Here is a 99063-nt window from a genome sequence, read left to right as displayed (position 1 = left end):
GGGCCCCGGCCCCGCCCCCCCCCCCGCGCCGGGGGGGGGGGGGGGGGGGGCCGGCGGGGGGGGGGGGGGGGGGCGGCCCCCCCCCCCCCCCCCCCCCCCTTCTGCTCCGGCCCGCCTCAGGAAGCCGGCTTCGGCTCCGCGTGCGGCGCGCAGGACGCCGTGTCGCGCGTCGGCACCTCGCCGTCCACGAGATACGCGTCCATGTGCCCGTTGACGCACGCGTTCGGACCGCCGCTGACACCGTGCGTGCCGGACTTGCGCTCCGTGACCAGGACCGAGCCGGGCAGCCTGCGGTTCAGTTCGAGCGCCCCCGTGTACGGGGTGGCCGCGTCCCGCTCCGCCGCCATGATCAGCGTCGGCGGCAGCACGCCCGGGGTGGCCCTCACGTCCAGCGGCTGCTGCCGGGGCGCCGGCCAGTAGGCGCACGGCAGGTTCATCCAGGCGTTGTCCCACGTCTCGAACGGGGCGACCTGCGCGATCTGGCTGTTGTCGCGGTCCCAGACCCGGAAGTCGGTGGGCCAGGGCGCGTCATTGCACTGGACGGCCGTGTACACCGCGTTGCCGTTCTCGTCCTCGGCCGCCGCCTCCGGATGGCTCGCGGCCTGGGCGATCAGCGGCTTCGCGTTCCCCCGCAGATACTCCGCGAGCGCGTGGGCGCGCTGCGGCCAGTAGTCGTCGTAGTACCCGGCCTTCAGATACGCGGCGTGCAGCTGCGCCGTGCCGACCTTGCCGCCGGCCGGCTTCGCGGCGAGCCGCGCCCGCACCTTCTCGTAGGAGCGCTGCACCGCGTCGGCGGTGCGGCCGAGTTGATACGTCTCGTCGTGCTTGGCGACCCACGCGCGGAAATCGGCCCAGCGGCTCTCGAAGGCGAGGGACTGGTCGAGGTTGTTGCGGTACCAGATCTGCTGGGGGTCGGGGTTGACCGCCGAGTCGAAGACCATCCTGCGGACGTGCGTGGGGAACAGCGTCGCGTAGACGGCGCCGTAATACGTGCCGTACGAGGCGCCCAGGAAGTTGAGCTTCTTCTCGCCGAGCGCCGCGCGCAGCACGTCCAGGTCGCGGGCGTTGTTGAGGGTGTTGTAGTGCCTCAGGTCCGCGCCCGCGTTCTCCAGACAGCCCTGCGCGTACGCCTTGGCGCGGGCGATCCGCTCCTTCTTGTACGTCTCGTCGGGGTGCACCGTGTGCAGCGTCGGCGCCTTCGCGAAGTCCTTGGGGTTCTGGCAGGTCAGCGGGGCTGAGCGGCCCACGCCGCGGGGCGCGTAGCCGATCAGGTCGTAGACGCGGGCGAGGTTCTTCCACTCGGGGAACGCGCCGACCATCGGGAAGTACATCCCGGAGGCGCCCGGGCCGCCCGGGTTGAAGACCAGCGCGCCCTGCCGCTCGCCCTTCTTCTTGGTGCGGGCCGGGACCTTGCTGACGGTCAGCTTGATGCTGCGGCCCTCGGGCCGGGCGTAGTCGACCGGAACGCGCACGGTCGCGCACCGGATGGCGGAGGGCAGGCCCTCCTCCTCGGGGCACTTGGTGAACTTCAGGCCGGCGGCCTCGGCGCGCTGCGCGGCGAGCGCGACCCCCTGGCTCTCGGGGACACCGCCCGTCGGGTGGTCCGCGCGGGCGGCGCCGGCCGGTGTGGCGGACAGGGCGGTCAAGGCCAGGGAGGCGGCCAGGCCGTGGAGGAGGGGCGCTCTCATCGCGCGGGGGGATCCCTTCGAGCGGAATGATCCGGAATGAAAGGGATACTTCGGCGGTGAGTTGGGGTTGTCCAGCACCGGGCGCGGCGTTGTCGCTGCAACAACCCCGTTGCGTGGAGGCGCGGCTGGGGTTGACCAGGGGCGCGCGGAGCGGGACGCGGCCGACCGGTTGCACGCGGCCCGGTTGTGGCCCGCCGGTCAGTCGAAGACGGCCCGCAGCGCCGGGTCCGTCAGCGCGCGGGGGCCACGGACCGCGACGGCGGTCAGGAAGCCGCGCTCGTCGTCCGGGCGGTCGGTCTCCAGGAGGCCGAGCAGTTCCTGCCCCTCGGTCGAGGCCCAGCGCGTGTACGGGTACACCTCGAAGCGCGCTATCGCCAGACAGCCGAGCGTCACGATCAGCGGCAGCAGGAACCAGGCGACCACCGGCGTCGTACTGCCTCCGTTGTCAGGCCACATCAGGAGCGAGACGGCGCCGAGTCCGACGATGGCGAGGGCCGCGCCCTGCACCTGGCGCACCGCGACGTCGATGCCGCCGCGGGCCCCGTCAGGTACGGCGAGCCCGGCGGCGGTGAGGCGGTCGGCGAGCTTGCGGACGGGTTCGCCGCCTGCGGTGCGCAGGCGTACGGGCGCTATCCGGGACTGGCCGTCGGGGCCTATCGCGCCGAGCACCGAACGCTCCAGGTCGTCCTTGCCGTCCGGGTCGACGACCGTGGCCCAGCCCGTGTGGGCGAGGAGGAGGCGGCGCTGGCGGGCCATCGCAATCATCGCCAGGGCCGCCACGCGGTCGGGGCCGCCGGACAGGAAGGCCGCCTCGTAGATGCTCAGCTCGGCGCCTGGGCGCTCGGCGCCGGGGCGCTCGGCGCCCGGGCGGCCGGCGCCGCGGCTCGCGGCGAGGCAGAGCCTTGTGCAGGTGATGCCTGCCAAGACCCAGGCCAGAAGGAGGAACAGGACCCAGAACATGGCGGAGTTTCTATGGGACTTGGCGTGCTCCGCGCCATGGGGTGTTCACTATGCGGACGCTCGGTGATGGAATCGTGACCCGGCGCGGTGCCGCTTTGCTGCTGTTGCTCCCAGTATCCGCCGGGGACGGGCGGGATGAAAGTCCCGCCCGCGTACCTGGCTCAGGACCCGCCTCCGCAGCCACCGCCCCCTCCACAGCTCGACCCGCTGCTGCAGCTGGAGCCGCTCGACCCGCTGCTGCAGGACGAGCCGCCGGACGAGCTGCTGCACGAGGAGCCGCCCCCGGAGGATCCGCCCGACGAGCAGGACGAACTCCCGCAGCCGGACCCGCCGCAGGCCGCCCCCTGGTCCGAGGAGTCCGACCCCGAACCGCCGCCGCACCACGTGACCGCCACGAAGGCCAGACCCGGGTCCGACGGGGTGGTCGTCTGCACCGTCCCGGGCTGTGACGTGGACCTGCGGCCCGTGGCGTTCGTCAGGCGGACGTACAGGTCACGGTCCTCGATACGCGAGCGCCCGTCCATCGCGACCCGATAGCGCACGTCCGGGTTCCCCGTGTTGGCCCGCCGGTAGGCGACGACGGCCGCCTCTCCCGCCGGCGTGAGCCGCGTGCGCGGGCGGTCGACCACAGGCAACAGCGCGAAGAATCCGAACACCGCGAGCGGTGCGGCGAACCAGGGCTCGATCAGGGCGAGTCCGCAGAGCACCAGACCGATCACGGAGAGCGGGAGCCCGCGGCGCGACAACGGCCGCGGGGCGCCGGGACGCAGCAGCAGGCCACGCTCGGCAAGACCGTCGCCGACCGCCTGGACGGCGGGGCTGCGCATCAGCGCGACCCGCATCCAGTACAGCGAACTGGTCGACGCGGCGCGGCACGCGTCGAAGAACGCCGCCTCCACCGCGTCCCGTGCCTCGTGCGAGCGCACGCGGACGATGCCCGGATCGCGCACCTGGATCCGGTTCTCCGTGGCGAGACCGGCGATCACCGTGTCCGCGACCCGTCCGGGGCCGCCGCGCAGGAAGGCCGCGTCATAGGTGGACCCGATCGAGCCGGGCGCGGGCGGCGCCGGTTCCTGGAGCGCGCTGAGGCGGCGGAAGAGATGTACGAGGCTGGGCAGACCGACCAGCGCGATCATGATGTACGAGAACGTCCGCATCGGATCATCCCCTCCCCAGCGCGAGTCGTACGCGGCGTGCGAAGCGGGCCACCGGCCGTTCGGCCATCGGCTTGGGACCCACCCGGTCCAGCCACCAGTCCGTCAGCTCCCGCCGGGCCTCCGGGTCCTCGGGCCGTCCCTCGGCGAGGACGTGCTCGGTGAAGTCGAGCGCGTCATGACGGTAGCCGCGGCTCATCGGACGGTTCTGGGCGTACGCGACGAACGCCGGCCGGTACGCGTCGCCGAGGATCACGGGTAGTTCGGGCGCGACCTTCGCGACCACGTCGGCGCGCTTGCCGGTCAGGGCCCGGCTCTGCACCGCGAGCCGCCTGCGGTCGAAGCCCTCGGGCGCAGGGGTGCCCGCGACCAGCGCCGACAGCAGCGAGGTCTGCGCGAGCGCCAGCCGGTCGCGGGCCGCCTCCGTGGACGCGCCGGTCGGTGCGGCGGGCCGTACGGGCGCGGCGGTGCGCGGAGCGGACGGGCGGTGCGCGCGCACCGTCTCGCGGATGGCGGCGAGTTCGCGCTCGAGCTCCGCGGGCTCGGGGAAGCGCTCGTCGCGCTCCAGGAGCACACCGGGCGGTGCGACGCGCGAGGCGAGGTCGGCCAGGATGTCGAGCACCGGCTGCGGCACCGGGTGCGCGTGGCTGTCGTGCCACACGCCGTCGCGTTCGAAGCCGCCCGCCACGTGCACATACGCGATGGCCTCGACGGGCAGTGCGCTCAGCGCCTCGGCCGGGTCCTCGCCGCGGTTGACGTGGTTGGTGTGCAGGTTGGCCACGTCGATGAGCAGCCGGACGCCCGTGCGCTCGACGAGCTCGGTGAGGAACTGGCCCTCGGTGAGCTCCTCGCCGGGCCAGGCCACCAGGGCCGCGATGTTCTCCACGGCGAGCGGCACCGGCAAAGCGTCCTGGGCGATCCGGATGTTCTCGCAGAGCACGTCGAGCGCGTCGTACGTCCGCGGCACGGGCAGCAGATGCCCCGCTTCCAGGTGCGGCGACGCGGTGCGCTTCCCCCCGGCCCGTACGAACGCGATGTGCTCGGTGACCAGCGGCGCGCCCAGCGCCTCGGCCCGCTCGGCGAGCGCGGTCAGCCGGGCGGGGTCGGGCCGCTCGGCGTCCCCCAGACCGAGCGACACACCGTGCGGGATCACCGTCACACCGCGCTCGCGCAGGCGCAGGACCGGCTCGGGGAGGTGGCCCGGGCAGATGTTCTCCGCCACGACCTCCACCCAGTCGATCCCCGGCATCCGCTCCACGGCCTCGGCGATCTCGGGCCGCCAGCCGATCCCCGTCCCCAGGACGGGAAGGGTCCCCCGGCCGGAAGAGGTCCCCGCCCCTGTCCGCTGGTGCTGCTGCGTCTTGTGCTGCGTCATCTCTCGCCCCCCTCGCTGTTGCGTGCAGGTGTCATGGCCCCGGTGGGCGGGGGTGAATCCACCTGGGGGGACGTTCAGAGCTTGATTTGAGGTTTCGGCCGGCGCGGAACGATCAGTCTTCCGGCTCAGGGCGGGAGGTGTTGATGTTCCCCTCACCGGGTGCGGAGGGGCGGGAGGTGAAGGACTTGTCGTCGGCGGTGGGGGAGGCGGGCGGGGCCGAGGGCACCGCGTTGGAGGCCGCCGGAGGTCCGGTAGGGCTCGCCGTGAGCTTGCCCGCCGCCTCGTCGGCGATGCCGTCGAAGTCGACGCGTCCGGTGCGCTCCAGCATCGTGATGTGGTCGAGCACCGTCTGGTTCGAGTCGGTCGCGAGCTGCCGGATGAGGGTGTTGCGGGTCGTGTGCCGCACCTCGGCGATCAGGGCGAACACCTTGCCGTGCGAGTTGCGCAGCAGGTTCGCGAACTTCTGCTCGTAGTCGAGCCCGCGGGCGGCCGCCAGCTCGTTCAGCCAGCCCTGCTGCTGGTCCGTGGGCTGGTTGGGCAGTTCGACATTGAGCCGGGCGGCGACGGAGCGGGTGCGCCGGTCGAGGTCGGTGTGGCCGACGATGAGGTGGTCGCCGGCGTCCCTGATCGCCTCGGTGGGCGCGCGCTCCATCGCCTGCTGCCCGGCGGGTATCTCCCAGAGCCCGGCCAGCCGGACCTTCACGAGGAAGTCGCGGTCGGTCGCGGTCAGCGGTCCCCACTGCGTGGAGACCGTGCCGGCGTCGACGTTCGCCTGGCCGGTGCCCGACCGGTCGGCGTACGACCAGACCGGGAAGGCGAGCGCCCCGAGCGTGGCCACGAGTGCCGCGATGATGAGGGCCGTTCCATTGACGCGTCGCAGCAAGAGTGCCTCCCGGGGTAGTGCGCGTACCCGCACGAACCTTCCGCCAACTGACTCGCCGTTCAACCTGCTTGGCGGTATTGAGAGATACGCAATCCCGGGATGTTGTGTTCAGAGTGACTGTGGCGGTTCCTGGTCGTCCGGAGACCAGTGGGGGTCGCGGCCGAGCAGTTTCAGTGCGCTCGTGACCGGATCGCCGTCACCCGCGTGCGGCCGCAGCGCCGGACCGAAGAAGGGCGCCCGGTTGCCGTCCGGTATCCGCCGGGCGATCCGCAGCACCGATTCCCATACGGGGAGCGGGAGTTGAGGTTCCGTCCCGAGTGTGACGGCCACGTCCCACGCGTGCACGGCGGCATCGAGCAGATGGAAGGACACGGCGACCCGGGCCGGGAAGGCGCCGCCCAGCTCGGGCAGCACGAACGCGGCCTCGGTCCCGCCGCCTTCGGCGAACGGTGCGATCAGGGCCGCCACCGACAGGCCGTACGCGTCCACCGGACCGGACCCCGCCTCGGGCACGCGCCAGTACGCGGCGAGACCGCCCTCGCCGCGCGCGGCGGCCGCGAACCCGCGGTTCTGCGCGGTCATATGGGCGACCAGATCGCCGAGCGTCCAGCCCGCGCAAGGGGTCGGCCGGCCCCAGTCCGAGGCGCCGGCACTGCGGACGAGCCGCAGCGTCTCCGTGACGGCGATGCGGTCGAACTCGACGTACGGCGTCATGCTTCCTCCAGGTGTACGGGCGGGTGGGGCCAGGGAGTTGTGCCGCGCAGGAGGCCGTGGGCGCGGGCCCACACCGCGTCCGGATCGAAGTCCTCGGCCGCCCAGAAGGTGGCGCGCAGTTCGCCGCGGCCGCGGTGGGCGCGGACGACATCGAGATGGTCGGGGCGGGTCACGAAGCTCTTGAGGGCGACCTCGTCGGCCCACACGGACACGGCGCCGGAGCGCCGGCCCGCGAGGTCGGCCCAGAGCCACATGCCGAGGGCGCCCGGGGTGCGGTGCCAGGTGCGGCGCAGCCGCAGCCCGGCCAGCGCGACGGCGCCCGCCTGGGCGTGCCCGCGCGCGGTGAATTCGGTGACGCTCACATGGACCGGGCAGAGCGAGAAGGGGACGGGCCCCGGGGTCCAGCGGGTGCGGAGGATGCGCGGGGGTCGGGTCGTCGTCATGCATCGAGCATAAAACTAAACGACCGGTCGTGCTATTAGTTTCCGGTGGAGCGCTTCTCGATGTTCGGGATGGGTGGTTGCGGCGGGGAAGCCCTCAGCCGTCGTCGCGTACGAACGAGGGGTCGGTGGCAGCGGCGCACAGCCGCGACAGGACGCCCTTGCGCGCCAAGTCGTACGCACGGATGTCCCGGTGCAGTACGGAGTGGGCGTTGGCCGCCTCCATCAGCGCGGCCAGCTCGAAGGCGACCTGCGCCGCGTCCGTGTCCGCCGCCAGCTCCCCGGCCTCGCGCGCCTCCTGCACGTACGTCTCGATCAGACCGAGCCAGGCGTCCTGCGTCCCGACGAGCGCGTCGTGCACCGAGCCCTCGCGTGCGTCGAACTCGGCGAACACGCCGGAGAAGAAGCAGCCCCCGGGGAAGACCCGCCCCTGCGAATAGGCCAGCCAGGACTCGCACAGGCGCCGCACCTTGTCCGCTCCCGCGGGCAAGTCCCGCACCGGGGCGATCACTTCATCCGTGAAGATCCGCGCCGCCGCGCGGATCGTCGAGAGCTGCAGCTCCTCCTTGGAGCCGAACAGGGCGAACACCCCGCTCTTGCTGAGCCCGAGCTCGGTGGCGATCCGCCCGACCGAGAGCGCTTCGAGGCCCTCGACGGAGGCGATGTCGACGGTGTGGCGGAGCACGAGGCGCCGGGTGCGGTTGCCGCGCTCGACGCGGCCGTCGCGTGTGCTCGGTGCCGCCTCGCCTTCGCCGGCCGCGGCGCGGGCCGTACTCATCGCCGCAACGCCGGATGGTCGGCGACGACCGTGCACGAACCGGGGGCGATCTCGGTGAACCCCGCGTCCCTGACCACGGGCAGGCCGCTCGTGGTCAGCGCGGCCCACTGGCCGCGGGCCGCCGTACGGACCGCGAGGGGGAAGCCCGCGTCGCGCCACTCCTCGCGCTCCGCACCGGACAGTTCCCACCAGGCGAGCTGGGCGCCGTGGCCCGCCTGGGCCATGGCCTTGCCCGCCGACATGTCGACATCGGGGCTCAGCCACAGGACCGTCCCCGCGGGATCGGGGTCCACGGGCGGCTCCGGGTCCTCCAACTCCGTACCGGACACCTGGAGTTTGGCGAGCTCCTTCGGCCAGCCGTCCAGCGGCACCGGCGGGAAGACGCGGACCTCCGCCGACTTGCCGGTGACAGTGAGACCGGGCAGCGCTGCGGCCTTGCGCCACTCGGCGCCGCGAGCGCGCCGGACCACCTTGCGGATCCGGGCGTCCTGCCAGTCCCGCATCGCCTCGGCCCACTCGCCGTCGCCGAGCGAACGCGGGTCGCTGAGCATCACGAGCACCGCGCGGGCCGCCGTCTCCAGGGCGTCGGTGCGCGCCGGGGGAGCGGTCTTCTCCAGGTGCACCACGAGCGGCAGGACGAACTGCGGCGCCTCGTCCCGACGCTCGTTCTCGTGCCGGAAGGGGCTGTCCTGGGCCGGGTCCTCGGAGGAGTCCACAGAGGTGTTCACGGAGGGGTTCTCGCTGCTCACCCGTCCCAGTCTGCCAGGAGTCCGCCCCTGCCCCTACGAAAGTGTGCGCGGTATAGCCCTTGGTCTCTTGGCGTTGTCAGTGCCGCGCGCGAGGATGCAAGGCATGAAGAGCGACCTGTTTGCCGCGCAGCACATGGCTCAGCCGGCCACCGTGCCCGGGATGAGCCTGCAGAACTCCAAGTCGATCAAGTACGTGGTGAATGGCGAGATGTACGCGCGCCAGGGCGCGATGGTCGCCTACCGCGGAAATCTGCAGTTCGAGCGCAAGGGGCAGGGGATAGGCGGCATGCTCAAGCGGGCCGTCACCGGCGAGGGGCTGCCGCTCATGGCGGTGCGCGGCCAGGGCGAGGCCTGGTTCGCACAGCAGGCGGCCAACTGCTTCATCGTCGACGTGGAGCCGGGGGACGCGCTCACGATCAACGGGCGCAATGTCCTGTGCTTCGATCCCACGCTCTCGTACGAGATCAAGACCGTGAAGGGCTCGGGGATCGCGGGCGGCGGGCTGTTCAACAGCGTGTTCACCGGGCAGGGCAAGCTCGGCGTGATCTGCGAGGGGGAGCCCATCGTCATACCCGTCTCGCCGCAGGCCCCGGTCTTCGTGGACACGGACGCGGTGGTGGGCTGGAACTCGTCGCTGCACACCTCCCTGCACCGCTCGCAGTCCATCGGCTCGATGGTGCGCGGCGGTTCGGGCGAGGCGGTGCAGCTGAAGCTGGAAGGGGAGGGGTACGTCATCGTCCGGCCCAGCGAGGCACCGGCCACCCAGCCCAAGGCACACTGAGGTCCATGCTGACGTTCCACCACGTAGGCCGCCGCTACGGGATCGGTGGACCGTGGGTGCTGCGCGGTGTCGGTCTGAGCCTGCCCGCGGGCACCCTGGTCCGCGTCACGGGCGCCAACGGCACAGGGAAATCAACCCTGTTGCGGCTCGCGGCGGGCATCGACGCGCCCACCGCGGGCCGGATCGAGGGCCGCCCGCGCACGGCGTTCGTACCGGAGCGCTTCCCGCCCGCGCTGCCCTTCACGGCCCACGGCTACCTCACGCACCTCGGCCGGATCCACGGTCTGTCCCGGCGGACCGCCCGCGCGCGGGCCGAGCACTGGCTGGAGCGCTTCGGGGCGGGGGCGTACGGCGGCAGCGCGCTTTCCGAGCTGTCCAAGGGCACCAGCCAGAAGGTGGCCGTGGCCCAGGCCCTGCTCGCCGAGCCCGAGTTGCTGGTGCTCGACGAGGCGTGGACCGGCCTCGACGCGGCGGCCCGCGACGAGCTGGACCAGGCCGTGACCGAGCGGGTCGCGGCCGGTTCCTGTGTGCTCTTCGTCGACCACGACCCGCGCCGGCTCGCGGACGAGGTCGCGGCCGCGTACGAGGTGGAGGGCACGGCCCTGGTCGCCGTCGAGGCGAGCGGCGGCGCGGGCCGCGCGCCCCGCGTCCGCGTCGAAGCCGAGGCCCCGCACGGCAGCCGCCTCCCGGACGGGCTGCCGGCCGGGGCCACCTACGAGACGGATCCCGCGGGCACGGTGTGCTTCACCGTCCCGGCCGACCGCTCCGACGCACTGCTGCGGGCGCTCTTGACCGCAGACGTCCCCTGGCACATCCGCCGCGTCCATGCATCACCGCACCGGATCCACGGGACACCACCCGGCGGGACACCACCCGACAGGACACCGCCCCGCCCGTCCCCCTCCGACTCCCCGGCCCCGGCGCGTGAACGATGACCGCACTGCTCGGCTACCACGCCGCCCTGCTCCTGCGCTCCCAACGCTGGCTCGCACCGGCCGTGTTGTACGGGGCGCTGCTCGCCGTCGGCGTCAGCATGGGCGATCCGGTGCTGGACTCCCTCGGCTACGCGGCGGCCGCACTGCTGCCCGTGACGGCCTGGCTGGTCCGCGTCTGCGCCACCCAGGAGCCGGCCGCGGCGCGCCACTGCGTCGTCGCCGCGACCGCACCCTGGCGCGCCCAACTGGCCTGTCTGCTCACGGCATCGGGCGCGGCGGCGCTCCTCGGCCTGGCGGGCACGATCGTGACGGTCGTCCTCGCCGACGCCCACAACACGGACGGAACCGTGGCCGTCCCCGTGCCGGGCGCCCTGGCCTCCGGCCTGCTCGCGGCCGCGGTCTGCACGCTGACCGGGGCGGCCGTGGGTGCCCTGTGCACCTGGCCGGTGCAGCGCAGCCGCGGTCTGTCGATGGCGCTGATGTGCCTGGCGACCCTGCTCGTCGCGGTCCTCGCGGGCTCCCCCGCCCAGGACGCCATCTCCTCCCTGATCACGGGCTCCCGCACGGGATCGGTCCCGCTCTCCCCGCTGCCTCTCGCGGCGGCCCTCCTCGCCGCGGCCGCCGCGGCGGGGGTTTCGTGCGGCCTCAGCGCACGGCGAGGCTGAGCCGGAGGACAGTTAGGGCCTGCCCGGTGGATCGTGCCTGGGACGGGCCCTAGCCCGAACAGGCCGCCCGCTCCGCCTCCCGCCACTCGCAGACGGGACAGAGCGTGCTGCCCTTCGTGGACTCCGGGTACTCCGTGGGCTCGCGACACAGGACGCACTCCGCGTAGGGAGGGCCGGACGGGCCGGTCGACTCGCCGGTCCGCGCTTCCGCACCGGGCGTATCCGCTTCGCAGTAACTCTCGTCGTCGGCCATCCCCTCACCGTAAGGGAAGCGGCGAAGCGGAAGCGGCGAAGCGGAAGCGGCGAGAAGCAAGCCGTGCAACGGAGGCCTGGCCATTTATCACAGCGCTGTTATATTAGCGCTGTGACATCTGCGGACAGTACTGCCCCGGACCCCTCCGCCTCCGCGGACCCCACCACGCAACCCGACCCCTGGCACACCCTGCACGAGCTGCTCGCGGCCATGGACGCCGAGATCGAGCGGGTCTACCGCGAGCGCGGCATCGAGGGCGTACGGCCCCGGTTCGCCTATCCGCTGATCCGGCTCGCCCACACCGGACCGCTGACGATCCGCGAGCTCGCGACATCCCTGGGCCGTTCGCACTCCGCGATCAGCCAGACCGTCACGGCCATGCGGAAGGAGGATCTCGTCACCTCCGAACCGGGGCCCGACGCCCGGACACGGCGCATCGACCTGACCGAACGGGGCCGAGCCCTGGTGCCGTTCCTGGAGGCGGAGTGGCGCGCCACCCACCGGACGGTCGCCGAGCTCGACGGCGAGGTCCCCTACGCGATGACCAGCGTCGTCGAGGAAGTACGGAAGGCCCTGGAGCGCCGGACGATGCGGCAGCGGATCCTCGACCACATCGAGGAGCCGTCGCGATGAGAGGGCGGCTCCGGTTCCTCGACACGCGCCCGCTGCGCGCCAGCCGGCCGTTCCGCGACCTGTGGATCGGTACCTCCGCCGCCCAACTCGGCGGACAGATGGCCACCGTGGCGGTGCTGGCCCAGGTGTGGGACCTGACCGGCAGCCCGGTCGGCACCGGGGCCATCGGGCTCGCCACGGGAGTGCCGATGGTGCTCTTCGGGCTGCTCGGCGGCACGGTGGCCGACCGACTCGACCGCCGTACGGTCGCGCGGGCCACCACCGTGGGTCAGCTCCTCGCCTCCGCGGCGCTGTGGGCCCAGGCCCTGGCCGGCAACCGCAATGTGGTCCTGCTGCTCGTCCTGGTGGCGGCCGGCGCGAGCTGCGGCGCGCTCGGCGCTCCCGCCCGGAAGACCATGCCCGTCCGCCTGCTGCCGGGCGACCAGGTCGCCCCGGGCCTCGCGCTGATGAACGTCTCGTTCCAGGCGTCGATGCTGGCCGGACCCGCCCTGGCCGGTCTCGTCATGGCCCGCTGGGACGTCTCCGCCGCGTACGCCGCCCAGGCCGTGGCCACGGCTGTCGCGGCCCTCTCCTTGACGCGGCTGCCCGCGATGCGCCCGGAACGAGCCACACCGGTCGCCGCCGCGGCGGAGGACGCCAGGCACCGCCCGGAGCGCGGTGCCTGGCGGATCCTGATCCGGCCGACGCTGTGGGGCTCGATGACCACCGACCTCTCGGCGACGCTGCTCGCCATGCCCATCGCGCTCTTCCCGCTGGTCAACGAGGTCCGCTTCGGCGGGAGTCCGCAGACCCTCGGACTGTTCCTCTCGGCCGTCGCGGTCGGCGGCATCACGGCCGGTCTGCTCTCCGGCACGGTCACCCGGTGGCGCCGCAGCGGCCTCGTGCAGCTGTCCGCCGCGGCCGTCTGGGGTCTCGCGCTGGCCTGCTTCGGCCTGGCGGGGCCCCTGTGGGCGGCGCTTCTCTGCCTGGCCGTCGCCGGTGCCGCGGACACCGTGTCCGTCATCACCCGCGGCGCCCTGGTGCAGCTGGAGACCCCGGACGCGTACCGGGGGAGGGTCTCCTCGGTGGAGCACGTCATCGGGGTCGCGGGCCCCGAACTCGGCAACTTCCGGGGCGGCCTGCTGGCCTCGGCCACCTCCGCCTCGTTCTCACTTGTCGTGGGCGGCCTGTCCGCGGCCGTCGCCATCGCCGCCGTGGCCGCGACGAACGCGCCCCTGCGCGCGTACCGCACACCGCCACGCGAGGAACCGCCCGGATCCGAACAGCGGACCCGGGCGGTATCGGTGAACGCGGGAGGTCAGAGCCCGGAGAGCTGCTGACCCACCCGGGAAGCGGCCGGGGTGGACCCGGCCCCGTCGATCACGAACTGCGAACCGGGCTCGACGAGCACGTCCCCGTCCCGCGACCCGCTGATGTCCACGTTCGTGAGCGTGGCGCTGCCCCGCGCCCCGCCCATCGCGAGGATGCCCGAGCCGTTGTTGGACTTCGAGATGGTCACGCTCTCGATCTTCACGCCCGGCATGTCACCGCCACCCGTCTTGAACTGGATGCCGTCGTACGTCGAGTCGTGGATGTCCGTGTCGCGGATCGTGACCCCGGGGATGCTCGGTCCCTGCGCGAAGAGCGTGATCGCGCCGAACTCCTGGTCCTCGTTCCAGAACGCCCCGCCCGTGCGGTACAGACCGTTGTTCGCGATCAGGGTCTGGCCCGTGAACGGGATCGGGTCGTGGTCCGTGGCGAGCATGATGCCCGGGTAGTTCATGGTGTCGTACACGAGGTTGTTCTCGATCTTGTTGCCGTAACCGCCGTACACCGCGATGCCGTTGGCGCGCCACGGCAGCTGGACGGTGTTGTTGCGGAACACGTTGTCGTGGCCGATGTCGACCGAGGTGTCCTTCACGTACTTGCTGGCCCAGACGGCGAGCGCGTCGTCGCCGGTGTTGCGGAACGACGAGTTGTAGACGGTCGAGTTCCGGGTGCCGTTGGTGAAGTTGATGCCGTCCGCGTAGGTGTTGCGGATGCGCATCCCGCTGAACTCGAGGCCGTCGCCCGGCCCCCACAGCTCGGGGATGTTGGAGTAGTCGCGGCCCACCCAGGCGCCGACGTTGGCGTGCTCGATCCAGACGTTGCTGATCTTGGTGTCCTTGCCGAGCCGGCCGTTGATCCCGACCCCGCCCTCGGCATTGCCGTCGCCGCCGCGGATCTGGCCCGAGCCGAAGATGGCGAGGTCCGAGATCTTGGTGTTGTCGTCGATGTCGAAGCCGAAGTTCCCCTCGTGCGGGTGGTTGATGCCGCCCGCCTCGTGCGGCGGGGTGAGCGTGTAGAGCTGCGAGTGCCACATGCCGGCGCCGCGGATCGTCACGTCACGGATGCCGACCTGGTTGAACTGGCCCCGGTTCTGCGGGTCGTCGGTGAGGATCTTCTGCTCCTGGCGCCACTGCCCGGCCGGGATCCACACGCAGGCGATGTCACCGTTCTGGTCGGCGGTCACCGCCTTCTGGAGCGCGGTGGTGTCGTCGATCCCGTCGTTCGGGATCGCCCCGTACTCCGTGATGGAGGTGCACGCGGCCGGCTTCTGCGCCGGCGGTGCGACCTGCTCGAGATCGATCAGGTCGACGATGTAGAACGCGGCATCGTCCCCGGCGTCGCGCTGCAGCCTGAACTTCGTACCCGCCGGATAGGTCTGCGCGAGCAACGCGTGCGACTCGTCGAACAGGCGGCGCGCGTCACCGCCCGGGGTGTTGGTGAGGCCCTCGGGCTGGTCCGTGTTCCCGTACAGCCAGCTGTACTTCGAGGACAGCGTCACCTTCTGCACGAACTGTCCGTCCGCGTACAGACTCAGCGTCTTCTGCTGACCTCCGCCGCCCGGCGCGTCCGGGATGGAGTTGCGGACGACGATCGAGTTGGCCGCGTTCGTCGAGGTGAACTCGACGTGCTGGCCGGTCGAGGTGAGGCGTACCGACTTGCGGCCCGAGGACTCGGTGGCGAAGTTGGTGTGCCCGAAGGTGCGCTCGGCGTCCGCTTCGAGCAGCGTCCCGTCGTACGTACCGTCCTCGGCCTCGTACTCGACATACGGGACCGCGGCGCCGCGGCCGACGACGATGGAGCGGGACAGGACGTTGTTGTCCTCGTTGGTCTCTTCCACCACACCGCTGGCGTCGGCGGTCGCGGTGAGTGTGGCGCCGCCGCTTGTGGCCGTCCAGCTGCCGTCGATGCCGACCGTGGCGGTCTCACCCGCGGCGACGGCGGGGGCGGTGCCGTCGAGCGTCTTGTCGCCGACCGTCAGACGCGTCACCGAACCGGCGCTCACCGCGCTGGTGCCGCGGTTGTGCACCTTCACCGCGAAGGTGACGTCCGAACCGACGGCCGGGCTCGACGGGTTGGAGGTGATCCCGGTGACCTGCAGGTCAGGCCCGGGGGACTGGCCGACGGTCAGCTTGTCCTCGGCCGTCAGGCTGTTGTTCTCGTTGTCCTGCTCGGCGACGGTGTCCGCCGGATCGACCACCGCCGACACCGTGTAACTGCCCTCGGCCCGCTTGCCGAGCGCCACATCGACCTCGGCCGAGGCGCCGGCCTCCAGCGCCGGCACCTGCGCACTGCCCGCGACGGTGCCGCCGAGGCTCACCTCGACCGCGGTGGCCGCGGCGTCGGCGGTGCCCGTGTTCCGTACGGTCGCCTTCGCGGTGATCGCGTCGTTCTCGCTGGGGGCGGCGGGGGACCAGGTCAGGCCGGACACCGTGAGGTCCGGGTTGGGCGCGGGTTCACCGTTGACCTGGAACTCGGCTATCTGGCCGCCGTACCCGGACGAGTTGCCGGAGATCTTCAGCTGGACGTCGGCGTAGCTGCCGGTGACCGGGATGCTCACGGAATTCTGGTTGGCCGCCGGGTCGAACACGTAGTCCGCCTGCGCCTTCAGCGTGGTGTAGCTCCCGCCGTCCTGCGTCCGGCCGAGCACCTCGATGTCCTGGGTGCGCTTCGACCAGGCCGCGTCAGGGTTCAGCTTGAGCACGACGGAGGACAGCTCGGCGTCCGCGCCCAGCTTGACGGTCAGGGTCGAGGGGTGGCCGCTCGCCTCCCAGTACGTGCTGGTGGAATCGTCGTTGGCGTTCGTGGCGAAGTAGTTCTGGGTCGAGGACGAGGCCTCGATGGGCTTGCCGACGGCCAGGTTCTCGACGGCAGCCTTCTTGGCGACGGCCCCCGGGGCAGGGGCGGCGGCGGTTGCCGTTCCGATGGGGACCAGGGCCGAGGCAAGCAGCCCGGCACCCAGCCGGACGGCGGTCAGCCGCCTGGTGTGTCGTCTCGCTCTCATTGCGTTCCTCTCAGTGCGGACAGGCCGGATCGGTGCGAACAGGCCGGATCAGTGCGAACAGGACGGAGCAACGGGGTCCAGGAGTCAGCCGAGATACGCCTCGACCTCGCTGAACTGGGCCGCGGGCCAGCCGCTGTTGGCGGTCACATGGACCCGCAGGTGGCGGACATCGGGCGCGGAGGCGGGCACGGCCACCGTGACGGTGTTGCCGCTCGCCGGATCGAAGCGGTGGCCGGCCGACGCGACCAGGGTGCTGAACTGCTCGCCGTCCGCACTTCCCTGCACGGACAGCGTCTGCGTCCGCGCCGCCCACGCCTGTGCCGGCGGCAGCTTCAGGACCACCCGGCGTACGGGCTGCGCCGAGCCGAGGTCGACCGTGAGGGACTGGGGGAAGGCGTGGTTCACCGACTCCCAGTACGAGGAGGCGTCACCGTCGACGGCCCGCCCCGGCGCGTACACGTCGGCGGATCCGGTCGCGGTGACCGGCCGGCCCTTCGCCAGGTTGCGGCCGGGATCGGGGTCCGGGTCGGGATCGGGGTCCGGGTTGCCGCCGCCGGGCGTGGGCCAGGTCGTGCAGTCCGCCCAGGTGCTGTCCCAGCCGGAGTTCCCGCCGCCGTCGGTCAGCGCGAAGGTGCCGGAGCCGGACGGGTAGGGGCAGTTGTAGATCCCCGCTGCGCCGACCCCGGTGGCCTTCACGTTGCTCATCCGTACGGCGCCCGGCGTCTCCGCCTGGACGACCACCGTGCCCACCTTGTCCACGGTCGATCCGTCGATGGTCACGTTCTTGACGGCCTTCCCGGTCCCGCCGCCGGAGACGAACTCGTACGCGCTGTACGGGCTGTCCTCGATCGTCGTGCCGGTGATGTTCACCGTGGCCTCGATGGCGCTGTCGTACGCGTCGACCCGCAACGCGCCCATCGGGTGGTTCCAGTTGGGGTTCATCGCGCCCGTACGCACGAGGGTGTTGCCGGAGACCGTGATCGTCCCCGACAGCGGGAAGAACGGGTCGAGGAACTTCTGGTTGGAGATGGCGATCCCGCTGCCGAGCGCGTTGGTGTCGAGGACGAGGTTGTCCTCGACGGTGATGTCACGGCCGCCGTAGATCGCGATGCCGTTCGCCAGGTTCGGCTGGGTGATCGTGTTGTTCGCGAAGGTGGAACCGTCGTTCGTGGCGTTCAGCGACCACATCGCGAGCGAGTCGTCGCCCTGGTTGCGCAGGAAGTTGTTCCGCACCTGGACGCCGCGTGCGTTGCCGTTGAGGTTGAGTCCGTCGGCCGTCATGTCGAGGAAGCGGTTGTCCTCGACGACGAGGTTGTCGTTGTTCCCGGTCAGCCACAGGCCGACCTTGACGTGCTGCAGCCACATACCGGAGACCGAGGATCCGGGGCCGAGCGAGCCGTTGACGAAGTTGTCGGGGTTGCCGTCGACCCGCTCGGTGACCTCGCCGATCACCGCGAAGTCCTTGAGGTGGACCTTGCCCGCGGAGTTCGACTGGTTGATGAACCGTGAGGACCGTACGACCGAGTGCCAGTGGCCCGCGCCCCGGACCGTCACGTTCTCCACGCCGCTCAGCTCGGAGCCGACCCTGAACTCGCCCGCCGGGATCCACACCGTGCCGCCGCTGCCCTTGGCCTGGCTGATCGCCTCGCGGAAGGCCTGCGCGGAGTCCTGTTGTCCGGTGGGGTCGGCGCCCTTGTCGACGACGGAGACGGCCCCGTCCGGCTTCGTCGCCGGCTGACCGGCCCGCTCGAAGTCGGCGACATCGACCGTGACCTGGGTGGAGACGGCCTCAAGGCGCACCTTGTCGCCCGCCTGCAGCTCACGGCCGAGCAGAATCCGGGCGTTGTCGTAGAAGTGATGCGTCTTTGCTCCCGGAATCCATGGCGTGTCGACGTAGCTGTACTTGGAAGTGACGGGGATCGAGCGCTCCAGCTTGCTGCCGTTCACGTATACGGCGAGGGAGCCGCTCTGCCCGTCGGGCACGCTGTACGCCACGTTCACGGCGTTCGCCGCCGATTCGAGCGTGAACTCCACGTGCTGACCTGCTGCGATACGGACGGCCTGCCGTCCCGATGCCTCACTGGCGAGCGTGCCCTGGGTGTGGTCGGGGCCGATCCTCGCGCCGGTGGACGCGGCGGACTCGGCTTCCAGGGGCGTGAAGGGGAGCGAGGCGCCTGCGGCGGCCTCTTCTGCGGCGGCGGCGGGGACGGCGACGCCGACCACGCTTCCCACCAGCGAAATCGCCACGACGAGCGTGGACATGACATGTCGATGCATCTGCGGGTGCACCTTCCTGAATGGGGGTTGGGGAGGGAGCGGGCCCGGGCGCCTACGGCCGCACACTCAAGCAGTGCCGGCGAATGATCACAAGATGTCGGCGAGATTTCGCAAATTCTCGACAGACGGCTGCAAGCAAAGATCACTGCCGTGATGCAGTCGTAATCTTGCAATGTTGGATCAGAATCTTGCGTAGCTCTGTTGGCCGTCCTAATGTGACGCACCGATCAGGGCAGTGCCCTGGGCATCACCCCAGAGGAGCCGTAATGAAGCCCCGTAACCTCGCGATCCTCCTGACCTCGACGAGTCTGGTTCTCACCGCCACGGCGTGCGGCGGCGATTCGGACTCGGGGGACAAGGGAGACGTCACGATCACCGTTGCGTGCCAGCCGGCCAAGACCGCGCCCAAGACACGCAAGGCGTGGGACGACGATGTCGCCGCATTCGAGAAGGCGCACCCCGGTGTCAAGGTCAAGAGCACGGACCAGCAGCCGTGCTTCGACCCGAAGACCTTCGCCGCGAAGCTGGCCGGCGGCCAGATGGAGACCGTGTTCGTGGTGCCGGTCACCAACTACGCGGATGTCATATCCAAGAAGCAGGCGAAGGACATCTCGGGCGTCACCGATCTCGTCAAGAACTACGGCGACATCAAGCAGGAAGCCCGCGACATGGTCACGGAGGGCGGCAAGGTCTACGGCGTCCCGAACGTGAACTACAGCGTCGGACTCGTCTACAACCGGGCCCTGTTCAAGGAGGCCGGCCTCGACCCCGAGGCCCCGCCGAAGACCTGGGACGAGGTCAGGGACGCGGCGAAGAAGATCGCGGACCTGGGTGACGGCTACGTCGGATACGGCGAGTACGGCGGCGGCAACACGGGCGGCTGGCACTTCGCGCAGTCCATCTTCAGCCGCGGCGGCGAGATGGTCACCGACGGCAAGGCCGCCTTCAACAGCCCCGAGGGCAAGGCCGTCCTGCAGACGCTGCACGACATGCGCTGGGAGGACAACAGCACCGGCTCCAAGGTCCTGATCGGCTGGGAGTCCCTGATGCAGGCGATGGGCGCGGGCAAGACGGGCATGATGCTCGGCGCGCCCGACGTCGTCACCGACGTGGTGCAGAAGTTCCAGGGCAAGGTCGAGGACTACGGCATCACCGGTATTCCCGAGGGCAAGGCGTCGCTCACCGGCGGCGAGGCCTACATGGTCAACCCCAAGGCGAGCGCCGCCGAGACCAAGGCGGCCATGCAGTGGATCGACTTCCAGTTCAACACCCCCGGCAAGGGCCGCCACGACTACGCGCGCGGCAAGGCCAACGGTGACCCGGTGGGCGTCCCCAACAACGACTACATGGGCGACTCGCCGACCGGCAAGGAGATCATCAAGCTCCGTACCGACAACGCGAGGCTCCCGGTCGGCAACTACCAGACGTACGTGGATGCCTCGACGAGCGTCGCGCCCAAGCTGGAGCCGCCGAAGGCGCAGGAGCTCTACGCCGTGCTCGATGTGGCCATGTCCGCGGTCCTGACCCGCGAGAACGCCGACATCGACAAGCTGCTCGCCGACGCCGAGACCAAGGCGAACGCGATTCTGGCGAAGAGCTGACCGTCACGGACCAGGGGTGCCGTCCCGGTGGGCGGCGCCCCGTACCGCGGCGCGGAACGGGAGATCACATGGACACCACCACCCTGCCGGCGAAGCGGCCCACACGGCCGCCGCGCAGGCCACCGTCCCGCAGGCGCAGGGCGGTCCGCACCAACATCACGGCGTACGGATTCCTGTGCGCGGCGCTCTTCTGCTTCGCGCTCTTCGCCTGGTGGCCGATGATCCGGCAGATCATCATGAGCTTCCAGGAGACCAATCTGGTCGACGAGCCCACGTGGGTCGGGCTCGACAACTTCCGTGCGGTCATCGAGGACCCGGCGTTCGGCCAGGCATGGAAGAACACGGTCGTCTTCACACTTCTCGCCCTCGTGTGCGGCTATGTGATCCCCTTCGCGGTGGCGATCGTCCTCAACGAACTGCGGCACGCCCGCGCCTACTTGCGCTTCGTCGTCTATCTCCCGGTGATGCTGCCGCCGATCGTCTCGGTGCTGCTCTTCAAGTGGTTCTACGATCCCGGGCCCGGCCTGTTCAACCAGGTGCTCGACTTCTTCGGACTGCCGACGCTCGCCTGGCTCGACTCCACGGACACCGCCCTGATCTCCCTGGTCATCGTCTCCACCTGGATGAACATGGGCGCCGGCGTCCTGATCTACCTCGCCGCGCTGCAGAACATCCCCGGTGAGCTCTATGAGGCGGCGGAACTCGACGGCGCGGGGATCTTCAAACGGATCTGGAACGTCACCGTCCCGCAGACCAGGCTGATCCTGCTGCTCATGCTGATGCTGCAACTCGTCGCCACGATGCAGGTGTTCATCGAGCCCTACATGCTCACCGAGGGCGGACCCGAGAACTCCACGGTCACCGTCGCCTATCTGATGTTCCAGTACGCCTTCCGCTTCGGCGGCAACTACGGCGCCGGCAGCGCGCTCGGCGTGATGCTCATGATCGTTCTCCTGGCGGTCGCCGCGGTCCAGCTCCGGCTGACCCGCGACGAGAAGAGGTAGTCCCGTGGCCCACACAGTCGACACACCCGCCCACCCCGACTCCCCGGAGGCGTCCCGCAAGGTGACTCCACCGCCCGCCCGCCGCAGGAGGAAGCGCCGCCGCGCCGCCTGGGCCGACGGCCACTCCCGCACGATCGTCTCGCCCCTGGAGCTCAAGTCCCGCTGGGGGACCCGCATTTACTGGGCCGTGTTCGCGGGCGTCGTGCTCCTGTTCACCCTGGTCTTCGTCTTCCCGCTGTACTGGATGGTCACCAGCGCCATGAAGTCGGGCGAGGAAATCGCCCAGATGCCGCCGACGCTCTGGCCGAAGGACCCGGACTTCTCCGTGTTCGCGGACGCCTGGGAGCTCTTCGACATCGGACTGCTCCTGAAGAACACGCTCTTCTACGCGATCGGCGGCTGGCTCTTCACCCTCGCCGTGGACGTCACCGCCGCGTACGCCCTGTCCAAGCTGCGCCCGATGTTCGGCAACGCGATCCTCGGCGCGATGCTCGCGACGCTGATGATCCCGCCGATCGTGGTCATGATCCCGGCGTACGTCAACGCGACGGACGTGGCGCTCTTCGGCTGGAACCTACTCAACTCGCCCTGGGCGATCTGGTTCCCGGTGGCCGCCAACGGCTTCAACATCTTCCTGCTCAAACGGTTCTTCGACTCGATCCCCGACGAGATCCTCGAAGCGGCCGAGATCGACGGGGTACCGCCCTGGCGGGTGCTCGTCTCGATCATCCTGCCGATCTCGCGGCCCATCCTCGGCGTGGTCTCCATCTTCACCGTGGTGATGGTGTTCAAGGACTTCCTCTGGCCGCTGCTCGTCCTGCCGGACAGCGAGAAGATGACGATCAGCGTGGGTCTGTCGCAGACCGCGGGAGCGGTCGGCCAGAACCAGATCATGGCCGGACTCGTCATCGCGAGCATCCCGATGATCATCGTGTTCTTCGTCTTCCAGCGCAGCATCATGGCGGGCCTCACCGCCGGCAGCCTCAAGGGCTGAGCCCGGCCGCCCCGCCGTACCGCACCCGACTTCGCTTCCCACTCCGGAAATGCGCTCCGCCGCCGGTCGTCCATCCAATGCCCCCGCCACGACCGGCGGCGGGGTCCCCACCTGCCCGAAAGGACCCCCCGTGGCAGCTGTCCAGACGTCCGAACGCACCGTCGCATGGTGGCGTGACGCCGTGATCTACCAGGTCTACCCCCGCAGTTTCGCGGACGGCGACGGCGACGGCACCGGGGACCTCGCGGGGGTCCGGGCGAACCTGCCCTACCTCGCCCGGCTCGGCGTGGACGCCGTCTGGTTCACCCCCTGGTACCTCTCGCCGCTCGTCGACGGCGGCTACGACGTGGCCGACTACCGCACCATCGACCCGGCCTTCGGCACCCTCGACGAGGCCGAGAAACTGATCTCGGAGGCCGCCGCATCCGGCATCCGCACGATCGTCGACATCGTCCCCAACCACATCTCCGACCAGCACGCCTGGTTCCAGGCGGCCCTCGCCGCGGGCCCCGGCAGCCCCGAACGCGAGCTGTTCCACTTCCGCCCCGGACGCGGCGAGCACGGCGAACTGCCCCCGAACAACTGGCCCTCCCAGTTCGCCGGCGACACCTGGACCCGCGTCCCCGACGGCGAGTGGTACCTGCATCTCTTCGCCCCCGAGCAGCCCGACCTCAACTGGTCCCACCCCACGGTCCGCCGCGAGCACGAGGACGTACTGCGCTTCTGGTTCGAGCGCGGCGTCGCCGGCGTCCGCATCGACTCCGCGGCCCTGCTCACCAAACACCCCGGCCTGCCCGACTTCACCGAGGGCGTGGACCCGCACCCGTACATCGACCAGGACGAGATCCACGACATCTACCGCTCCTGGCGCGCGATAGCCGACGAGTACGGCGGCATCTTCGTCGGCGAGGTCTGGCTGCCCGACTCCGAGCGCTTCGCCCGCTACCTGCGCCCCGACGAACTGCACACGGCCTTCAACTTCAACTTCCTCGCCTGCCCCTGGGACGCCGGCCGGCTGCGCCGCACCATCGACGACACCCTCGCCGAGCACGCCCCCGTCAAGGCCCCCGCCACCTGGGTGCTCTGCAACCACGACGTGACCCGCACGGTCACCCGCTACGGCCGCACCGACACCGCCTTCGACTTCGACACGAAGACCTTCGGCACCCCCACCGACCTGGACCTCGGCACCCGCCGCGCCCGCGCCGCGGCCCTCCTCACCCTCGCGCTCCCCGGCTCCGTCTACCTCTACCAGGGAGAGGAACTGGGCCTGCCCGAGGCCGACATCCCCCTCGACCGCATCCAGGACCCCATGCACTTCCGCTCCGGCGGCACCGACCCGGGCCGCGACGGCTGCCGCGTCCCACTGCCATGGGCGGCCGGCGCACCGCACAGCGGATTCGGCGGCGGTACGGAGCCGTGGCTGCCGCAACCCGCCGACTGGCCGCACTATGCCGTCGACCGCCAGGACGCCGACCCCCATTCGATGCTCGCCCTGTACCGCGAGGCACTGCGGCTGCGGCACACGACGCCCGGCTTCGGCGACGGCCCGATGACCTGGCTGCCCTCCGACGACGGCGTCCTCGCCTTCGCCCGTACGGACGGCCTGGTGTGCGTGGTGAACCTCTCCGGCCGGCCGGTCGAACTTCCCGCGCACGACGCGCAGTTGCTCGGGAGTGGACCGCTCGGCGCCGACGGTCTGCTGCCGGACGACACGGCGGTGTGGCTGCGCCGATGACCGCGGTGCGGCCGTGCGGCTGACCGCCGTGCGGCCGCGTCACCGACCGCGCCACGCGCCCCGGCCCGGAGGGGTCCCCAGCCGTAGCTCGGCGTCAGCGGGCTGCGCCCGTGGCGGCCCCCATCAACTCCGAGACCCGCACGAACCGGTATCCACGCTTGCGCAGCTCCGGCACGATCGTGTGCAGCGCCTTCTCCGTCGCGGGCGCGGCGCTGCGCGTGCAGTGCATGACGACGACCGATCCGGGCCGGACCCCACTGAGCACGTCCTGCGCCACGGCATCCGCATCCGTGGCGAACGCGTCCCCGCTCACCACGTCCCACTGCACCGCCGTCACCCCGCTGGACGCGAGCGACTTCAGCGCCGTCCTGTCGTAGCAGCCGCCGGGAAAACGGAAGTACGGCACGGCATCGCGCACCCCGGCCTTCTTGAACGCGGCGAAGGCCTTCTCGACATCGGCGCGCATGTCCTTCGGCGCGACGGTCGGCAGGCCGTAGCAGTCCTTCGTGAAGGCGTAATGGCTGTACGAGTGGTTGGCGACCTCGAAGAGCGGGTCGGCGTCGATCGCCTTGGCCTGCGCGGGGTACTCCTCGGCCCACCGCCCCGTCATGAACACGGTGGCAGGCACCTCGAACGTCCTGAGGGTGCGGATCAGCCCGGGATTGTCGAACCTCTCGCCGCGCGCGGCCCGCGGCCCCTGATCGGCCGTCATATCGGCATCGAAGGTCAGCGCGACGACCTTCTCCTGGCGCTTCCCGTTCTTGAACACGGGCGCAAGCCCCTGCGGCCCGGGCGCGAGCGTCGGCGGCCGCGAGGCCTTCGCCGAGGGCGTGGGGCCGGGCTTGACGGGCGGGGGCGCCGGGGAGCCGCAGCCTCCGAGGGCGGCGGCGAGCAGACAGCAGGCAAGGGCTGAGCGGACGCGGGTGCTGAGGACGGTCATGCGCGGACGCTAGCCCGATAAATCAGACAAACCGCTCATTTCCCTCGGTGTCCGCCCTCGACCTCCCCCGCTCAGGCCTGTCCGGTCTCGAACCGTGACACCTTGCCGTCGGCCACCGTGAACCGCCAGGCCGTACGCATCGCACCCCAGCGGTCGTTCGTATAGGTGGCGATCAGGGAGGTCCCGCCGTCCGCGACCGATTCGACGTCCATACGGCCATTGCTGCCGAAGGCCTCGCTCCCGATCCAGGCGCGCAGATCGCGCTCGGTCCCGTCGTCGCTCATGCTCGCGTCCTCGGTGAGCAGCGCGAAGAACGCGTCGCTGTCGCCGGCATTGAGCGCGTCGACGAGCTGCGCCACGGTCGGGTCCAGCCGGTTGTCCGCCATCATCACTCCAGGTGCTGGTGCTGGTGCTGGTGCTGGTGCAGGTCCGGGCGCGGCGCGGTCGGCGCGGTCAGCCCTGCCAGCCTGCCGAGAGCAGCCGCTCCCGGCTCTCCGCCACGTCGAAGTCCGCCTTCGGGTACTGCGGGTCCAGGGACTCCAGATGTTCGAGGAGGAGCTTGCTGATCGCCCAGTTCCGGTACCACTTGCGGTCCGCGGGGATCACGAACCAGGGGGCCGCCTCGGTGGAGCAGCGTTCGAGTGCGATCTCGTACGCCTCCTGGTACGCGGGCCAGAACGCGCGCTCCTCGATGTCGCCCGGGTTGAACTTCCAGTGCTTGTCCGGGCGGTCGAGGCGTTCGAGCAGACGGTCGCGCTGCTCGTCCTTGCCGAGGTGCAGGAAGCACTTGATGACGGTGACGCCGTCGTGCGTAAGGGACTTCTCGAAGCGGTTGATCTGGCCGTAGCGGCGGCCGAGCTGGCTGCGCGGGACCAGATCGCGGACGCGGGCGATCAGCACGTCCTCGTAATGCGACCGGTCGAAGATCCCGATCTCGCCGCGCTCGGGCAGCGCCTTCATGATCCGCCACAGGAACGGGTGGTTCTGCTCCTCGGCCGTGGGCGCCTTGAAAGCCTTGATACGGCAGCCGGACGGGTTGAACAGGCCGATCACATGCTTGACCGTGCCGCCCTTGCCACTGGTGTCCATGCCCTGCAGGACGAGCAGCATCCGCCGCCGGTCACCCGCGGTGCTCGCCGCGTACAGCCGCTCCTGGAGGTCGGCGAGACGTTCACCCATCCGGGCCATGTCGGCCAGCGCCGCGGCCTTGTCCACCGGGCCGCCGGGGGTGGCGCGCGTGTCGTACGAGGAGAGGTCGAGGCGCTCGCCCTCGGGGACGCGGAGGACGTCGGCGAGCGGGGGAGCAGCCTTCTTCGCACCCTTGGGCTTGTCCGACGCCTTCCCGGGAGCCTTCCCGGACGCCTTCCCCGCCTTCTTGCCGGGCTTCTCCGCCTTGGACGCCTTCGGTGCCTTGCTCCTGGTCTTCGCCACAGCCCATCCCTTGACTCGGCCCCCTCGCCCCGATCCTGCGACGGATCGGCGGTGCCCGCGACCGCGCGCGGGCACCGCCGGGAGAGCTCAGCCGTCCGTCACCTGTGCCAGGGCCCCGTCACCGCGAAGGTCGTGCCGGGGTTGTAGCAGTTGACGTACATCGTGTCGAAGTCCGGCGAGAAGGTGACGCCCGCGAACTCGCCCCACTCCGGCTCCTCGGGCGTCCCGATGTTCTGCCGGTTGCCGGCCATCGAGTACACCTCGCCGCGCCGGGTCAGCCCGTACACGTGCTGGGCGCCCTCGCCGTCCTCGCACACCATCAGACCGCCGCTCGGCGCCAGACAGATGTTGTCCGGCTCCTCGCCGGGCAGCTGGACGTCGGTGTCCGGACCGAAGACGATCACCAGCGTGAGCTTGCGCGCGGACGGCTCGTACTTCCAGATCTGGCCGTAGTGGTCACCGGCCGACCCCTCGCGGCTGCGGGCGTAACTGGAGACGAAGTAGACCGAGTTGCCGCCCCAGTAGCAGCCCTCCAGCTTCTGGGCGTGCGTGATGCCCTTCGGCCCGAAGTCCTGCAGCCGGATGGGCGTCTCGGCCGCCAGCGGGTCCGGTACGTCGACCCACTCGATGCCCTTGAAGCACGTGCCCGTCTCCTGGACGGCGGACAGGTCCGGCACGCCCGGTACGCGCATCGCCTGGAGCCGCCCGCCCGCGCGCAGCGAACCGCGCCCGCCCTCGGGCTTGTTGGGCAGGAAGCGGTAGAAGAGCCCGAAGGGCCGCTCGAAAGCGTCCTCCGTCTCGTAGACGACACCGCGCCTCGGGTCGATCGCGATCGCCTCGTGCTGGTAGCGGCCCATCGCGGTGAGCGGAACCGCTCCCGTACGGTGCGGGTCCACCGGGTCGACCTCGAAGATGAACCCGTGGTCCTTGGTGTAGCCGTTGGTGCCGGCCTTGTCCTCGTTCTCCTCGCAGGTGAGCCAGGTGCCCCAAGGGGTGGGCCCGCCCGCGCAGTTGACCGCGGTGCCGGCGATGGCGACCCGCTCGTCGAGCACATTGTTGCGCCGGTCCAGCGAGAGCGCCGTACACCCGCCCTTCGCGGCCGGGTCGTACGTCAGGCCCTCGACCACCGGGACGCCGATCTTGCCGTTGTGCCGGTTCTCGTGGTTGCGCACCAGGTGCGTACCGCCGCGGCGGCCCGCGAAGGCGGCCATGCCGTCGAAGTTGGTCGGCACCTTGCCCTCGCCGGAGGGCAGTTGACCGCCCTCACGCGAGAGCACCTTGTACCGGAAGCCCTTGGGCAGATCGAGCAGGCCGTTCGGATCGGGTACGAGCGGGCCGTAGCCGCCTCTGCCGTGCGCGGCGGCGCTCCCTGTGAAGAGATCGGAGAGCGAACCGGCGAAGGCGATTCCGACGCCCAAGGCCCCACCACGGGTGAGGACTTGGCGACGGGATGCGGACATGTGTGTCTCGGTCATTCGGACAACTCCCTGTTGGCGGACAGGAACGTGACCCGCATGTGTGTAGCACGCAGTTCCCCGCGCGGGAACCACGCGCGTAGCGTTCGGAGTGGCGTGTCCACGCTTTGCGTGGGCCGGACAGTCCCCTCCCGCCCGGGGGCCGGAGCCCTTTCCAGGCTATCGGCGCCCACTGACAACGCCCACGCCCGAACCCGCTCAGACGCTGTCGACCAGCCGCTTTCCGTCCCGCGCCAACGCGGTCAGCCGGGATATCGCGCGGAAGTACTTCTTGCGGTAGCCGCCCTTGAGCATGTCCTCACCGAAGATCCGGTCGAAGGGCAGCCCGGACGCGACCACCGGCACCTCGCGGTCGTAGAGCCGGTCCGCGAGGACCACGAGGCGCAGCGCCGTCGACTGGTCGGGCACGGCCTCGACGCCGTTCAGACAGACGGCCGTCAGGTTGTCCGTGAGCGCCCCGTACCGGCTCGGGTGCACCTTCGCGAGGTGGTCGAGGAGGTGCGGGAAGTCGTCGAGGCTGGAGCCCTGGGTGGCGTACGCGGTCTTCGCGACCTGCTCGTCGCTGAACGGCTGCGGCGCCTCGGGCAGTCCGCGGTGGCGGTAGTCCTCGCCGTCGATCCGCAGCGCCTTGAAGTGCGCGGACAGGCCCTGGATCTCGCGCAGGAAGTCGGCCGAGGCGAAGCGGCCCTCGCCCAGCTTGCCCGGCAGCGTGTTCGACGTCGCCGCGAGTGCCACGCCCGCGTCGACAAGTTTGCCGAGCAGCGTCGAGACGAGCACGGTGTCGCCCGGGTCGTCGAGTTCGAACTCGTCGATGCACAGCAGCCGGTGGCCGCTCAGCGTCGCCACGGTCTGCTGGAAGCCGAGCGCGCCCACCAGGTTCGTCAGCTCGACGAACGTGCCGAAGGCCTTGAGCTGCGGCTCGGCCGGGGTCGCGTGCCACAGCGAGGCGAGCAGATGGGTCTTGCCGACGCCGTAGCCGCCGTCGAGGTACACCCCGCGCGGTCCGGCCGGCGCCTGCGGCTTCTTCTGGAACCAGCGCCGTTTGCCCGCCCCGGTCGCGTGGGCCCCGCCGAGCGTGCCCGCGAAAGTGCTCAGGACCTCGACCGCCTGCGCCTGAGAGGGCTGCGACGCGTCCGGTACGTACGTCTCGAAGCGCGCCTTCCGGAACCGCGGCGGAGGCACCATCTCGGCCACGAGCCGCTCGGCCGGGACGTGCGGCTCACGCGCGCAGAGGGACTGGGGGGCCGGGTCGGCTATCGGCGCGCTGCCGGCGGCGGAGTCAGGGGAAGACGACACAGCTCTCCACCTTACGGCCTTGTCAGCGGGGGTCGGTCCGTGGAGGAGCCGTACGGGAGGCGCCCGGCCGGGCCCCGGCCGGTCCAGCGGCAGGCGGTGCCCAGGTGGGCCGTGGAAGACTGCGGACATGCGCAGCTTGTTCCCCGTGTTCCCTGTGACCGAAGAGACAGCCGGAGAAGCGGCCGGAGAGGCCGCCGGGGCGGTGGACCCGGGCGCGACGGGCGTCGCGGCCGCCGCGGACGGCGGCGGCGAGGGGCGCGAGTGGAGCCTCGACGAGCTCGCCGACCGGTACGCGTACCCGCCCGGCGACACCCCGTGGCTGCGCGCCAACATGGTCTCGACCCTGGACGGCGCCGCCCAGCACGACGGCCGCTCCCAGCCCATCTCCTGCCCCGCCGACATGCGGATCTTCGGCACCCTGCGCGGGCTCGCGGACGCCGTGCTCGTCGGTGCGGAAACGGTACGCCTGGAGGGTTACCGCCCGGCCCGCGCCCGCGAGGCCTTCGCCGCGCGGCGGGCTGCAGCGGGCCAGGGCCCGGCGCCCGCCATCGCCGTGGTGAGCGGCAGCCTCGACCTGGACTTCACGCTCCCCCTGTTCACCGAGCCCCTTGTGCCGACGCTGATCGTCACGGGCCCGGGCGCTCCCGCCTCGCGCGTGCGGGAGGCCGAGAAGGCCGGGGCCCGGATCGTCGTCGCGGGCGAGGGCCGCCGGGTCGATCCGGCCGCGGCGGTACGGGGCCTGGCGGAGCTCGGGCTCACCCGGCTGCTCACCGAGGGCGGGCCGCGGCTGCTCGGGCAGATCGTCGCGGCCGGCGTACTCGACGAGATGTGCGTGACGATTTCGCCCATGCTTGCGGCGGGTGACGCTCAGCGGATCGCCTCAGGTCCGTCCGTGCCGGTTCCGCAGCGGCTCAGGCTCGCATCGCTGCTGGAAGAGGACGGGTTCCTGTTCTGCCGCTACCGTCGAACCTGACAATCGGCGGAATCTGTCGTTCCGTTTCGTCTGCGCTGGGCACACTTAGACACGCAGACCCCGTGCGAACACGGGGAAGGATGGTTTCCGCAGGGGCCGCGAGGCCCTGAGGTCTTGAGGTTCCGCAGGGGCCCACGAGGGGCTCCGGAGGGAAAGGGCGCCGGACGTGTTCACGAGCGTATTGATGATCGAGAAGGCCTTGTCGGCCATCGACGTGGAGTTCGTCACGACGCTGCACGGAGACGACACCGTCTCCTTCGTCGTCCTCATGCAGCCCAGAGGCGACCAGGACCGGCTGCTGCGCGCGGTGGACGACGTGGCCCTGGGCGAGCTGGAGGAGGCGGTCCGCGAGGGCGACGAACCCGAGGGCAAGGAAGCCGTCGCCCCGGCCCAGCAGGCACTGGACCACTCACTGGCGGCGCTGCGCGAGGCCGGCTGCGAGGCGGTCGGGCATCTGGTCGAGGACCATCCCCTGGACGTGCTCTCCTCGATCGCCGAGGAGACCCGCGCGGACGAGGTGATCGTCCTGACGGCCCCGCACTACGTCGAGGAGTTCTTCCACCGCGACTGGGCCTCCCGGGCCCGCCACAAGGTGGGTGTCCCGGTCCTGAAGCTGTACGCGCACAGCGAGTAGCCACGAGCGGGCCGGTGCGAACCGGGGGCCCCGCCTGCGCATAGGCTGGGCCCCCGCCCACTCATTGCCGTGCAATGAGTCAGCCGTACTGATTCGCACACCTCGGGAGACCTCGTATGACCCCCGGCATCCCCCCAGCCCTGGACCGACCGCACTTCATCGGCATCGGCGGCGCCGGAATGTCGGGCATCGCGAAGATCCTCGCCCAGCGCGGCGCGCAGGTGGCCGGCAGCGACTCCAAGGCCTCCGCGACCACCGACGCCCTGCGCGCCCTCGGCGCCACGGTGCATCTGGGCCATGACGCCGCGCACCTCGCGCAGGACGCCAGCGCCATCGTGGTCTCCTCGGCGATCCGCGCCGACAACCCGGAGCTGACCGCCGCCGAGGAGCGCGGCATCCCGGTCGTCCACCGCTCGGACGCGCTCGCCGCCCTGATGGACCACCTCCGCCCGATCGCGGTGGCCGGCACCCACGGCAAGACGACCACGACCTCGATGCTCGCGGTCGCGCTCTCCAGCCTGGGCCTGAACCCCTCGTACGCGATCGGCGGCGACCTCGACGCCCCCGGCTCCAACGCCGACCACGGCAGCGGCGAGATCTTCGTCGCCGAGGCCGACGAATCGGACCGCAGCTTCCACAAGTACGCGCCCGAGGTCGCGATCGTCCTCAACGTGGAGCTCGACCACCACGCCAACTACGCCTCGATGGACGAGATCTACGACTCCTTCGAGACCTTCGCCGGGAAGATCGTCCCGGGCGGCACGCTCGTCATCGCCGCCGACCAGTCCGGCGCCGTCGAGCTCACCCGCCGGCTGCGCGACGTGTCCTCGCTCAACATCGTCACGTACGGCGAGTCCGAGGGCGCGGACGTCCGCATCCACAAGATCACCCCGCGCGGCCTGACCAGCGAGGTCACCGTCCTCATCGGCGGCAAGCTGCTCACCTTCACCGTCTCGGTCCCCGGCCGGCACTACGCGCACAACGCGGTGGCCGCGCTCGCCGCCGGCGTCGCGCTCGGCATCCCCGCGCACAACCTCGCGGGCGCGATCAAGTCGTACACCGGCGTCAAGCGCCGCCTCCAGCTCAAGGGCGAGGCGGCCGGCGTCCAGGTCATCGACTCGTACGCGCACCACCCGACCGAGATGACCGCCGACCTGGAGGCCATGCGCGCGGCCGCCGCCGACGCGCGCATCCTGGTCCTCTACCAACCGCACCTGTTCTCCCGTACGCAGGAGCTCGGCACGGAGATGGGCCAGGCCCTCGCCCTCGCCGACTCCTCCGTCGTCCTCGACATCTACCCGGCCCGCGAGGACCCGATCCCGGGCGTGACCAGCGACCTCATCATCGACGCCGCACGCGCCGCGGGCGCCGACGTGACCGCGGAGCACGACAAGGACAAGTCGGTCGCCGTGATCGCGGGAATGACCAAGCCGGGCGACCTGGTTCTCACCATGGGCGCGGGCGACGTCACGGACCTGGGCCCGCGCATCCTGGACCATCTGTCCGCCGCCGAGTAGATCCGCCGCGGAGAAGGTCCGCCGCCGAGTAGGTCCGCCGCCGAGTAGGGAGCCGAGGATCATGTCGTACGAGGTCGAAAAGCCGGACGAGCAGTGGCGCGAGGAACTCACCCCGGCCGAATACGCGGTGCTGCGCCAGGCGGGCACGGAGCCGGCCTTCGTCGGTGAGTACACGGACACGAAGACGGCCGGCGTCTACTCCTGCCGCGCGTGCGGCACGGACCTGTTCACGTCGACGGAGAAGTTCGAGTCGCACTGCGGCTGGCCGAGCTTCTTCGACCCGAAGTCCACGGACGCCGTGGAACTGATCGAGGACCGCTCCCACGGCATGGTCCGCACGGAGGTCCGCTGCGCGAAGTGCGGCTCGCATCTGGGGCACGTCTTCGAGGGCGAGGGCTATCCGACGCCCACCGACCAGCGGTACTGCATCAACTCGATCTCGCTGCGGCTGACTCCGGCGGAGTGAGGACGGTTTCGGCCGGGGCCGGGGTCAGACCCGCCACACCTCGGCCGTGGCGACGAACGCCGACGACGACGGCCGGTCCGGGGTTCCTCCCCGTGTGATCTCGCCGGGCAGGACCCGGCCGTCGACGCGTGCCCGGGCCTGTCCGCAGGGGCCGATCACCAGGCTCAGGCTGTGGTCCTCGCCGGCCAGCGGGAACGTGTCGGTGGCGAAGGCGCGCCGGTCGAGCACCTCGGCCATGTGCACGTCGATGCCGCCGCCCCGGGCCTGCAGCCCGGAGTCGAGGTCGAGCCGGACCTGGACCGCGGACCGGTGGAACCGGGGGGTGGACCAGGCCAGGCCGTCGAGTTCGGGGAAGTGGCGCACGAACTGATCGGCCAGCCAGAGCGTGAGGTGCGGGTCCTGTCCGACGGCCCGCACCCCGTCCGGCCGCCAGAGCACGAGGGCGTTCCCCGCGCCATGCGTGGACCACTCGACCCGCCAGACGGAGAGGTACGCCGTACACGCTCCTGACGCGTCGAAGAGCTGAAGGCCGGGGTTGGCGCCGACCAGAATCGGCTTGCGCCGCCCGGGATCGGCGGCCGGGGCGTCGGCGACGGCCGACGCCGGAGTGGCGGCGGTCAGGAGACCCATCGCGCCGAGTGCGGTGCTCATCCGCACGAGGCCGCGTCGGCTGACGACGGCGGAAGACGTGGTGTGGTCGGCGTTCGCAGGGGTTCGATCGTCACTCAAGGCGTGTCCTCGGTCGTGGTGACTCGGTCGCGGATCACCCTCCGGCGGCGGAGGCGGTGACGGCCATGCATTCGAGAGCCTTCGAATCCATCGGCCCGTCCGGACGGCGATGCGACACTCGCGGAATGGCGATGACGGTGCGGCTGGACGCACGGGCGTGGAGCAGGTCGCGGTTCGTCCCGTCCGTGGCCATGGAGGTGGTGGGCGTGCTGCGGCACCGCGACCGGCACCCGGCCCCTCACGCACGGGAGTGGTACGCCCGTGCGCGGCGGACCCTCCCGCCGGGTCAACTGGCGCTCCTCGAAGCCCTGGTGCCCACCGATCACAGCTACGCCCCGGACTTCCTGACGCCCGTGCCACGCCAGGGCGAGTCGACGGGGGAGGTGGCTGCCCGGATCGCGGCGACCCCGGGCGAGGAGGTCGACTACCAGCTCGATATCGCGCTCCGCGGCCGACGCGTGTGGCCCCACGTCCTCGCACTGCATCCGAGCGAGGCGGCCTACGAGCGGTGGCGGCGCCCGATGCCTCCCGCACTCGCCGCGGTGGCACACGAGGGCGGCGCCGCCGTGGCGACCGCCGCCGCGACGGCGATGGCCGGCCTGTTCGACTCCGTACTGGCACCGGACTGGCCACGGGTCCGCGCCATCGTGAACGCCGACATCGGCCACCGCGCCGACCGGATGGCCGCGCACGGCGCCGCGGCGGTGCTCGACGATCTCGGTGAACGGATGCGGTGGACCGGCACCGAACTCGTCCTGGAACGCGCCTACTCCGGCATCATCGACTGGGCCGACGAAGGAGTGCTCTTCGTACCCGCCACGACGCATGTCGGCCCGGTGCTGTTCGCCGCCGAACGCCCCCACCCGCCGATGCTCATCTACCGGGCGCGCGGCATCGGCGCCCTCGGGGAGCGCCCGGCGCCGGCGGCGGAACCGGCCCTGGCGGGACTCGTGGGCGTGACAAGGGCAGCGCTCCTGACCACACTCGACACGCCCGCGACCACAGCCGAGTTGAGCCGCAGAACCGGCTGGAGCAGCGCAACCGTCTCGTACCACCTCGGCATCCTGCTGCGGTCGGGCCTGGTCGACCGATCCCGCCGAGGCCGCACCGTCCACTACGCGCGCACCACCCTGGGAACGGCCCTCATCGCCTCCTCGCCCCCCGACCAGCCGCCCCGGCCCGCGGAAGCCGCGGCACGCGGATAGCGCTCGCCCGTCACGGCGTTCTTGCGGGGGTGCTCATACGTGTGCCTCCTTGCCGGTCTGCACGGCAGTACGGAAGCGGGCCCGGTAAGCGGAAGGTGTCACGCCAAGGTGGCGCAGGAACACGCGGCGGAGCGTCTCGTCGCTGCCCAGGCCGCTGAGCTGGGCGGCGGAGGTGACGGACTCGCCGGTGTCCAGGAGGTGTTGGGCGGCCTCCAGGCGGATCGCCTCCACGTGCGCGGCCGGGGTCCGGCCGATCCGGTCGGTGAACAGGCGGGTGAGGTGGCGGGCGCTGAGGCCCGCGCGGCGCGCGAGTGCGGGCAGGGAGTGGTCCGCGGCCGGGTTCGCCGCGATGGAGGCCAGGAGTGCGGCGAGGGCGTCGTGGCGCGGGGGCGGGGTGCGGGAGGCGACCGAGAACTGGGACTGGCCGCCCGGCCGCTGGAGGAAGACCACCAGGTCGCGTGCCACCTCGCGGGCGAGCTCGGGTCCCTCGTCGGCCTCGACGAGCGCGAGCGCCAGGTCGAGGCCCGCGCTGACGCCCGCGGAGGTGTACGTGCGGCCGTCGCGGACGAAGAGGGCGTCGCCGTCCACGGTGATGTCCGGGTGGCGGCGGGCCAGCGCCGTCGCGTACCGCCAGTGCGTCGCCGCGCGCCGCCCGCGAAGGAGGCCCGCCTCGGCCAGGGCGAAGGCGCCCGTGCAGATCGACGCCGTGCGCCAACTGGCCGTGTGCAGGGTGCGGATGGGGTCCAGGAGCTCGGGCGGGACACGGTCGGGCAGGCCGGGGGAGCCGGGGACGAGCAAGGTGTGCAGGCGGCCTTCGACGCTTCCCACCGCGTCGGTGAGCAGCTGGGTTCCGGCGGACGTCGTGACCGGGCCGCCCTGCGGGGACAGCAGCCGCACCGCGTACCGGGCACCGAGCGTGGCCGCCGTGCTGAACACCTCCAGCGGCGCGGTGACATCGAGCAGCCGCACCCCCTCGTACGCGAGCACGGCGACGGTGCGCGGGCGGCGGCCCGGGGCGGGGGCGTGCGATTCCCCGCTCGTAGGGGCGGATGGATGCCGCTCCCGGTCGGCGGCGAGGGAAGTCTGCCGCTCCTGGGCAGGGGCCACGGAAGTCCGCCGCCCCCTGCGCGTAGCCATGGATGTGTCCCGCTCCCGGTTCATAGCGCCAGGCTACCGCCATGCCATGTCCCGATGTGTGGGATGCATGGCTGGATGGACATGGCGGACGCCCGGCCGCCGGCGGCAGTCTGACGGCAGCGGAAGTCGCGGGGCCGAGCCGGTTCCGCCGCCTCATCGAAGGAGCACGACGTGCCAACCCGTATCGCCGATATCGCGATCCCCGACAGCGCCCTCGCCCGCGAGGCGACCGAACTCGTCCGCGACACCGCGGGCCCCCTCCTCTACGACCACTCGAGCCGCGTCTTCCTCTTCGGCGCGCTCCGCGGCCTCCACCGCGGGTTGACGTACGACAGCGAACTCCTCTATGTGGCCGCCCTGTTCCACGACCTCGGGCTGACCGGGAAGTACGCCGGCTCCGGGCAGCGCTTCGAGATCGACGGCGCCGACGCGGCGCGTGCTTTCCTGCTGCGGCATGGTCTGGCGGAGGAGCGGGCGCGGATCGCCTGGACGGCGGTGGCGCTGCACACGACGCCCGAGATCCCGTACCGGATGGAGCCGGAGGTCGCGCTGGTGACCGCGGGCGTCGAGCACGATGTCCTCGGGCTCGGGTTCGACGAGGTCAGCGACGAGCAGCGGGCCGCCGTCGTGGCCGCGCACCCGCGCCCGGACTTCAAGCGCCGGATCCTCGCGGCCTTCACCGAGGGCATCGCGCACCGGCCCGCCACCGCGTTCGGCAACGTCAAGGCCGATGTGCTCGCCCGCTTCTCACCCGGTTTCGTACGGACGGACTTCGTCTCCGTGATCGAGAACTCCCGCTGGCCCGAGTGAACCCACATCCCCAGGAGCAAGGAAGGGACGCCCTCATGACCCGTACACCCGACACCGACAGCGCGCCCGCACCCGCCACCTCTCAACTCCGGCCGCCTGTCCCCCCGTTCACCCACGCCGACGCCCTCGTCAAGGTGCAGGCCGCCGAGGACGCCTGGAACACCCGTGACCCGGAGCGAGTGGCGCTCGCGTACACGGAGGACTCGGTGTGGCGCAATCGCGACACCTTCCTGACCGGCAGGGACGCGATCCGTGAGTTCCTCGCCGCCAAGTGGCACAGGGAGCTCGACTACGCGCTGCGCAAGGAGCTGTGGTCGTACGGCGACGACCGGATCGCGGTCCGCTTCCAGTACGAGTGGCGGGACGCGGACGGCGGCACCTGGCGCTCGTACGGCAACGAGCTGTGGGAGTTCGACGCGGCGGGTCTGATGCGCCGGCGCGAGGCCAGCATCAACGACGTGCCCATCGGGGCGCACGAGCGGCGCATTACGGGGGCGCGGACAGCCCGGGAGCGAGGAGCGGCGCTGCCGTTGGCGTGACGCGTGGTGTGCGGTGCGAACGGAAGCGCGTTCGCCGCATCGTCAGCACGAGTGCAAGGTGCGCGCACGGCGGAACCTGTGGCCGCGTACTCCGTTGGAAGAACCGTTGTGCGCCCCGGGCGCGGCCGGTCCCACTGGTGCAGAAACGTTCCGTACTGGGAGATTCGGTCGCCGCGTGGCGGTGAATCCAGGAGAGGACTGCGGCGGTGGCCGGCGGTATCAGGGGTGCGGTGCCCACCCCACGTGTGGGACGTGGCGGCGGGCTGATCGGCCGTGAGGAGGAACTCGCGCGGCTGCGCCGCATGGGGGACGACGGCGAACGGCTGATCAGCGTGGTCGGCGCCGCGGGCGTCGGCAAGAGCGCCCTCGCCAGGGCGGCACTGGAGACCGGCGGACGCGGCCGCACCGTGGTGGAGGTGCGCTGGCCGGGCCCGGGCCGCTCGGCGCACGCACCGCCGAAGAGCGACGGGCCCGCGGCCGCGGTGCTCGCGGCCCTCGGGCAGGCCAAGGCGGCGGACGCGAAGGCCGGGGGTGTCAGGGCAGCGGGTGCCAAGGCTGCGGACGTCAGGGCGGCACGGGCGGCACGGATCGACGACGTCGTACGGAGCCTGTCGGCGCGGCTGCGCCCTCGACGCGAGCTTGTGCTGTTCCTGGACGACATGGACCCGGTGCAGGAGGCCTGCACGACGGTCGCCCAGCAGCTGCTCAACCGGCTCCCCGGCCTCCGGATCCTCCTCACGTCCCGCCGCGCTCTCGGTCTCGGCCAGGAACGCACGCTCCGTCTCGGACCGCTCGACCACGGCACGGCGGCCCAGGAGGACGAACCGCCGGCCGTCCGCCTCTTCCTCGACCGCGCCCTCGCCCTGCGCCCCCACCACCCCGTCCCACAGGCCGACTACGGCCTCGTACGCGAGGTGTGCCGCCGCCTGGAGGGACACCCGCTCGCCATCGTGCAGGCCGCCCACCAGCTCACCACCCTCGAACTGCCGCAGCTGGCACAGCGGTTGAAGTCCGGCCAGTGCTGGCTCACCCACCCGCGCGCACCCCTGGCCCGGCAGACCTCGCTGCGCCACAGCCTCCTGGCCGTCTACCGTCAGTGCGGCCCCGGCGAGCGCATCGTGTGGAGCCGGGCCAGCACCTTCGCTGACGCGTTCACCGAGGCGTCGACCGCGTTCCTGTGCACGGGCGGCGGCATCCGCGCCCAGGACATCCCGCGCCACCTCGCGGGCCTGGCCGCCCAGGGCGTCCTCACCCCGCTCGGCGACCCCGGGGGCGTACGTCCGCTGCGCTACCGGATGACGCCCGCGGGACGCGAGTTCGGGCAGGAACGTCTCTCCCGCGCCGGGGAGACCGAGATCGCCGCCGAGCGCTGCCTCGCGCACGGCCGGCAGCTCGCGCACGTCGCCGAACACCTCTGGAACCACGGCAGCCAGCGCCAGGCCGTACGGCTCCTCGCGGAGGAGCACCGCAATCTCGGCGGGGTGCTCAGCCGCGCCGTCCGCCATCCGCAGCAGGCGCAGACCGCGCTCGGCATCGTGACGGACCTCTGGTTCTGGTGGGCCGCCTACGCGCACGCCGACGAGGGGCGCCGTCATCTCCTGAAGCTGCGCGCCGCCTGCACCCCGGACACCCCGCTGTCCGCGCGCGAGGGCTGGCTGGGCGCGCTGCTCCTTACGCACACCGCTCCGGACACGGCGGATCTGCTGCTCCAGGAGGCCTGGCCCGACGCCCTCCTGGCCGGGGACAGCGCCACCGCGGGCAGCGTCGCCTTTGTCCAGGGGCTGATCGCCTGGGACCAGGGGCGGACCGAGACCGCCGGTGAACTCCTCGCCGACGCCGCGTACACCATCCCGGGCCTGACCCCCGCGGGCCTCTCGCGCCCGGCGGCCCTTGCCGCGCTGGGTCTGCTGCGGGCGCACACCGCGCCGCGCGAGGCCCTGGGAGCGGCCCGCGTCGCCCTCGCCGAGGCGCGCGTGCACGGCGACGACCTGGCCTGCTTCCTCGCCCGCTTCGCGCTGGCCCACCTCGACCTCGGCCGGGGCCGCACCACACGGGCCTGGCGGCGCGCCCGGCGGATCCTGGCCGATCACGGCACGGACGGGCCGGTGCTCCAAGGGCTCGCGGCGGTACGGGAGTTCCTCGCCGCGATCGAGCGGGGCGAGCGGCCCGAGGCACCGGCTCCGCCCTTCCCGGCGGCGGGCCGGACGGTGGCCGGTCGGGCCGCAACGGCCACCGGCCGGCTCCCTGGGGAGCCGGCCGGCACGCCTTTGCTGGACCAGGTCAGGCCGTCCTGACCTCCGCGCGGGGCGTGGTTCAGGCCTTCTTGACCACGCTCGACTTGAGCTGCATGTTGCCGAAGCCGTCGATCTTGCAGTCGATGTCGTGGCCGTCGACGCCGTCCACCAGACGGATGTTGCGGACCTTCGTGCCCGCCTTGATGCCCGACGGGCTGCCCTTCACCTTGAGGGCCTTGACCACGGTGACCGAGTCGCCGTCGGCGAGCACATTGCCGACCGCGTCACGGATGACCTTCTCGCCGGTCTCGTCGGCGGAGCCGGCGGCGGGGGTCCACTCATGGGCACACTCCGGGCAGACGAGCAGCGCGCCCATCTCGTAGGTGTAGGCGCTGGAGCACTGGGGGCACGGAGGCAGGTTCTCGGGCATGGGATCAGCGTATTTCAGCCAGGGTCAATTGCGAAATTCTGCAATTGCATACATGCTGAGGGTGCTGCGCCCGTGCCCTGTCAGCGGGCGCAGTGCCGCGTCGAGGAGAGGTGCGAGGCGTCCGCCGTGTCCGTTCCGCTGTATCAGGCCAAGGCCGAGTTCTTCCGCATGCTGGGCCATCCGGTGCGCATCCGCGTCCTGGAGCTGCTGCAGGACGGGCCGAAGCCGGTACGGGAGCTGCTCGCGGCGATCGAGGTCGAGCCGTCGACGCTCTCGCAGCAGCTGGCGGTCCTGCGGCGGTCGGGGATCCTGACCTCCGTACGGGACGGATCGACCGTCGTGTACGAGCTGGCCGGCGGTGACGTCAACGATCTGATGCGCGCCGCGCGACGGATCCTGACCGTGATGCTGGCCGGGCGGCACGAGCTCCTCGAAGAGCTGCGGGAAGCCGAGGTCGCGGTCAAGTGACCTCACTGTTCAACCGGGTGTGGCACCCGGTGCGCTCCCTGCTGCCCGTCCGCGCCGACGTGCGGGCCATGACCCGCAATCCCCGGCGCGACCTGCTCGCCGGTCTGACCGTCGCCATCGTCGCGCTGCCGCTCGCCCTCGGCTTCGGAGTCTCCTCCGGGCTGGGCGCGGAGGCCGGGCTCGCGACCGCCGTCGTCGCCGGTGCGCTCGCGGCGCTCTTCGGCGGATCGAATCTGCAGGTGTCCGGGCCGACCGGTGCCATGACCGTGGTCCTCGTCCCGATCGTCGCCCAGTACGGACCCGGCGGCGTCCTCACCGTAGGACTGCTCGCGGGCGCGATGCTGATCGCGCTTGCGCTGCTGCGGGCCGGCAAGTACATGCAGTACGTGCCCGCGCCCGTCGTCGAGGGCTTCACGCTCGGCATCGCCTGCGTGATCGGGCTGCAGCAGATCCCGAACGCACTCGGAGTGCCCAAGCCCGAGGGCGAGCGGGTCCTTTCGGTGACGTGGCGGGCCGTCGAGGAGTTCGCGCAGGCGCCGAACTGGACCGCCGTGACGCTTGCCGTGTCCGTGGCAGCGATCATGCTGCTCGGCGCCCACTGGAAGCCCACCATCCCGTTCTCGATCGTCGCGGTGATCGCGGCGACCGTGGCCGCGCAGCTCTTCCACCTCGACGCGGCCGCCCCCATCGGCACGCTGCCCGCCGGTCTGCCCGCGCCCTCGCTCGGCTTCCTCGACCCGTCGGCCCTCGGCTCGCTGCTCGCCCCGGCCGTCGCCGTCGCGGCGCTCGCCGCCCTGGAGTCGCTGCTCTCGGCGACCGTGGCGGACGGGATGACCGTCGGCCAGAAGCACGACCCGGACCGCGAACTTTTCGGCCAGGGCATCGCGAACCTCGCCGCGCCCCTGTTCGGCGGCGTCCCGGCGACCGCGGCCATCGCGCGTACCGCCGTCAACGTGCGCACCGGCGCCCGCTCCCGGCTCGCCGCGCTCACCCACGCCGCCGTCCTCGCGGTGATCGTCTTCGCCGCCGCGCCGCTGGTGTCGAGGATCCCGCTCGCCGCGCTCGCCGGCGTGCTGCTCGCCACCGCGATCCGAATGGTCGAGGTCGGCGCGCTGCGCGCGATGGTGAAGGCCACGCGCTCCGACGCCGTGATCCTCGTCCTGACCGCCGCCGCGACCCTCGCGCTCGACCTCGTGTACGCGGTGATCATCGGCCTCGTCGTGGCCGGCGCCCTCGCCCTGCGGGCCGTCGCCAAGCAGGCGCGGATGGACCAGGTCGACTTCATCCCCGACCTGCCCGGCGGACACAGCGACGAGGAGCGGGCGCTGCTCGCCGAGCACATCGTCGCGTACCGCATCGACGGCCCCGTCTTCTTCGCGGGCGCCCACCGCTTCCTCCTCGAACTCTCCGAGGTCGCCGACGTCCGCGTGGTGATCCTGCGCCTGTCGCGGGTGTCGACGATGGACGCCACCGGCGCGCTGGTCCTCAAGGACGCGGTGCAGAAGCTCAACCGGCGCGGCATCGTCGTGCTCTCCTCCGGCATACGGGACGGACAGCTCCAGGTCCTGCGCTCCACCGGCACGCTGGAACTGCTGCGCACCGAGGGCCGCTCGTACGCCACCACCCCCGAGGCCATCGCCGGAGCCCGCGCCTACCTGCAGGGGCAGGGTGTCCTGCCCCCGGGCGCGGCCTCCGAAGGCCCCGTATCCGACGACGCGACCCACGAAGGTCCCGTACCCGCCGAGCCGACCGCACGCCCCAGCACCGAGGAAGCCCTGCGATGACCGCACCCACCGCCCCCTGCCGACTGGTCGAGGTCTCCGGCGCCGAGGCGCTGTGGCTCCTGGAAGGCTGCAGCCAGGGCCGTCTCGTCCACGTGCAGCGCGGCATCCCGGTCATCCGGCCCGCCGTGCACGTCCTCGCGTACGGCCGGCTGATCGTGCGCACCCCGGTACCGGCCGCCGTGCTCGCGGACGCCGCCTCGGTCACGTACCACGCGGAGGACATCCGCACCGCGGCCGGCACCGGCTGGATGCTGACCGTCACCGGCCCGCCGGACGTCCTCGACTACCGTGACGACGAGGCCGCGCACCACCGCCGCACCCTGACCGGCTGGACCCATGGGCCGCACGACACGCTGCTGCGGATCAGCCCGCAGACCGTGACAGGCTTCCGGATCGCGAGGGGCGACGCGTGAGCGACGACGGCAAGGGGACCGTGCACGCGGCGCTTCCGTACCGGCATGTGCTGACGCTGCCCGTCATGCCGGGCGCGGTACGGATGGCGCGCGAGACCGCCGAACAGGCGCTGGGCGAATGGGGCATCAGCGCGCAGGAACCGGCCGTCGGACCGGCACTCCTGATCCTCAGCGAACTGGTCACCAACAGCGTGCGCCACGCCGCCGTGACGACCGAGCAGGTCACGGTCACCTACGCGGCGGCCCGTGACACCTTCGCCTTCGGTGTGCACGACCGCCACCCGTACCAGCCGCCACTGCACAGCCCGGCGCTCGCCGCGAGCGGCGGCGGGCTCGCCACCGTGCTCGAACTCACCCATGAACTGGCCGGATCGGCGGTCGTCCGCGCGGACGCGGACGGCGGCGGCAAGAGCGTGTGGATCACGCTGCCCCTGCAACGGAGGACCGCCCGCCGGGGATAGCCACGTGCCAACCGCCTGCGGTGGGATGCGATGCTTGACGCGCGGCCGGAACCACCCGGCCGCGTATCGCAGGTGAGTGCGCGAGGAGGCCGGCGGGGTGAGTGCGCCGCTGTACCAGCTGAAGGCCGAGTTCTTCAAGACGCTGGGGCACCCGGTCCGCATCAGGGTGCTCGAACTGCTCAGCGAGCGGGAGCACGCGGTGTCGGAGATGCTGCCCGAGGTCGGCATCGAGCCCGCGCATCTGTCCCAGCAGCTCGCGGTCCTGCGCCGCGCCAACCTGGTGATCACCCGCAAGGAAGGCTCGGCGGTCTACTACTCGCTGGCCAATCCGCAGGTGGCCGAGCTCCTCAAGGTCGCCCGGTCCATCCTCTCCGGCGTTCTCGCCGGGCAGGCCGAACTGCTCGCGGACCTGCGGGCGGCGGATCCGCGGCCGGTGAAGCGGCGGGTCTGAGCGGTCGTTGCGACGCGGCCGGGCGGTTGTACGAGGCCGGGGCGGGCGCTACTTGTCGGCGTGCTGGCCGACGTAGAAGAGCAGCCAGATGAAGCCCGCGAAGAGGTGCGTGCCGAAGATGTAGAAGCCGACGCGGATGGCGACGCCGCGCTCCTTCCACGTCTCCTCGTCGATCGGTTCCTTGTCCTTGCGGGCCATGTCAGCTCCCCTCACCGGGCTCGACCTCGAGACATCCAAGGAATTGCTAATTTCTGCAACTCTACCGTGCAGCGGTGACAGGGGTCGGTGCCCGGGGTCGGTGCCCGGGACGGCCGGGGCCTCAGCCGAACCAATGGCGGTCGTAATACTTGGCGAGGGAGAACGGGGCGCGGGGGTCGGTGAGGATGCGGTGGAGGGCCTCGGCGGCCGAGGCGCCCATCGGGGTCCAGTCGTCGAAGGTCTCGCCGATGGCGAGGGCGGGCCAGCCCGCCGGGTCGGCGCCGTCCACGTGCCAGAGGAGCTGACCGTGCTCGCAGCCCGCCCAGGGGAGCAGGACCTTGCCGCCCGGCTGCCGCGCGCACGCGCTGCGGGCCTGGGCGAGGGAGTCGTGCCAGTCCATGTCGAGGCCCGCGTCGTGCCCGTCCGGCTCGTGCAGGGTGAGGAAGATGTCGAGGGTGGACCAGGGGCCGGTCCGGATCGGCTGGTGGAGGGAGATCCAGTCGTTGAACTGGCCTCCGCCGAAGACCTCGATGAGCTCCTTGTAGTCCGCGGGCAGCGGCGTGCCGAGGCGCGCTTCGGCCTCCGGCCAGTCCACCGGATTGGTGCGGTCCATGGTCCACCCGGTCAGCTCCACCACGCGCTCCACGTACGAGGCGTCGGGTGACGACGGGTCGTAGCGTTCCGTCGGGAGCACCCGTTCGGCCACCGCGACGAACACGCGGCCGCCTTCCGTACCCGCGCCGATCCAGCGGTCGCTGAGCGACCACGCCCGCAGCGCCTCCGCGTCCATGCCGTCCAGGAGCCGGAGCAGCGGCGCACCGGTACGTTCGTCCGCGGCCTGGTCCGCGTCGTCGTCGAGGTACAGGGTGAGCGGCCGGCCGTAGTGCTCGCACAGAGCCTGCACGAGATCGGTCAGTTCGAGGTCCGGATCCCCGAACAGCGGCGGCGCGGGCGCGGTGGACCGGGCCACGTACCGGAGCAGATCGTCGAGTGAGTGGTGCACGTCTGGTTCAGCGCACCAGGCGCCGCAAACGTCACCCCCGTGAACACGCGGCCCCCCGGACACGACTGTGGCCCTGCTCCGGGGAGATCCCCGGAGCAGGGCCACAGTGTTCAGCCTTGCGGCCTCAGCGAGTCGGCCTCAGCAGGCCGGCACGGCTCAGACGTCGAACCGGTCGAGGTCCATGACCTTCGCCCACGCGGCGGCGAAGTCCGTCACGAACTTCTCCTTCGCGTCGTCGCTCGCGTACACCTCGGCGAGGGCGCGGAGCTCCGAGTTCGAGCCGAAGACCAGGTCGGCACGGGTGCCGGTCCACTTCACGGCGCCGGAGGCGTCGCGGCCCTCGAACTCGTCCTGCGCGGAGGACGTGGACTTCCAGGTGATGTCCATGCCGAGCAGGTTGGCGAAGAAGTCGTTGCTCAGCGTGCCGACGTTGTCGGTCAGGACGCCGTGCTTCGAACCGCCGGTGTTCGCACCGAGGACCCGCAGACCGCCGACGAGGACGGTCATCTCGGGGGCGCTCAGGGTGAGCAGGTTGGCCTTGTCGGTCAGCAGGAACTCGGCCGGCAGACGGTTGCCCTTGCCGACGTAGTTGCGGAAGCCGTCCGCCTTCGGCTCGAGGGCGGAGAAGGACTCGACGTCCGTCTGCTCCTGCGCGGCGTCCACACGGCCCGGCGTGAAGGACACCTCGACCTCGACGCCGCCCGCCTTGGCGGCCTGCTCGACGGCGGCGGTGCCGCCGAGGACGATCAGGTCGGCCAGGGAGACCTGCTTGCCGCCCTTGCCGTTGAAGTCGGCCTGGACACCCTCGAGGACACGGAGCACCTGCGACAGGTTCTCCGGGTCGTTGACCTCCCAGCCGCGCTGCGGCTCGAGGCGGATACGGGCGCCGTTGGCGCCGCCGCGCTTGTCGCTGCCGCGGAAGGAGGAGGCGGCGGCCCAGGAGGCGGAGACCAGCTGCGGGACCGTCAGGTCCGAGCCCAGGATCTGCTCCTTGAGCGCGGCGATGTCGGCGGCGTCGATGACCTCGCCCTCACGCGCCGGCAGCGGGTCCTGCCACAGCAGCGTCTCGGCGGGGACCTCCGCGCCGAGGTAGCGCTGGATCGGGCCCATGTCGCGGTGCGTCAGCTTGTACCAGGCGCGGGCGAAGGCGTCCGCGAAGGCGTCCTGGTCGTCCTTGAAGCGGCGCGAGATCTGCTCGTAGACCGGGTCGAAGCGCAGCGACAGGTCGGTGGTGAGCATCCGCGGCTCACGCTTCTTGGAGGCGTCGTCCGCCTCCGGCACCATGCCGGCGCCGCCGTTCTGCACGGGTCGCCACTGGTTGGCGCCGGCCGGGGACTTGAAGAGCTCCCACTCGTAGCCGAACAGGATGTGGAAGAACTCGTTGTCCCAGCGGGTCGGGTGGTACGTCCACGTCACCTCGATGCCGGAGGTGATGGCGTCGGCGCCCTTGCCGCTGGCGTGCGAGGACTTCCAGCCGAGGCCCATCTGCTCCATCGGCGCGCCCTCGGGCTCGACGCCGACCAGCTCGGCGTCACCGGCGCCGTGGGTCTTGCCGAAGGTGTGGCCACCGGCGATGAGGGCGACGGTCTCCTCGTCGTTCATCGCCATACGGCGGAAGGTCTCCCGGATGTCGCGGGCCGCGGCGACCGGGTCCGGGTTGCCGTTGGGGCCCTCCGGGTTGACGTAGATGAGGCCCATCTGGACGGCGCCGAGCGGGTCCTCGAGGTCGCGGTCGCCGGTGTAGCGCTGGTCGTCGAGCCACACCTGCTCCGGGCCCCAGTACACGTCCTCGTCGGGCTCCCACACGTCCTCGCGGCCGCCGGCGAAGCCGAAGGTCTTGAAGCCCATCTCCTCGAGCGCGACGTTGCCGGTGAGGATCATGAGGTCGGCCCAGGAGATCGCCTGGCCGTACTTCTTCTTGACGGGCCACAGCAGACGGCGGGCCTTGTCCAGGTTGCCGTTGTCCGGCCACGAGTTGAGCGGCGCGAAGCGCTGCTGGCCGGCGCCGGCGCCACCGCGGCCGTCGCTGATGCGGTACGTGCCGGCGGAGTGCCAGGCCATACGGATCATGAGCGGGCCGTAGTTGCCGAAGTCCGCGGGCCACCAGTCCTGCGAGGTGGTCAGCACCTCGGCGATGTCACGCTTCACGGCCGCGAGGTCGAGGTTGTTGAAGGCCTCGGCGTAGTCGAAGTCCTCGCCCAGCGGGTTCGCCACGGCGGGGTTCTTCGCGAGGATCTTCAGGTTCAGCCGCTCCGGCCACCACTGCTGGTTGCCGCCGCCCTGTGTGGGGTGCGCGGCGCGCTCGCCGTGCGCTACGGGGCAGCCGCCAGTGCTGGCGTCAGTGTTCTCGGACATGGAAATCCCTCCGGACGGGGCGGATCGCGGTGCTCGGGGTGCTTCTCGTACTGCTCATCAGCGCATTCATGCACTTGGCTATCGTCGAGGCCGATCCTACAATGGACAGAGTCCAAGTCAAGAAACACGCTAACCCCTGTGCCCGCAATTGTCCTGCCGATCCTGCCGACCCGGAAATGGGTGATCCGAAGATGAGCGACCTCCTGGAGCGGCTGCGTGGCCGCGGCTGGCGGATGACCTCGCAGCGCCGTGTCGTCGCTGAGGTGCTCGACGGCGAGCACGTGCATCTGACGGCGGACGAGGTCCATGTGCGCGCGGCCGCGAAGCTGCCCGAGATCTCGCGCGCGACCGTCTACAACACGCTCGGCGAACTGGTCTCGCTCGGCGAGGTCATCGAGGTCTCGACGGACGGCCGCGCCAAGCGGTACGACCCCAACGCCCACCAGCCGCACCAGCACCTGGTCTGCTCCGGCTGCGGCGCGATCCGGGACGTGCGCCCCCAGGGGAACCCGCTCACCGATCTGCCCGCCGAGGAGCGCTTCGGCTTCACGGTCGAGGCCGTGGAGGTCACGTACCGCGGGGTGTGTCCGAACTGCTCGGCCTGACGGACCGCAGAGAGGTCAGAGCACCTTGTTGCGTACGAGGGAGGAGAGGATCAGCGCCCCGGGCAGCAGCGGCAGCCAGCCGTTGATGACGCGGTAGCCGATCACGGCGGCCGTGGCGAGGGTCAGCGGCGTGCCGAAGACGATCAGCGTGAACACCAGCGCCGCGTCCACCGGACCGATCCCGCCGGGCGCGGGCACCGCGCCGACCATCGCGCTCGCCGCGAGGTGCGCGAAGATCAGATGCGTCCACGGCAGCGCGATGCCGAGCGAGGCGCCCACCGCGGCGAGGGTCGCCGCCTGGAACAGGGGCAGCGCGGCCGCCCCGCCCCACAGGGCGAGCACCCGGCTCGGCCTGCTGTGCAGCAGCCGCGCGTCGGTCAGGGCCGTACCCGCGAAGCTGAGGAGCGGGCGGCGCAGCGGCGTGACGAACTTGATCAGGGCCGCCGCGACGACGAGCGCCGCGACGACGCCGCCCGTGATCAGCAGCAGCGTCTCACCGGACGGAAGGAGCTGCCCCGTGGGCAGCGTGTCCGGGAACGCCAGCAGGAACACGAGGATGAGCGCGCCGCGCGCGACCGGTTTCACCAGGGAGTACAGCGCGAGGGACGCGGTGGCGCGGGCCAGCGGGATGCCGCGGCGCTGCAGGAAGCGCAGCGTCACCGCGTGCGCGCCGAGACCCGCCGGCAGGACGTGGTTCGCGGCGCCCGCCGCGACCTGCGAGGCGAGCAGCTGTCCCGGCGGCAGCCGCTCGGGCAGCGCGCCCTGCCGGATGAAAGCGGCGCTCACACTGCACAGCGCGGTGAACGCCACCGCGACGCACAGCCACACCGGATCGGCGGACGCGAGCCGCGCCGCGCCGTCCCGCATCGCCTCCCAGTCGAGCGCGGCCCAGGCGCCGATGGCCAGCACGGGCAGCACGCTGAGGATCAGCCTGATCTGACGCCCCCCGAGCGGGAGGCGCTGCAGCAAACCCGGAGCGGAACCGGGCGCGGACAGCTCGGAGAGCCGGAGCGGGGACACGGCGCACGTCATCCTTCCGCGTCGTGCCCGCGCAGAAAGAAGGACGTTCTGGAGCGGGCCGGTCGGGACACACAGGGTGGGGAGTCGGGAAGAGGATTCCCGTTTTGAGCGGTTCCCATCCTTGATGACGCATCCGTGTCCGGTGGGGGAATGGCCACTTCCGTACAGGAGACCACTGTCTGCCGGATCCGGGTAGGGCTGACCGATGTGAGGTGGATCGCCCGGGTGATCCCGCCCGCCGTCCGGGGGACTCAGGCCATCGGGGCCAGGCGCGGGGCCGCCGGGACCTTGTTCTTCGCGTGGACCGTGGAGCCCTTGCGCCACTTCTTCCACGACACGTTCCAGTCTCCGTAGCCGTTGTCGAACGGCGTCATGTCCTCGCCCTCGCTGTTGATCACCTGGACGATGTCGCCCGGGCGGACGAGGTCGAAGAACCACTCCGCGTCGGACGTGCTCATCCCGGTGCAGCCGTGCGAGACGTTCTCGACGCCGTGCGACCCCGCCGACCACGGCGCCGCGTGCACGTACTCGCCGCTCCAGGTCACACGGGTCGCGAAGTTCACCTTGAGATCGAAGTAGTCGCTGCTGCCACGCGCGATGCCGATGCCCTCGCCGCGCATCCGGACCTGCCGCTCCTTGGCGAGCACGGTCTTGATGCCGTTGCGGGTGCGGTAGCCGGGCTTGCCGGTGGTGACCGGGATCGTACGGATCTCCTCGCCGTTGCGCAGCACCGTCATGGTGTGGTCCGAGGCGTCCGTGATCGCCTCGATGCGGTCGCCGGTGCGGATCGTCAGCGGCTCGGAGCCCGCCCCGTACACCCCGTCGCCGATGTTCACGCCCGCCAGCGCGCTGCGCACGGTGATCTCCGCGTGTGCGGGCCAGAACGCGCGCGGGCGGTAGTGCAGGGTCCGGTCGTCCACCCAGTGCCATGCGCCGTCGACCGCGGGCGCCGAACTCACCTGCAGCGCACGCTCGATACGGGCGCGGGCGGCGGCGCGCGAGGCCGGAACGGCTCGGCTCAGATACGCGGTGACCGGCTGCCCGACCCCGTACGTACCGGCCTCGGGCCCGAACTCCGCGGTGAGACGGCTGCCTTGGGGCGCGGCGGTACGGAAGCTGAGCGTCGAGACGGCGGGGGCGCCGGACAGGGTCTCGGTGCGGACGGTCGCGCGGTAGCGGAAGCCCGCGGGCACCGCCCAGGTGCTGCGCCACGTCCGGCCGTCGGCGCTGAGGTGCCCGCCGAGCCGCTCCCCGCCCGATCCGGTCACCGAGACATCGGTGATGTGGCCGTTCGCGCGCATCGTGAGCGCGAGCGGCCCGGCGAGCGCGACGGGCCGGTCGACGGCCTTGCGGCCCTCGGACATCGGCACGGTCCAGGTGGCGGCGGACGGATGGCTGATCAGGCAGGTCCGCGCCACGCCCGCCTTTTCGCCGCGGCACAACTCCCGGTCGCCCAAAGGCGCTTGGTCCTGGCGTGGTGCGGACGCGGTGAGCAGGGAGTCGGCCTGCGGAGGCGGTGCGTACGCCGGGTGCGCGGACGCCGTGTCCGTGCCGGGGGAGTAGGCGGCGGCCATCAGGAGGGCGGCGGTGGCGACGGAGGCCGTGCCCCAGGTCCGGATGCGTGCGGCGGCGGGCGCTGCGCTCACGTGATGAGTCCTCCCAGTCCGAGGGCGCACCAGCGGCACCCGGTATGAAAGATCATCATTAATGACCGGTGGCCGGGCACGGCCGAACGGGCGCGCGGCGCGGACAGGTTCAGCCCGAACGCAGTAAGAGCCTGTTTCCGCGGAAGGCTGTTGTGCCGCCGGTGTGCCGCCGTTGTGCCGCCGGGCCGCACAGGGCCCTCAGCGTCCGCCCGGAATCACCAGCCCCGATTCGTACGCCGCGACGACCGCCTGTGTGCGGTCACGCAGTCCCAACTTGGCCAGGACCCGGCTGACGTGGGTCTTCACCGTCTCCTCGCTGACGTGCAGCCGCGCGGCGATCTCCGGATTGGACAGGCCCTCGGCGATCAGCCGGAGCACCTGTGTCTCGCGTGGCGTGAGCGCCGCGAGGTCGGCGGCCGGGCGGCTCTGCGGGCGCAGCCGCGCGAACTCCGCGATCAGGCGCCGCGTCACGGTCGGCGCGAGCAGCGCCTCACCGGCTGCCACGACACGGACCGCGTCGAAGAGCTTCTCCGCGGTCACGTCCTTGAGCAGGAAGCCGCCCGCTCCGGCGCCCAGCGCGTCGTACACATGCTCGTCGAGGTCGAACGTGGTGAGCATCAGGACGCGGATGCCGGTGTCGGAAAGCCGCGCGGTCGCCTCGATGCCGTCCATCACGGGCATCCGGACGTCCATGAGCACCAGGTCGGGGGCGAGCTCGCGGCAGACACGGACCGCCTCGGCGCCGTCCTTCGCCGTGCCCACCACCTCGAAGTCGGCCTGGGTGGCGAGGAGTCCGGCGTACCCGGCGCGGACCAGCTCGTGGTCGTCGGCGATCACCAGGCGGAGCGGGGCGCTCATGGGGCGGTCTCCTCGGCGGGGGCGGTTTCCGTGGGGGCGGATTCGGTGGCGGGCGCTGTTGTGGCGGGCGCTGTGGTGGTGGACGGTGCGGTGTCGGACGGTGCGGTGGCGGCCTCCGAGGAGGGCAACGTCGGCAGGGTCGCCTCAATCTGGAACCCGCCGCCGAGCGCGGGCCCCGACGTCAGGTCGCCGCCGACCATCGCGGCGCGCTCCCGCATCCCCGTCAGACCGTGGCTGCCGCGCGCGGCCGAGGGCCCCGGGCCCGGGCCGTTGTCCCGTACGCGCAGCCGCAGCGCGTGCCGGCTGTAGTGCAGCGTCACGTCGACGGCGGCGCCGGGTGCGTGGCGGCGCGCGTTGGTGAGGGCCTCCTGCACGATGCGGTACGCGGTGAGCTCGACGCCCTGGTCGAGGGGGCGGATCCGGCCGCTGACGATCAGCCGGGTGGCTCCGCCGCCCGCGTCGCGCGCCTCGTCCACCAGATCGGCCAGCTGCTGCAGACCGGGCTGCGGACGGCGCTGCGGGGAAGCCGGGGGTCCGGCGTCCTCGCGCAGCACGCCGAGCAGCCGGCGCATCTCGGTCAGCGCGGTGCGGGCGGTGTCGCCGATGGCGAGCAGGCGCTCGGCGCCCGCCGGCGGCATTCCGTCCGTGGTGAGCCGTGCGGTCTCGGCCTGCACGGCGATCATCGAGATGTGGTGGGCCACCACATCATGCAATTCCCGTGCGATACGGGCCCGTTCGCCCCGGGCGGCATGCTCCTGGAGGGTCTCGGTGATCGCCCTCTCCGTGGCGCTGTGCGAGCGGGCCTCGGCCAGGGCGCGACGGGTGAGACCGATGGTGGCGGCGGCCAGGGCGCACAGGCAGACCAGGACCGTGACGAGGCGATCGCCGGGTCCGGCCACCGCGTATCCGAGGAAGGGCAGCGCCAGGAGCGAGGCCGGCAGGCGCGGGCCGTGGCGGCCCTGCGCGTACAGGCACACGAGCAGCGACGGCAGTCCCGCGACGACGAACAAGTGGTACGGGGCAAGGGCGATCAGCGCCGAGGCCGAGGCGACAGCGGCGGCCCGGAACGCGTGGGTGCGTACGGTGGCGAGCGGCAGGGTCATGCCGAGCGCGAGGAACAGGGCCGCGGGGAGGCGGCCGTCGGTGTAGTAGTCGCGCAGGGTGAGTTCGGCGAGGGCGGCGAGGGTCAGCGCGGCGGCCGCGTAGACGGGGGTGGCCGGAGATATGAGGCGGCCGGCCGGGGACGGGAGCCGGCCGCTTCGCAGGCGCGGCAGCCGTCCGGAGCCAGTCCGCACCGCCCCTCCCTTCCTCAGCCGCACGAACCCTCCGTTCCCGGCACAAGGCCACCGCGCCGGCTCGGGCCCGTCGTGCCGAAGCCGCGTTCACCAGGTCATTGTCACCGACCCGAGGGCCGTGCGAGTCCCTCACGCGAGGGATACCAAGACGGCTCCGGCGCGTGACGACCCAGGGCGGCGGGCTCCTTAACCTCCCTGGGTATGGAACCCATCCACGGCGCAGGCACGGTCCAGGTCAAGGGACTGCACAAACGGTTCGGGTCCGTCACCGCACTCGACGGCCTCTCGTTCACTCTCACTCCCGGTCAGGTCACCGGCTTCGTCGGCCCCAACGGCGCCGGCAAGTCGACGACGCTCCGGATCGCGCTCGGCCTCGACGCGGCCGACGGCGGCGAGGTGCTGATCGGCGGACGCCCCTACAGCGCCCTGTCCACCCCGCTGCACGAGGTCGGCGCGCTCCTCGACGCCGCCGCGCTGCACCCCAGCCGCAGCGGGCGCGACCACCTCCTGTGGCTGGCGCACTCGCACCGCATCCCCGTACGGCGGGTCGACGAGGTGCTCGAACAGGTGGGCCTCACGCCCGCCGCGCGCCGCAGGACGGGCGGCTACTCGCTCGGGATGCGCCAGCGGCTCGGCATCGCCGCCGCCCTGCTCGGCGACCCGCCCGTGCTCATGCTCGACGAACCCGTCAACGGACTCGACCCCGAGGGCATCCGCTGGATCCGCGGCTTTCTGCGCTCGCTGGCCCGTGAAGGCCGTACGGTCCTCGTCTCCAGCCACCTGATGAGTGAACTGGAGGACAGCGCCGACCACTTGGTGGTGATCGGCCGCGGCCGCGTCATCGCCGACACCAGCGTGCGCGAGCTGCTCGCGGCCGCGTCCGGCGACCGGGTGGCGCTGCGCACCGGCGCCCGTACGGAGGCGATGACGGTGCTCGCCGCGGCGGGCGCGACCGTGGCGGCGACCGGCCGGGACACGCTCACCGTGTCCGGTCCGAGCCCCGAGAAGGTGGTGCAGCTGCTCTCCGGAGCGGGGATCCCCTTCTCCGAGGTCTCCGGGCACCGGGCCACCCTCGAAGAGGCCTATATGGAACTGACCGGCGACTCCCTGGAGTTCGCGGCGCCGCCCGTGCCCGAGGAGGAGTCATGACCGACACCCGCACCCCGCCCGTCACCCCGTACCGTTCGACCGCCGTACCGCCGGGCCGCGACGGCTTCGCGCAGGTCCTGCGCGCGGAGTGGACCAAGCTGCGCACCGTACGCCGGTGGAATCTCACCCTGCTCGGCGCGATCCTCCTCACGGTGTTCATCTCGGTGTTCGCGGCGTCCAGTTCGCAGGTGTCGATCGGCGGAGGCGACGCCGACCGCGGACCCGAGCCCACCGGGCCCGGGGGCGTACGGATCCTCGACGGGTTCCGCTACGTCCACCAGGACCTGCCCGGCGACGGCGGCATCACCGTCCGGGTCTCGGACCTCCGCTCCGTGGAAGGGGGGACCTCCGAGTGGGCCAAGGCGGGCGTGCTGATCAAGAAGACGGCCGAGCCCGGATCCCCGTACGCGGCCATGATGCTCACCCCCGGGCATGGCGTGCGGATGCAGCACGACTTCGTGCACGACACGGCGGGCAGCAAGGCATCGGCCGACGACCCGCGATGGCTGCGGCTGACCCGCGACGGCACCACGCTCGCCGGGTACGAGTCGGCGGACGGCAAGGACTGGAACAAGGTCGCCGCGGTGGAGGTGCCGGGCCTGACGGGCGGCGTGCGGATCGGCATGTTCGTGACCTCGCCCATGGTGAGCGAGATGGACCGGAAGTTCGGCTCGGTGGATGTCGGCACGGAACCCTCACGCTCCACCGCCGTCTTCGACCACGTCACCGCCGAGGGCGCGAGCGGCAGCCGGCAGCACGACAACGTAGGTGACCAGCCCATGGCGCCCGGTGAGTCCGAGGAGTCCGGCGGCACCTTCACCCTCACAGGATCGGGGGACATCGCGCCCGCCTCGTACGACACCGACCTCGGCACGATGAGCCTCAGCGGTACGCAGCTGGGTCTGGTCCTCGCCGCCGCGCTCGGTGCGCTGTTCGTCACGGCCGAGTACCGGCGCGGCATGATCCGTACGACCTTCGCGGCCAGCCCGCGCCGCGGCCGGGTGCTGCTCGCCAAGGCACTGGTGATCGGCGGGGTGACGTTCCTCGCCGGTCTGATCGCTTCGGTGGCGTCCTTCCTGATCGCGCAGCCGATCCTGCGGGGGAACGGCCACAAGCCGCCCCAGTTCCAGGAACTCCACCTCACGGACGGCCCGGTGCTGAGGGCCGTGATCGGGTCCGCCGTGCTGTTCGCCCTGGTCGCGGTCCTCGCGCTCGGCCTCGGCGCCCTGCTGCGGCGTACGGCGGGTGCGGTCGCCACGGTCGTGGTGCTCTTCGTCGCCCCGCTCGTCCTGATCAGCTCGCTGCCGCTCGGCTTCGCCCGCTTCCTGCAACAGGCCACACCCCTGGCCGGGTTCGCGGTCCAGGAGACCGTGACGCGCTACGACCAGGTGGCGAGCCTGTGCCTGCCCGAGGAGGGCTGCTACCCGCAGGGGCCGTGGCTCGGACTCGGCACGCTGCTCCTCTACGTCCTCGTCGTGCTCGGGCTCGCGGTGTGGCGGGTACGGAGGCGCGATGTCTGAGGCCCTGCTGACGGCGGGAGCGCCGATGACCGCGGTGCGCCCCAGGGTGCGGATGACCGCCGCGGTGCACGCCGAGTGGACCAAACTCCGTACTCTGCGCAGCACGTGGTGGCTGCTGCTCGCCGTCGTCGTGTGCACGGCCGGCGTCGGCGCCCTGACCACCGGTGCGCTCTCGGCCGGCGACTGTCTGGCCGCGCGCACCTGCGACGAGGACACGGTGAAGCTCAGCCTCACCGGGGTCTGGGTCGGGCAATCCGTCATGGCGCTGTTCGGGGTGCTCGCGGTCACGGCCGAGTACGGCACGGGCACCATCGGCGCGACGCTCGCCGCCGTACCGTCGAGGCTGCGGGTCCTGGCGGCCAAGGCAGTGGTCGTGGGCGCGCTCGCTCTGCCGGCCGGCACCGCCTCGGTGGCCGTGTCGCTGTGGGCCGGCCGCCTGCTCGTCCTCGACGCCGGGTTCACCACCGCGGCCGGCTACCCGCCGATCAGCCTCGCCGACGGGCCCACGCTGCGGGCGGCCTGCGGCGCCGTCCTGTACTTCGTGCTCGTCTCACTCATCGGCCTCGGCCTCGGCGCCGCCCTGCGGGACACCGCGGGCACCCTCACCGCGGTCTTCCTGCTCCTGTACGGATTCCCGCTGGTGGCAAGTCTGTTGGCGGATCCCGACTGGATGGAGAACGCGCAGCGCGTGTCGCCCACGTCGGCGGGCCTGTCGATCCTCGCGACACGGAACCTCGACGCGCTGCCGATCGGGCCGTGGCCGGGACTCGGAGTGGCGGCGCTGTGGGCGGTCGGCGTGCTCGGCGTGGGGTGGGGGGTGTTGCGGATCAGGGACGCGTGATGTCCGTACCGACGACAGGACCTAGCATGACCGTCCGACTTCACGACGGAGGTACCGAGGTGCGAGAGCTGTTCCTGCCCGCCGCCGGAGCCCGGATCCGCTGGATCCTGCTGAACCCGGGCGCGCGGGACGCCGGTCCGGCCCGTGTGTTCGTGCACGGCCTCGGCTGCAGCGGCGCCTCCGACTTCGCGGAGGTCGCCACGCGCGCCCCGCTCGACGGCCGGATGAGCGTGCTGGTCGACCTGTTCGGCCACGGCTACAGCGACCGGCCCGCGGACTTCGGCTACCGGATGCGGGAGCAGGCCGACGCGGTGGCGGCGGTCCTCGAGCACGAGGGGCTGCGCGATACGGAGCTGATCGGGCACTCGATGGGCGGCGCGGTCGCCATCGAACTGGCCGCCGCGCGCCCCGACTTGATCGCGAAGCTCGTCGTCGCCGAGCCGAACCTGTTCCCCGGCGGTGGCTTCGCCAGCAGTCCCATCGCCGCGCAGGACGAGGAGGCCTTCGTCGCGGAGGGCTTCGCGCGGATGCTGGCCGGCCACAAGCACCCCGACAGCGCGGCCCGCGTGCGTCTCACCGACCCGCGCGGCCTGCACCGCAGCGCCACCGCCATGGTCGAGGGCACGGACCCCAGCTGGGGCGCGCTCCTCACGGACCTGGACCGGCCGCGCGCGTTCGTGGTGGGCGAGCGCACCCTGCCCGACCCGGAGACGGAGCTGATGGCGGCGGCGGGGGTGCCGGTGGTGGAAGTGCCCGCGGCCACGCACAACATGATGATCGACAACCCGCAGGGCTTCGCGGACGCGGTGGGGCGCGCACTGGGGGTGGCGGAGGCGGGGTGAGGACGCGGGTGACGGCCGTCAGCCGGTGCGCCTCGGCCCCTCACCCACTGGACCCCTCACCCACTGGACCCCCCGAGCCCCGAACTCCCGGTGAACCCGCCGAGCCGCGCCTCCAGGTCCGCCGCCTGGTCCGCGAGTTCCCTGGCGAGGGCCTGGGCGCCGGCCTCGCCCTCGCGGTCCTCCAGGCCGCTGTCGCGCAGCGCGGCGGCCTGGCCGCGGAGGTAGGTGATGACGGACCTGGTGTGTTCGTCGGCGTGACGCAGCAGTGAGTTCTCCGGGCCGAGGCGGTCGTCGAGCGCGTCCTGGGTCTCCTGGTGCAGCCGCTGGAGCTGCTGCGCCACCTCCTGCCGGGTCGTGTCCGGCAGCCCGCCCGCGCGCCCGATCCGGCGCAGGAGCAGATCGCAGCTGCGCACCACGTTGGCCGCCAGGTCGATCTCGCGCCGGGTGTGGCTCACCCCGCCCCACGACGACCCCGCGATCCGCAGCGCGGGCCGCCATGGTGTGACCGGCACGGCCTCCCTCGCCCGCAGCGCCTCGCGGAAGCACGGATGGATGTGGAACTCCTTCTCGTCCGGCTGTACGGGCGGCGCGAACCCGCCCGCGTACACGATCTCCGTGCCGCGCCGCACCCCGAGGAAGCCGACGGAGTACAGCACGCCGATCACTGCCTCCGGCGTGAACGACTCGGTGTACGCGGGGTACTGGCGCGCCATTTCCTCGCGCACGGCGAGCAGCCGGTGCCCGGTCGCCGTCCGCGTCACGACATACCCCGCGTTGCGGTACAGCTCGAGCAGGGCCTGCAGGAACGGATGAGCGACGAGGTACTCCTGGACGAGATCCTTGAGCTTCCACTCCGAGAACTGCTGCCCCGCCTCGATCACGTCGTCCTCGGTGATCCTCTCCCGGCCGTAGTACTCGGCCCGGTCCCGGCACGCGTTGAGGTACTGGATCGCGTCGCGCGGCCGGGGCAGCGTACGCGAGAAGAGATACGCGGCCGTCTCCTCGCCGCGCACCTGGCGCGGGAAGACCTGGTGCCACAACTGGTCCTCGCTCAGACCGGACTGGAGCGAGGCCTGCGCGCGGGAGAGGGCGAGGCGGCGCAGCAGCGTCTCGGGCCAGTCGATGCGCAGCTCGTAGCTGCGGAACTTGTCGCCCTCGCCGAACGTGAGCGAGTCATAGATGTCGGAGCGCAGGAACACCAGCGCGCGCACCGCCCCGGGGTACTTCACGGCCGCTTCTTTCGCGGCCAGGAGCAGCCCGATCACCATCGAGTTGGCGTCCGCCTGCGCCGACCAGACTTTCTCCAGCTGGTCCACGAGCAGCAGCAGCGGCGGGTGTGTGGCGGCGCAGCGCAGCTCGTCGAAGGCGCGCGCGACCGCCTCCTCCAGAATCTCCAACTGCCGTCCCGCGCGCGTCCCTTCGGACGGCTCGGCGAGCGTACGGTCCACACCGATCTGCACCCCGAACGCCCCGAGCTGCAGTCCCGTCGTCTGCATCCGCCGGCGGCCCTGCTCGGCGAGGTCCGCGAGCCGGCCGCTGGGCAGCTCACCGTTGTCGCGCAGGAACTTCCGCAACTGCTTCACGGAGTTCGGCTTCTCGCCGTGCGCGTCCCGCGCGTGCTCCACGAGGTGCCGGGCCGCGTGCAGCGCGAACACATAGCGCCAGATCACGGACTTGGCGGTGTCCCCGGTCAGACCCTGCAGCTCGAACTGCCGGATCTCGTCCCCCGCCGCGTCGTCCGGCGTGATCAGCACGGACGCCCAGCCGGCGGATCCACCGCCCGCCGCGCCCGCGCCCGCGCCTTGCTCGGCGAGGTGCATGCAGATCGCGCTCTTGCCGGACCCCTTGCGCCCGATGATCAGCATCTTCCGCCCGGAGACGGCTGCGTTGTACGCGGCCGTCTGCAGGAAGCCCGCCCGTAACAGGCCGTTCGCCATGTCCTGTTCGGCCTCGTCGTGCCCGAAGTACAGGCGTTCGACGATGGACGGTTCGGTCATCTGTCCCCCTGCCGTGACGGTTCGTCACTCTTTCGTGAATCGTTCCCCGGCGGCCCGCAGGGTAGAGCACTCCGCGGAGGCCAGCCATGGAACAGACAGTGTTGCGACCCAAGCCGATGCCCGGCCGCGCACCCGCGCCGGGACACCGTCCGCACGCCGTCCGGCGGCGCGCGAGGCGGCTCAAGACCGTACTCGGTACGAGCGTGATCGCGCTCGTTCTCGTACTCGCCGGGATCGGACTCGGCACGGTGGGGGCCACCGTGATCGGGATGAGCAAACTCGCCGATCTGCAGCGGCAGGCGGCGTCGCAGGGCGCTCCGCCCGCGGGGAAGAAGCCGCCCTCGCAGCCCCAGCCGCAGGGCGGGCAGGGCGAGTCGGTGGGCCCCGCGCCCGCGACCCTGGGGATCGAGGCCGTCAACCCGTCCGACGGCAAGGGCGCCCGCCTCGTGGGCGTCCACCAGCCGGGGCCGGGCTACACCGCGGGCCTGGTCCGCGGCGATCTCGTGACGGAGTTCGCGGGCAAGTCGGTGGACTCGGCTCACGATCTGGCCCGGGCCGTGGCGGCGGCGAGGCCGGGGAAGGCGGTGAGCGTCGTCGTACGCCACGAGAACGGCGAACGGCAGACGCTGTCGGTGACGCCGGGGGTGGTCACCTGACCGTGGGGCCGGTGGCGCGGAGGCCGGGCCGGGAGATCACGCGGCGGCTGCCCGCCGGACGCTGCGGAAGTGCGTGGTCAACCGGCCCTCGTCGTCCAGGACATGGAGCGCGAACCCGGGGTCGGCGTCGAGGTCGGCCACCGCGTCGCCCTCCCAGGGCAGCCGCAGCGTCCAGGTCACGCCGGGGCCGACGGCGAGCGGCCGGCCCGCGAAGACCGTGGCGGCCGGGGTGTGGGCGTGACCGGAGATCAACGCCCGGATCTGCGGCCGCCGTTCGAGAAGGTCCGCGAGCGGGCCGGGCTCGTTCAGCGGGTACGAGTCCGGCAGCGGGGCGTGCAGCGGGACCGGCGGGTGGTGGAAGGCGAGCAGGGCGGGGGTGCCCGGCGCCAGGCCGTCGAGGGTGCGCTCGATCCAGTCGTACGTCTCGGGCGCGAGCCGCCCGTCGTCCTGGCCCGGGATGCTCGTGTCGCACATCAGGACCGCCGTGCCGGAGATGACCTCGACGCTGTTGACGGGGGCGTCGGAGGCGGTGCCGCCGAGCAGCGACTTGCGGTACGGGCCGCGCACGTCGTGGTTGCCGGGGCAGGTCAGGACCGGGAACGGCATGCCGTCCAGGAGCCGCGCCGCCTCCTCGTACTCGGACTCGGTGCCGTGGTCCGCGATGTCCCCGGTGACCAGGAGCGCGTCCACCGGCAGCTCCCGCAGCCGCGCGCACACCCGGGCGGCGCGCTCGCCGGCGCGGTCCGTTCCGTCGAGGTGGAGATCGCTGATCTGGGCGAGGACGAGCACGATGCCTCCCGTGGGCGATTAATGGTTAGTGAGCATCTAACCGTTAGCTGAAGGGGGTGCGCAAGGGGTCGTTCGCTCGGCGCGGGTGGACCGAGGGCGGACCGCGGGCGGACCGCGGGCTGAAACGCCCTGGCGGCAGCGTCCCCGTACGACGCACCATGGGCGGATGCTGAGCACCCTCCTCGCCTTCCTCGGCGCCTGCGCCCTGATCGCCGCGTCCCCCGGCCCCAGCACCGTGCTGATCATCAAGAACTCGCTGCGCAGCAGGCGTTCCGGCTTCCTCACCGTGCTCGGCAACGAGACCGGGGTCTTCCTGTGGGGCGTCATCGCCGCCTGCGGCCTGACCGCGCTGCTCGCCGCCTCCCAGCTCGCGTACGACGTGATGCGGATCGCCGGCGCGGTCGTCCTCGTCGTCTTCGGGATCCAGACGCTGTGGGCCGCGCGGCGCCGCAAGGGCGCAGCGCAGGAGGCGGAGGGCTGGGAGGCGCCGGAGCGGTCCGGCTGGTCCTCGTACCGCGGTGGGCTGCTGCTCAACCTGGCCAACCCCAAGGCCGCGATCTTCGCGATGTCCTTCCTGCCGCAGTTCGTCCCGGCCGGGGCGCCCGAGCTGCCGGCGATGATCGCGCTCGCCGCGGTCTGGGCCGTGTTCGAGGTCGGCTACTACGGCGTGTACGTGTGGTGCGTGGGCCGGATGAAGGCCTTCCTGTCGCGGGCCCGGGTGCGCAGGCGCCTGGAGCAGGTGTCCGGGGGAGTGCTGCTCGCGCTCGGGGCGCGGCTGGCCCTGGAGGGCTGAGAGCGGGGCGGGAACCTCGGTCCCGGCGGTTTTCCGGGTCGCGTCCGCGGCGGCGCCCGGGGGAGGATGGCCGGGTCGAAGCCGCACCGAACGAGGAGCACGCGATGTCCACCGCCCCCGCGCCGTTCACCGCCGACGACTATCTGGCCCGGATGGAGCGCGCGGCAGCCGCCGCGGCCGACGCGGGGCTCGACGGAGTCCTCATCGCGCCCGGGCCCGACATGGTGTGGCTCACCGGGTACCAGCCGCCCGCCGAGACCGAGCGGCTCACGATGCTGGTGCTCGCCGCCGGGCAGGACCCCGTCCTCGTCGTCCCGACGCTGGAGGCGCCCGACGCCGAGAAGGCCGCCGGCGCACCCGCCCTGACCCTGCGCGACTGGACCGACGGCAAGGACCCGTACGCCGTCACCGCACCCCTGCTCGACATGGACGGCCGCTTCGGCGTCAGCGACAACACCTGGGCGCTGCACCTCCTGGGCATCCAGGGACAGCTTCCCGGCACCACCTACACCCCGCTCACCGCGTCCCTGCCGATGCTGCGCGGGGTGAAGGACGCCCATGAGCTGGAGCGGCTCGCGGCCGCGGGGGCTGCCGCCGACGCCACGTACGAGGAGATCAAGAAGGTGCGGTTCGCGGGCCGCCGGGAGAACGAGGTCGCCGGTGATCTCGCCGGTCTGCTGCGGCAGTACGGGCACGAACAGGTCGACTTCACCGTCGTCGGCTCCGGCCCCAACGGCGCCAACCCGCACCACGAGGCCGGTGAACGCACCATCGAGCACGGCGACATGATCGTCCTCGACTTCGGCGGCCTCATGCACGGCTACGGCTCCGACACCTCCCGTACCGTCCACGTCGGCGAACCGACCGCCGAGGAGCAGAAGGTGCACGACATCGTGCGGCAGGCACAGGAGGCGGGCTGTGCGGCGGTGCGGCCCGGCATCGCCTGCCAGGAGGTGGACCGGGCCGCGCGTGCGGTGATCGACGACGCCGGGTACGGCGAGTACTTCATCCACCGCACCGGGCACGGTATCGGCGTCACCACGCACGAGCCGCCGTACATGATCGAAGGCGAGGAGCAGCCGCTCGTGCCCGGGATGTGCTTCTCCGTCGAGCCCGGGATCTATCTGCCGGGCCGGTTCGGCGTCCGCATCGAGGACATCGTGACCGTCACGGAGGACGGCGGGCGGCGCCTCAACACCACCGCCCGCGAACTGGCCGTCGTCGAGTAGCGGTCACATCGGCGCGAGCAGGACACAGGACTCCGGGGCCAGCGTCAGAACCCCGTCAGGACCCGGAGCCGTGGTCCGCTCCCACGCCGCGAGCACCCGCGCGGCCCCGCCCTGCAGCGGGATCCGCGCGGTCTCCTTGCCGAAGTTGACGGCGATCCGCAGATCGCCGCGGCGCAGCACCAGCCATCGCTCCCGCTCGTCGAACGCGACCCGCAGCGCCGCGAGATCGGGGTCCGAGAGGTCGGGCAGGCTGCGGCGCAGCGCCACCAGCTCCTGGTACCAGGCCAGGACGCGGGCGTGCGGCGCCGTGCCGGCCTCGGACCAGTCGAGGCAGGAGCGCTCGCGGGTCGCCGGGTCCTGCGGGTCGGGTATCCGCGCCGCTTCCCAGCCGTGTCCGGCGAACTCCCTTCTGCGGCCCGTGCGCACGGCCTCGGCGAGCTCCGGATCCGTATGGTCGGTGAAGTACTGCCACGGCGTGGACGCCGCCCACTCCTCGCCCATGAACAGCATCGGAATGCACGGACCGGTCAGCGTCACCGCCGCCGCGCACGCGAGGAGGCCGGGGGAGAGGGTGGCCGCGAGCCGGTCGCCCTGTGCCCGGTTGCCGATCTGATCGTGCGTCTGGCTCGCGCCGACCAGGCGGAACGCGGGGGTGCGGACCCGGTCCACCGGGCGGCCGTGGACGCGGCCGCGGAAGGACGAGTACGTGCCGTCGTGGAAGAAGCCGTGCGTCAGTGTCTTGGCGAGCGCGGCGAGCGGCGCCTCGGCGAAGTCCGCGTAGTAGCCCTGGGATTCGCCGGTCAGGGTGGTGTGCAGGGCGTGGTGGAAGTCATCGTTCCACTGCGCGTGCAGACCGAGGCCGCCGCGGTCGCGCGGGGTGATCGTGCGCGGGTCGCAGCGGTCCGACTCGGCGATCAGGAACAGCGGCCGGTCCAGCTCGCCGGCCAGTTCGTCGACGGCCCCGGAGAGCTCTTCGAGGAAGTGCAGCGCGCGGCCGTCGCGCAGCGCGTGCACGGCGTCGAGCCGCAGCCCGTCGAGGCGGTAGTCGCGCAGCCACGCGAGCGCGCTCTCCAGGAAGTACGCCCGCACCTCGTCCGAACCCGGGGCGTCCAGGTTGACCGCCGCACCCCACGGGGTGTCGTGCGTGGCGGTGAAGTACGGGCCGAAGGACGGCAGATGGTTGCCGGAGGGGCCGAGGTGGTTGTGCACCACGTCGAGGACGACACCGAGGCCCAGCTCATGGGCCGCGTCGACAAAGCGCTTCAGCGCCTCGGGGCCGCCGTACGGCTCGTGCACCGCCCACGGGGCCACGCCGTCGTAGCCCCAGCCGTGCGTGCCGGGGAACGGGCAGAGCGGCATCAGCTCGACATGGCTGACGCCCAGCCGCTTGAGATGCCCCAGGCGCGCGGCGGCCGCGTCGAGGGTGCCCTCGCGGGTATACGTGCCGACGTGCATCTCATAGAGCACGGCGTCACGCAGTCCGGCGCCGCGCCACGCGTGCTGCCAGGTGTACGCGGCCGGATCGACGACCGCGCTCGGCCCGTTCGGACCGTCGGGCTGCCGGCGCGAGCGCGGGTCCGGCAGCAGCGGGCCGCCGTCGAGCGAGAACCCGTACCGGTCGCCGTCGCCCGCCTCGGCCTCCGCCACCCACCAGCCCGCCCGGACCGGATCACGCGACACCTCGCGCTCGGCGCCGTTGAGCCGCAGGGTCACTTGCCGGGCATCAGGTGCCCACACCTCGAACAGCACGGACGATTCCCCCTCGTCGTCGTATGTCGCGAGGTCCATCGTGCTGCACAAGTGATCGCCGCGGAGCAGCTTTTCACGGGTCGGGCGGCGAACACCGCCCGCACGCGGTCCGCCCGGACACGTCCCGCCCCGGGGCGGTCCGTCAGGGCCGGGGACGCCGTGCGGTCGCGCCCCGGCCCTGACGACGCCCCCAGGGGTCCGCGAAGGGCGGAACCGGTCCCGGATCTGCGGTTTTCTGGACAGCCGCGCGTGACTCGTCGACAATCGCGTACGTGACGTCCTCCTTCGAGTTCCCGACGTATCCCGCCCGGGTGTCGGACGCCGAGCGTGACAAGGTGCTCGATGCGCTGCGCGACGGCGTGGCCCAGGGGATGCTCTCGCACGACACTTTCGTGCGGCGGATGGAGCTCGCGCTCGCCGCACGCCGCTCCCACGAACTCGCGCGGCTCACCGCCGATCTGCCCGGCCGTGACAACGGCGGCGGGCGGATGATCGAGGCGCTCACGGGCGCGGTCGGTGCGGTCTCCGCGTTCGGGATGCGGATGCGCCGCGCGTGGGATGCCGAACGGCTGCCGAAGCTGCTGCTGCCGCTGCCGGGCCCCTTTCCGCTCCGGATCGGCCGCGGCGTCGACAACGGACTGCGCCTGAGCCACGAGACCGTCTCGCGCAGCCACGCCGAACTGGTGCTGCAGGGCGGCATCTGGGTGCTGCGCGACCTCGGCTCGACCAACGGGACCTCGGTCAACGGCCGCCGTGTCGTGGGCGCGACGGTCGTGCGCGAGGGCGACCACATCGCGTTCGGGTCGATGCGGTTCCGGCTCGCCACGCAGTGAGCTGCCGGTTCGCCACGCAGTGACCCACCGGTTGGCCACGCGGTGACGTTCACCCCTCAGGGCCAACCGGCGCACAGCAAACCCTTCTTGGGCGTCCCGTTCGGGTGAGTTCGGCTGCTCACCGGCGACGGCGGCACCGCTGCGGGCCGCGGTACGGGCTTCACTCCGTACCGCCAACTCCACCCCCAGCGAGGAACGGTGAGCTCCCCATGACCACTTCGGCACGGACGACCGCAGTCAAGGCCCTGTGCGCCACGGCGGCCGCGGGCGCGCTCCTCATCGGCGCCGCGGGCGCCGCCGCCGCGGACCATGCACCGGACCGGGCCCCCGCGCTGCCCGGCAACTGGATGTTCGTGGGCGTCATGCAGGGCGACGCCGAGCTCGGCGACCTGGACGGCCGCCTCCTGAACTGCCCGCCGGGCCCGGGCACCACCCACCCGGACGCGGATGCCGCCTGCCGCACGCTCGACCGGGTGGATGGCGAGATCGCGGACATCAGGCCGCGCGAGATCGCCTGCCCGATGATCTACAAGCCGGTCACGGCGGTCGCGTACGGCATGTGGGACGGCACGCGCCGGACCTACTCGAAGACCTTCGCCAACGACTGTGCGATGAACGCCTCCACGGGCGGGGTCTTCGACTTCGCCGGGTAGTGCGCGCTCGGCACCAGGCTCCGCCTACGCCGCGTCCGCGTCCACCCGCGCGTGACGCGCCGCCGTCAGGACCGTCCGGGCCTGGTGCTCGACCTGGTGCTCCAGGGGAACCCAGCGCGCACGGAACGCCGTCGCGAACTCCTCGCACCAGCGCACCACCAGGCGGTCCAGCTCCTGCGCGGCCGGATCGCCCGCCGCCTTGAGGGTCCTCAGGAGCATCGCCCCGGCCCGCAGCGGCAGCCGCCGCCCGAAGGCGTCGATGCTGGAGACATACGTCCGCGTCGCGCCCGCGGGCGGCGGCTGCAGCCAGTCGTCCGCCAGACCCGGCACCAGGTCGAGCGCCCAGCGGCTCGCGCGCAGCAGCGGTGCGAGGGGGTGCGGAGGCTCCGCGTCGGTATCCGCCGCCGCGTCCCGTGGATCCAGGAACGCGGCGGAGTAGGAGCGCCCCAACCGGGCCCGCGCCAGGACCTGTTCGACCTGCTCGGCCTGGGTGCGCAGCCGCCGCGACACCTGGCGCAGCGCGCCGCCGGGGTCGGGGTGCGGGCGGGAGTCGTCGACCAGGTCGCTGGCCCACATGGGGACTTCGACGATCGCGGTCATCCCGCCGTAGCGGTGCGCGCGGTACCAGGTGGAGCGGGTGACGTCCTCGGGCAGGCTCGGGAACGGGACCTCGGTGCCGGGCCGCGGCATCACATGCACACCGGGCCCGGTCACGGGCCAGCCCGCCGCGTCCGAGGTTCCCGTCTCGACCGGGATGTGCAGCTGGGCCGCGGACTTCGCGAAGGGTTCGGCGAGCCCCGGTATCTCCCGGGTCAACTGCACCCACGTACCGCCCAGATCGGTGCCGTGCAGCGACACCTGGAGATACGGCTGCAGCTCGTCGATCAGGCGCAGCAGCGCCGTCGCCTCGGGCGGCAGGCGGTCCGGGGGGAGTACGGAGGGCGCCCACTCGGGCTGTTCGGGACCGGCGGGCCGGAAGAAGTGGCGGTGGTAGTCGAGCAGCGAGGCCGGCCTGAGCGAGCGGTGCAGGCTCGCGCCGTCCGGGTCCGCGCAGAGCAGGAAGTGCCACGACGTGCCCGTGCGCAGCCGGTGGTCGGCCGCTACCCGGCGTGCCAGATGCAGCGCCGTGGGGCCGCCGACCGGTTCGTTGGCGTGCGCTCCCGCCACCACCAGCACGGCACGCGTGGCGTGCCCGATGGAGAGCAGCTGCAGGGGCCGGCCGGAGCGCGAGCTGCCGACGCGGCGCAGCCGGCACAGCCAGGGCTGCTCGGCCGCCAACACCCGGGCGGACAGGACGAGTTCCTTCACTCTGGGGTAGTGCTGCTCCGTCAGGTGACTCACCCCCGTGTAAGCCTGTCCGGCCGCGGACAGGCGCAGGTCCGCCCGGCTCGCGCACCCGCAGTACCCCATGCGCCGACCCCGCTGTCAAGGTGGCCGAATCGCTCTCCGGCACCGCGTGCCTACTCTTGGTGCAGACCGCGTCCGGCGAGGGTGAGGAAGGTCTCGGCGACCGCCTCCGAGAGCGTGGGGTGGGCGTGGACGCGCCGGGCCACGTCGGAGGGTTCGGCGTCCCGGCCGACGACCGGCCGGCTCGCGACGGTCGTCTCCGGGACGTGCGGCCCGACGAGGTGCACGCCGAGCACTCGGCCGGCCGCCCTGGCGCCGGAACCGGCCCTGGAACCATCCGTGGTGACGTGCCCCGGAACCGCCCGAGGCAACGCGCAGGGAGGCGGCCTCGGCGACCACCTTCACCAGGGCGCCCGTCCGGGGCGAGCCCCGGGAGAGTACGCGGTCGTGAGCCCGTCGCGAGCACGCTGCCGCACCGTGCCCGGTCGTCGCGCCCTCCGGCGCGCACGTCGCGCGGCCCCGCCGGCTCGGCCGTCGCACGCACCACCCGCACGCCGCCGAGCGCGGCCGGGCCCGCGAGCAGGCGGGTTCCGCGCCACGCAACGCCGTCGGGACCGGGCACGCTACGGAGCGGGCACCAGCAACGCGACCCCCCACTCGCCGACCGCCTCCGCCACCCGCACCGCCCCTTCCAGCACCCGCTCCCCGTCGCCGAGCACATCCACGTACCGCCCGGGCGGCAGCCGCAGCTCCGTGTCGCGCCAGCCGCCCGCCTCCGCGAGGCGCAGGGAGAGCCGGGTCGCGACGGTGATCACGAAGGAGGCGATCCCGGAGCGCGCGAAGGCCACGCAGTGCGCGGCCGCCGGGCCCTCGGCCGTCAGGGGAAGGTAGCCGCCGAACTCCCCGTAGCAGTCCACGTGTTCGCGGCGCATCCGCAGCGCCGTCTTAGTCACGAAGAGCTTCTTCTCGTCCAGGCCCCATCGCTCCCGCCCCTCTGCCAGGCGGTGGAAGCGCTGCTCGCGGAACTCGGCCTCGCGCCGGTTGTCCGGGTCGACGAGCGCGCGGAAGGGGTGCTCCGTGCCCTGGTAGAGGTCGGGGACGCCCGGCATCGTGAGGTGCAGCAGTGTTGCCGCGAGCACGTTCGTCGCGACGGGGGTGCGCAGTCCGCCCGCGAACTCCGCGACGAGGTAGAGCGGCGGCCCGCACGGCCCCGCGTCCACGAACTCCTCGACCGCCGCCTCGTACCCCGGATCGCGCTCGGTCCACGACGTGAAGAGCCCCGCCTCGCGTGCGTGCTTCAGCAGCACCGCCTTCATCCGGTCCGGGTGGATGAACCCGGTGCCCACCGCGGTCTGCCAAGCGGCCCACGCGAGCTGGGGGTCGGGCGCGGGCGCGTCCTGCGTCATGGCCGTCACGCGGGCCAGCAACGCGGCCCAGCGGTCCGGGCATTCGGACAAGGCGGCGATGGCGAGCCGTACGTCGGCGCTGCGCTTCGTGTCGTGCGTGGACAGGACCGTGCCGCTCGTCGGCCAGTCCCGCTGAAGCCGCGCACAGAACGTGTGGAACGCGTCGGGGCCGAGCGCGGGCCGTCCCGGATCCCCGCCGACCTCCGAGGCCGACAGGAGCGGCGTGTGGCGGTAGCAGGCCGTGTCCTCCACGGCCTTGGCCCGCAGCGCCGACGCCGTCTGCGCGAACCTGGCCCGCAGCTCGGTGTGCGCGGCGTCGGCGGCGTGCCCGAGCAGCAACTCCCGTACGAAATCGACAGCGTCGGCCTCCTGCGGCACCGTGAACGCCGTCCGGGCCGCGGCCGCCGCGTCGTCCGTGAGCACCCGGCGCACCGCCTCGCCCGTCCCGTACGGCCGGTACACCGGCAGCCGGACGAGCAGTTCGCGCAGCGCGGTGCGCAGCGCCCAGGGCGCGTGGTCGCGGTGGGCGGGCGCGGTCGCACAGCGCTGCACGGCGCGGACGAGGCGGTCCACCTCGGCGGCCAGTTCATGCGTCACGACTTTGTACGCGGCCCGGCGCACCGTCGCCGTCCAGCTGCCGCCCCGGTCGGGCGCCGCGTCGGTGAACCTGCGGTACTGGCCGAGCAGTTCACCGGCCCCTGCCGGATCGACGAACAGAGCGTCGAGGTGCCGCAGCGCGTCGTAGCCCGTCGTACCCGCGACGGGCCAGCCCGCCTCCAGGTGCTCGCCGTCCGCGAGGATCTTCTCCACGACGGTCCAGCGCCCGCCGGTCGCCCGGTCGAGCCGCCGCAGATACGCGGTGGGGTCGGCGAGCCCGTCGGGGTGGTCGACGCGCAGCCCGTCCGCGACGCCCTCGTCGAGCAGCCGCAGCAGCGTGGCGTGCGTGGCGTCGAAGACCTCCTGGTCCTCGACGCGCAGCCCGATCAGCTCCGAAATGGTGAAGAACCGCCGGTAGTTGAGCTCCGTGCGGGCCAGCCGCCACCACGCGAGCCGGTACCACTGCGCGTCGAGCAGCTCGGCGAGCGGCTGCTCCTCGGTGCCCTTGCGCAGCGGGAACTCCAGCTCCCCGTAGCGCAGCACCTCGCCGTCGACCCGCAGTTCCGTGAGTTCCTCGCCGAGCCGGTGGGCCAGCACCGGCAGCAGCAGCTGCCCGCCGCCCGCCTGCCAGTCGAGGTCGAACCAGCGCGCGTACCGCGACTGCGGGCCCTGCGCGAGCACGTCCCGCAGCGCTCGGTTGTGCTGCGGGGACGCGGCCATGTGGTTCGGGACGATGTCGAGGACGAGCCCGAGCCGGTGGGCCCGCGCCGCGGCGGACAGCGACCGCAGCCCGTCCTCGCCGCCCAGCTCCTCGCGCACCCGCGAGTGATCGGTGACGTCGTAGCCGTGGAGGGACCCGGGCACGGCCTCCAGGACGGGCGACAGATGCAGATGCGAGACACCGAGCCGCGCGAGATACGGCACGGCGGCCTCGGCGGCGGCGAACGGGAAGGCCGGAGTCAGCTGCAGACGGTAGGTGGCCAAAGGGGCGGCGAACGAGTTCCCGGCGGAAGCGGCGAAGGGCACGGTCGTCATGCGAACGTACGTACCCCGATGCGCGCCTTTTGTGCCTTCCCCTCATGCACCCGCCGCGCGCCGCGTGGCTAGCGTCGGACGATGACTCAGGGGAGCGGTCCCTCGACGAGGGCACAAGAAGCGGGGGCACAGGAGAAGACAACCGGTGCTTACCGCCAGGTGATCGGACTGACCGGGGCGCTGCTCCCCGTCGTCTCGTTCCTCGGGCGGCTCCCCACCGCGACCATCCAGATGGGCAGCGTGCTGCTCGTCGCCGAGACCAGCGGCTCGCTCGGCACCGGCGGCGCCGTCGGCTGTGCGCTGGCGCTCGGGCAGGTGGCCATGGGCCCGTATCTCGGGCGGCTCGCCGACCGGCGCGGCCAGCGCCGTGTGGTGCTCGGCTTCGCGCTGCTCAACGCCCTGCTGATCACGGCTTTCACGCTGGCCGCGCTGTACGGACTCCCGACCCCGGCCCTGATCGCGCTCGCGGCCCTCGCGGGCGCGAGCCAGCCGGGGATCGGCCCGCTCGCCCGCGCCCGGATCGTGGCCCTCGCGCGGGCCCGCGGCGCGGACGGCCGGCTCGTCAACGCGGCCTTCTCCCTGGAGGGCACGATGGACGAGCTGTCCTTCGTGCTCGGCCCGGCCCTCGTCGGCCTCGCGGCGGTCGCGGGCCACCCGGCGTACGCCTTCGCCGTCGCGGTCGTCCTCGTGGCGGTCTGCGGCACGGCGTTCGCCCTGCACCCCTCCGCCCGCGAAGTACCGCTGCACGCAAGGGAAACAGGCACGGCGACACGCCCCGCCCGCATGCCGTCCTCGGTGCATCTCGTACGCGCCGGGCTCGTCCTCCTCGGGATCCTGCTCGGCGCCTGCGGAGCCGGGATCACCGCGCTCACCCGGGAGTTGGGACACGACGGCCAGGCGGGGCTCGTCTACGCGGCGATGGGCGTGATGAGCGCCGTCGTCGGCCTGTCCATGGCCGCACTCCCCGAACGCTTCGGACTGGCCCTGCGCTGGCGCATCGCCACGGCCGCCGCCGCGCTCCTCTCGCTGCCGCTGATCTGGACCGGCAGCATGCCGCTCCTGTACGCCGTCGTCACCGTCTTCGGCGCGATCTACGCACCCAACCTGATCACCGGCTTCGGCCTCACCGAACGCGCGGTGCCCAAGGAGCGGCTCTCCGAGGGCATGACCTTCGCGGTGAGCGCCTTCGTCGGCGGCCAGGCGGTGACCCTCGCGGTCGCGGGGCGCCTAGCCGAGGAGTACGGGGCCCACGTCGCGTTCGCGCTGGGCAGCGCGGCGGCCGCCGGCGCCTTCCTGGTCTCCCTCGCCGTACGGGAGCCACGCGCCGACCCCGCACCGGAACCCGACCTCAAGCAGGCCGCTGCAGCACCGTGAGACTGCGGTCCGTGAGCCGCAGCCGGTCACCGGCCCGCACCTTCGGACCGTCCTCGCCGGGCAGCCCGTCCGGACGCGCCGTGTCGAGGACGACCTGCCACTGCGGGCCGTGGTTCAGGGGCACCACGAAGTCGAGCGGCTCCGGCGAGGCGTTGAACAGGAGCAGGAACGACTCGTCCTGGATGCGCTCGCCGCGCGGGCCCGGCTCGGAGATCGCGTTGCCGTTCAGGAACACCGACAGGGCGCGGGCGTGCGAACGGTCCCAGTCGCGCTGCCGCATCAGCTCACCGCCCGGCGTGAACCACGCGATGTCGGTCAGCTCGCTCTGCGCGCCCGTCGGTTCCTCGACCGGACGCCCGTGGAAGAAGCGGCGTCTGCGGAACACCGGATGATCGCGCCGCAGCCGCGCCACGGCCCGCGTGAACGCCAGCTGGACGTTCTCCTCGGCGTCCTCACCCGGCCAGTGCACCCAGGCCAGCTCGCCGTCCTGGCAGTACGCGTTGTTGTTGCCGCGCTGCGTCCGGCCGAACTCGTCGCCGTGGCCGAGCATCGGGACGCCCTGCGAGAGCAGCAGCGTGGCGATGAAGTTGCGCAGCTGACGGCCGCGCAGCGCCAGGATGTCCGGGTCGTCGGTCGGGCCCTCGGTCCCGCAGTTCCACGAGCGGTTGTGGCTCTCGCCGTCGCGGTTGTCCTCGCCGTTGGCCTCGTTGTGCTTCTCGTCGTACGCCACCAGATCGTGCAGCGTGAACCCGTCATGGCAGGTCACGAAGTTGATGGAGGCGAGCGGCCGCCGGCCGTCGTCCTGGTACAGGTCCGAGGAGCCGGTCAGGCGCGAGGCGAACTCGGCGAGCGTCTGCGGCTCGCCCCGCCACAGGTCCCGCACGGTGTCGCGGTACTTGCCGTTCCACTCGGTCCACAGCGGCGGGAAGTTACCCACCTGGTAACCACCCTCGCCCACATCCCACGGCTCGGCGATCAGCTTCACCTGGCTGACCACCGGATCCTGCTGCACGAGGTCGAAGAACGACGACAGCCGGTCCACCTCGTGGAACTGCCGCGCCAGCGTCGCCGCGAGATCGAAGCGGAAGCCGTCCACGTGCATCTCGGTCACCCAGTACCGCAGCGAGTCCATGATGAGCTGCAGCACGTGCGGCGAGCGCATCAGCAGCGAATTGCCGGTCCCTGTCGTGTCCGTGTAGGAGCGCCGGTCCTCGCCGAGCCGGTAGTACGAGGCGTTGTCCAGGCCGCGGAACGAGAGCGTCGGCCCCAGATGGTTCCCCTCGGCCGTGTGGTTGTAGACGACGTCGAGGATCACCTCGATCCCCGCCTCGTGCAGCGCCCGCACCGCCGATTTGAACTCCAGGACCTGCTGCCCGCGTTCACCCCAGGACGCGTACGCGTTGTGCGGGGCGAAAAAGCCGATCGTGTTGTAGCCCCAGTAGTTGCTCAGCCCCAGATCGACAAGACGGTGATCGTTCACGAACTGGTGCACCGGCATCAACTCCAGTGCGGTGACCCCCAGTTCGGTGAGGTGCTCGATCACGGCGGGGTGCGCGAGCCCCGCGTACGTACCCCGTAGCTCCTGAGGCAGCGCCGGATGCAGCATCGTCAGACCCTTCACATGGGCCTCGTAGATCACCGTCCGGTGGTACTCGGTGCGCGGCGGCCGGTCGTCACCCCAGTCGAAGTACGGGTTGACGACCACCGACGTCATCATGTGCGGAGCGGAATCCAGGTCGTTGCGCCGCTCGGGTGCGTCGAAGTGGTACCCGTACACCGCCTCGCCCCACCGCACCTGCCCGCAGACCGCCTTCGCGTACGGATCGAGCAGCAGCTTCGCGGAGTTGCACCGCCGGCCGTGCTCCGGGTCGTACGCGCCATGGGCACGGAAGCCGTACCGCTGGCCCGGCATGATCCCGGGCAGATACGCATGCCGCACGAAGGCGTCGGCCTCCCGCAGCTCCACCGCCGTCTCGGACCCGTCGTCCTGCAGCAGACACAGCTCGATACGGTCCGCGGCCTCCGAGAACACCGCGAAGTTGGTCCCGGCGCCGTCATAGGTGGCGCCGAGCGGATACGCCTGTCCAGGCCAGACCTGCATGGCTCGACTCTTCCACTTCGGGGCCTCGGGCCTGAGGCGACTTCGGGAAGAGTTCCCCCTATCCGAGGCAACCACCCTTCGATTCCCCCCGTCCTACAGGCCGACCACACATACTCGGAACGTCTGCACCCGCAAAGGGGACAGGGTCGGACGGCTCGGACATAGGGGGAACAGTGCGCACACTCATGCACCGCCACCTGGGCAAGGTGGTGGCAGGTGCGGCCGTCGCGGTCACGGGGACCGCCGTGATGGTCGGCATCACGCTGCCGGGGACCGCCGAGGCGGGCGCGGGCAGCGGCACAACGGCCGGACAGCGCAAGGAAGTTCCGGCGCTGCCGCCGGCCCGCATGGAGGACGCGCCCGAGGAGGGCGACAAGGGCGTCGGCCGCGATCCGCTCACGGACGACGAGCTGAAGCGCGCCGACGAGATCGCCTCCGGAGCGGCTCAGCTCACCGCGGGCCGCGATGTCGAGGGGGACCGTGGCGTGCAGCATCTCGCCACGAATCTCGGCGAGTTGAGCCCTGCCGAGCTGGAAGGCGGCACCGTGCCGCGGCGCGCCGAGCTCACGTACTACGACTACAAGACGGACTCGTTCATCACGAAGACCGTCGATCTGGCCGCGGGCGAGGTCGTCGCCACCGACACGCAGCAGGGCGTCCAGGCCCCCGCGAGCCGCGAGGAGAACCGCGAGGCCACCGAGCTGCTCCTGGCGAGCCCGCTCGCCGACGACCTCAGGAAGGACTACGAGGACGCCACCGGGAAGCCGCTCACCAAGGCCGACCAGCTCCGGGTGCACAGCATGATCTTCCGCTCCGCCGCCGACGCGCCCGCCCCGGGCAAGCTCGCGGACTGCGGCAAGCACCGCTGCGTACGGCTCTTCCCGAAGGTGGTCAACGGTCCCTGGATCGACGCCCGTGACCTGGTCGTCGACCTGAGCGCCCGCTCCGTGGGCCGCCTCTCCTGACCTCGCGGCCGGTCCCTTCCGGCCCCGTGGCCGGACACTCCTGCCCTTCCCTGACTTCTTCCTGCACGAGGGAGCACTTCAGCATGCACGTCACCAGAGCACGCCGCGCGCGCCGGCAGGCCGCCGCGCTTCTCGGGGCCGCCGCCGTCACCGGCGCCGCGGCCCTCGCGGCCGGTCCCGCCAACGCCGCGGCACCGAAGACCCCCGCCGCGCCCGCGGCACCCGCCGACTGCAGCGCCGCGTACAAGATCGAGCAGACCCTGTCCGGCGGCACCACCTGGCGGATGTGCTGGCACTACGAGACCGCCGCCGGTCTGGTCCTCGACAAGATCTCGTACCAGCCCAAGGGCGAGGCCGCCCCGATCCCGGTCCTCACGACCGCGAAGCTCGCCCAGATCCACGTCCCCTACGACGACGGCTCGGTGGAGTACGACGACCTCACCGGCGCCGGCTTCGGCCAGGGTCTGATGCCGATGAACGCGGCCGAATGCCCCGGCGGCACCATCAAGACCGTGAAGGTCCCCGAGGCCTGGGACCCGGAGCTCGCCAACGTCAAGGGCCTGTGCGTCACGACCAAGGCCCGCGGCCACGCGTACCGCATGAGTGAGTTCCAGGAGAACGGCGGCGTCAAGATCCGCCAGGCGCAGGGCAAGGACCTGCTCGTCTACGCCGTGAACCAGGTCGGCTGGTACGAGTACATCACCGAGTGGCGCTTCCAGGACGACGGCACCATCCAGGCCAACGTCGGCGCCACCGGCTCCCTCTCGCCCGGCGACTACGACGCGGGCGACGGCCGCGGCTGGCCCATCGGCAAGGGCGCCAAGGACTACGCGACAAGCCACAGCCACAACGTGTTCTGGCGGCTCAACTTCGGGCTCGACGGCTCCCCGAAGGCGAAGGTCGAGCAGTACGACTCGAAGATCAGCCCGCCCGCGCGCGGCGGCACCACGCCGACCAACAAGACCACCCGCACCAAGGTCACCAAGGAACTGGCCGCCAACGCCAAGACGATGCGCTGGTGGCGTGTGGTCAGCACGGCCGGCAAGAACAAGGACGGCCACGCCCGTTCGTACGAGATCGTGCCGGGCGCGCAGGCCAAGTACTCCGGGCGGCCGTTCACCAAGAACGACCTGTTCTTCACCAACTACAAGAAGTGCGAGCAGTTCGCCAGCAACAACATCCCGAACTGCGGGGCGGGCGGCGGCAAGAGCGTCGACAAGTGGGTCAATGGACAGACCCTCACCCACCCGATCGTATGGGTCAACATGGGCTTCCATCACGTGGCCCGCGACGAGGACCAGCAGCCGATGCCGGTGCACTGGCAGGGCTTCTCGCTGGCCCCGCGGGATGTGACCGCTATGAATCCGCTCACTCCCGCGGACCTGGCCGACCAGAACGGGCAACCGGAATAGGGGAGTTGGGAAAGCAGCCTGTCCATCCTGCTGCACCGCCCGCCGCTCCCGGAGTACCCTTCCTTGATCGTTGAACGGGGTCCGGGTCAAGATCGTCCCCGATGTCCCGTAACGTCAACGCGACGGTGACCGAGGGGGAGCGGAAGGCGGTGCACGGGTGAGCTCGGGAGGTCTTGAGCTGCCCCCAGGCGACTCGGGTCGCGACGAGGGCGGCTCGGCTGACACCCCGCCCTCAGCGGTGTCCCTGGCGCGCCCGGTGGACACGACGTCGCAGATCGGACCCGAGCTCAACTGGGGCGCCGACGCCTGGCGCGAAGTGCGCACCCGCGCGCAGCGCGCCGGGCGGGCCTACATCTGGCTGAACCTCGTGGAGCAGCGGCTGCGCGCCGTCGTCGCGGCCGTGCTCCGCCCCATCTACGAGCCCGTCCACGGCGAGGACTGGGTGGTGGCCGCCGCCGGGCCCGCCGGGCAGGAGTGGGTGCAGCGGGCGGTGGCGGTACGCGAAGTGAGCCGCCGCAAGGGCTATTTGCTGGACCCGGCCGACGACAATGTGCTGAGTTTCCTTACGCTGCCGCAGCTGCGCGAGCTGATGGTGCAGCACTGGCCCTGCTTCGAGCCGTACTTCGACGACCGGCGCGACGTGGAACTGGCGCTGGACGAGCTGGAGGTCACCCGCAATGTGGTCTCCCGCAACCGTGCACTGTCCTCCTCGGTCCTCGCCCAGGCGGAGCGGGCCTCGTCGCGGCTCCTGGAGATACTGGGCGGCGACGCGGAGGTCCCCTCGGCCCGCCGCCTCCCCGTCGACGCCGTGGAGGACATCGTCGGCGACCGGTACGCGGACGTCGTCGGCGTCCACCCGGACCGGGTCCGCCTCCTGCGCCAGTTCCCCGCCGAGGACCTCTTCGGCGGCGCGCGCCGCCTCGACGCGATCGGGATAGGCCTGAACCTCCTGGTCCAGAACTTCTCCGGCCGCCGTCTGATGCGCCTCGCCGAGGCCGGTGGCAGGGTGCGGCTCCTCTTCCTCAACCCGGCGAGCAGCGCGGTGAAGCGGCGCGAGCGGGAACTGGGCCTCAAGCGGGGCGAGTTGAGTCGCTCCGTCGAGATGAACATTTTGCACATGCGACGGGTGCGCTCCCGGCTGCGCGACCCCGGCGCCTTCGAGATCCACGTCTTCGACGAGACGCCCCGCTTCACCGCCTACCTGGTGGACGCGGACGGCCACGACGGTGTCGCGGTGGTCCAGTCGTACCTGCGCCGCATGCGCGGCATGGAGGCTCCGGTCCTCGTGCTCCGCAGCGGCTCGCGCGTGGTCAAGGCGGACGAGACGGCCGCCGGGGAGCACGGGCTCTTCGAGACGTACCGCGAGGAATTCGAGTCGGTGTGGGCGGACTCCCGGCCGGTGTCGTAGCCGGGCCCCGCGGGCCCGGCCCGCACCCGGCCCCCGGGCCCGTTGTCAGTGGCGCGTGACAAGGTGTGGAACACACGGGGGAACCGAACGAAGGAGGCGCCACGCATGGGCTGGCACCAGGAGCTGCTGATCGGCTTCGACCTCGAGACCACGGGCACGGATCCGCGCGAGGCGCGCATCGTGACCGGTGCGCTGATCGAGGTCAGGGCGGGGGAGCCGGCAGGCCGCAAGGAATGGCTCGCCGATCCGGGCGTGCCGATCCCCGCGGAGGCGGTCGCGGTGCACGGCATCAGCAATGAGCGCGCCGCGGGCGAGGGCCGCCCGGCCGACCGCGTCGCGGACGAGCTGGCCCGCGCGCTCGCGGGGTACTGGGACGCGGGGGTCCCGGTCGTGGCGTACAACGCGACCTTCGATCTGACCCTGCTCTCCGCCGAGTTGCGGCGCCACGGCCTGCCCTCGCTGCGCGACCGTCTGGGCGGCCGCGAGCCGGCCCCGGTGATCGACCCGTACATCATCGACCGCACCGCGGATCGCTACCGCAAAGGCAAGCGCAATCTTGAGGCGGTCTGCCGTGAGTACGGAGTGGTCCTCGACGACGCGCACAATGCCACGGCCGACGCCCTGGCCGCGGCCCGCCTGGCCTGCGCCATAGCCGACCGCTACCCGAAGATCGCCACCCTGGGCCCGGCCCGTCTGCACGAGCAGCAGATCACCTGGTACGCGGAGTGGGCGGCGGACTTCCAGGAGTTCCTGCGGGCGAAGGGGGAAACGTCGGCCGTGGTCGAGACGAGCTGGCCGCTGCGCCGCCTCACCGACCGGGTGAGCTGACGGCCCGGGCCGGCCCCGTCACCGACCGGGTGAGCCGACAGCCCGGGCCGGCCCCGTCAGAACGGATACCACCGCACCGAGGCATCCCCGTCCCGCAACGACCCCACCCTCCGCTCGAACTCCGCGAGCGCCTTCGGATTCGAGGGCGCGTGCTGGGCCACCCACGCACAGCTCGCGGTCTCGCGCGCCCCGCGGAGCACCGCACACCCCTCCCACTCCCGCACATCCCACCCGTACACCTCGACGAAGGAGTCGTACGCGGCGGGATCGAGCCCGTACCGGTCGCGGGAGAGCGCCATCACCACGAGATCGTGCTCGCGGAAGTCGGACGAGAAGGTCTCCAGGTCCACGAGCACCGGACCCTGCGCCGTCACGAGCACATTGCGCGGCAGGGCGTCCCCGTGGATCGGCCCCTTCGGCAGGTGCGGCACCAGCGTCCGTACCGCCTCCGCGAAACCGGCCCGGCGCTCGCGCAGAAACGCCGCGTCGGCCGGATCGATGGCCTCCCCGGCCAGCCGCAGCCACCGGTTCACGCCGCCGAGGAGCTCGCGCCGCGGCAGCTCGAACGACTCCGCGGGAGGTGCGGGCAGCTCATGCACGAGCCGCACGAGCGAGGCGAGATCCGCGGCCGTCGCGGGCCGCACGGCAGCGCCGAGCCGCCGCCAGACCGTGACCGGATGCCCGGCCACCACACGGGGCTTGGACTCGACGGCCCGCACCGCCGGGACGCCCGCCTCGGCGAGCCACTCGGCGATCAGCACCTCGCGTCCCGCCCGCTCGATCAGTCCGGGCGCCGAACGCCCCACCTTGACGACGAGATCACCGAGCGCGAACACCGCGTTCTCGCCGAGCGCGAGCAGCTCCGCCTCCCCGGCGAACCCCGCACCGTCGAGCACCTCGCGTGCCCTTGCTTCGTCCATCTGCCGCCTCCGTGCCACTCCGCAGTCGCTGCTGTGCCGGCCGCCGCACCGTCCGTTCCGTTTCGAGGAGGCACCCGCGGCCAGGAATCAGTCTTGCATTCGCACAGCACGCAACCCCTGCGAGGTCGCTTGACGTATCAGGTTCACGTCAGCACGATGACCAGGGCCGCAGACGACTAAGTCCGAACCCCTGTCGTTCCGCCCGGAGGGCGGGCCGGGAAGGGGCTGGTGCGTGCGATCGCAAGGCGGAGGAGGGAGTCGACGCGGAGCGTCGGCGACCGACGACAACGCAGCGAGCGTGCGTGCCAGCCCCTTCCCGGCAGGCAGGGGTTCGGACTTAGTCGTCTAGGGGCGGCCGTATCTGCAGGTACCCGCCCGAAGGAGCCGATTCCGTGACATTGGCGACCGCGACGAAGTCGAAGCGGTCAGCGAAGAGCGCGTCGCCGCGCAAACCGGTGGACCACGGGGCCTGGTTCCTCGTCCTGCCGGCGCTGATTCCGATTCTGGTACTGAGCGTGGGGCCGCTCCTGTACGGCATCGCGCTCTCCTTCACCGACGCGCAGTCGGGCCGCACCGAGCCCACCCAGTGGATCGGGCTCCTCAACTTCCAGGACCTGCTGCACGACACCCTGTTCTGGGACTCGTTCCGCATCGGTCTGCTGTGGGCGGTCGGCGTCACCGTCCCGCAGTTCTTCCTCGCCCTCGGCCTCGCCCTGCTCCTCAACCAGAACCTGCGCTTCCGCTGGCTGGCCCGCGCGCTCGCGATCATCCCGTGGGCCATGCCCGAGGTCGTCGTCGGCATCATGTGGCGGCTCGTCTACCACCCCGACGCGGGCGTCCTCAACGAGACGCTCTCCACCTTCGGGCTCGGCGAGGGCACGGACTGGCTGACCGGAACGGCCACTGCCCTGATGGCGGTGATCGTCGTCGGCATCTGGGCGGGCATGCCGCAGACCACGGTGGCGCTGCTCGCCGGACTGCAGAACACCCCGAAGGAACTCCACGAGGCCGCCGCGATGGACGGTGCGGGAGCGTGGCGCCGCTTCCGCACGGTCACCTGGCCCGCGATCAAGCCCATCGCGCTCGCGATCACCGCGCTCAACTTCATCTGGAACTTCAACTCGTTCGCCCTGGTGTACGTGCTCACCCAGGGCGGTCCCGGCGGCCGTACCCGTCTCCCGATGCTCTTCGCGTACGAAGAGGCGTTCCGCTACGGCCAGTTCGGCTACGCGGCCGCGATGGGGTGTGTGATGGTCGCCGTGATCTCGGTGATCCTCGCCTTCTACTTGGTGGGCCGGCTGAAGGGAGGCGACGAGTAGTCATGCGTACGTCGAAATCCGCGCGCGCCGCACAGTACGTGGCCCTGCTCGCGTATCTGGTCTTCCTCGCGTTCCCGTTCCTGTGGCTGATCTCCACGGCCTTCAAGCCCGCCAAGGAACTGGGCAGTCTGGATCCCACCTGGATCCCCGAAAACCCCACGCTGCAGAACTTCCGGCAGGCCTTCGACGAGCAGCCCCTGCTCCAGGCCGGCCTCAACTCGCTGCTCGTGGCGCTCAGCGCGGCCCTGATCTCCGTGGTGATCGCGATGCCGATGGCGTACGTGATGGCGCGGCACCGCAACCGCCTCGCGAAGGCGGCGACCGGCTGGGTCGTGGTGAGCCAGGCGTTCCCGTTCGTGCTCATCATCATCCCGCTGTTCCTGATCCTGAAGAATCTGCACCTCATCAACGCGCTGCCCGGTCTGGTGATGGTGTACGTGGTGTGGTCGCTGCCCTTCGCGCTGTGGATGCTCGTCGGCTACGTACGGGCCGTGCCGACCGAGCTGGAGGAGGCGGCGGCCGTGGACGGGGCGGGCAAGCTGCGGATCTTCGTCTCCGTCGTGGCCCCGCTGCTCGCGCCGGGTGTGGTGGCCACGGCGATGTTCGCGTTCATCACGGCGTGGAACGAGTTCTTCTTCGCGCTCGTTCTGCTCAAGACCCCGGAGAAGCAGACCTTGCCGGTCATCCTCAACCGCTTCATCGGCACGGAGGGCGTGGCCGATCTCGGTCCGCTGGCCGCCGCCGCGTTCCTCGCCACCATTCCGTCCCTGGTGATCTTCGCGATCATCCAGAAGCGGATCACGGGCGGGATGATGGCCGGGGCGGTGAAGAGCTGATGCGCCGGATCAAGTGCCTTGCCGCGGCCGCCGCGTCCCTCACGCTGCTGCTCACCGGCTGCTCGGGGGACTCCTCGGACAGTGGCGGGAAGATCACGCTCCAGTTCCAGTCCCTGGCCTGGCAGGCCGAGTCGGTCGAGGTCAACAAGGAGCTGGTGAAGGAGTGGAACGCCGCGCATCCCGACGTCCAGGTCAAGTACATCCAGGGCAGTTGGGACTCGGTCCACGACCAGCTGCTCACCTCCTTCGAGGGCGGTGAGGCGCCGGACATCATCCATGACGCCTCCGACGACCTCGCGGACTTCGCGTACGGCGGCTATCTCGCGGACCTGAGCGAACTGGTCCCGGAACGTCTGAAGGCCGACATCCCGCGGAACAGCTGGGACACGACGACCTTCGGCGACGGGATCTACGGCGTCCCGTTCCTCCAGGAACCGCGCGTGATCATGGCGAACGCGAAGTGGCTCGAGGAATCGGGCGTCCGGATCCCGACGCCCGAGAAGCCCTGGACCTGGGATGAATTCCGGCGGATCACCAAGGAGTTGAGCGGCGACGGCAAGTACGGCGTCGCCTGGCCGCTCAAGGACCCGGTCTCCGCCACGCTCAACCTCTCGCTCTCCGCGGGCGGCCGGCTGTTCCACCGCGAGGCCGACGGCAAGGTCGACATCCGCTTCGAGGAGGGCGACGGCGTCGTGCCCGGCACGATCCACGACCAGGTCAACACCGACGGCAGCGCGTCGAGCACGACCCTCGGCATGGGCGGCTCCGACACCCTGCCGGGCTTCTTCGGCGGCAAGTACGCGATGGTGCCGCTCGGCTTCTCGTACCGTCAGCAGATCGTCCAGCAGGCGCCGGACGGCTTCGAGTGGCAGGTGCTGCCCGCGCCGGCCGGGGCGGAGGGGCTCACGCAGGGCGTCTCGCCGCAGACGCTCTCGGTGTCCGAGGACACGGAGCACAAGAAGGAGGCGATGGAATTCATCGACTTCATGCTGCAGCCGGACAACATGGTGCGCCTCGCGAAGGGCGACTGGATGCTCCCCACCGGCACCGAGGCGCTCAAGGCCCCGGCCCTGCACGCGAAGAAGGACGGCTGGTCCACGGGTACGGCCCTCGCCTCGCACCTGACCTCGGCCCCGGCCCAGTCGGTCCGCGGCTACCCGGAGTGGAAGGACAAGGTGGCGACCCCCGCGCTGCAGGAGTACTACAGCGGGGCGATCGACGCGGCGGAGCTGGAGAAGCGGCTCGTGAAGGACGGGAATCTGGTGTTGGCTCGGTATCAGCGGTAGGGGCGGAACGAGGGGTGTTCCTGCCCGGGGAGCCGGGGAGCCGGAGACTCATGGGGGAGTGGATATGGCGGTCCGGCGTCAGAAGGTGAGTACGCGGTCGCTGGTCATCCTCGTCGTGTGCACCGTGATCGCGATCGTGGTGATCAGCATGGTGCGCGACGACAAGCCGCTGCGGGAAGGGTGCCGGTACGTGGGCAAGGTCGTGCGCTGCGAGGAACCGTCCCCGACGCCGACGGAGGACGACCATCCCTACGGCGATGACGACATTTACGGGGACGATCCCCTCGGGGATGACGACCCCTTCGGGTGAGGACGGCCGCTTCGGGTGGTGACGGCCGCTTCGGGTGGTGACGGCCGCATCGGCTGAGCGGCGGCCCGACGAGACGAACCGTCTTGCGCGAGACGCACCGTCTCGCCTACGGTGATCACATGACACCGCACAAGCCTGCGCACATCGCCATGTTCTCCATCGCCGCCGCCGGGCATGTGAACCCCAGCCTGGAGGTCGTGCGCGAGCTCGTCGCCCGCGGGCACCGGGTCACGTACGCGATTCCCGAGTCCTTCGCCGAGAAGGTCGCCGCGGTCGGCGCCGAGCCCAAGATCTGGACCTCGACCCTGCCGACCGACGACGACCCGGACGCCTGGGGCACCGAGCTGATCGACAACATCGAGCCGTTCCTCAGCGACGCGCTCCAGGCGCTGCCCCAGCTCACCGCGCTGTACGAGGGCGATGAACCGGACCTCGTCCTCTACGACATCACCGCGTACCCGGCACGGGTCCTCGCCCACCGCTGGGGCGTCCCGATCGTGCAGTTCTCGCCGAACCTCGTGGCCTGGGAGGGGTACGAGGAGGAGGTCGGGAAGCCGATGTTCGAGCCGCTGAAGCAGACCGAGCGCGGCAAGGCGTTCTACGACACCTTCGGCGGCTGGATCGCCGAGAACGGGATGGACCTCCCGGTCGAGGACTTCATGGGCCGCCCCGACCGCTGCATCGTCGTGATCCCCAAGGCGCTGCAGCCCAACGCCGACCGCGTCGACGAGCAGCGCTACACCTTCGTCGGCGCCTGCCAGGGCGAGCGCGCCGACCAGGGCGAGTGGCAGCGCCCCGAGGGCGCCGGGAAGGTGCTGCTCGTCTCGCTCGGCTCCACGTTCACCAAGCAGCCCGGCTTCTACCGCGAGTGCGTCAAGGCCTTCGGTGATCTGCCGGGCTGGCATGTCGTGCTGCAGATCGGCAAGCACGTCGACCCGGCCGAACTCGGCGCGGTCCCGGGCAACATCGAAGTGCACGACTGGGTGCCGCAGCTCTCGATCCTGCGCCAGGCCGACGTGTTCATCACCCACGCCGGCGCGGGCGGCAGCCAGGAGGGCCTGGCCACCGCGACCCCGATGATCGCGGTGCCGCAGGCGGTGGACCAGTTCGGCAACGCCGCCATGCTCGAAGCTCTCGGCGTCGCCCGGCAGCTCCCCACCGAGGAGGCCACCGCCGAGGCGCTCAGGGAGGCCGTCCTGGCCATCGCCGCCGACGAGGAGGTGGCCCGCAAGCTCGCCGACCTCCAGGTGCAGACGGCGGCCGAGGGCGGCACCAAGCGCGCGGCGGACCTGGTCGAGGCCGAACTGCGCACCGGCTGACCGCAGGAGAGGGGACGGACGGCCGCCGCCGGCGAACGCGGTTGTCAGTCCCCTCACTTAAGGTCTGGGCATGACGAAGACTTACGCGGCCCTGCTGCGCGGCATCAACGTCGGCGGCCACGCCAAGATCCCCATGGCCGAGCTGCGCACCCTGCTCACCGGTCTCGGATACGAAGCGGTCGCCACGCATCTGCAGAGCGGCAACGCGTTCTTCGGCGCGCCGAAGGGCGGCGACGAGCAGAGCCTCGCCGCGGAGATCTCCGCCGCCATCGAACGGCACTTCGGCTTCGCTGTCACCTGCCTGGTCCGCGACCACGCGTATCTGAAGGCCGTCGCCGAGGCGTGCCCCTACCCGGCCGCGGAGCTGGAGGCCAAGCAGGTCCACGTCACGTATCTGTCCGGGCAGCCGGACCCCGCGCGCTACGAGGAGATCGACCGGGACAGCCGGCTGCCCGAGGAGTTCGCCCTGGGCGACCGCTGTGTCTACCTCTACGCGCCCGATGGTCTCGGCCGCTCCAAGCTCGGCGAAATCCTGTCGCGCCCGCGGATGACCAAGGGCATGATCGCCACTACGCGCAACTGGAACACCGTCACCAAGCTTGTGGAGCTGACCCATGACTGAGCCGCACCGCGCCGGGCACAACGCCGCCGTCACCGCCGCCATCGAGGGCGAACTGCGGCTGCTCGACCCGCAGGTGCGACGGGACCCGGCTCAGTTCGAGCGGCTGCTGCACGCGGAGTTCACCGAGACCGGTGCCTCCGGGCGGCAGTGGGACCGGCAGGCGATGGTCGAGGCCCTCTCCGAGAACGGGCTCGACGACGGCATACCGATCGTGGCCTCGAACATGCGCGGGGTTCAGCTCGCCGACGACCTGGTGCAGCTCACCTTCGACACCGACAACAACGGGCGCCACGCCCACCGCAGTTCACTGTGGCGCCGCACCGAGCTGGGCTGGCAGATCTGGTTCCACCAGGGGACGTTGTTCACGCCGGAGGGCTGAGCTCACGCCGGAGGGCCCGAGTTCACGCCGGAGGGGCGAGGGCATCCAGCCGCGCCACTTCCCCGTCGCTCAGGCGCACCGCGCCGGCGTCGAGGTTCTCCTCCAGATGCGCGAGCGTGCCCGTGCCCGGGGTCGGGCAGAGCGCGGGGGAGTGGTGCAGGAGCCAGGCCAGTGCGATCTGCCCGGGTGTCGCCTCGTGCGCCCGCGCGATCGCGGCGCACACCGGGTCGGAGGTCAACTCGCCGTTGCCCAGCGGGAACCAGGGCAGGAACGCGATCCCGCGCGCCTCGCAGCGCTTCAGGAGCTCCGCCGAGGCGCGGTCGAGCAGGTTGAAGCGGTTCTGGACCGCGGCGACCGGGACGAGGTCGAGGTCGAGCGCGCGGTCCAGGTCCTGCGCGGTGATCGTGTCCAGGCCCACGTGCCGGATCTTCCCCTCGGCGCGCAGCTCGGCGAGCGCGCCCAGCTGGTCCGCGAACGGCACGTCCGGATCGATCCGGTGCAGCTGGTAGAGGTCGATGCGGTCCACCCGCAGCCGCCGCAGGCTTGCCTCGCACATCGCGCGCAGGCTCGCGGGCCGCCCGTCGATGTGCCAGGCGTCCGGAGAAGTCCGCACCACACCGCCCTTGGTGGCGATCACCACGCCGTCCGGATACGGGTGGAGCGCCTGGGCCACCAATTCCTCGGCGACCGAAGGGCCGTAGTTGTCGGCCGTGTCGATCAGCGTGACACCCCGCTCGACCGCCCGCCGCAGCACCGCCACCGCGTCGGCGGCGGATCCGCGCGGGCCCCAGTAGCCGGGGCCGGTGAGCTGGGCGGTGCCGTAGCCGAGGCGGCGGACCGGGAGATCGCCGCCGAGCAGGAAGGTGTCGTTCATGCCCGGACGTTATCCGAGCTCACCCGGTGCGTGAGCAGCTGGGTGGTGCTGCCGTCGTCCTCGCGGATGGTGCGCGCGTGGACGAAGCCGATCTTCTCCAGGACCTTGAGCGAGCGCGCGTTCTCCGCGTTCACCGTCGCGTGCACCTCGGCCAGACCGAGGGCGTCATGGCCGTACGCGGTGAGCGCGGCGGCCAGTTCGGTGCCGAAGCCCTGGCCCCAGCTGTCCGAGGTGAGCCCGTAGACGATCTCGTGGCCCTTCAGCCAGGACTCGGGCGACGGCTTGATCTCCGCGTGCCCGATATAGCGGCCCTCGTGGCGCACCGCCCAGACCTGGAAGCGGTCCTCGGCATAGACCATGCTGAAGATCCGGCCGAACAGCGCGCGGTCCTCGGCGGCCGGCGGGCGCTCGGGACCCTCCCAGAACCACTGCCCGGACGCCGTGTTCTGGAAGAGGCCCACGAAGTCCGCCTCGTCCGCCGGGATATACGGGGACAGAACCAGGCGTTCGGTACGCAGCTCAGGAGTCACCTGGCCGACGCTAGGCAAACCGCCGCGTCTCGGCAACCACGTTCCGCAGACCGAAGGCCCGCACACGGCACTTTTCTCACGCCGTGAGCGCCGGCACCGCCGCCACCGCGTTCCGGCAGGCGTCGTACCGGTCCACCAGGAGCCGCGCCACCTCGGGCGCCGCGCCCAGGACCTCGGCGACGACGTCGGCGCCCGCCTCCTCGGCGCCGCGCGCGATCCGGTCAGGAAGGAAGCCCGGCGCGAGGACATAGCGGGCGACCGCGATCCGGCGCACCCCCGCGGCCCTCAGTTCCCGTACGGCGTCCTGTGTACGGGGCATGGATGCGGAGGCGAACGCGGGCCGCACGGCACACCAACCGGTGCGCCGCCACTCCCGCGCGATTTCAGCGATCACCGCGTTCGCCTCCGGGTCGGAGGAGCCCGCCGAGGCCAGGACGACCCCGGTCGAGCTTCGTTCACCGGGGCGCACCCCGGCTTCGTACAGCCGCCGCTCCAGCGCGTCGACGAGCAGCGGCGAGGGGCCGAGCACCTCGGCCTGCCGCACCCGCAGGCGCGGCAGCCGTACGGCCGCCTCCCGCAGGACGCCGGGTATGTCGGCCTTCGCGTGGAAGGCACGGGTCAGCAGGAGCGGCAGGGCCACGACCTCACGTACCCCCTCGGCGTCCAGACGCTCGAGGACCCGCGGTACGGACGGTGCGTTGAAGTCCAGGAACGCGGTCTCCACCCGCAGCTCCGGGCGGAGCGCCCGGACCTGCCGCACCATGGCGTGCACGGTGCGCGCGTGCCGCGGGTCACGGCTGCCGTGCGCGATGACGAGCAGTACGGGACCACCGGCGGACCGGGCGGCAGCGGCCGGTCCGCGCGCGGCGGAGAGACGGGAGGTCGTGGTGAGCATGGCCGGTCAGCTCCTGACGAGCAGACCGCGGCTGCGCAGCACACGGCGTTCGATCGGGGCGAAGAGCAGCAGCTCGATCCCGATGCCGACCACGAGGATCAGCAGGATCGCGCTGAGCACCCAGGACATGTCCTGCAGTTCACGGCCCTGCTCCAGGAGCTGGCCCAGTCCGACGCCCAGGTCGGCCGCGTTCACGATCAGCTCGGCCGCCATCAGGGAGCGCCAGGAGAACGCCCAGCCCTGCTTGAGGCCCGCGATGTAGCCGGGCAGGGCGGCGGGCAGCAGCACATGGCGTACGCCGCGCAGCCCCGTCGCGCCGATCACCCGGCCCGCGCGCAGATACAGCGGCGGCACCTGGTCGACCCCGGACACCAGGCCGTTGGCGATAGAGGGGACCGCTCCGAGCAGCACGACCGCGTAGATCGTGGCGTCGCTCAGACCGAACCAGATGATCGCGGCCGGCACCCACGCCACCGACGGCAGCGACTGCAGGCCCGACAGGATCGGCCCGATCGCCGCCCGGACGACCTTGACGCGGGCCACGATCAGACCCAGCGGCGTACCGACCGCGACGGAGATCAGGAAGCCGAGCGCACCGCGCGACAGCGAGGTCCACACATAGTCGAGGAGCGTGCCTTCGAGCCACTTCTCCTGCAGGGTGCGGCCCACGTCGGCGGGGCTCGGGAGCAGATAGTGCTCCTTCACCTTGAAGTGGTACGCGAGCTGCCACAGCGCCAGGACCAGCGCGATGGCGACGATCGGCGGCAGCGCCTTGGCGAGGAGCATCCGGCCGAACGCGGTGCGCTGCGCGGTCTGGGTCTCCAGGGCGTCAAGTCCCGCCTCCAGACCGGCGAGGTCGGCGCTCTCCTTCGTCTGCTGCGTATCGTCGGCGCTGGTGGTCTTGGTCTCAGTGCTGGCCATGTCGGCGGATCTCCCCCCGCAGTTGTTCGGTGATCTCGACGGAGAGGTCGGCGACCGCGCTGTCCTCGATACGGCGCGGCTGCGGGATCCCGACCTCCCACTCACGGGCGATCCGCCCGGGACGCGAGGACAGCAGGACGACCCGCTCGGCGAGCCGCACCGCCTCGCGCACGTTGTGCGTGACGAACAGGACCGAGAGCCGGGTCTCGCGCCAGATCCGGGTCAGTTCGTCGTGCAGGACGTCACGGGTGATGGCGTCGAGCGCGGCGAACGGCTCGTCCATCAGAAGCAGCTGGCTGTCCTGCGCGATGGCACGGGCCAGCGCGACGCGCTGGCGCATCCCGCCGGACAGCTCGTGCACGCGCTTGCCGTACGCGCCGTTGAGCCGGACGATCCCGAGCAGCCGCTCGGCCTCGTCGCGCCGCTCGGCCTTGGGCAGTCCGCGCATCTTCAGGGCGAGTTCGATGTTCTTGCCCGCGGTCAGCCACGGGAACAGGGCGTGCTCCTGGAACATCAGGGCCGGACGCCCGCCCGGCACTTCGATCGCGCCGGCGGACGGCTTGTCGAGCCCGGCGACCAGGTTGAGCAGCGTCGACTTGCCGCAGCCCGAGGCCCCGAGGAGGGTGACGAACTCGCCCGGCGCGACATCGATGCTGATGTCGTCGAGCACGAGCTGCTGTGCGCCCGGCCGGCCGAAGGACTTCGAGACATGGGAGATCCGTGCCGCGTACGGCTCGGTCCGTGCGGTCGACTGGTCCACCGCGGCCTCGGTGAGCGTGGCTGCCATGACCGTCACCTCCTGGGGATCTGCGTTCGGATGGGGGGCTTGTGCGGTGCGGGCCGGGCGCGTGCCCGGCCCGCACGGTGCGCGCTACTTGGCGCCGAGACCGGCGTCGTCGACCGAGGGCTTGCCCGCGGCGCTGAGCACCTTGTTCAGCGGACGCAGGTCGTAGATGCCGTCGAGGAGCGGGTCCTTGAGGAGTCCGGCCTTGACCGCGTGCTGCGCCTCGTCGCGCAGCGTGGCGGCCAGCGGGTCGTCGAGGAAGTCGGTGTTCTCGAAGGCCGGGTCGAGGATGTCGGCGGGCAGCGGCTTGCCGGTCGCCTCGTCGAGCACCTCGTTGATGGCCTTCTTGGCCTCGTCGGGGTTCTTCGCGATCCACGCGTTCGTGTTCACCGAGCCGCGCAGGACGGCCTCGACGACCTTCGGGTGCTGCTCCAGGAACTCCTGGCGGACGATGATGTTCGTGATCACGAACTTGCCGTCCTTCCAGAGCTCGCGCTCGTCGAGGAGGACCTTGCCGCCGTCGGCCACCAGCTTCGACGCGGTGGGCTCGGGCACCCACGCCGCGTCGATGTCCCCGTTCTTGAACGCGATCGGGGTGATCTTGTTGTCCGTACGGGCGATGTTGACGTCACCCTTGCCGCTGGTCGCGTCGACCTTGTGGCCCTTCTCGGCCAGGTAGTTGAGGAGCGCGACGTCCTGGGTGTTGCCCAGCTGCGGGGTCGCGATCGTCTTGCCCTCGAGATCGTCCAGGGACTTGATCTTCTTGGGGTTCACGACGAGCGAGACACCGCCGGACGCGGAGCCGGAGATGATGCGCAGGCTCTTGCCCTGGGACTTGGTGTAGCCGTTGATCGACGGCGAGGGTCCGATCCAGCCGATGTCGATGGCGCCGGAGTTGAGCGCCTCGATCTCGGCGGGGCCCGCGTTGAAGACCTGGGACTTGATCTGGGTGCCGGCCAGTTCCTTCTGGATCAGGCCGTTCTTGCCGAGGCCGACGAGGGCGGTGCCGTGGGTGACGTTCGCGAAGTAGCCGATCCTGACTTCGTCGAGTCCGTCGATCGCCTTGCCCTGGGCCACGGGCGAGGTCGTGTCGCCCTCGTCCTCGGCCTTCGAGCCGTAACCGCAGGCGCTGATCGCCAGGAGCGGCAGGGTGAGCGCGACGAAGGCGTAGCGCTGTCGCCGGGTGGAGCGGATGGCAGGCACGGGAGGTGATCCTCTCGGAGGCCCGGTTCTTACGTCCCCCTCAAGTGCGGGTACGCGGCCGGGAGTTCGGCAGGTCTTCGATGTCGTACGGAATGCGGGTGACCGCACGGGGCGGTGGTCAGCACACACATCGCGCGACACCCCCGGTTCCCGCTCCCAGGGCGCCGCTGCCGACCCGGCCGCCCTCCTTCGCGAACGTCGCGTACACGTCGATGGCCATCAGAAGTCCCAGCCCTCGTCGTCGGAGGCACCGGCTTCGGCGGCGTGCGGCTCGTCGGAGCCCGCGAAGGCCTCGCCGGACATGCCCGCGGCGAGCGTCGTGCCGTCCGCCGGGTCGATCAGGAGGAACGAGCCGGTGCGCCGCGAGTCGGCGTACGCGTCGAGCGCGAGCGGCTCGGCGGTGCGCACCTTGACGCGGCCGATGTCGTTGGCGACAAGCTGCCCCGGCTCCGGGTGCTGCGAGAGGTCGTCGAGGGTGAGCCGCGAGGGGATCTCCTTGACGATCGCCTTGACCGTACGGGTGGTGTGCTTGAGCAGGACCCGCTGTCCGACCGAGAGCGGCTGGTCGGCCACGTGGCAGACCGTCGCCTCGATGTCCTGGCTGGTCGCGGGAGCGTCATGCGCGGGCACGATCAGATCGCCGCGCGAGATGTCGATGTCGTCCTCCAGGAGGAGCGTCACCGACTGCGGGGTCCAGGCCACGTCGACCTTCTCGCCGAGCAGGTCGATCCCGGCGATCGTCGAGGTCCGCCCGGAGGGAAGGACCTTGACCTCCTCGCCGACCCGGAAGGTACCGGCGGCGATCTGCCCCGCGTAACCCCGGTAGTCGGGGTGCTCGGCGGTCTGCGGCCGGATCACGACCTGCACCGGGAAACGGGCGTGGCAGGTGGCGAGGTCATGGCTGACCGGGACGGTTTCCAGGTGTTCCAGGAAGGTGGGTCCGCCGTACCAGTCCATGTGCGCGGAGGGCTCCACGACGTTGTCACCGGCGAGCGCGGAGATCGGGATCGCGGTGATCTCCGGGACGCCCAGCTCCTGGGCGTAGGTGGTGAACTCCTCGGCGATGGCGGCGAAGACGGTCTCCTCGTAGGAGACGAGGTCCATCTTGTTGACCGCGAGGACCACGTGCGGGACGCGCAGGAGCGCGGCGATCGCGGCGTGCCGGCGGGTCTGTTCGACGACGCCGTTGCGGGCGTCGACGAGGATCACCGTCAGCTCGGCCGTGGAGGCGCCGGTGACCATGTTGCGGGTGTACTGCACATGCCCGGGGGTGTCGGCGAGGATGAAGCGGCGCCGGGCGGTGGCGAAGTAGCGGTAGGCGACATCGATGGTGATGCCCTGCTCGCGCTCCGCGCGCAGCCCGTCGGTGAGCAGCGCGAGGTCGGGAGCGTCCTGGCCGCGGCTCGCGGAGACCCGCTCGACGGCTTCGAGCTGGTCGGTGAGCACCGACTTGGAGTCGTGCAGCAGCCGGCCCACGAGGGTGGACTTGCCGTCGTCGACGCTGCCGGCGGTGGCGAAGCGCAGGAGGGTGGTGGCGGACAGGTCCGCCAGCTGGTCCGTGGTGCTGGTCATGATTAGAAGTACCCTTCGCGCTTGCGGTCTTCCATCGCGGCCTCGGACAGCTTGTCGTCGGCGCGGGTCGCCCCTCGTTCGGTGAGCCTCGATGCGGCGATCTCGGTGATGACCTGGTCGAGCGTCACCGCGTCCGAGTCGACGGCGCCGGTGCAGGACATGTCGCCGACCGTGCGATAACGCACGAGACGCTTCACGACCGGCTCGCTCTCGCGAGGGCCGCCCCACTCGCCCGCCGTCAGCCACATGCCCGAGCGCGAGAACACCTCGCGCTCGTGCGCGAAGTAGATCTGCGGCAGCTCGATGTCCTCGCGGGCGATGTACTGCCACACGTCCAGCTCGGTCCAGTTGGACAGCGGGAACACGCGCACGTGCTCACCCGGCGCGTGCCGCCCGTTGTACAGGTTCCACAGCTCGGGGCGCTGGCGGCGCGGGTCCCACTGCGAGAACTCGTCGCGCAGCGAGAACACCCGCTCCTTGGCCCGGGCCTTCTCCTCGTCGCGGCGGCCGCCGCCGAAGACCGCGTCGAACTTCTCGGCGGCGATCTTCTCGGTGAGCGGCACGGTCTGCAGCGGGTTGCGGGTCCCGTCCGGACGCTCGCGCAGCTTGCCCGCGTCGATGTACTCCTGCACGGAGGCCACGTGCAGCCGCAGCCCGTGCTCGGCGACCACACGGTCGCGGTACTCGATGACCTCGGGGAAGTTGTGCCCCGTATCGACATGCAGCAGCGAGAACGGCACCGGCGCCGGCGCGAACGCCTTCAGCGCCAGATGCAGCATCACGATCGAGTCCTTGCCGCCGGAGAACAGGATCACCGGCCGCTCGAACTCACCCGCCACCTCACGGAAGATGTGCACGGCCTCGGACTCCAGAGCGTCCAAGTGGCTGAGCGCGTACGGGGAATCGGTCTCCCCGGCCACGGATGCGACGGTCGTCATGCCAGACCCCTCTCACTGAGCAGCGCGTGAAGCGCCGCGGCCGACTCCTGCACGGTCTGGTCCTGCGACTCGATCCGCAGATCCGGTGACTCCGGGGCCTCGTACGGGTCGTCGACCCCCGTGAGCCCGGAGATCTCGCCCGCCGCCTGCTTGGCGTACAGGCCCTTCACATCGCGTACGGAGCACACGTCGAGCGGCGTGGCCACGTGCACCTCCAGGTACGGCGTGCCCTCGCCCTGGTGCCGCTTGCGGACGGCCTCACGGCTGTCGGCGTACGGGGCGATGACCGGCACGAGCACCTTCACGCCGTTCGACGCGAGCAGTTCGCTCACGAACCCGATGCGCTGCACGTTGATGTGCCGGTCCTCGCGGCTGAAGCCGAGGCCCGCCGAGAGGAACTCGCGGATCTCGTCCCCGTCGAGTACCTCGACCCTGTGGCCCTCGCCGCGCAGCCGGCCCGCGAGCTCGTTCGCGATGGTGGTCTTGCCCGCGCTCGGCAGCCCGGTGAGCCAGATGGTGGCACCGGTCACGTCGTTCACTCCTGAAGTGGTCATCCGTGCAACCCGCATTCCGTCTTGTTGCGCCCGGCCCAGCGGCCCGAGCGCGCGTCCTCGCCCTCGGCGACCCGGAAGGTGCAGGGCGCGCAGCCGATCGACGGGTAGCCGTCGTCGAGCAGCGGGTTGGTCAGTACGCCGTGTTCGGCGACGTACGCGTCCACGTCGTCCTGCGTCCAGCGGGCGATCGGCGCGATCTTGACCTTCTGCCGCTTCTCGTCCCAGCCGACGACCGGGGTGTTCGCCCGGGTCGGGGACTCGTCGCGGCGCAGGCCCGTGGCCCACGCGTCGTACGAACCGAGGCCCTGCTCAAGGGGCTTGACCTTGCGCAGCGCGCAGCACAGGTCCGGGTCGCGGTCGTGCAGCTTCGGCCCGTACTCGGCGTCCTGCTCGGCCACCGACTGCACCGGCGTGAGCGTGATGAGGTTGACGTCCATCACCGCGCCCACCGCGTCGGCGGTACCGAGGGTCTCCGGGAAGTGGTAGCCGGTGTCGAGGAAGACCACGTCCACGCCGGGCATCGCCCGCGAGGCGAGGTGCGCCACGACCGCGTCCTCCATCGACGAGGTCACGCAGAAGCGCGGGCCGAAGGTCTCGGCCGCCCACGCGAGGATCTCCAGGGGCGACGCGTCCTCCAGGTCGCGTCCCGCCTGCTCGGCGAGTTCCCTGAGCTCGTCCTTCGTGCGTTCTGTCTGAGTCGTGGTCATATCCCGTCCCCTCCTGCGGAGTTGACACCCTGATCCGGGGTCCGCTGAACGCCCCGGGCGAGCAGCCCGAGGAACTTCAGCGAGAAGGCGCGGTTGCAGGCCGCGCATTCCCACGCGCCGTGGCCGCTCTCGTGCGGACGCAGATCCTCGTCCCCGCAATACGGGCAGTAGAACGGCGCCGCGCGCTCGCTCACGACAGGGCCTCTTCCGAGGCACGGGCGGTCCAGGTCGCGAACCGCTCGCCTTCCTCGCGCTCCGCCTCGAAGCGCTTGATGACCCGCTCGATGTAGTCGGGCAGTTCGGCCGAGGTGACCTTCAGACCGCGGACCTTGCGGCCGAACCCGGCCTCCAGACCGAGCGCGCCACCGAGGTGCACCTGGTAGCCCTCGACCTGGTCGCCCTTGTCGTCGAGGACCAGCTGGCCCTTGAGACCGATGTCCGCGACCTGGATACGGGCGCAGGCATTGGGGCAGCCGTTGATGTTGATGGTGATCGGCTCGTCGAACTCGGGGATGCGGCGCTCGAGTTCGTCGATGAGCGAGGCACCGCGCGCCTTCGTCTCGACGATCGCCAGCTTGCAGAACTCGATCCCGGTGCAGGCCATCGTGCCGCGCCGGAACGGCGAGGGGTTGACCCGCAGGTCGAGCGCCTCGAGGGCCTCCACGAGCGAGTCGACCTGGTCCTCGGCGACATCGAGGACCAGCATCTTCTGCTCGGCAGTGGTACGCAGCCGGCCCGAGCCGTGGGCCGCCGCCACCTCGGAGATCTTGGTGAGCGTGGCGCCGTCCACGCGGCCGACACGCGGGGCGAAGCCCACGTAGAAGTTGCCGTCCTGCTGGCGGTGCACACCGACGTGGTCGCGCCACTTGCCCACCGGCTGCGCGGGCGCGGGTCCGTCGACCAGCTTGCGCTCGAGGTACTCGTCCTCCAGGACCTGGCGGAACTTCTCCGTGCCCCAGTCGGCGAGCAGGAACTTCAGACGGGCGCGGGTGCGCAGCCGCCGGTAGCCGTAGTCGCGGAAGATCGAGATGACGCCCTCGAAGACCTCGGGCACCTCGTCCAGCGGCACCCAGGCACCGAGACGCTGCCCGATCTTGGGGTTGGTGGACAGACCGCCGCCGACCCAGAGGTCGAACCCGGGCCCGTGCTCGGGGTGTTCGACGCCGACGAAGGCGATGTCGTTGATCTCGTGCGCCACGTCGAGCAGTGGCGAACCGGAGATCGCGGACTTGAACTTCCGCGGCAGGTTGGAGAATTCGGGATTGCCCACGATGCGGCGGTGGATCTCGTCGAGGGCGGGCGTGCCGTCGATGATCTCGTCCTCGGCGATACCCGCGACGGGCGAGCCGAGGATCACACGCGGGGTGTCACCGCAGGCCTCGGTGGTGGACAGGCCCACCTCTTCGAGGCGGCGCCAGATCTCCGGCACGTCCTCGATGCGGATCCAGTGGTACTGGATGTTCTGCCGGTCCGTGATGTCGGCGGTGCCGCGCGCGAACTCCTGCGAGATCTCGCCGATCACCCGCAGCTGCTCGGTGGTCAGCCGGCCGCCGTCGATGCGGACGCGCAGCATGAAGTACTTGTCGTCCAGCTCCTCCGGCTCCAGGACCGCCGTCTTTCCGCCGTCGATCCCGGGCTTGCGCTGGGTGTACAGACCCCACCAGCGCATGCGTCCGCGCAGGTCATTGGGGTCGATCGAGTCGAAACCGGTCTTGGAGTAGATCGTCTCAATACGTGTCCGCACATTGAGACCGTCGTCGTCCTTCTTGAACTGCTCGTTGCCGTTGAGCGGAGTGAAGTGACCGACGGCCCACTGACCCTCACCGCGGTGGCGTCCCGGCCGGCGGCGTGGGGCTGGTGCGGGCTTTTCGGGGTTGGCGGCCATGAGTGTGTCCTTCACTGCTGACATCGGGTACCGGCGCGGAGCGCCGTCGATCAGGGGTGGTGGTCGGGCGACGGGTGGGCGGCTCTGACCTGCGCAGATGCTTGATTTTGGGCGTACGGAAGTACACGCGCGTCATTGCGCCAGGTCATCAAGAAGAGAGGTGGAGCTAGGGGAATCGCGGTGTCGTGCTGAGATCGTCAGCGCGCCGGACAGATGGCGCTGGACACACGGCCGAGGTCGACGTGACGCCGACTCACCAAGGCAATTCCAGCTCGAGACATGACGGAAGCGTGGCATGGGACTTTGGACCCAGTCCAGCGTAGTCCGTAATGTGGACATGGATGTCCCGCATCGCGAGACAGTGTGGCCCCGGTCACGCTGGACGCATCTGTCCAGGTCACCGGGGCCGAGGGGGACGTGTCACCACTCCTGCGCGGGCCGCTCGGCCTCCTGGGCCACCTTCGTGTCGAAGAGCCGGAAGCCCCGCCGCTCGTAGTTGCCCATCGCGTGCTCGCCGTCGAGCGAGCAGGTGTGCAGCCAGACCCGCTTCGTCGGGGTGCGCCCCGGCCAGCGGTCGGCCAGGTCCCAGGCCCGCGCCGTCCCGTACGAGAGCAGATGGCCGCCGATGCGGCGGCCGCGGAAGGCCGGGATGAGCCCGAAGTAGAGGATCTCGACGACGCCCTCGTCCTGGGCGTCGAGCTCCACGTAACCGGCCGGCGTCCCCTTCTCGTACGCGACCCATGTCTCGACGCCCGGGCGCTCCATGTGCCGCTGCCATTCGGCGCGGCTCAGCGCGAGGCGGTCCGTCCACTGGATGTCGCCGCCGACGGCCGAATAGAGGAAGCGGCTGAAGTCGGCGGACGGGACCTCGGCGCGCTCGATCCGCACGCCGGCGGCGGGCTCCGGCTCGCGCGCGGGCCGCAGGTCGGCGGGCGAGGTCTGCTCCAGGGACCAGGTGGTCACAGTGATGCTCATACCGCACAGCGAATCACACCGCGCGGCGGCGACTCACGCCTCGGTCCGGAGGCCCAGGCCTCGGTCCGGCGGCTCACGCCTCGGTCACGCGCCTCACACCTCAGCCCGCCTCCCCGCGCCGCGCCCGCACCACCGCCGGTGCCAGTGACTGCGGCAGCAGGTCCGCCGGGTCCCGCGGCAGGACCAGCCTGACCTCCGTGTCCTCGCGGAAGCGGTACGGGCGGCCCTCCAGGAGGCCGGACAGATAGCGGCGGATCCGGGACAGCTCGGCGCGCACGGTCACCGCGCGCCCGGGATCGCCGAAGAGCTCCCCGGCCAGCGCGGGCGCCGTGTGCCCGGACGGGGCGGTGGCCAGGAGATAGAGCAGTTCGGCGTGCCGGGGCGTCAGCTCATGGGTCCAGCTGCCCGCGTCGCCGTTCACCGTGACCGTCCACCGCCGCGGGCTGCTCACGTCGAGCACCACGACCGCGGAGGCGCCGACCGCGCTGCCCCCGTCGTCGTCCGGCCGCAGCAGCCAGCCGCCCGGCAGCGGCTCGACCCGGCACGCGCCGATCGCGGGCAGCCAGACCTGCCCGGGCCCGAAGCCCTTCGGCAGCGCGACCCGGTCGGCGGGCGCCATGCCCGTGACCGCCGCGGTCCAGCCGTGCAGGTCGACGACGAGCGCGCGGCCGGTGATCCCGGCGAGCAGCGGCACCGCGATCGTCCGCAGCCGGTCGAGCACGCCCAGGTGCCGGGTGCGCAGCTCGGCCTCCGCGAGCCGGGTCACGGAGTGCACCAGGGCGAGCGTCGCCGGGTGCATCGTCTCCAGGGGGCCGCTGACATCGACCACGCCGATGAGACGGCCGTCCCGAGGGTCGGTCAGGGGCGAACCGGCGCAGGTCCAGCTGTGATGGGTCCGTACGAAATGCTCCGCCGAGAAGACCTGTACGGGGCGGCGGGTGACCAGCGGTGTCCCCACCCCGTTCGTGCCGACCGTGGCCTCGGTCCAGTCCGCGCCGAGTTCGAAGCCGTGCCCGTCCGCCATCCGCAGCACCGCGGGCGAGCCCTCGCGCCACATGACGCGGCCCTCGGTGTCCGCGACGACCATGATGTGCTGCGCCGCGTCGGCTATGGACACCAGTCCGCCGCGCAGCTCGTCGAGGACCGCCGTGAGCCCGGAGCCGCGGCGCCGCTCCTCCAGCTCCTCCGGGGAGAGCAGCCCCGTGCGCACATCGCGGTCCGGATCGACGCCGCCGCGCAGCATCCGGCCCCAGGACTCCTCGATCACCGGGCGCGGTTCGACCGCGTGCCGCTGCCCCGACAGCGCAGCGTCCCGTACCCCCTTGAGCACGCGGGCCGCCCGGACGGAATCCATCGCCGCCAGCCTGACCAGGTCGATCGTCGCATTCGTCACCGGAGCCTCCCACAACGCCAGTGCGCATCGTGCTTCACCGGCCGCCCGTCCGTTCCCCCCGGAAGGGGGGATTCGTTCGCTCCCGCGGACGGCGCCCGCGCAGGGCGCCTACGGCCACATGACGATGCAACCCCTTGCAACGCTCGCGAACAAGCGCACGGTTGACCGAAAATGAACGGGCCGCCGCTTCTGCGGCGTTCATGCCCTCCTGACGTACGGGGCCATGAGGCGGGGATGGTGCCGTGTCGGCGCAGCATCATCCCCGCAACCAGAGCGATCGGAGTGACCGGAGCAACCGGAGCGACCGGAGCGACCGGAGCAACCGGAGCGTCAGCCCACGGGCCGCGCCCGTTCGACCACGGCCGCCAGGTCGAGCGAGTGGGGCAGTGTCCCGAACGACACCCCCCAGTCCCGCCCGAGCCGCGAGGCGCAGTACGCCGCCTCCATCTCCGGCGGCGCGAACCGTACGAACAGCGACCCCATGAGCACCACGGCCATCCGCTCCACGAGCCGGCGGGCGCGGGCCTCGACGCCGGCGCCGATGTCGGAGAACTCGACGAGCAGCGAACGGATCGCCGCGTCGAGCCGCAGGTCGACCCCGCGGGTCTGTCCCACTTCCTCCAAGTACGCGGTGAACGAGGACGGTTCGCGCTGCAGGACGCGCACCACATCGAGCGCCTGTACGTTCCCGGCGCCCTCCCAGATCGAGTTGAGCGGCGACTCGCGCAGCAGCCGCGGCATCCCCGACTCCTCCACATACCCGTTGCCGCCCAGGCACTCCAGAGCCTCCGCGACCAGCGGAGTGCAGCGCTTGGTCACCCAGTACTTCGCGATCGGCACCGCGAGCCGCAGGAACGCCAGCTCCTGCTCACCGCCGTCGTCGTACGCCGCCGCGAGCCGCAGCGCGAGCATCGTCGCCGCCTCCGACTCGACGGCCAGATCCGCCAGCACGTTCTGCATCAGCGGCTGCTCGACGAGCAGCGCGCCGAACGCCCGGCGGTACGAGGCGTGGT

At 71.6% G+C, this 99063-nt stretch carries 94 protein-coding genes and 1 pseudogene (1 of these 95 running past the window's edge); 44 read left to right on the top strand and 51 right to left on the bottom strand.

The genetic code is table 11. The features are described from left to right. Positions 1 to 116: 116 nt before the first annotated feature. From ACIBI4_RS33390 to ACIBI4_RS33350, 9 genes are all read right to left on the bottom strand, one after another. The gene (locus ACIBI4_RS33390; protein WP_399207958.1) at positions 117 to 1688 is read right to left on the bottom strand and encodes an alpha/beta hydrolase; all 1572 of its coding nucleotides are present in this window, start codon (positions 1686 to 1688) and stop codon (positions 117 to 119) included. A gap of 198 nt (positions 1689 to 1886) precedes the next feature. Beyond that, entirely contained in the window at positions 1887 to 2648 is a 762-nt protein-coding gene (locus ACIBI4_RS33385) for a TIGR04222 domain-containing membrane protein (RefSeq protein WP_399207957.1), read from the bottom strand. A gap of 161 nt (positions 2649 to 2809) precedes the next feature. Continuing rightward, on the bottom strand, positions 2810 to 3805 hold the full coding sequence (locus tag ACIBI4_RS33380; protein ID WP_399207956.1) for a TIGR04222 domain-containing membrane protein: 996 nt from the start codon (positions 3803 to 3805) through the stop codon (positions 2810 to 2812). 4 nt (positions 3806 to 3809) lie between these two features. Next, positions 3810 to 5051: a DUF692 domain-containing protein gene (locus tag ACIBI4_RS33375; protein WP_399207969.1), complete on the bottom strand. Its 1242-nt coding sequence runs from the start codon at positions 5049 to 5051 to the stop codon at positions 3810 to 3812. Between the two features lie 238 nt (positions 5052 to 5289). Then, entirely contained in the window at positions 5290 to 6057 is a 768-nt protein-coding gene (locus ACIBI4_RS33370; RefSeq protein WP_399207968.1) for a DUF4142 domain-containing protein, read from the bottom strand. Between the two features lie 111 nt (positions 6058 to 6168). Next, the gene (locus ACIBI4_RS33365; protein ID WP_399207955.1) at positions 6169 to 6774 is read right to left on the bottom strand and encodes a TIGR03086 family metal-binding protein; all 606 of its coding nucleotides are present in this window, start codon (positions 6772 to 6774) and stop codon (positions 6169 to 6171) included. Then, positions 6771 to 7217: a hypothetical protein gene (locus ACIBI4_RS33360; RefSeq protein ID WP_399207954.1), complete on the bottom strand. Its 447-nt coding sequence runs from the start codon at positions 7215 to 7217 to the stop codon at positions 6771 to 6773. Before ACIBI4_RS33360 ends, ACIBI4_RS33365 begins: the two co-directional genes overlap by 4 nt. Before the next feature lie 94 nt (positions 7218 to 7311). After that, positions 7312 to 7992: a TetR/AcrR family transcriptional regulator gene (locus ACIBI4_RS33355; protein WP_399207953.1), complete on the bottom strand. Its 681-nt coding sequence runs from the start codon at positions 7990 to 7992 to the stop codon at positions 7312 to 7314. Next, complete coding sequence (locus ACIBI4_RS33350) at positions 7989 to 8741, bottom strand: peptidyl-tRNA hydrolase (RefSeq protein WP_399207952.1); 753 nt, start codon at positions 8739 to 8741, stop codon at positions 7989 to 7991. The genes ACIBI4_RS33355 and ACIBI4_RS33350 overlap by 4 nt, the downstream gene beginning before the upstream one ends. Before the next feature lie 103 nt (positions 8742 to 8844). Between ACIBI4_RS33350 and ACIBI4_RS33345 the strand changes: the two genes are divergently transcribed. From ACIBI4_RS33345 to ACIBI4_RS33335, 3 genes are read left to right on the top strand one after another with little or no spacing between them, the layout of a single operon-like run. Beyond that, entirely contained in the window at positions 8845 to 9522 is a 678-nt protein-coding gene (locus ACIBI4_RS33345; protein ID WP_399207951.1) for an AIM24 family protein, read from the top strand. Positions 9523 to 9527: 5 nt separating this feature from the next. Next, positions 9528 to 10457, top strand: a complete 930-nt coding sequence (locus ACIBI4_RS33340; RefSeq protein ID WP_399207950.1) for an ATP-binding cassette domain-containing protein — start codon at positions 9528 to 9530, stop codon at positions 10455 to 10457. Then, the gene (locus ACIBI4_RS33335; protein ID WP_399207949.1) at positions 10454 to 11122 is read left to right on the top strand and encodes an ABC transporter; all 669 of its coding nucleotides are present in this window, start codon (positions 10454 to 10456) and stop codon (positions 11120 to 11122) included. Before ACIBI4_RS33340 ends, ACIBI4_RS33335 begins: the two co-directional genes overlap by 4 nt. A gap of 49 nt (positions 11123 to 11171) precedes the next feature. On the opposite strand, the gene ACIBI4_RS33330 is transcribed toward ACIBI4_RS33335, so the two are convergent. Further along, entirely contained in the window at positions 11172 to 11375 is a 204-nt protein-coding gene (locus tag ACIBI4_RS33330; protein WP_399207948.1) for a hypothetical protein, read from the bottom strand. Between the two features lie 111 nt (positions 11376 to 11486). Between ACIBI4_RS33330 and ACIBI4_RS33325 the strand changes: the two genes are divergently transcribed. Beyond that, positions 11487 to 12008: a MarR family winged helix-turn-helix transcriptional regulator gene (locus tag ACIBI4_RS33325; RefSeq protein ID WP_399207947.1), complete on the top strand. Its 522-nt coding sequence runs from the start codon at positions 11487 to 11489 to the stop codon at positions 12006 to 12008. Next, positions 12005 to 13327: an MFS transporter gene (locus ACIBI4_RS33320; protein ID WP_399207946.1), complete on the top strand. Its 1323-nt coding sequence runs from the start codon at positions 12005 to 12007 to the stop codon at positions 13325 to 13327. The genes ACIBI4_RS33325 and ACIBI4_RS33320 overlap by 4 nt, the downstream gene beginning before the upstream one ends. On the opposite strand, the gene ACIBI4_RS33315 is transcribed toward ACIBI4_RS33320, so the two are convergent. Together ACIBI4_RS33315 and ACIBI4_RS33310 are read right to left on the bottom strand one after the other, a co-directional pair. Beyond that, positions 13306 to 16317, bottom strand: a complete 3012-nt coding sequence (locus ACIBI4_RS33315) for a CARDB domain-containing protein (RefSeq protein WP_399207945.1) — start codon at positions 16315 to 16317, stop codon at positions 13306 to 13308. The two genes, ACIBI4_RS33320 and ACIBI4_RS33315, sit on opposite strands and share 22 nt — an antisense overlap. Positions 16318 to 16401: 84 nt before the next feature. Further along, positions 16402 to 18579 (bottom strand): discoidin domain-containing protein, encoded by a 2178-nt coding sequence (locus ACIBI4_RS33310; RefSeq protein ID WP_399207967.1) that lies wholly within the window; start codon positions 18577 to 18579, stop codon positions 16402 to 16404. Positions 18580 to 18860: 281 nt separating this feature from the next. Between ACIBI4_RS33310 and ACIBI4_RS33305 the strand changes: the two genes are divergently transcribed. From ACIBI4_RS33305 to ACIBI4_RS33290, 4 genes are all read left to right on the top strand, one after another. Beyond that, on the top strand, positions 18861 to 20195 hold the full coding sequence (locus ACIBI4_RS33305; protein ID WP_399207944.1) for an ABC transporter substrate-binding protein: 1335 nt from the start codon (positions 18861 to 18863) through the stop codon (positions 20193 to 20195). A gap of 68 nt (positions 20196 to 20263) precedes the next feature. After that, the gene (locus ACIBI4_RS33300; protein ID WP_399207943.1) at positions 20264 to 21199 is read left to right on the top strand and encodes a carbohydrate ABC transporter permease; all 936 of its coding nucleotides are present in this window, start codon (positions 20264 to 20266) and stop codon (positions 21197 to 21199) included. A gap of 133 nt (positions 21200 to 21332) precedes the next feature. Beyond that, positions 21333 to 22193, top strand: a complete 861-nt coding sequence (locus ACIBI4_RS33295) for a carbohydrate ABC transporter permease (RefSeq protein ID WP_399207966.1) — start codon at positions 21333 to 21335, stop codon at positions 22191 to 22193. Positions 22194 to 22323: 130 nt separating this feature from the next. After that, a complete protein-coding gene (locus ACIBI4_RS33290; protein ID WP_399207942.1) occupies positions 22324 to 23931 on the top strand; it encodes a glycoside hydrolase family 13 protein in 1608 nt (535 codons plus the stop codon). A gap of 94 nt (positions 23932 to 24025) precedes the next feature. On the opposite strand, the gene ACIBI4_RS33285 is transcribed toward ACIBI4_RS33290, so the two are convergent. The 5 genes from ACIBI4_RS33285 to zapE all read right to left on the bottom strand — a co-directional run bounded on the left by ACIBI4_RS33285 (position 24026) and on the right by zapE (position 29073). Next, positions 24026 to 24871, bottom strand: coding sequence for a polysaccharide deacetylase family protein (locus ACIBI4_RS33285; protein WP_399207941.1), 846 nt, complete (start codon positions 24869 to 24871; stop codon positions 24026 to 24028). A gap of 71 nt (positions 24872 to 24942) precedes the next feature. Further along, positions 24943 to 25257 carry a nuclear transport factor 2 family protein gene (locus ACIBI4_RS33280; RefSeq protein ID WP_399207940.1) on the bottom strand — a complete coding sequence of 105 codons (315 nt, stop codon included), beginning with the start codon at positions 25255 to 25257 and terminating at the stop codon, positions 24943 to 24945. A gap of 67 nt (positions 25258 to 25324) precedes the next feature. After that, on the bottom strand, positions 25325 to 26302 hold the full coding sequence (locus ACIBI4_RS33275) for a PPK2 family polyphosphate kinase (RefSeq protein ID WP_399207939.1): 978 nt from the start codon (positions 26300 to 26302) through the stop codon (positions 25325 to 25327). 98 nt (positions 26303 to 26400) lie between these two features. Then, positions 26401 to 27777 (bottom strand): alkaline phosphatase PhoX, encoded by a 1377-nt coding sequence (locus ACIBI4_RS33270; protein ID WP_399207938.1) that lies wholly within the window; start codon positions 27775 to 27777, stop codon positions 26401 to 26403. Positions 27778 to 27975: 198 nt separating this feature from the next. Next, positions 27976 to 29073, bottom strand: a complete 1098-nt coding sequence (zapE, locus tag ACIBI4_RS33265) for a cell division protein ZapE (RefSeq protein WP_399207937.1) — start codon at positions 29071 to 29073, stop codon at positions 27976 to 27978. 127 nt (positions 29074 to 29200) lie between these two features. On the opposite strand from zapE, the gene ACIBI4_RS33260 reads away from it, so the two are divergent. The 4 genes from ACIBI4_RS33260 (at position 29201) to msrB (ending at position 32663) form a co-directional block, all read left to right on the top strand. Further along, a complete protein-coding gene (locus ACIBI4_RS33260; protein WP_399207936.1) occupies positions 29201 to 30046 on the top strand; it encodes a pyrimidine reductase family protein in 846 nt (281 codons plus the stop codon). Positions 30047 to 30230: 184 nt separating this feature from the next. After that, positions 30231 to 30680 (top strand): indole-3-glycerol phosphate synthase, encoded by a 450-nt coding sequence (locus tag ACIBI4_RS33255; RefSeq protein WP_399207965.1) that lies wholly within the window; start codon positions 30231 to 30233, stop codon positions 30678 to 30680. A 116-nt stretch (positions 30681 to 30796) separates the two neighbouring features. After that, positions 30797 to 32197, top strand: a complete 1401-nt coding sequence (gene murC / locus ACIBI4_RS33250; protein ID WP_399207935.1) for a UDP-N-acetylmuramate--L-alanine ligase — start codon at positions 30797 to 30799, stop codon at positions 32195 to 32197. A 61-nt stretch (positions 32198 to 32258) separates the two neighbouring features. Continuing rightward, complete coding sequence (msrB, locus tag ACIBI4_RS33245; protein ID WP_399207934.1) at positions 32259 to 32663, top strand: peptide-methionine (R)-S-oxide reductase MsrB; 405 nt, start codon at positions 32259 to 32261, stop codon at positions 32661 to 32663. A gap of 24 nt (positions 32664 to 32687) precedes the next feature. On the opposite strand, the gene ACIBI4_RS33240 is transcribed toward msrB, so the two are convergent. Beyond that, the gene (locus ACIBI4_RS33240; protein WP_399207932.1) at positions 32688 to 33392 is read right to left on the bottom strand and encodes a hypothetical protein; all 705 of its coding nucleotides are present in this window, start codon (positions 33390 to 33392) and stop codon (positions 32688 to 32690) included. 125 nt (positions 33393 to 33517) lie between these two features. On the opposite strand from ACIBI4_RS33240, the gene ACIBI4_RS33235 reads away from it, so the two are divergent. Beyond that, complete coding sequence (locus ACIBI4_RS33235; RefSeq protein ID WP_399207931.1) at positions 33518 to 34597, top strand: ArsR/SmtB family transcription factor; 1080 nt, start codon at positions 33518 to 33520, stop codon at positions 34595 to 34597. Positions 34598 to 34630: 33 nt separating this feature from the next. Here ACIBI4_RS33235 and ACIBI4_RS33230 read toward each other — a convergent pair whose 3' ends face one another. Next, positions 34631 to 35734, bottom strand: coding sequence for a GlxA family transcriptional regulator (locus tag ACIBI4_RS33230; RefSeq protein WP_399207930.1), 1104 nt, complete (start codon positions 35732 to 35734; stop codon positions 34631 to 34633). A gap of 171 nt (positions 35735 to 35905) precedes the next feature. Here ACIBI4_RS33230 and ACIBI4_RS33225 point away from each other — a divergent pair, with 171 nt between their 5' ends. The 3 genes from ACIBI4_RS33225 (at position 35906) to ACIBI4_RS33215 (ending at position 39377) form a co-directional block, all read left to right on the top strand. Next, positions 35906 to 36544: an HD domain-containing protein gene (locus tag ACIBI4_RS33225; protein ID WP_399207929.1), complete on the top strand. Its 639-nt coding sequence runs from the start codon at positions 35906 to 35908 to the stop codon at positions 36542 to 36544. 35 nt (positions 36545 to 36579) lie between these two features. After that, entirely contained in the window at positions 36580 to 37083 is a 504-nt protein-coding gene (locus ACIBI4_RS33220; protein WP_399207928.1) for a nuclear transport factor 2 family protein, read from the top strand. Positions 37084 to 37313: 230 nt separating this feature from the next. After that, complete coding sequence (locus ACIBI4_RS33215) at positions 37314 to 39377, top strand: ATP-binding protein (protein WP_399207927.1); 2064 nt, start codon at positions 37314 to 37316, stop codon at positions 39375 to 39377. A 19-nt stretch (positions 39378 to 39396) separates the two neighbouring features. Here ACIBI4_RS33215 and ACIBI4_RS33210 read toward each other — a convergent pair whose 3' ends face one another. Further along, complete coding sequence (locus tag ACIBI4_RS33210) at positions 39397 to 39747, bottom strand: zinc ribbon domain-containing protein YjdM (RefSeq protein WP_399207926.1); 351 nt, start codon at positions 39745 to 39747, stop codon at positions 39397 to 39399. Positions 39748 to 39873: 126 nt separating this feature from the next. Here ACIBI4_RS33210 and ACIBI4_RS33205 point away from each other — a divergent pair, with 126 nt between their 5' ends. The 5 genes from ACIBI4_RS33205 (at position 39874) to ACIBI4_RS33185 (ending at position 43324) form a co-directional block, all read left to right on the top strand. Further along, complete coding sequence (locus ACIBI4_RS33205; RefSeq protein ID WP_399207925.1) at positions 39874 to 40215, top strand: ArsR/SmtB family transcription factor; 342 nt, start codon at positions 39874 to 39876, stop codon at positions 40213 to 40215. Next, positions 40212 to 41999 (top strand): SulP family inorganic anion transporter, encoded by a 1788-nt coding sequence (locus ACIBI4_RS33200; protein ID WP_399207924.1) that lies wholly within the window; start codon positions 40212 to 40214, stop codon positions 41997 to 41999. Before ACIBI4_RS33205 ends, ACIBI4_RS33200 begins: the two co-directional genes overlap by 4 nt. Then, positions 41996 to 42412 carry a pyridoxamine 5'-phosphate oxidase family protein gene (locus tag ACIBI4_RS33195; protein WP_399207923.1) on the top strand — a complete coding sequence of 139 codons (417 nt, stop codon included), beginning with the start codon at positions 41996 to 41998 and terminating at the stop codon, positions 42410 to 42412. Before ACIBI4_RS33200 ends, ACIBI4_RS33195 begins: the two co-directional genes overlap by 4 nt. Before the next feature lie 65 nt (positions 42413 to 42477). Next, a complete protein-coding gene (locus tag ACIBI4_RS33190; protein WP_399207964.1) occupies positions 42478 to 42873 on the top strand; it encodes an ATP-binding protein in 396 nt (131 codons plus the stop codon). A 97-nt stretch (positions 42874 to 42970) separates the two neighbouring features. Then, positions 42971 to 43324, top strand: a complete 354-nt coding sequence (locus ACIBI4_RS33185; protein ID WP_399207922.1) for an ArsR/SmtB family transcription factor — start codon at positions 42971 to 42973, stop codon at positions 43322 to 43324. 48 nt (positions 43325 to 43372) lie between these two features. On the opposite strand, the gene ACIBI4_RS33180 is transcribed toward ACIBI4_RS33185, so the two are convergent. From ACIBI4_RS33180 to katG, 3 genes are all read right to left on the bottom strand, one after another. Then, positions 43373 to 43522: a DUF6126 family protein gene (locus tag ACIBI4_RS33180; RefSeq protein WP_399207921.1), complete on the bottom strand. Its 150-nt coding sequence runs from the start codon at positions 43520 to 43522 to the stop codon at positions 43373 to 43375. Positions 43523 to 43643: 121 nt separating this feature from the next. Further along, positions 43644 to 44525, bottom strand: a complete 882-nt coding sequence (locus tag ACIBI4_RS33175) for an SMI1/KNR4 family protein (protein WP_399207920.1) — start codon at positions 44523 to 44525, stop codon at positions 43644 to 43646. 156 nt (positions 44526 to 44681) lie between these two features. Continuing rightward, a complete protein-coding gene (gene katG, locus ACIBI4_RS33170) occupies positions 44682 to 46880 on the bottom strand; it encodes a catalase/peroxidase HPI (protein ID WP_399207919.1) in 2199 nt (732 codons plus the stop codon). A 191-nt stretch (positions 46881 to 47071) separates the two neighbouring features. Between katG and ACIBI4_RS33165 the strand changes: the two genes are divergently transcribed. Beyond that, positions 47072 to 47485, top strand: coding sequence for a Fur family transcriptional regulator (locus ACIBI4_RS33165; RefSeq protein ID WP_399207918.1), 414 nt, complete (start codon positions 47072 to 47074; stop codon positions 47483 to 47485). Positions 47486 to 47500: 15 nt separating this feature from the next. Here ACIBI4_RS33165 and ACIBI4_RS33160 read toward each other — a convergent pair whose 3' ends face one another. From ACIBI4_RS33160 to ACIBI4_RS33145, 4 genes are all read right to left on the bottom strand, one after another. After that, positions 47501 to 48505, bottom strand: a complete 1005-nt coding sequence (locus ACIBI4_RS33160) for a YbhN family protein (RefSeq protein ID WP_399207917.1) — start codon at positions 48503 to 48505, stop codon at positions 47501 to 47503. A gap of 251 nt (positions 48506 to 48756) precedes the next feature. After that, on the bottom strand, positions 48757 to 50151 hold the full coding sequence (locus ACIBI4_RS33155) for an Ig-like domain-containing protein (protein ID WP_399207916.1): 1395 nt from the start codon (positions 50149 to 50151) through the stop codon (positions 48757 to 48759). Between the two features lie 198 nt (positions 50152 to 50349). Beyond that, positions 50350 to 51009 (bottom strand): response regulator, encoded by a 660-nt coding sequence (locus tag ACIBI4_RS33150; RefSeq protein WP_399207915.1) that lies wholly within the window; start codon positions 51007 to 51009, stop codon positions 50350 to 50352. Beyond that, positions 51006 to 52304, bottom strand: a complete 1299-nt coding sequence (locus ACIBI4_RS33145) for a sensor histidine kinase (RefSeq protein WP_399207914.1) — start codon at positions 52302 to 52304, stop codon at positions 51006 to 51008. Before ACIBI4_RS33145 ends, ACIBI4_RS33150 begins: the two co-directional genes overlap by 4 nt. A gap of 201 nt (positions 52305 to 52505) precedes the next feature. Between ACIBI4_RS33145 and ACIBI4_RS33140 the strand changes: the two genes are divergently transcribed. Genes ACIBI4_RS33140 through ACIBI4_RS33125 form a run of 4 tightly spaced genes read left to right on the top strand, consistent with a single transcriptional unit; the run spans position 52506 to position 56656 of the window. Further along, positions 52506 to 53453 carry an ABC transporter ATP-binding protein gene (locus tag ACIBI4_RS33140; RefSeq protein WP_399207913.1) on the top strand — a complete coding sequence of 316 codons (948 nt, stop codon included), beginning with the start codon at positions 52506 to 52508 and terminating at the stop codon, positions 53451 to 53453. Next, positions 53450 to 54973: an ABC transporter permease subunit gene (locus ACIBI4_RS33135; RefSeq protein ID WP_399207912.1), complete on the top strand. Its 1524-nt coding sequence runs from the start codon at positions 53450 to 53452 to the stop codon at positions 54971 to 54973. Before ACIBI4_RS33140 ends, ACIBI4_RS33135 begins: the two co-directional genes overlap by 4 nt. After that, on the top strand, positions 54966 to 55814 hold the full coding sequence (locus ACIBI4_RS33130; protein ID WP_399207911.1) for an ABC transporter permease: 849 nt from the start codon (positions 54966 to 54968) through the stop codon (positions 55812 to 55814). The genes ACIBI4_RS33135 and ACIBI4_RS33130 overlap by 8 nt, the downstream gene beginning before the upstream one ends. 26 nt (positions 55815 to 55840) lie before the next feature. Continuing rightward, positions 55841 to 56656, top strand: a complete 816-nt coding sequence (locus ACIBI4_RS33125; RefSeq protein ID WP_399207910.1) for an alpha/beta fold hydrolase — start codon at positions 55841 to 55843, stop codon at positions 56654 to 56656. Between the two features lie 56 nt (positions 56657 to 56712). On the opposite strand, the gene ACIBI4_RS33120 is transcribed toward ACIBI4_RS33125, so the two are convergent. Further along, on the bottom strand, positions 56713 to 58653 hold the full coding sequence (locus ACIBI4_RS33120) for a P-loop ATPase, Sll1717 family (protein WP_399207909.1): 1941 nt from the start codon (positions 58651 to 58653) through the stop codon (positions 56713 to 56715). 86 nt (positions 58654 to 58739) lie between these two features. Here ACIBI4_RS33120 and ACIBI4_RS33115 point away from each other — a divergent pair, with 86 nt between their 5' ends. Next, complete coding sequence (locus ACIBI4_RS33115; RefSeq protein WP_399207908.1) at positions 58740 to 59309, top strand: PDZ domain-containing protein; 570 nt, start codon at positions 58740 to 58742, stop codon at positions 59307 to 59309. 36 nt (positions 59310 to 59345) lie between these two features. On the opposite strand, the gene ACIBI4_RS33110 is transcribed toward ACIBI4_RS33115, so the two are convergent. Beyond that, positions 59346 to 60098 carry a phosphodiesterase gene (locus tag ACIBI4_RS33110; protein WP_399207907.1) on the bottom strand — a complete coding sequence of 251 codons (753 nt, stop codon included), beginning with the start codon at positions 60096 to 60098 and terminating at the stop codon, positions 59346 to 59348. 166 nt (positions 60099 to 60264) lie between these two features. Between ACIBI4_RS33110 and ACIBI4_RS33105 the strand changes: the two genes are divergently transcribed. After that, on the top strand, positions 60265 to 60891 hold the full coding sequence (locus ACIBI4_RS33105; RefSeq protein WP_399207906.1) for a LysE family translocator: 627 nt from the start codon (positions 60265 to 60267) through the stop codon (positions 60889 to 60891). A 104-nt stretch (positions 60892 to 60995) separates the two neighbouring features. Further along, a complete protein-coding gene (locus ACIBI4_RS33100) occupies positions 60996 to 62120 on the top strand; it encodes an aminopeptidase P family protein (RefSeq protein ID WP_399207905.1) in 1125 nt (374 codons plus the stop codon). Between the two features lie 3 nt (positions 62121 to 62123). On the opposite strand, the gene treZ is transcribed toward ACIBI4_RS33100, so the two are convergent. Further along, positions 62124 to 63908, bottom strand: a complete 1785-nt coding sequence (gene treZ, locus ACIBI4_RS33095; protein WP_399207904.1) for a malto-oligosyltrehalose trehalohydrolase — start codon at positions 63906 to 63908, stop codon at positions 62124 to 62126. A 233-nt stretch (positions 63909 to 64141) separates the two neighbouring features. On the opposite strand from treZ, the gene ACIBI4_RS33090 reads away from it, so the two are divergent. Together ACIBI4_RS33090 and ACIBI4_RS33085 are read left to right on the top strand one after the other, a co-directional pair. After that, positions 64142 to 64702, top strand: a complete 561-nt coding sequence (locus tag ACIBI4_RS33090) for an FHA domain-containing protein (RefSeq protein ID WP_399207903.1) — start codon at positions 64142 to 64144, stop codon at positions 64700 to 64702. Between the two features lie 209 nt (positions 64703 to 64911). Next, positions 64912 to 65355: an SSI family serine proteinase inhibitor gene (locus tag ACIBI4_RS33085; RefSeq protein WP_399207901.1), complete on the top strand. Its 444-nt coding sequence runs from the start codon at positions 64912 to 64914 to the stop codon at positions 65353 to 65355. 24 nt (positions 65356 to 65379) lie between these two features. Here ACIBI4_RS33085 and ACIBI4_RS33080 read toward each other — a convergent pair whose 3' ends face one another. The 3 genes and pseudogenes from ACIBI4_RS33080 to treY all read right to left on the bottom strand — a co-directional run bounded on the left by ACIBI4_RS33080 (position 65380) and on the right by treY (position 69740). Beyond that, positions 65380 to 66696 (bottom strand): M14 family zinc carboxypeptidase, encoded by a 1317-nt coding sequence (locus ACIBI4_RS33080; protein WP_399207900.1) that lies wholly within the window; start codon positions 66694 to 66696, stop codon positions 65380 to 65382. Between the two features lie 119 nt (positions 66697 to 66815). Next, positions 66816 to 67010 (bottom strand): annotated as a pseudogene (locus ACIBI4_RS33075) (dihydrolipoyl dehydrogenase); the annotation flags it as partial. A gap of 315 nt (positions 67011 to 67325) precedes the next feature. Next, the gene (gene treY / locus ACIBI4_RS33070) at positions 67326 to 69740 is read right to left on the bottom strand and encodes a malto-oligosyltrehalose synthase (protein WP_399207899.1); all 2415 of its coding nucleotides are present in this window, start codon (positions 69738 to 69740) and stop codon (positions 67326 to 67328) included. 159 nt (positions 69741 to 69899) lie between these two features. Here treY and ACIBI4_RS33065 point away from each other — a divergent pair, with 159 nt between their 5' ends. Further along, complete coding sequence (locus ACIBI4_RS33065) at positions 69900 to 71114, top strand: MFS transporter (protein ID WP_399207898.1); 1215 nt, start codon at positions 69900 to 69902, stop codon at positions 71112 to 71114. Here ACIBI4_RS33065 and glgX read toward each other — a convergent pair. Further along, a complete protein-coding gene (glgX, locus tag ACIBI4_RS33060) occupies positions 71089 to 73215 on the bottom strand; it encodes a glycogen debranching protein GlgX (RefSeq protein WP_399207897.1) in 2127 nt (708 codons plus the stop codon). The genes ACIBI4_RS33065 and glgX overlap by 26 nt on opposite strands. Positions 73216 to 73388: 173 nt before the next feature. On the opposite strand from glgX, the gene ACIBI4_RS33055 reads away from it, so the two are divergent. The 4 genes from ACIBI4_RS33055 to ACIBI4_RS33040 all read left to right on the top strand — a co-directional run bounded on the left by ACIBI4_RS33055 (position 73389) and on the right by ACIBI4_RS33040 (position 77828). Then, on the top strand, positions 73389 to 74180 hold the full coding sequence (locus tag ACIBI4_RS33055; RefSeq protein ID WP_399207896.1) for a Tat pathway signal sequence domain protein: 792 nt from the start codon (positions 73389 to 73391) through the stop codon (positions 74178 to 74180). A gap of 83 nt (positions 74181 to 74263) precedes the next feature. Next, entirely contained in the window at positions 74264 to 75592 is a 1329-nt protein-coding gene (locus tag ACIBI4_RS33050; RefSeq protein WP_399207895.1) for a copper amine oxidase, read from the top strand. A 157-nt stretch (positions 75593 to 75749) separates the two neighbouring features. After that, on the top strand, positions 75750 to 77000 hold the full coding sequence (locus ACIBI4_RS33045; protein WP_399207894.1) for an SAV2148 family HEPN domain-containing protein: 1251 nt from the start codon (positions 75750 to 75752) through the stop codon (positions 76998 to 77000). Positions 77001 to 77105: 105 nt separating this feature from the next. Then, a complete protein-coding gene (locus ACIBI4_RS33040) occupies positions 77106 to 77828 on the top strand; it encodes a 3'-5' exonuclease (protein WP_399207893.1) in 723 nt (240 codons plus the stop codon). A gap of 56 nt (positions 77829 to 77884) precedes the next feature. Here the strand turns inward: ACIBI4_RS33040 and ACIBI4_RS33035 are convergent, their stop codons facing one another. Continuing rightward, the gene (locus tag ACIBI4_RS33035) at positions 77885 to 78748 is read right to left on the bottom strand and encodes a phosphotransferase enzyme family protein (protein ID WP_399207892.1); all 864 of its coding nucleotides are present in this window, start codon (positions 78746 to 78748) and stop codon (positions 77885 to 77887) included. Between the two features lie 392 nt (positions 78749 to 79140). Here ACIBI4_RS33035 and ACIBI4_RS33030 point away from each other — a divergent pair, with 392 nt between their 5' ends. The 7 genes from ACIBI4_RS33030 to ACIBI4_RS33000 all read left to right on the top strand — a co-directional run bounded on the left by ACIBI4_RS33030 (position 79141) and on the right by ACIBI4_RS33000 (position 84819). Further along, positions 79141 to 80067 carry a carbohydrate ABC transporter permease gene (locus ACIBI4_RS33030; protein ID WP_399207891.1) on the top strand — a complete coding sequence of 309 codons (927 nt, stop codon included), beginning with the start codon at positions 79141 to 79143 and terminating at the stop codon, positions 80065 to 80067. A gap of 2 nt (positions 80068 to 80069) precedes the next feature. Then, entirely contained in the window at positions 80070 to 80903 is an 834-nt protein-coding gene (locus ACIBI4_RS33025; RefSeq protein ID WP_399207890.1) for a carbohydrate ABC transporter permease, read from the top strand. Next, entirely contained in the window at positions 80903 to 82189 is a 1287-nt protein-coding gene (locus tag ACIBI4_RS33020) for an ABC transporter substrate-binding protein (protein ID WP_399207889.1), read from the top strand. The genes ACIBI4_RS33025 and ACIBI4_RS33020 overlap by 1 nt, the downstream gene beginning before the upstream one ends. Before the next feature lie 64 nt (positions 82190 to 82253). Continuing rightward, positions 82254 to 82499 (top strand): hypothetical protein, encoded by a 246-nt coding sequence (locus ACIBI4_RS33015; RefSeq protein WP_399207888.1) that lies wholly within the window; start codon positions 82254 to 82256, stop codon positions 82497 to 82499. Positions 82500 to 82618: 119 nt separating this feature from the next. Then, complete coding sequence (mgt, locus tag ACIBI4_RS33010) at positions 82619 to 83818, top strand: macrolide-inactivating glycosyltransferase (RefSeq protein WP_399207887.1); 1200 nt, start codon at positions 82619 to 82621, stop codon at positions 83816 to 83818. A 70-nt stretch (positions 83819 to 83888) separates the two neighbouring features. Further along, positions 83889 to 84440 carry a DUF1697 domain-containing protein gene (locus tag ACIBI4_RS33005; protein ID WP_399207886.1) on the top strand — a complete coding sequence of 184 codons (552 nt, stop codon included), beginning with the start codon at positions 83889 to 83891 and terminating at the stop codon, positions 84438 to 84440. Then, complete coding sequence (locus ACIBI4_RS33000) at positions 84433 to 84819, top strand: DUF4440 domain-containing protein (protein ID WP_399207885.1); 387 nt, start codon at positions 84433 to 84435, stop codon at positions 84817 to 84819. Before ACIBI4_RS33005 ends, ACIBI4_RS33000 begins: the two co-directional genes overlap by 8 nt. Before the next feature lie 22 nt (positions 84820 to 84841). Here the strand turns inward: ACIBI4_RS33000 and ACIBI4_RS32995 are convergent, their stop codons facing one another. From ACIBI4_RS32995 to ACIBI4_RS32920, 16 genes are all read right to left on the bottom strand, one after another. Further along, a complete protein-coding gene (locus ACIBI4_RS32995) occupies positions 84842 to 85693 on the bottom strand; it encodes an aldo/keto reductase (protein ID WP_399207884.1) in 852 nt (283 codons plus the stop codon). Further along, the gene (locus ACIBI4_RS32990) at positions 85690 to 86223 is read right to left on the bottom strand and encodes a GNAT family N-acetyltransferase (RefSeq protein WP_399207883.1); all 534 of its coding nucleotides are present in this window, start codon (positions 86221 to 86223) and stop codon (positions 85690 to 85692) included. The genes ACIBI4_RS32995 and ACIBI4_RS32990 overlap by 4 nt, the downstream gene beginning before the upstream one ends. A gap of 76 nt (positions 86224 to 86299) precedes the next feature. Further along, on the bottom strand, positions 86300 to 87118 hold the full coding sequence (locus tag ACIBI4_RS32985) for a sirohydrochlorin chelatase (RefSeq protein WP_399207882.1): 819 nt from the start codon (positions 87116 to 87118) through the stop codon (positions 86300 to 86302). Positions 87119 to 87124: 6 nt separating this feature from the next. Beyond that, positions 87125 to 88039, bottom strand: coding sequence for an ABC transporter permease (locus tag ACIBI4_RS32980; protein WP_399207881.1), 915 nt, complete (start codon positions 88037 to 88039; stop codon positions 87125 to 87127). Beyond that, a complete protein-coding gene (locus tag ACIBI4_RS32975) occupies positions 88026 to 88835 on the bottom strand; it encodes an ABC transporter ATP-binding protein (protein ID WP_399207880.1) in 810 nt (269 codons plus the stop codon). The genes ACIBI4_RS32980 and ACIBI4_RS32975 overlap by 14 nt, the downstream gene beginning before the upstream one ends. 75 nt (positions 88836 to 88910) lie before the next feature. Then, entirely contained in the window at positions 88911 to 90026 is a 1116-nt protein-coding gene (locus tag ACIBI4_RS32970) for an aliphatic sulfonate ABC transporter substrate-binding protein (protein WP_399207879.1), read from the bottom strand. Positions 90027 to 90245: 219 nt separating this feature from the next. Next, entirely contained in the window at positions 90246 to 91598 is a 1353-nt protein-coding gene (locus ACIBI4_RS32965; protein WP_399207878.1) for a sulfate adenylyltransferase subunit 1, read from the bottom strand. A 2-nt stretch (positions 91599 to 91600) separates the two neighbouring features. Beyond that, on the bottom strand, positions 91601 to 92536 hold the full coding sequence (gene cysD, locus ACIBI4_RS32960) for a sulfate adenylyltransferase subunit CysD (protein ID WP_399207877.1): 936 nt from the start codon (positions 92534 to 92536) through the stop codon (positions 91601 to 91603). Further along, on the bottom strand, positions 92533 to 93105 hold the full coding sequence (cysC, locus tag ACIBI4_RS32955; protein ID WP_399207876.1) for an adenylyl-sulfate kinase: 573 nt from the start codon (positions 93103 to 93105) through the stop codon (positions 92533 to 92535). The genes cysD and cysC overlap by 4 nt, the downstream gene beginning before the upstream one ends. After that, positions 93087 to 93797 carry a phosphoadenylyl-sulfate reductase gene (locus tag ACIBI4_RS32950; RefSeq protein ID WP_399207875.1) on the bottom strand — a complete coding sequence of 237 codons (711 nt, stop codon included), beginning with the start codon at positions 93795 to 93797 and terminating at the stop codon, positions 93087 to 93089. The genes cysC and ACIBI4_RS32950 overlap by 19 nt, the downstream gene beginning before the upstream one ends. Next, the gene (locus tag ACIBI4_RS32945; RefSeq protein ID WP_399207874.1) at positions 93794 to 93991 is read right to left on the bottom strand and encodes a hypothetical protein; all 198 of its coding nucleotides are present in this window, start codon (positions 93989 to 93991) and stop codon (positions 93794 to 93796) included. Before ACIBI4_RS32945 ends, ACIBI4_RS32950 begins: the two co-directional genes overlap by 4 nt. Beyond that, positions 93988 to 95682: a nitrite/sulfite reductase gene (locus ACIBI4_RS32940; protein ID WP_399207873.1), complete on the bottom strand. Its 1695-nt coding sequence runs from the start codon at positions 95680 to 95682 to the stop codon at positions 93988 to 93990. Before ACIBI4_RS32940 ends, ACIBI4_RS32945 begins: the two co-directional genes overlap by 4 nt. Before the next feature lie 197 nt (positions 95683 to 95879). Then, positions 95880 to 95963 carry a putative leader peptide gene (locus tag ACIBI4_RS32935; RefSeq protein ID WP_352248988.1) on the bottom strand — a complete coding sequence of 28 codons (84 nt, stop codon included), beginning with the start codon at positions 95961 to 95963 and terminating at the stop codon, positions 95880 to 95882. A gap of 139 nt (positions 95964 to 96102) precedes the next feature. Next, positions 96103 to 96657 carry a GNAT family N-acetyltransferase gene (locus ACIBI4_RS32930; protein WP_399207872.1) on the bottom strand — a complete coding sequence of 185 codons (555 nt, stop codon included), beginning with the start codon at positions 96655 to 96657 and terminating at the stop codon, positions 96103 to 96105. A gap of 100 nt (positions 96658 to 96757) precedes the next feature. Then, positions 96758 to 98011 (bottom strand): GAF domain-containing protein, encoded by a 1254-nt coding sequence (locus tag ACIBI4_RS32925; RefSeq protein WP_399207963.1) that lies wholly within the window; start codon positions 98009 to 98011, stop codon positions 96758 to 96760. 369 nt (positions 98012 to 98380) lie between these two features. Then, positions 98381 to 99063, bottom strand: the 3' end of a protein-coding gene (locus ACIBI4_RS32920) for an acyl-CoA dehydrogenase family protein (protein ID WP_399207871.1). Its footprint extends 955 nt past the window's final position; the window shows 683 of its 1638 coding nt (coding positions 956-1638); its start codon lies beyond the right edge, outside the window; its stop codon occupies positions 98381 to 98383.

Source organism: Streptomyces sp. NPDC050418, from assembly GCF_044458745.1.
Lineage (GTDB): Bacteria > Actinomycetota > Actinomycetes > Streptomycetales > Streptomycetaceae > Streptomyces.
Note: the sequence above shows the minus strand (reverse complement) of the source record. Positions and strands in the feature narration are given on the sequence as shown.

Bases quoted from the DNA above. Each gene is read 5' to 3' on its own strand.
- ACIBI4_RS33165 (WP_399207918.1), top strand. From the start codon at position 47,072: ATGAGCGACCTCCTGGAGCGGCTGCGTGGCCGCGGCTGGCGGATGACC.
- ACIBI4_RS32940 (WP_399207873.1), bottom strand. From the start codon at position 95,682: ATGGCCGCCAACCCCGAAAAGCCCGCACCAGCCCCACGCCGCCGGCCG.
- ACIBI4_RS33390 (WP_399207958.1), bottom strand. From the start codon at position 1,688: ATGAGAGCGCCCCTCCTCCACGGCCTGGCCGCCTCCCTGGCCTTGACC.
- ACIBI4_RS33355 (WP_399207953.1), bottom strand. From the start codon at position 7,992: ATGAGTACGGCCCGCGCCGCGGCCGGCGAAGGCGAGGCGGCACCGAGC.
- ACIBI4_RS33085 (WP_399207901.1), top strand. From the start codon at position 64,912: ATGACCACTTCGGCACGGACGACCGCAGTCAAGGCCCTGTGCGCCACG.
- ACIBI4_RS32985 (WP_399207882.1), bottom strand. From the start codon at position 87,118: ATGCTCACCACGACCTCCCGTCTCTCCGCCGCGCGCGGACCGGCCGCT.
- ACIBI4_RS33330 (WP_399207948.1), bottom strand. From the start codon at position 11,375: ATGGCCGACGACGAGAGTTACTGCGAAGCGGATACGCCCGGTGCGGAA.
- ACIBI4_RS32965 (WP_399207878.1), bottom strand. From the start codon at position 91,598: ATGACCAGCACCACGGACCAGCTGGCGGACCTGTCCGCCACCACCCTC.
- ACIBI4_RS33135 (WP_399207912.1), top strand. From the start codon at position 53,450: ATGACCGACACCCGCACCCCGCCCGTCACCCCGTACCGTTCGACCGCC.
- ACIBI4_RS33115 (WP_399207908.1), top strand. From the start codon at position 58,740: ATGGAACAGACAGTGTTGCGACCCAAGCCGATGCCCGGCCGCGCACCC.
- ACIBI4_RS33210 (WP_399207926.1), bottom strand. From the start codon at position 39,747: ATGCCCGAGAACCTGCCTCCGTGCCCCCAGTGCTCCAGCGCCTACACC.
- cysD (WP_399207877.1), bottom strand. From the start codon at position 92,536: ATGACGACCGTCGCATCCGTGGCCGGGGAGACCGATTCCCCGTACGCG.
- ACIBI4_RS33025 (WP_399207890.1), top strand. From the start codon at position 80,070: ATGCGTACGTCGAAATCCGCGCGCGCCGCACAGTACGTGGCCCTGCTC.
- ACIBI4_RS33125 (WP_399207910.1), top strand. From the start codon at position 55,841: ATGACCGTCCGACTTCACGACGGAGGTACCGAGGTGCGAGAGCTGTTC.
- ACIBI4_RS33260 (WP_399207936.1), top strand. From the start codon at position 29,201: ATGCGCAGCTTGTTCCCCGTGTTCCCTGTGACCGAAGAGACAGCCGGA.
- ACIBI4_RS33000 (WP_399207885.1), top strand. From the start codon at position 84,433: ATGACTGAGCCGCACCGCGCCGGGCACAACGCCGCCGTCACCGCCGCC.
- glgX (WP_399207897.1), bottom strand. From the start codon at position 73,215: ATGCAGGTCTGGCCTGGACAGGCGTATCCGCTCGGCGCCACCTATGAC.
- ACIBI4_RS33365 (WP_399207955.1), bottom strand. From the start codon at position 6,774: ATGACGCCGTACGTCGAGTTCGACCGCATCGCCGTCACGGAGACGCTG.
- treY (WP_399207899.1), bottom strand. From the start codon at position 69,740: ATGACGACCGTGCCCTTCGCCGCTTCCGCCGGGAACTCGTTCGCCGCC.
- cysC (WP_399207876.1), bottom strand. From the start codon at position 93,105: ATGCGGGTTGCACGGATGACCACTTCAGGAGTGAACGACGTGACCGGT.
- ACIBI4_RS32950 (WP_399207875.1), bottom strand. From the start codon at position 93,797: ATGACCACGACTCAGACAGAACGCACGAAGGACGAGCTCAGGGAACTC.
- ACIBI4_RS32935 (WP_352248988.1), bottom strand. From the start codon at position 95,963: ATGTCTCGAGCTGGAATTGCCTTGGTGAGTCGGCGTCACGTCGACCTC.
- ACIBI4_RS33120 (WP_399207909.1), bottom strand. From the start codon at position 58,653: ATGACCGAACCGTCCATCGTCGAACGCCTGTACTTCGGGCACGACGAG.
- ACIBI4_RS33050 (WP_399207895.1), top strand. From the start codon at position 74,264: ATGCACGTCACCAGAGCACGCCGCGCGCGCCGGCAGGCCGCCGCGCTT.
- ACIBI4_RS33255 (WP_399207965.1), top strand. From the start codon at position 30,231: ATGATCGAGAAGGCCTTGTCGGCCATCGACGTGGAGTTCGTCACGACG.
- ACIBI4_RS33335 (WP_399207949.1), top strand. From the start codon at position 10,454: ATGACCGCACTGCTCGGCTACCACGCCGCCCTGCTCCTGCGCTCCCAA.
- ACIBI4_RS33230 (WP_399207930.1), bottom strand. From the start codon at position 35,734: ATGGCTACGCGCAGGGGGCGGCGGACTTCCGTGGCCCCTGCCCAGGAG.
- treZ (WP_399207904.1), bottom strand. From the start codon at position 63,908: ATGGACCTCGCGACATACGACGACGAGGGGGAATCGTCCGTGCTGTTC.
- ACIBI4_RS33320 (WP_399207946.1), top strand. From the start codon at position 12,005: ATGAGAGGGCGGCTCCGGTTCCTCGACACGCGCCCGCTGCGCGCCAGC.
- ACIBI4_RS33385 (WP_399207957.1), bottom strand. From the start codon at position 2,648: ATGTTCTGGGTCCTGTTCCTCCTTCTGGCCTGGGTCTTGGCAGGCATC.
- ACIBI4_RS33005 (WP_399207886.1), top strand. From the start codon at position 83,889: ATGACGAAGACTTACGCGGCCCTGCTGCGCGGCATCAACGTCGGCGGC.
- msrB (WP_399207934.1), top strand. From the start codon at position 32,259: ATGTCGTACGAGGTCGAAAAGCCGGACGAGCAGTGGCGCGAGGAACTC.
- katG (WP_399207919.1), bottom strand. From the start codon at position 46,880: ATGTCCGAGAACACTGACGCCAGCACTGGCGGCTGCCCCGTAGCGCAC.
- ACIBI4_RS33100 (WP_399207905.1), top strand. From the start codon at position 60,996: ATGTCCACCGCCCCCGCGCCGTTCACCGCCGACGACTATCTGGCCCGG.
- ACIBI4_RS33020 (WP_399207889.1), top strand. From the start codon at position 80,903: ATGCGCCGGATCAAGTGCCTTGCCGCGGCCGCCGCGTCCCTCACGCTG.
- mgt (WP_399207887.1), top strand. From the start codon at position 82,619: ATGACACCGCACAAGCCTGCGCACATCGCCATGTTCTCCATCGCCGCC.
- ACIBI4_RS33305 (WP_399207944.1), top strand. From the start codon at position 18,861: ATGAAGCCCCGTAACCTCGCGATCCTCCTGACCTCGACGAGTCTGGTT.
- ACIBI4_RS33035 (WP_399207892.1), bottom strand. From the start codon at position 78,748: ATGGACGAAGCAAGGGCACGCGAGGTGCTCGACGGTGCGGGGTTCGCC.
- ACIBI4_RS33340 (WP_399207950.1), top strand. From the start codon at position 9,528: ATGCTGACGTTCCACCACGTAGGCCGCCGCTACGGGATCGGTGGACCG.
- ACIBI4_RS33280 (WP_399207940.1), bottom strand. From the start codon at position 25,257: ATGGCGGACAACCGGCTGGACCCGACCGTGGCGCAGCTCGTCGACGCG.
- ACIBI4_RS33315 (WP_399207945.1), bottom strand. From the start codon at position 16,317: ATGAGAGCGAGACGACACACCAGGCGGCTGACCGCCGTCCGGCTGGGT.
- ACIBI4_RS33310 (WP_399207967.1), bottom strand. From the start codon at position 18,579: ATGTCCACGCTCGTCGTGGCGATTTCGCTGGTGGGAAGCGTGGTCGGC.
- ACIBI4_RS33360 (WP_399207954.1), bottom strand. From the start codon at position 7,217: ATGACGACGACCCGACCCCCGCGCATCCTCCGCACCCGCTGGACCCCG.
- ACIBI4_RS32925 (WP_399207963.1), bottom strand. From the start codon at position 98,011: ATGGATTCCGTCCGGGCGGCCCGCGTGCTCAAGGGGGTACGGGACGCT.
- ACIBI4_RS33270 (WP_399207938.1), bottom strand. From the start codon at position 27,777: ATGACCGAGACACACATGTCCGCATCCCGTCGCCAAGTCCTCACCCGT.
- ACIBI4_RS33345 (WP_399207951.1), top strand. From the start codon at position 8,845: ATGAAGAGCGACCTGTTTGCCGCGCAGCACATGGCTCAGCCGGCCACC.
- ACIBI4_RS33190 (WP_399207964.1), top strand. From the start codon at position 42,478: ATGCCGGGCGCGGTACGGATGGCGCGCGAGACCGCCGAACAGGCGCTG.
- ACIBI4_RS33195 (WP_399207923.1), top strand. From the start codon at position 41,996: ATGACCGCACCCACCGCCCCCTGCCGACTGGTCGAGGTCTCCGGCGCC.
- ACIBI4_RS32980 (WP_399207881.1), bottom strand. From the start codon at position 88,039: ATGGCCAGCACTGAGACCAAGACCACCAGCGCCGACGATACGCAGCAG.
- ACIBI4_RS33105 (WP_399207906.1), top strand. From the start codon at position 60,265: ATGCTGAGCACCCTCCTCGCCTTCCTCGGCGCCTGCGCCCTGATCGCC.
- ACIBI4_RS33235 (WP_399207931.1), top strand. From the start codon at position 33,518: ATGGCGATGACGGTGCGGCTGGACGCACGGGCGTGGAGCAGGTCGCGG.
- ACIBI4_RS33180 (WP_399207921.1), bottom strand. From the start codon at position 43,522: ATGGCCCGCAAGGACAAGGAACCGATCGACGAGGAGACGTGGAAGGAG.
- ACIBI4_RS33015 (WP_399207888.1), top strand. From the start codon at position 82,254: ATGGCGGTCCGGCGTCAGAAGGTGAGTACGCGGTCGCTGGTCATCCTC.
- ACIBI4_RS33220 (WP_399207928.1), top strand. From the start codon at position 36,580: ATGACCCGTACACCCGACACCGACAGCGCGCCCGCACCCGCCACCTCT.
- ACIBI4_RS33130 (WP_399207911.1), top strand. From the start codon at position 54,966: ATGTCTGAGGCCCTGCTGACGGCGGGAGCGCCGATGACCGCGGTGCGC.
- ACIBI4_RS33375 (WP_399207969.1), bottom strand. From the start codon at position 5,051: ATGCCGGGGATCGACTGGGTGGAGGTCGTGGCGGAGAACATCTGCCCG.
- ACIBI4_RS33300 (WP_399207943.1), top strand. From the start codon at position 20,264: ATGGACACCACCACCCTGCCGGCGAAGCGGCCCACACGGCCGCCGCGC.
- ACIBI4_RS33040 (WP_399207893.1), top strand. From the start codon at position 77,106: ATGGGCTGGCACCAGGAGCTGCTGATCGGCTTCGACCTCGAGACCACG.
- ACIBI4_RS32930 (WP_399207872.1), bottom strand. From the start codon at position 96,657: ATGAGCATCACTGTGACCACCTGGTCCCTGGAGCAGACCTCGCCCGCC.
- ACIBI4_RS33380 (WP_399207956.1), bottom strand. From the start codon at position 3,805: ATGCGGACGTTCTCGTACATCATGATCGCGCTGGTCGGTCTGCCCAGC.
- ACIBI4_RS33285 (WP_399207941.1), bottom strand. From the start codon at position 24,871: ATGACCGTCCTCAGCACCCGCGTCCGCTCAGCCCTTGCCTGCTGTCTG.
- murC (WP_399207935.1), top strand. From the start codon at position 30,797: ATGACCCCCGGCATCCCCCCAGCCCTGGACCGACCGCACTTCATCGGC.
- ACIBI4_RS33140 (WP_399207913.1), top strand. From the start codon at position 52,506: ATGGAACCCATCCACGGCGCAGGCACGGTCCAGGTCAAGGGACTGCAC.
- ACIBI4_RS33150 (WP_399207915.1), bottom strand. From the start codon at position 51,009: ATGAGCGCCCCGCTCCGCCTGGTGATCGCCGACGACCACGAGCTGGTC.
- ACIBI4_RS32995 (WP_399207884.1), bottom strand. From the start codon at position 85,693: ATGAACGACACCTTCCTGCTCGGCGGCGATCTCCCGGTCCGCCGCCTC.